General features: G+C 49.8%; 124 protein-coding genes, 1 tRNA gene and 2 pseudogenes (1 of these 127 only partly in view). 55 read left to right on the top strand and 72 right to left on the bottom strand.

The window, feature by feature from the left end; translation table 11 throughout:
* Window positions 1-265, bottom strand: the 5' portion of a protein-coding gene (locus ACJHXA_RS01045; RefSeq protein ID WP_001056831.1) for a YcgJ family protein. 104 nt of this gene lie to the left of the window's left edge; only the first 265 of its 369 coding nucleotides appear in the window; it begins with the start codon at window positions 263-265; the stop codon falls past the left edge of the window.
* 519 nt (window positions 266-784) lie between these two features.
* Between ACJHXA_RS01045 and minC the strand changes: the two genes are divergently transcribed.
* From minC to minE, 3 genes are read left to right on the top strand one after another with little or no spacing between them, the layout of a single operon-like run.
* Window positions 785-1,480, top strand: a complete 696-nt coding sequence (gene minC / locus ACJHXA_RS01040) for a septum site-determining protein MinC (protein WP_000072536.1) — start codon at window positions 785-787, stop codon at window positions 1,478-1,480.
* 23 nt (window positions 1,481-1,503) lie between these two features.
* The gene (gene minD / locus ACJHXA_RS01035) at window positions 1,504-2,316 is read left to right on the top strand and encodes a septum site-determining protein MinD (protein ID WP_000101055.1); all 813 of its coding nucleotides are present in this window, start codon (window positions 1,504-1,506) and stop codon (window positions 2,314-2,316) included.
* A gap of 3 nt (window positions 2,317-2,319) precedes the next feature.
* The gene (gene minE, locus ACJHXA_RS01030; protein ID WP_001185665.1) at window positions 2,320-2,586 is read left to right on the top strand and encodes a cell division topological specificity factor MinE; all 267 of its coding nucleotides are present in this window, start codon (window positions 2,320-2,322) and stop codon (window positions 2,584-2,586) included.
* Window positions 2,587-2,957: 371 nt separating this feature from the next.
* Here the strand turns inward: minE and ACJHXA_RS01025 are convergent.
* From ACJHXA_RS01025 to ymgJ, 3 genes and pseudogenes are all read right to left on the bottom strand, one after another.
* Window positions 2,958-3,302 (bottom strand): annotated as a pseudogene (locus ACJHXA_RS01025) (autotransporter outer membrane beta-barrel domain-containing protein); the annotation flags it as partial.
* 34 nt (window positions 3,303-3,336) lie between these two features.
* Complete coding sequence (locus tag ACJHXA_RS01020) at window positions 3,337-3,456, bottom strand: hypothetical protein (protein WP_001131446.1); 120 nt, start codon at window positions 3,454-3,456, stop codon at window positions 3,337-3,339.
* A complete protein-coding gene (gene ymgJ / locus ACJHXA_RS01015) occupies window positions 3,417-3,602 on the bottom strand; it encodes a protein YmgJ (RefSeq protein WP_001325743.1) in 186 nt (61 codons plus the stop codon). Before ymgJ ends, ACJHXA_RS01020 begins: the two co-directional genes overlap by 40 nt.
* A 100-nt stretch (window positions 3,603-3,702) precedes the next feature.
* Between ymgJ and ymgI the strand changes: the two genes are divergently transcribed.
* The 3 genes from ymgI to ACJHXA_RS01000 are packed head-to-tail and all read left to right on the top strand — an operon-like array spanning window position 3,703 to window position 4,561.
* The gene (gene ymgI, locus ACJHXA_RS01010; protein ID WP_000122462.1) at window positions 3,703-3,876 is read left to right on the top strand and encodes a protein YmgI; all 174 of its coding nucleotides are present in this window, start codon (window positions 3,703-3,705) and stop codon (window positions 3,874-3,876) included.
* Window position 3,877: 1 nt separating this feature from the next.
* Window positions 3,878-4,222 (top strand): YMGG-like glycine zipper-containing protein, encoded by a 345-nt coding sequence (locus ACJHXA_RS01005; protein ID WP_000726974.1) that lies wholly within the window; start codon window positions 3,878-3,880, stop codon window positions 4,220-4,222.
* A gap of 3 nt (window positions 4,223-4,225) precedes the next feature.
* A complete protein-coding gene (locus ACJHXA_RS01000) occupies window positions 4,226-4,561 on the top strand; it encodes a YmgD family protein (RefSeq protein ID WP_000979977.1) in 336 nt (111 codons plus the stop codon).
* 56 nt (window positions 4,562-4,617) lie between these two features.
* Here the strand turns inward: ACJHXA_RS01000 and ACJHXA_RS00995 are convergent, their stop codons facing one another.
* From ACJHXA_RS00995 to ycgZ, 8 genes are all read right to left on the bottom strand, one after another.
* Complete coding sequence (locus tag ACJHXA_RS00995; protein ID WP_336620734.1) at window positions 4,618-6,933, bottom strand: autotransporter outer membrane beta-barrel domain-containing protein; 2,316 nt, start codon at window positions 6,931-6,933, stop codon at window positions 4,618-4,620.
* Between the two features lie 116 nt (window positions 6,934-7,049).
* The gene (locus tag ACJHXA_RS00990) at window positions 7,050-7,259 is read right to left on the bottom strand and encodes a hypothetical protein (protein ID WP_001297677.1); all 210 of its coding nucleotides are present in this window, start codon (window positions 7,257-7,259) and stop codon (window positions 7,050-7,052) included.
* Window positions 7,260-7,658: 399 nt separating this feature from the next.
* Complete coding sequence (gene ymgF, locus ACJHXA_RS00985; RefSeq protein ID WP_001065861.1) at window positions 7,659-7,877, bottom strand: cell division-associated protein YmgF; 219 nt, start codon at window positions 7,875-7,877, stop codon at window positions 7,659-7,661.
* Between the two features lie 131 nt (window positions 7,878-8,008).
* Window positions 8,009-9,532 carry a cyclic diguanylate phosphodiesterase gene (locus ACJHXA_RS00980; protein WP_001246498.1) on the bottom strand — a complete coding sequence of 508 codons (1,524 nt, stop codon included), beginning with the start codon at window positions 9,530-9,532 and terminating at the stop codon, window positions 8,009-8,011.
* Window positions 9,533-9,863: 331 nt separating this feature from the next.
* A complete protein-coding gene (ymgC, locus tag ACJHXA_RS00975; protein ID WP_001065752.1) occupies window positions 9,864-10,112 on the bottom strand; it encodes a protein YmgC in 249 nt (82 codons plus the stop codon).
* A 112-nt stretch (window positions 10,113-10,224) separates the two neighbouring features.
* On the bottom strand, window positions 10,225-10,491 hold the full coding sequence (gene ariR, locus ACJHXA_RS00970) for a biofilm/acid-resistance regulator AriR (protein ID WP_000888772.1): 267 nt from the start codon (window positions 10,489-10,491) through the stop codon (window positions 10,225-10,227).
* Between the two features lie 28 nt (window positions 10,492-10,519).
* Window positions 10,520-10,792 (bottom strand): two-component-system connector protein YmgA, encoded by a 273-nt coding sequence (locus ACJHXA_RS00965; RefSeq protein WP_000857995.1) that lies wholly within the window; start codon window positions 10,790-10,792, stop codon window positions 10,520-10,522.
* 42 nt (window positions 10,793-10,834) lie between these two features.
* Window positions 10,835-11,071, bottom strand: a complete 237-nt coding sequence (gene ycgZ / locus ACJHXA_RS00960) for a regulatory protein YcgZ (RefSeq protein WP_000554144.1) — start codon at window positions 11,069-11,071, stop codon at window positions 10,835-10,837.
* 313 nt (window positions 11,072-11,384) lie between these two features.
* Between ycgZ and bluF the strand changes: the two genes are divergently transcribed.
* The 6 genes from bluF (at window position 11,385) to ACJHXA_RS00930 (ending at window position 15,176) form a co-directional block, all read left to right on the top strand.
* Window positions 11,385-12,596, top strand: coding sequence for a blue light-responsive regulator BluF (gene bluF / locus ACJHXA_RS00955; RefSeq protein WP_001299269.1), 1,212 nt, complete (start codon window positions 11,385-11,387; stop codon window positions 12,594-12,596).
* A 204-nt stretch (window positions 12,597-12,800) separates the two neighbouring features.
* Window positions 12,801-13,532 carry a DNA-binding transcriptional repressor BluR gene (bluR, locus tag ACJHXA_RS00950; protein ID WP_000332303.1) on the top strand — a complete coding sequence of 244 codons (732 nt, stop codon included), beginning with the start codon at window positions 12,801-12,803 and terminating at the stop codon, window positions 13,530-13,532.
* A gap of 220 nt (window positions 13,533-13,752) precedes the next feature.
* Window positions 13,753-14,157 (top strand): DUF1398 domain-containing protein, encoded by a 405-nt coding sequence (locus ACJHXA_RS00945; RefSeq protein WP_000373101.1) that lies wholly within the window; start codon window positions 13,753-13,755, stop codon window positions 14,155-14,157.
* A 52-nt stretch (window positions 14,158-14,209) separates the two neighbouring features.
* Window positions 14,210-14,320, top strand: coding sequence for a hypothetical protein (locus ACJHXA_RS00940; RefSeq protein WP_032141808.1), 111 nt, complete (start codon window positions 14,210-14,212; stop codon window positions 14,318-14,320).
* A gap of 235 nt (window positions 14,321-14,555) precedes the next feature.
* On the top strand, window positions 14,556-14,600 hold the full coding sequence (locus ACJHXA_RS00935; protein ID WP_120795380.1) for a protein YmgK: 45 nt from the start codon (window positions 14,556-14,558) through the stop codon (window positions 14,598-14,600).
* A gap of 252 nt (window positions 14,601-14,852) precedes the next feature.
* Complete coding sequence (locus ACJHXA_RS00930; RefSeq protein WP_001307134.1) at window positions 14,853-15,176, top strand: anti-adapter protein IraM; 324 nt, start codon at window positions 14,853-14,855, stop codon at window positions 15,174-15,176.
* A gap of 102 nt (window positions 15,177-15,278) precedes the next feature.
* Here ACJHXA_RS00930 and icd read toward each other — a convergent pair whose 3' ends face one another.
* Complete coding sequence (gene icd, locus ACJHXA_RS00925; RefSeq protein WP_000444487.1) at window positions 15,279-16,529, bottom strand: NADP-dependent isocitrate dehydrogenase; 1,251 nt, start codon at window positions 16,527-16,529, stop codon at window positions 15,279-15,281.
* Between the two features lie 171 nt (window positions 16,530-16,700).
* Between icd and rluE the strand changes: the two genes are divergently transcribed.
* The 8 genes from rluE (at window position 16,701) to roxA (ending at window position 24,532) form a co-directional block, all read left to right on the top strand.
* Window positions 16,701-17,354, top strand: a complete 654-nt coding sequence (gene rluE, locus ACJHXA_RS00920; protein WP_001248691.1) for a 23S rRNA pseudouridine(2457) synthase RluE — start codon at window positions 16,701-16,703, stop codon at window positions 17,352-17,354.
* Window positions 17,355-17,363: 9 nt separating this feature from the next.
* Window positions 17,364-17,825, top strand: coding sequence for a phosphatase NudJ (gene nudJ / locus ACJHXA_RS00915; RefSeq protein ID WP_283512248.1), 462 nt, complete (start codon window positions 17,364-17,366; stop codon window positions 17,823-17,825).
* A 53-nt stretch (window positions 17,826-17,878) separates the two neighbouring features.
* The gene (gene mnmA, locus ACJHXA_RS00910; RefSeq protein WP_001297484.1) at window positions 17,879-18,985 is read left to right on the top strand and encodes a tRNA 2-thiouridine(34) synthase MnmA; all 1,107 of its coding nucleotides are present in this window, start codon (window positions 17,879-17,881) and stop codon (window positions 18,983-18,985) included.
* Between the two features lie 35 nt (window positions 18,986-19,020).
* The gene (gene hflD, locus ACJHXA_RS00905) at window positions 19,021-19,662 is read left to right on the top strand and encodes a high frequency lysogenization protein HflD (protein WP_001297479.1); all 642 of its coding nucleotides are present in this window, start codon (window positions 19,021-19,023) and stop codon (window positions 19,660-19,662) included.
* A 3-nt stretch (window positions 19,663-19,665) separates the two neighbouring features.
* Window positions 19,666-21,036 (top strand): adenylosuccinate lyase, encoded by a 1,371-nt coding sequence (gene purB, locus ACJHXA_RS00900; RefSeq protein WP_000423719.1) that lies wholly within the window; start codon window positions 19,666-19,668, stop codon window positions 21,034-21,036.
* Window positions 21,037-21,203: 167 nt separating this feature from the next.
* Window positions 21,204-21,875 carry a two-component system response regulator PhoP gene (phoP, locus tag ACJHXA_RS00895; RefSeq protein ID WP_001265481.1) on the top strand — a complete coding sequence of 224 codons (672 nt, stop codon included), beginning with the start codon at window positions 21,204-21,206 and terminating at the stop codon, window positions 21,873-21,875.
* A complete protein-coding gene (phoQ, locus tag ACJHXA_RS00890) occupies window positions 21,875-23,335 on the top strand; it encodes a two-component system sensor histidine kinase PhoQ (protein WP_000735412.1) in 1,461 nt (486 codons plus the stop codon). The genes phoP and phoQ overlap by 1 nt, the downstream gene beginning before the upstream one ends.
* A gap of 75 nt (window positions 23,336-23,410) precedes the next feature.
* The gene (roxA, locus tag ACJHXA_RS00885) at window positions 23,411-24,532 is read left to right on the top strand and encodes a [50S ribosomal protein L16]-arginine 3-hydroxylase (protein ID WP_001295435.1); all 1,122 of its coding nucleotides are present in this window, start codon (window positions 23,411-23,413) and stop codon (window positions 24,530-24,532) included.
* Between the two features lie 145 nt (window positions 24,533-24,677).
* On the opposite strand, the gene pepT is transcribed toward roxA, so the two are convergent.
* A complete protein-coding gene (pepT, locus tag ACJHXA_RS00880; protein ID WP_000359463.1) occupies window positions 24,678-25,907 on the bottom strand; it encodes a peptidase T in 1,230 nt (409 codons plus the stop codon).
* 249 nt (window positions 25,908-26,156) lie between these two features.
* On the opposite strand from pepT, the gene potA reads away from it, so the two are divergent.
* The 6 genes and pseudogenes from potA (at window position 26,157) to ACJHXA_RS00850 (ending at window position 31,272) form a co-directional block, all read left to right on the top strand.
* Window positions 26,157-27,293, top strand: a complete 1,137-nt coding sequence (gene potA, locus ACJHXA_RS00875) for a spermidine/putrescine ABC transporter ATP-binding protein PotA (protein ID WP_000531594.1) — start codon at window positions 26,157-26,159, stop codon at window positions 27,291-27,293.
* Window positions 27,277-28,134 carry a spermidine/putrescine ABC transporter permease PotB gene (gene potB / locus ACJHXA_RS00870; protein ID WP_000799401.1) on the top strand — a complete coding sequence of 286 codons (858 nt, stop codon included), beginning with the start codon at window positions 27,277-27,279 and terminating at the stop codon, window positions 28,132-28,134. Before potA ends, potB begins: the two co-directional genes overlap by 17 nt.
* The gene (gene potC / locus ACJHXA_RS00865) at window positions 28,131-28,925 is read left to right on the top strand and encodes a spermidine/putrescine ABC transporter permease PotC (RefSeq protein WP_000580316.1); all 795 of its coding nucleotides are present in this window, start codon (window positions 28,131-28,133) and stop codon (window positions 28,923-28,925) included. The genes potB and potC overlap by 4 nt, the downstream gene beginning before the upstream one ends.
* Entirely contained in the window at window positions 28,922-29,968 is a 1,047-nt protein-coding gene (potD, locus tag ACJHXA_RS00860; RefSeq protein WP_000759317.1) for a spermidine/putrescine ABC transporter substrate-binding protein PotD, read from the top strand. Before potC ends, potD begins: the two co-directional genes overlap by 4 nt.
* A gap of 57 nt (window positions 29,969-30,025) precedes the next feature.
* On the top strand, window positions 30,026-30,487 hold the full coding sequence (locus ACJHXA_RS00855; RefSeq protein ID WP_000076381.1) for a DUF3592 domain-containing protein: 462 nt from the start codon (window positions 30,026-30,028) through the stop codon (window positions 30,485-30,487).
* Window positions 30,484-31,272 (top strand): annotated as a pseudogene (locus ACJHXA_RS00850) (TPM domain-containing protein). Before ACJHXA_RS00855 ends, ACJHXA_RS00850 begins: the two are co-directional and overlap by 4 nt.
* A 138-nt stretch (window positions 31,273-31,410) precedes the next feature.
* Here ACJHXA_RS00850 and cobB read toward each other — a convergent pair.
* From cobB to lolC, 5 genes are read right to left on the bottom strand one after another with little or no spacing between them, the layout of a single operon-like run.
* On the bottom strand, window positions 31,411-32,232 hold the full coding sequence (gene cobB / locus ACJHXA_RS00845) for a Sir2 family NAD+-dependent deacetylase (RefSeq protein WP_000952736.1): 822 nt from the start codon (window positions 32,230-32,232) through the stop codon (window positions 31,411-31,413).
* A gap of 15 nt (window positions 32,233-32,247) precedes the next feature.
* Complete coding sequence (gene nagK, locus ACJHXA_RS00840) at window positions 32,248-33,159, bottom strand: N-acetylglucosamine kinase (RefSeq protein WP_000291270.1); 912 nt, start codon at window positions 33,157-33,159, stop codon at window positions 32,248-32,250.
* A 28-nt stretch (window positions 33,160-33,187) separates the two neighbouring features.
* On the bottom strand, window positions 33,188-34,432 hold the full coding sequence (gene lolE / locus ACJHXA_RS00835; protein ID WP_001251350.1) for a lipoprotein-releasing ABC transporter permease subunit LolE: 1,245 nt from the start codon (window positions 34,430-34,432) through the stop codon (window positions 33,188-33,190).
* Window positions 34,432-35,133: a lipoprotein-releasing ABC transporter ATP-binding protein LolD gene (gene lolD, locus ACJHXA_RS00830; RefSeq protein ID WP_001033694.1), complete on the bottom strand. Its 702-nt coding sequence runs from the start codon at window positions 35,131-35,133 to the stop codon at window positions 34,432-34,434. The genes lolE and lolD overlap by 1 nt, the downstream gene beginning before the upstream one ends.
* On the bottom strand, window positions 35,126-36,325 hold the full coding sequence (gene lolC, locus ACJHXA_RS00825) for a lipoprotein-releasing ABC transporter permease subunit LolC (protein WP_000284714.1): 1,200 nt from the start codon (window positions 36,323-36,325) through the stop codon (window positions 35,126-35,128). The genes lolD and lolC overlap by 8 nt, the downstream gene beginning before the upstream one ends.
* A gap of 261 nt (window positions 36,326-36,586) precedes the next feature.
* On the opposite strand from lolC, the gene ACJHXA_RS00820 reads away from it, so the two are divergent.
* The 3 genes from ACJHXA_RS00820 to ldtC all read left to right on the top strand — a co-directional run bounded on the left by ACJHXA_RS00820 (window position 36,587) and on the right by ldtC (window position 42,340).
* Window positions 36,587-37,660, top strand: a complete 1,074-nt coding sequence (locus tag ACJHXA_RS00820; RefSeq protein ID WP_000810276.1) for an acyltransferase family protein — start codon at window positions 36,587-36,589, stop codon at window positions 37,658-37,660.
* Between the two features lie 127 nt (window positions 37,661-37,787).
* Complete coding sequence (gene mfd, locus ACJHXA_RS00815) at window positions 37,788-41,234, top strand: transcription-repair coupling factor (protein WP_001307119.1); 3,447 nt, start codon at window positions 37,788-37,790, stop codon at window positions 41,232-41,234.
* A gap of 143 nt (window positions 41,235-41,377) precedes the next feature.
* On the top strand, window positions 41,378-42,340 hold the full coding sequence (gene ldtC, locus ACJHXA_RS00810) for a L,D-transpeptidase LdtC (protein WP_001300895.1): 963 nt from the start codon (window positions 41,378-41,380) through the stop codon (window positions 42,338-42,340).
* Between the two features lie 82 nt (window positions 42,341-42,422).
* Here ldtC and bhsA read toward each other — a convergent pair whose 3' ends face one another.
* On the bottom strand, window positions 42,423-42,680 hold the full coding sequence (gene bhsA, locus ACJHXA_RS00805; RefSeq protein ID WP_000800153.1) for a multiple stress resistance protein BhsA: 258 nt from the start codon (window positions 42,678-42,680) through the stop codon (window positions 42,423-42,425).
* A gap of 240 nt (window positions 42,681-42,920) precedes the next feature.
* Here bhsA and comR point away from each other — a divergent pair, with 240 nt between their 5' ends.
* A complete protein-coding gene (gene comR / locus ACJHXA_RS00800; protein WP_000179805.1) occupies window positions 42,921-43,553 on the top strand; it encodes a TetR family copper-responsive transcriptional repressor ComR in 633 nt (210 codons plus the stop codon).
* 61 nt (window positions 43,554-43,614) lie between these two features.
* Here the strand turns inward: comR and ACJHXA_RS00795 are convergent, their stop codons facing one another.
* The 8 genes from ACJHXA_RS00795 to hinT form a co-directional block, all read right to left on the bottom strand.
* Window positions 43,615-44,154 (bottom strand): glycine zipper 2TM domain-containing protein, encoded by a 540-nt coding sequence (locus ACJHXA_RS00795; protein ID WP_001043459.1) that lies wholly within the window; start codon window positions 44,152-44,154, stop codon window positions 43,615-43,617.
* Window positions 44,155-44,380: 226 nt separating this feature from the next.
* Window positions 44,381-45,685: an NADH-quinone dehydrogenase gene (ndh, locus tag ACJHXA_RS00790; RefSeq protein ID WP_000211045.1), complete on the bottom strand. Its 1,305-nt coding sequence runs from the start codon at window positions 45,683-45,685 to the stop codon at window positions 44,381-44,383.
* 407 nt (window positions 45,686-46,092) lie between these two features.
* A complete protein-coding gene (ycfP, locus tag ACJHXA_RS00785) occupies window positions 46,093-46,635 on the bottom strand; it encodes an alpha/beta hydrolase YcfP (protein ID WP_000587933.1) in 543 nt (180 codons plus the stop codon).
* 22 nt (window positions 46,636-46,657) lie between these two features.
* A complete protein-coding gene (nagZ, locus tag ACJHXA_RS00780; RefSeq protein ID WP_000529331.1) occupies window positions 46,658-47,683 on the bottom strand; it encodes a beta-N-acetylhexosaminidase in 1,026 nt (341 codons plus the stop codon).
* A 10-nt stretch (window positions 47,684-47,693) separates the two neighbouring features.
* Entirely contained in the window at window positions 47,694-48,518 is an 825-nt protein-coding gene (gene thiK / locus ACJHXA_RS00775; protein WP_001116551.1) for a thiamine kinase, read from the bottom strand.
* Entirely contained in the window at window positions 48,499-49,140 is a 642-nt protein-coding gene (gene lpoB / locus ACJHXA_RS00770; RefSeq protein ID WP_000164439.1) for a penicillin-binding protein activator LpoB, read from the bottom strand. Before lpoB ends, thiK begins: the two co-directional genes overlap by 20 nt.
* A gap of 13 nt (window positions 49,141-49,153) precedes the next feature.
* The gene (locus ACJHXA_RS00765) at window positions 49,154-49,531 is read right to left on the bottom strand and encodes a YcfL family protein (protein WP_001225279.1); all 378 of its coding nucleotides are present in this window, start codon (window positions 49,529-49,531) and stop codon (window positions 49,154-49,156) included.
* Between the two features lie 2 nt (window positions 49,532-49,533).
* Complete coding sequence (gene hinT / locus ACJHXA_RS00760; RefSeq protein WP_000807125.1) at window positions 49,534-49,893, bottom strand: purine nucleoside phosphoramidase; 360 nt, start codon at window positions 49,891-49,893, stop codon at window positions 49,534-49,536.
* Window positions 49,894-50,226: 333 nt separating this feature from the next.
* Between hinT and fhuE the strand changes: the two genes are divergently transcribed.
* Window positions 50,227-52,416, top strand: a complete 2,190-nt coding sequence (gene fhuE, locus ACJHXA_RS00755) for a ferric-rhodotorulic acid/ferric-coprogen receptor FhuE (protein ID WP_000953467.1) — start codon at window positions 50,227-50,229, stop codon at window positions 52,414-52,416.
* 59 nt (window positions 52,417-52,475) lie between these two features.
* Here fhuE and ptsG read toward each other — a convergent pair whose 3' ends face one another.
* The 14 genes from ptsG to yceD all read right to left on the bottom strand — a co-directional run bounded on the left by ptsG (window position 52,476) and on the right by yceD (window position 64,984).
* The gene (gene ptsG, locus ACJHXA_RS00750) at window positions 52,476-53,909 is read right to left on the bottom strand and encodes a PTS glucose transporter subunit IIBC (RefSeq protein ID WP_000475719.1); all 1,434 of its coding nucleotides are present in this window, start codon (window positions 53,907-53,909) and stop codon (window positions 52,476-52,478) included.
* Between the two features lie 294 nt (window positions 53,910-54,203).
* Window positions 54,204-55,001 (bottom strand): metal-dependent hydrolase, encoded by a 798-nt coding sequence (locus ACJHXA_RS00745; protein ID WP_000480245.1) that lies wholly within the window; start codon window positions 54,999-55,001, stop codon window positions 54,204-54,206.
* A gap of 10 nt (window positions 55,002-55,011) precedes the next feature.
* Entirely contained in the window at window positions 55,012-56,016 is a 1,005-nt protein-coding gene (gene holB / locus ACJHXA_RS00740) for a DNA polymerase III subunit delta' (protein WP_001267931.1), read from the bottom strand.
* Complete coding sequence (gene tmk / locus ACJHXA_RS00735; protein ID WP_001257000.1) at window positions 56,013-56,654, bottom strand: dTMP kinase; 642 nt, start codon at window positions 56,652-56,654, stop codon at window positions 56,013-56,015. Before tmk ends, holB begins: the two co-directional genes overlap by 4 nt.
* The gene (gene yceG, locus ACJHXA_RS00730) at window positions 56,644-57,666 is read right to left on the bottom strand and encodes a cell division protein YceG (RefSeq protein ID WP_000756838.1); all 1,023 of its coding nucleotides are present in this window, start codon (window positions 57,664-57,666) and stop codon (window positions 56,644-56,646) included. Before yceG ends, tmk begins: the two co-directional genes overlap by 11 nt.
* Window positions 57,667-57,668: 2 nt before the next feature.
* Entirely contained in the window at window positions 57,669-58,478 is an 810-nt protein-coding gene (gene pabC / locus ACJHXA_RS00725; RefSeq protein ID WP_000478706.1) for an aminodeoxychorismate lyase, read from the bottom strand.
* A 119-nt stretch (window positions 58,479-58,597) separates the two neighbouring features.
* On the bottom strand, window positions 58,598-59,839 hold the full coding sequence (fabF, locus tag ACJHXA_RS00720; RefSeq protein WP_000044679.1) for a beta-ketoacyl-ACP synthase II: 1,242 nt from the start codon (window positions 59,837-59,839) through the stop codon (window positions 58,598-58,600).
* A gap of 87 nt (window positions 59,840-59,926) precedes the next feature.
* Window positions 59,927-60,163 carry an acyl carrier protein gene (gene acpP / locus ACJHXA_RS00715; RefSeq protein WP_000103754.1) on the bottom strand — a complete coding sequence of 79 codons (237 nt, stop codon included), beginning with the start codon at window positions 60,161-60,163 and terminating at the stop codon, window positions 59,927-59,929.
* Between the two features lie 210 nt (window positions 60,164-60,373).
* The gene (gene fabG / locus ACJHXA_RS00710; RefSeq protein WP_001008535.1) at window positions 60,374-61,108 is read right to left on the bottom strand and encodes a 3-oxoacyl-ACP reductase FabG; all 735 of its coding nucleotides are present in this window, start codon (window positions 61,106-61,108) and stop codon (window positions 60,374-60,376) included.
* A gap of 12 nt (window positions 61,109-61,120) precedes the next feature.
* Complete coding sequence (gene fabD / locus ACJHXA_RS00705) at window positions 61,121-62,050, bottom strand: ACP S-malonyltransferase (protein ID WP_000191372.1); 930 nt, start codon at window positions 62,048-62,050, stop codon at window positions 61,121-61,123.
* A gap of 15 nt (window positions 62,051-62,065) precedes the next feature.
* A complete protein-coding gene (gene fabH / locus ACJHXA_RS00700) occupies window positions 62,066-63,019 on the bottom strand; it encodes a beta-ketoacyl-ACP synthase III (RefSeq protein WP_000288132.1) in 954 nt (317 codons plus the stop codon).
* A gap of 67 nt (window positions 63,020-63,086) precedes the next feature.
* On the bottom strand, window positions 63,087-64,157 hold the full coding sequence (gene plsX / locus ACJHXA_RS00695) for a phosphate acyltransferase PlsX (protein ID WP_000197578.1): 1,071 nt from the start codon (window positions 64,155-64,157) through the stop codon (window positions 63,087-63,089).
* A gap of 80 nt (window positions 64,158-64,237) precedes the next feature.
* A complete protein-coding gene (gene rpmF / locus ACJHXA_RS00690) occupies window positions 64,238-64,411 on the bottom strand; it encodes a 50S ribosomal protein L32 (RefSeq protein ID WP_000290727.1) in 174 nt (57 codons plus the stop codon).
* Between the two features lie 51 nt (window positions 64,412-64,462).
* Entirely contained in the window at window positions 64,463-64,984 is a 522-nt protein-coding gene (gene yceD, locus ACJHXA_RS00685) for a 23S rRNA accumulation protein YceD (RefSeq protein WP_001174481.1), read from the bottom strand.
* A 198-nt stretch (window positions 64,985-65,182) separates the two neighbouring features.
* On the opposite strand from yceD, the gene yceF reads away from it, so the two are divergent.
* Window positions 65,183-65,767, top strand: coding sequence for a 7-methyl-GTP pyrophosphatase (gene yceF, locus ACJHXA_RS00680; RefSeq protein ID WP_001125202.1), 585 nt, complete (start codon window positions 65,183-65,185; stop codon window positions 65,765-65,767).
* 111 nt (window positions 65,768-65,878) lie between these two features.
* Here yceF and rluC read toward each other — a convergent pair whose 3' ends face one another.
* Entirely contained in the window at window positions 65,879-66,838 is a 960-nt protein-coding gene (gene rluC / locus ACJHXA_RS00675) for a 23S rRNA pseudouridine(955/2504/2580) synthase RluC (protein WP_000846343.1), read from the bottom strand.
* A 572-nt stretch (window positions 66,839-67,410) separates the two neighbouring features.
* Here rluC and rne point away from each other — a divergent pair.
* Entirely contained in the window at window positions 67,411-70,596 is a 3,186-nt protein-coding gene (rne, locus tag ACJHXA_RS00670; RefSeq protein ID WP_000827378.1) for a ribonuclease E, read from the top strand.
* Window positions 70,597-70,792: 196 nt separating this feature from the next.
* Here the strand turns inward: rne and flgL are convergent, their stop codons facing one another.
* The 11 genes from flgL to flgB all read right to left on the bottom strand — a co-directional run bounded on the left by flgL (window position 70,793) and on the right by flgB (window position 80,724).
* Window positions 70,793-71,746, bottom strand: a complete 954-nt coding sequence (gene flgL / locus ACJHXA_RS00665; protein ID WP_001212781.1) for a flagellar hook-associated protein FlgL — start codon at window positions 71,744-71,746, stop codon at window positions 70,793-70,795.
* A gap of 11 nt (window positions 71,747-71,757) precedes the next feature.
* A complete protein-coding gene (gene flgK / locus ACJHXA_RS00660) occupies window positions 71,758-73,401 on the bottom strand; it encodes a flagellar hook-associated protein FlgK (protein ID WP_000096460.1) in 1,644 nt (547 codons plus the stop codon).
* Window positions 73,402-73,466: 65 nt separating this feature from the next.
* A complete protein-coding gene (gene flgJ, locus ACJHXA_RS00655; protein ID WP_001295441.1) occupies window positions 73,467-74,408 on the bottom strand; it encodes a flagellar assembly peptidoglycan hydrolase FlgJ in 942 nt (313 codons plus the stop codon).
* On the bottom strand, window positions 74,408-75,505 hold the full coding sequence (gene flgI / locus ACJHXA_RS00650) for a flagellar basal body P-ring protein FlgI (RefSeq protein WP_000589326.1): 1,098 nt from the start codon (window positions 75,503-75,505) through the stop codon (window positions 74,408-74,410). The genes flgJ and flgI overlap by 1 nt, the downstream gene beginning before the upstream one ends.
* Before the next feature lie 11 nt (window positions 75,506-75,516).
* Window positions 75,517-76,215, bottom strand: coding sequence for a flagellar basal body L-ring protein FlgH (flgH, locus tag ACJHXA_RS00645; protein ID WP_001295442.1), 699 nt, complete (start codon window positions 76,213-76,215; stop codon window positions 75,517-75,519).
* A 52-nt stretch (window positions 76,216-76,267) separates the two neighbouring features.
* Window positions 76,268-77,050, bottom strand: coding sequence for a flagellar basal-body rod protein FlgG (gene flgG / locus ACJHXA_RS00640; protein ID WP_000625837.1), 783 nt, complete (start codon window positions 77,048-77,050; stop codon window positions 76,268-76,270).
* A 137-nt stretch (window positions 77,051-77,187) separates the two neighbouring features.
* Entirely contained in the window at window positions 77,188-77,943 is a 756-nt protein-coding gene (gene flgF, locus ACJHXA_RS00635; RefSeq protein ID WP_000349316.1) for a flagellar basal-body rod protein FlgF, read from the bottom strand.
* 19 nt (window positions 77,944-77,962) lie between these two features.
* A complete protein-coding gene (flgE, locus tag ACJHXA_RS00630; RefSeq protein WP_000885878.1) occupies window positions 77,963-79,168 on the bottom strand; it encodes a flagellar hook protein FlgE in 1,206 nt (401 codons plus the stop codon).
* A 24-nt stretch (window positions 79,169-79,192) separates the two neighbouring features.
* The gene (flgD, locus tag ACJHXA_RS00625) at window positions 79,193-79,888 is read right to left on the bottom strand and encodes a flagellar hook assembly protein FlgD (protein ID WP_000020486.1); all 696 of its coding nucleotides are present in this window, start codon (window positions 79,886-79,888) and stop codon (window positions 79,193-79,195) included.
* Window positions 79,889-79,899: 11 nt separating this feature from the next.
* Window positions 79,900-80,304: a flagellar basal body rod protein FlgC gene (gene flgC, locus ACJHXA_RS00620; protein WP_001196460.1), complete on the bottom strand. Its 405-nt coding sequence runs from the start codon at window positions 80,302-80,304 to the stop codon at window positions 79,900-79,902.
* A 3-nt stretch (window positions 80,305-80,307) separates the two neighbouring features.
* Window positions 80,308-80,724 (bottom strand): flagellar basal body rod protein FlgB, encoded by a 417-nt coding sequence (flgB, locus tag ACJHXA_RS00615; protein ID WP_000884702.1) that lies wholly within the window; start codon window positions 80,722-80,724, stop codon window positions 80,308-80,310.
* 154 nt (window positions 80,725-80,878) lie between these two features.
* Here flgB and flgA point away from each other — a divergent pair, with 154 nt between their 5' ends.
* The 3 genes from flgA (at window position 80,879) to flgN (ending at window position 82,328) form a co-directional block, all read left to right on the top strand.
* Window positions 80,879-81,538 carry a flagellar basal body P-ring formation chaperone FlgA gene (gene flgA / locus ACJHXA_RS00610; RefSeq protein WP_000955720.1) on the top strand — a complete coding sequence of 220 codons (660 nt, stop codon included), beginning with the start codon at window positions 80,879-80,881 and terminating at the stop codon, window positions 81,536-81,538.
* Between the two features lie 75 nt (window positions 81,539-81,613).
* A complete protein-coding gene (gene flgM / locus ACJHXA_RS00605) occupies window positions 81,614-81,907 on the top strand; it encodes a flagellar biosynthesis anti-sigma factor FlgM (protein WP_000020880.1) in 294 nt (97 codons plus the stop codon).
* Between the two features lie 4 nt (window positions 81,908-81,911).
* Window positions 81,912-82,328, top strand: coding sequence for a flagella biosynthesis chaperone FlgN (flgN, locus tag ACJHXA_RS00600; RefSeq protein ID WP_000197369.1), 417 nt, complete (start codon window positions 81,912-81,914; stop codon window positions 82,326-82,328).
* A gap of 39 nt (window positions 82,329-82,367) precedes the next feature.
* On the opposite strand, the gene murJ is transcribed toward flgN, so the two are convergent.
* From murJ to rimJ, 4 genes are all read right to left on the bottom strand, one after another.
* Complete coding sequence (gene murJ, locus ACJHXA_RS00595; protein WP_001050672.1) at window positions 82,368-83,903, bottom strand: murein biosynthesis integral membrane protein MurJ; 1,536 nt, start codon at window positions 83,901-83,903, stop codon at window positions 82,368-82,370.
* Window positions 83,904-84,012: 109 nt separating this feature from the next.
* On the bottom strand, window positions 84,013-84,936 hold the full coding sequence (locus tag ACJHXA_RS00590; protein WP_283512247.1) for a Gfo/Idh/MocA family protein: 924 nt from the start codon (window positions 84,934-84,936) through the stop codon (window positions 84,013-84,015).
* Window position 84,937: 1 nt separating this feature from the next.
* Window positions 84,938-85,585 (bottom strand): YceH family protein, encoded by a 648-nt coding sequence (locus ACJHXA_RS00585; protein ID WP_000877116.1) that lies wholly within the window; start codon window positions 85,583-85,585, stop codon window positions 84,938-84,940.
* A 10-nt stretch (window positions 85,586-85,595) separates the two neighbouring features.
* Complete coding sequence (gene rimJ, locus ACJHXA_RS00580; protein ID WP_000468186.1) at window positions 85,596-86,180, bottom strand: ribosomal protein S5-alanine N-acetyltransferase; 585 nt, start codon at window positions 86,178-86,180, stop codon at window positions 85,596-85,598.
* Between the two features lie 235 nt (window positions 86,181-86,415).
* Between rimJ and mdtH the strand changes: the two genes are divergently transcribed.
* The 10 genes from mdtH (at window position 86,416) to ACJHXA_RS00530 (ending at window position 93,844) form a co-directional block, all read left to right on the top strand.
* Window positions 86,416-87,624 (top strand): multidrug efflux MFS transporter MdtH, encoded by a 1,209-nt coding sequence (gene mdtH, locus ACJHXA_RS00575; protein WP_000092195.1) that lies wholly within the window; start codon window positions 86,416-86,418, stop codon window positions 87,622-87,624.
* Between the two features lie 63 nt (window positions 87,625-87,687).
* Window positions 87,688-88,335: a glutaredoxin 2 gene (gene grxB / locus ACJHXA_RS00570; RefSeq protein ID WP_000780919.1), complete on the top strand. Its 648-nt coding sequence runs from the start codon at window positions 87,688-87,690 to the stop codon at window positions 88,333-88,335.
* A 133-nt stretch (window positions 88,336-88,468) separates the two neighbouring features.
* Window positions 88,469-89,029 carry a lipoprotein gene (locus ACJHXA_RS00565; RefSeq protein ID WP_001295443.1) on the top strand — a complete coding sequence of 187 codons (561 nt, stop codon included), beginning with the start codon at window positions 88,469-88,471 and terminating at the stop codon, window positions 89,027-89,029.
* A 105-nt stretch (window positions 89,030-89,134) separates the two neighbouring features.
* Window positions 89,135-90,181: a dihydroorotase gene (gene pyrC, locus ACJHXA_RS00560; protein WP_000126556.1), complete on the top strand. Its 1,047-nt coding sequence runs from the start codon at window positions 89,135-89,137 to the stop codon at window positions 90,179-90,181.
* A gap of 73 nt (window positions 90,182-90,254) precedes the next feature.
* Complete coding sequence (gene dinI / locus ACJHXA_RS00555; protein ID WP_001217754.1) at window positions 90,255-90,500, top strand: DNA damage-inducible protein I; 246 nt, start codon at window positions 90,255-90,257, stop codon at window positions 90,498-90,500.
* A gap of 289 nt (window positions 90,501-90,789) precedes the next feature.
* Window positions 90,790-91,044 (top strand): biofilm formation regulator BssS, encoded by a 255-nt coding sequence (gene bssS, locus ACJHXA_RS00550; RefSeq protein WP_000414437.1) that lies wholly within the window; start codon window positions 90,790-90,792, stop codon window positions 91,042-91,044.
* A 114-nt stretch (window positions 91,045-91,158) separates the two neighbouring features.
* Window positions 91,159-92,277, top strand: a complete 1,119-nt coding sequence (gene solA, locus ACJHXA_RS00545) for an N-methyl-L-tryptophan oxidase (RefSeq protein WP_000872809.1) — start codon at window positions 91,159-91,161, stop codon at window positions 92,275-92,277.
* Window positions 92,278-92,324: 47 nt separating this feature from the next.
* Window positions 92,325-92,438, top strand: coding sequence for a YceO family protein (locus ACJHXA_RS00540; protein ID WP_001253418.1), 114 nt, complete (start codon window positions 92,325-92,327; stop codon window positions 92,436-92,438).
* Window positions 92,439-92,698: 260 nt separating this feature from the next.
* Window positions 92,699-93,265, top strand: a complete 567-nt coding sequence (locus ACJHXA_RS00535) for a cytochrome b (RefSeq protein ID WP_000011108.1) — start codon at window positions 92,699-92,701, stop codon at window positions 93,263-93,265.
* Between the two features lie 3 nt (window positions 93,266-93,268).
* Window positions 93,269-93,844 (top strand): YceI family protein, encoded by a 576-nt coding sequence (locus tag ACJHXA_RS00530; protein WP_000749261.1) that lies wholly within the window; start codon window positions 93,269-93,271, stop codon window positions 93,842-93,844.
* 41 nt (window positions 93,845-93,885) lie between these two features.
* On the opposite strand, the gene ACJHXA_RS00525 is transcribed toward ACJHXA_RS00530, so the two are convergent.
* Complete coding sequence (locus ACJHXA_RS00525) at window positions 93,886-94,938, bottom strand: rhodanese-related sulfurtransferase (protein WP_001144616.1); 1,053 nt, start codon at window positions 94,936-94,938, stop codon at window positions 93,886-93,888.
* A 224-nt stretch (window positions 94,939-95,162) separates the two neighbouring features.
* On the opposite strand from ACJHXA_RS00525, the gene lpxL reads away from it, so the two are divergent.
* From lpxL to ACJHXA_RS00510, 3 genes are all read left to right on the top strand, one after another.
* Complete coding sequence (lpxL, locus tag ACJHXA_RS00520) at window positions 95,163-96,083, top strand: kdo(2)-lipid IV(A) lauroyltransferase (protein ID WP_000183364.1); 921 nt, start codon at window positions 95,163-95,165, stop codon at window positions 96,081-96,083.
* A gap of 171 nt (window positions 96,084-96,254) precedes the next feature.
* Window positions 96,255-97,481 carry a multidrug efflux MFS transporter MdtG gene (gene mdtG / locus ACJHXA_RS00515; RefSeq protein WP_000074172.1) on the top strand — a complete coding sequence of 409 codons (1,227 nt, stop codon included), beginning with the start codon at window positions 96,255-96,257 and terminating at the stop codon, window positions 97,479-97,481.
* A gap of 82 nt (window positions 97,482-97,563) precedes the next feature.
* Window positions 97,564-97,938, top strand: coding sequence for a MysB family protein (locus ACJHXA_RS00510; protein WP_000180056.1), 375 nt, complete (start codon window positions 97,564-97,566; stop codon window positions 97,936-97,938).
* On the opposite strand, the gene ACJHXA_RS00505 is transcribed toward ACJHXA_RS00510, so the two are convergent.
* From ACJHXA_RS00505 to mdoG, 3 genes are all read right to left on the bottom strand, one after another.
* Window positions 97,939-98,166: a YceK/YidQ family lipoprotein gene (locus ACJHXA_RS00505; RefSeq protein WP_001237206.1), complete on the bottom strand. Its 228-nt coding sequence runs from the start codon at window positions 98,164-98,166 to the stop codon at window positions 97,939-97,941.
* Between the two features lie 172 nt (window positions 98,167-98,338).
* On the bottom strand, window positions 98,339-100,882 hold the full coding sequence (mdoH, locus tag ACJHXA_RS00500; RefSeq protein WP_001295445.1) for a glucans biosynthesis glucosyltransferase MdoH: 2,544 nt from the start codon (window positions 100,880-100,882) through the stop codon (window positions 98,339-98,341).
* Window positions 100,875-102,410 carry a glucans biosynthesis protein MdoG gene (gene mdoG / locus ACJHXA_RS00495; protein WP_001300662.1) on the bottom strand — a complete coding sequence of 512 codons (1,536 nt, stop codon included), beginning with the start codon at window positions 102,408-102,410 and terminating at the stop codon, window positions 100,875-100,877. The genes mdoH and mdoG overlap by 8 nt, the downstream gene beginning before the upstream one ends.
* A 393-nt stretch (window positions 102,411-102,803) precedes the next feature.
* On the opposite strand from mdoG, the gene mdoC reads away from it, so the two are divergent.
* Window positions 102,804-103,961 (top strand): glucans biosynthesis protein MdoC, encoded by a 1,158-nt coding sequence (mdoC, locus tag ACJHXA_RS00490; RefSeq protein ID WP_001070350.1) that lies wholly within the window; start codon window positions 102,804-102,806, stop codon window positions 103,959-103,961.
* A 7-nt stretch (window positions 103,962-103,968) separates the two neighbouring features.
* Here mdoC and clsC read toward each other — a convergent pair whose 3' ends face one another.
* The 6 genes from clsC to csgB form a co-directional block, all read right to left on the bottom strand.
* Window positions 103,969-105,450, bottom strand: a complete 1,482-nt coding sequence (gene clsC / locus ACJHXA_RS00485; RefSeq protein ID WP_001307714.1) for a cardiolipin synthase ClsC — start codon at window positions 105,448-105,450, stop codon at window positions 103,969-103,971.
* A complete protein-coding gene (ymdB, locus tag ACJHXA_RS00480; RefSeq protein WP_000857399.1) occupies window positions 105,392-105,925 on the bottom strand; it encodes an O-acetyl-ADP-ribose deacetylase in 534 nt (177 codons plus the stop codon). The genes clsC and ymdB overlap by 59 nt, the downstream gene beginning before the upstream one ends.
* Before the next feature lie 94 nt (window positions 105,926-106,019).
* The gene (ymdA, locus tag ACJHXA_RS00475) at window positions 106,020-106,331 is read right to left on the bottom strand and encodes a protein YmdA (RefSeq protein ID WP_000489590.1); all 312 of its coding nucleotides are present in this window, start codon (window positions 106,329-106,331) and stop codon (window positions 106,020-106,022) included.
* 120 nt (window positions 106,332-106,451) lie between these two features.
* On the bottom strand, window positions 106,452-106,784 hold the full coding sequence (csgC, locus tag ACJHXA_RS00470; RefSeq protein WP_000992834.1) for a curli assembly chaperone CsgC: 333 nt from the start codon (window positions 106,782-106,784) through the stop codon (window positions 106,452-106,454).
* A 58-nt stretch (window positions 106,785-106,842) separates the two neighbouring features.
* On the bottom strand, window positions 106,843-107,298 hold the full coding sequence (csgA, locus tag ACJHXA_RS00465) for a curli major subunit CsgA (RefSeq protein WP_000771437.1): 456 nt from the start codon (window positions 107,296-107,298) through the stop codon (window positions 106,843-106,845).
* Between the two features lie 40 nt (window positions 107,299-107,338).
* A complete protein-coding gene (csgB, locus tag ACJHXA_RS00460) occupies window positions 107,339-107,794 on the bottom strand; it encodes a curli minor subunit CsgB (RefSeq protein WP_000791650.1) in 456 nt (151 codons plus the stop codon).
* A gap of 753 nt (window positions 107,795-108,547) precedes the next feature.
* Between csgB and csgD the strand changes: the two genes are divergently transcribed.
* The 4 genes from csgD to csgG are packed head-to-tail and all read left to right on the top strand — an operon-like array spanning window position 108,548 to window position 110,893.
* Window positions 108,548-109,198: a biofilm master transcriptional regulator CsgD gene (gene csgD / locus ACJHXA_RS00455; protein ID WP_000481500.1), complete on the top strand. Its 651-nt coding sequence runs from the start codon at window positions 108,548-108,550 to the stop codon at window positions 109,196-109,198.
* 4 nt (window positions 109,199-109,202) lie between these two features.
* Window positions 109,203-109,592, top strand: coding sequence for a curli production assembly/transport protein CsgE (gene csgE, locus ACJHXA_RS00450; protein WP_000833288.1), 390 nt, complete (start codon window positions 109,203-109,205; stop codon window positions 109,590-109,592).
* Between the two features lie 24 nt (window positions 109,593-109,616).
* Complete coding sequence (gene csgF, locus ACJHXA_RS00445; RefSeq protein ID WP_001264088.1) at window positions 109,617-110,033, top strand: curli production assembly/transport protein CsgF; 417 nt, start codon at window positions 109,617-109,619, stop codon at window positions 110,031-110,033.
* Window positions 110,034-110,059: 26 nt separating this feature from the next.
* Entirely contained in the window at window positions 110,060-110,893 is an 834-nt protein-coding gene (gene csgG / locus ACJHXA_RS00440) for a curli production assembly/transport protein CsgG (protein ID WP_001189321.1), read from the top strand.
* 63 nt (window positions 110,894-110,956) lie between these two features.
* Here csgG and ACJHXA_RS00435 read toward each other — a convergent pair whose 3' ends face one another.
* The 4 genes from ACJHXA_RS00435 to ghrA all read right to left on the bottom strand — a co-directional run bounded on the left by ACJHXA_RS00435 (window position 110,957) and on the right by ghrA (window position 113,858).
* Entirely contained in the window at window positions 110,957-111,448 is a 492-nt protein-coding gene (locus ACJHXA_RS00435; protein WP_001297187.1) for a DUF1097 domain-containing protein, read from the bottom strand.
* Between the two features lie 101 nt (window positions 111,449-111,549).
* The gene (ycdY, locus tag ACJHXA_RS00430; protein ID WP_001001902.1) at window positions 111,550-112,104 is read right to left on the bottom strand and encodes a molecular chaperone YcdY; all 555 of its coding nucleotides are present in this window, start codon (window positions 112,102-112,104) and stop codon (window positions 111,550-111,552) included.
* Window positions 112,105-112,127: 23 nt separating this feature from the next.
* On the bottom strand, window positions 112,128-112,865 hold the full coding sequence (gene ycdX, locus ACJHXA_RS00425; RefSeq protein ID WP_000283664.1) for a zinc-binding phosphatase: 738 nt from the start codon (window positions 112,863-112,865) through the stop codon (window positions 112,128-112,130).
* Between the two features lie 54 nt (window positions 112,866-112,919).
* Window positions 112,920-113,858, bottom strand: coding sequence for a glyoxylate/hydroxypyruvate reductase GhrA (ghrA, locus tag ACJHXA_RS00420; RefSeq protein ID WP_000351317.1), 939 nt, complete (start codon window positions 113,856-113,858; stop codon window positions 112,920-112,922).
* A gap of 233 nt (window positions 113,859-114,091) precedes the next feature.
* Here ghrA and ACJHXA_RS00415 point away from each other — a divergent pair.
* Window positions 114,092-114,179, top strand: a tRNA-Ser gene (locus ACJHXA_RS00415).
* Window positions 114,180-114,287 lie beyond the last annotated feature (108 nt).

Raw genomic sequence — 114,287 nt, 5'->3', positions numbered from 1 at the left:
TAACATCGCAAAATACACCGTTAGCGAATGTAAATTCGCTGGGATCGTAGCCTTGTAATGATTGTAAGTTTTCAGCGGCTTTTTCGCCGAGATATTTCCTTGTTAACTCTGGGGAAATACCATCTGAGTTCACACAAATATACGGGTCGCAAACAACGCCGCACGCCGGAGATTGAAGTCCGCCAGCGTCATGTCCAGACGCCATTGATGAGAACATCATCCCCACACCTGACAATCCGATATAAAAAATACGCATCATATTCATAGCACATCCTGATAATCCAACCGTACAACACTTATGCTCATTTCATCATCAATCCGTAATCAAAACCGCTGACCTGGACGAGTTACGATGACCTGACAGAAGTATCAGACGTCTTCTGCGGTTTCTATGATAGAGCAATTCTGTGGCGGATATTAAGATAACGGGTATCTGTTCTTTAATGATGCCGCAAAAAATGGAAAGTTAAGAAAGCCTGGCGTGGTGAAAAAATACACTTGCCTCAATACTGGATATTTAAACAGGTCTGGAGATGCTGTCACGATTAGGGTGCGGAAAAAGGAAGCGTAAATAAGAACAATCAAAAGTACGACGGCAATGGGTTGATTGACAAGGGTATTTTTTAAGCTATGAATCAGCGCCATTTATCACAGAATAGACTTTTACTCTGAATAAATGGGAGGGTGACTTGCCTCAATATAATCCAGACTATAACATGCCTTATAGTCTTCGGAACATCATCGCGCGCTGGCGATGATTAATAGCTAATTGAGTAAGGCCAGGATGTCAAACACGCCAATCGAGCTTAAAGGCAGTAGCTTCACTTTATCTGTGGTTCATCTGCATGAGGCAGAACCTAAGGTTATCCATCAGGCGCTGGAAGACAAAATCGCTCAGGCCCCCGCATTTTTAAAACATGCCCCCGTTGTACTCAACGTCAGTGCACTGGAAGACCCGGTAAACTGGTCAGCGATGCATAAGGCGGTTTCGGCAACCGGTTTGCGGGTTATTGGCGTAAGTGGCTGCAAAGATGCGCAACTTAAAGCCGAAATTGAAAAGATGGGGCTGCCTATCCTGACGGAAGGAAAGGAAAAAGCGCCGCGTCCAGCTCCCGCACCACAGGCTCCAGCGCAAAATACAACGCCGGTCACAAAAACGCGTTTAATAGATACCCCGGTGCGTTCCGGTCAGCGTATTTATGCTCCACAATGTGATCTGATTGTTACAAGCCACGTTAGCGCTGGGGCCGAATTGATTGCCGATGGGAACATTCATGTCTATGGCATGATGCGCGGTCGTGCGCTTGCAGGGGCAAGTGGTGACCGGGAAACGCAAATATTTTGTACGAACCTGATGGCGGAACTGGTGTCCATCGCAGGTGAATACTGGCTGAGTGATCAAATCCCAGCAGAATTTTATGGCAAAGCGGCGCGACTGCAGTTAGTCGAAAACGCTTTGACCGTTCAACCGTTAAATTGATCCCTTTTTAACAAGGAATTTCTATGGCACGCATTATTGTTGTTACTTCGGGCAAAGGGGGTGTTGGTAAGACAACCTCCAGCGCGGCCATCGCCACTGGTTTGGCCCAGAAGGGAAAGAAAACTGTCGTGATAGATTTTGATATCGGCCTGCGTAATCTCGACCTGATTATGGGTTGCGAACGCCGGGTCGTTTACGATTTCGTCAACGTCATTCAGGGCGATGCAACGCTAAATCAGGCGTTAATTAAAGATAAGCGTACTGAAAATCTCTATATTCTTCCGGCATCGCAAACACGCGATAAAGATGCCCTCACCCGTGAAGGGGTCGCCAAAGTTCTTGATGATCTGAAAGCGATGGATTTTGAATTTATCGTTTGTGACTCCCCGGCAGGGATTGAAACCGGTGCGTTAATGGCACTCTATTTTGCAGACGAAGCCATTATTACCACCAACCCGGAAGTCTCCTCAGTACGCGACTCTGACCGTATTTTAGGCATTCTGGCGTCGAAATCACGCCGCGCAGAAAATGGCGAAGAGCCTATTAAAGAGCACCTGCTGTTAACGCGCTATAACCCAGGCCGCGTAAGCAGAGGTGACATGCTGAGCATGGAAGATGTGCTGGAGATCCTGCGCATCAAACTCGTCGGCGTGATCCCAGAGGATCAATCAGTATTGCGCGCCTCTAACCAGGGTGAACCGGTCATTCTCGACATTAACGCCGATGCGGGTAAAGCCTACGCAGATACCGTAGAACGTCTGTTGGGAGAAGAACGTCCTTTCCGCTTCATTGAAGAAGAGAAGAAAGGCTTCCTCAAACGCTTGTTCGGAGGATAAGTTATGGCATTACTCGATTTCTTTCTCTCGCGGAAGAAAAACACAGCCAACATTGCAAAAGAACGGCTGCAGATTATTGTTGCTGAACGCCGTCGCAGCGATGCAGAACCGCATTATCTGCCGCAGTTGCGTAAAGATATTCTTGAGGTCATTTGTAAATACGTACAAATTGATCCTGAGATGGTAACCGTACAGCTTGAGCAAAAAGATGGCGATATTTCTATTCTTGAGCTGAACGTGACCTTACCGGAAGCAGAAGAGCTGAAATAAGCCCGCTGTAAAAACGCATTTATCTTCAAGGCAGAGTCATTTCTGCCTTGAGTTTTTCATCCCTCTCATCCACGTTGTGGTAAAGCGGCGAGTATTCTTGCTGATACTCCTCATTGCTATTTCCACCTCCCCCTTTACACCTTAAGGCTGTTCCCACGCACAGAACAAAATGTTTATGCCTGGTTGAGTAAATAACCTCATTGTTAGTGTGGATACACTGGGGGATGATAACCCCGCAATTTCATTATTCATTGTTCTCCCATAGGATGAGGTTTCCCGCCGTAACTGGCGGGCTTTTTTTGCCCCAGAATTTTCCCTTTTAGCCCCCTGTAAACGAAAACTGCGCCGAAGCGCAGTTTAATCGTTGATGGTCAGAACGACCAGTTCACACCAGCCACCGCGTTCCACGGGGACTCCACACCGGCACCATGGCTATACCCCACCCCGAAATGCCCGCTTAACGTACTGCTGAATGAGGCTTTAATACCTGCCTGGTATATTCCACGTCTGCCCGACAAATCATTGACAAAATTACCGTCACTATTCACTTTCACCCGATTATCATCGACAAATTCTTTGCGCACAGCCGCCTTCAGGCAGGGTTCAATTTCCATACCGTTCCCCAGACGCATGTTGTAACTCAGCGTTGCACCCAGTTCACGATATATACTGCGGGTATCGACTGATTTCGATTCCATGCCATTGGATAAATGATAGTAGCGTCTAAGTGACCTAAGCTCTGCTGCAACATCAGCCCGCAGGCACCAGACCAGGGGATTCATCCTGAAGAGACAGCGCAGGTGTATTGTGTTCACCGCTCACCAAAGACATCATGATGAAATGATGATATCCCGCATAAGAAAGAGGCATTTTTTACACGCAGTGCGCTGAAGTGTAGTTGGATAAAAAATCACTCTTTTCAGATAATACTGTCGTACGCTTATCTTTCGACAATGAGGCCGTCGGCAAAATAAAATGACTAATGTAATCGTTGCTGATGAATATCTTCTGCTCACATAAAAATCACACAATAATATTGATAAATCAGATTATCTTACCTTTACAACATTGCGTTAACAGTCAATGACACTTCTTGAATAAAAATATTGTCAATCAATGAGTTATTCCTCATTTAAGATTATTCTCATTCACGTAAAAAACATAATTCCTATCATCACAGCCACGCTCATTTTGAATTATCTGAATAATAGCGAGCGTTCTTTAGTTAAGCAGATCTTAATTGAAGACGAAATTATTGTGTGTGCAACTTACTTAATACCGGACATCTAAGTTGAAGAAAAAAATACTTGCCTTCGGGCTTATCTCAGCATTGTTCTGCTCCACGCCAGCGATGGCGGATATGAACCGCACCACGAAAGGTGCATTGCTAGGCGCAGGCGTTGGTTTACTTACTGGCAATGGTGTTAATGGCGTACTGAAAGGTGCAGCTGTTGGCGCTGGTGTTGGTGCAGTAACAGAAAAAGGCCGCGACGGTAAAAATGCGCGTAAAGGTGCAAAAGTGGGTGCCGCCGTTGGTGCTGTCACTGGCGTTCTGACCGGCAATGGCCTCGAAGGGGCGATTAAAGGTGCCGTGATTGGCGGTACGGGTGGTGCAATTCTGGGTAAAATGAAATAAGGAATGATGATGAAAAAATTTGCTTTACTGGCGGGCCTGTTTGTTTTCGCACCAATGACCTGGGCGCAGGACTACAATATTAAAAACGGTTTGCCGTCAGAAACCTATATTACTTGCGCAGAAGCCAACGAAATGGCAAAAACTGACAGCGCACAGGTTGCAGAAATTGTTGCGGTAATGGGTAATGCCAGCGTTGCCAGCCGTGATTTAAAAATTGAGCAATCTCCGGAACTGAGCGCCAAAGTGGTAGAAAAACTGAATCAGGTTTGCGCTAAAGACCCGCAAATGCTGTTGATCACGGCAATTGATGACACCATGCGTGCTATCGGCAAAAAATAATATTTCATATGTACCGCGTCGATGAATACGACGCGGTTTTTTAGCTAACGGCGGGATCAGAACTTATATTTCAGGCCCACCATCACTGCGGTGTCATTGTAGCCATTATCACCCAGCTGCACGCCCACATTCCCCCAGACGCTGGCCGCTGGATTCAGGTTGCCATTTACGCCAAGTTTAATTTCCCCCAAATTACTCGCCCCATCTTGTTCGACTTTCACACCGTTCATTGAGACAGCAAAATCTTTACTGTTATGGATCCAGTTCATTTCAACAAAAGGTTCAAAGTCGTCACCGTGCGAACCGCTGTTTTTCTCCTGAGTACGAATAAAGGTGCGGAAACCAAGTCGGGTCTGGATGTTGTTATTTGCGTCATTCTCAATACGTGAGCCATTGGCTTCGGTGTGCGCATTATGATCGACGCCCATCCAGATAGCCTGTGGCTGGAATATCCACGTGTATTTCGCCGCTTCCAGACCAAAGGATTTATTCAGGGCAAAGCCGTAACCCGCTTCCAGCGAGACGGTTGCGCCTTTCGCACTATAGGATTCATAGGCTAATTCATCCCCTTTCACCGAGTTTTTAAACCAGCTATATTGCGCCCAGGCGTCAATGTATGCGCCTTTTTTACTGATGTCATCGGCAAACCAGGTGGCATACAGCCCTGCGCAATAGCCTCTGACACTCCCTTTCGAACGATAATCCGACACGCTGGAATGAGTTGAGTTGTAGTCGCGGGCATAACCAGCCATCACTCCCAAACGCCAACTGTCACTGTCGGTAAAACCACCGGTTAACAGATCGGCCCCTAACTGCGAGACGTAGCGATGCGAGGTCGTTCTCAACTGTCCGTTGCTGTCACGCCAGGCATTATGCCCGCCAATTTGACGTAGCCAAAGTCGGCTTGAACGCTCCTGTTCAGTTACAGGATCGATGTAGCGCATTTCACCCGCACGGTCGTTCAGACGCATAACAAAAAGAGTGTTAGCGGCTGCCAGGTTGGCGACGTAACTTCCAGCTTCGAGGCGCAGGACGGGGGTAGGCGCAACAGTAGGCGCTGAACTTCCTCCGGAGTTTGTTTCACCGCCGCTCGTTGCCTGGAAGTTAGTCAGATACCAGTTTTTATTGGTCGCTTCGGTATTACCTCGGGTTAATGAATATTCGTAGGCACCGGCGAAAATCCTCGAATCCTTAATAAATTCCCCATTTGATTCCCCCTCAACGCTGATAATCTCTATCCCATTTAACGTGTAAGCTCCGCTGCCTCCTGCATTGGTAACTTTAACTCGGGTTGTTCCAGAGGTATTTCCATTAATAACGACTTTATCCGTAGCTGAATTATCATCACCCAATTCAGTTCTGAGATGCAATACGCCATTATTACCAACGTAATTTTCAGTTATTGTTAATCTTGTTGGTTCGACATCCCGTCCATCTGCCCGGGAAATATAGACCGTACTATTATCAACCGTGAGGTTGCTCACCGTTGAGTCAGCTTTAATATCCCAGGTACTATTATCTGAAAGCGACAGATAGGTATGAGTGTTATCATCTGTTGAAATATTAGCTGAACCCGTTATTTTTGAATTAGTTGCATCGACGGTCAAATGACCTTTAATATTATTGATAAAAACATCTGCAGCCGATGATACCTCACTATCCGTAATGGTCACGTTACTCGTCTCATTTTTATGGTAGAGGATTTCATTTGCTGACCGTAGTGAGCTACCAGATAAAATATCTACCGTTGCTTCCTGACCATTTATGGAAGACTCCAGCACAATTCCAGCCCCCTGATGCGCGACTGCAGATGTATTTTTCAGCGTCACCGTGCCGCCATTATAAATTTTAGCAATCGCGGCGTCAGGACCCGTTGTATAAATTTCTCCCTGGTTAAATGAAACTGTCCCCTGGCGGGCAGCGATGGCATGAGCATTGTCCCCATGCGTGGTGATATTAACATCGGTTAATGTAACGCTGGCATTGGTATAATCAAGCGTGTCACCAGCCTTGACGACAGTGCCATTAGCGTACGCGGCATAACTTTCTGTTCCGTGGGTTGTGATCTCCCCTTTTGCCATATCCAGTTTTGCTATGGCATTATTTTCATTACTTCCTGTATCGGTAGTACTTTCTTCATCAAGAGAAGATACACACGCACGCGCGCTTCCGGGAGATGCACACGCAAGAACGCCGACTGCGTGATTACCCGCAGTAACAATAAATGTATCATCTCCGTCAGAAAAAGAGGGGGTAACCGAACCGTCAGAGTTGACTCTTATTATGGTGTCAGTATTCAGGTTTCCACTCGTTTGACTTAGCAAACCAATTGAGTAATCCCCCGTTGTGACAATCGTGTTTTTACCCTGCAAAATAACAGCACCGCCAAATTCACTTACGATTGCGCTAGCTGTTAATGCTGTGCTTAGAGGACTATTGTCAGAAGGATATAAACCGCCCGTTGTTACAATGACGCCATTGTTAATGGTTAACTTGCTACCCTCTCCTGCAACGGATACCCGTAACTTCCATTACCCGTTGTTATAACTAGCGCATTATCAATATCTTTTACTTTTCCATCTTTTATTGCCACAGCATGTTTATATTCATCGTGCTGAATAAACTGTTCAGCATATGCATTACCCACCGCCAGAGCAATAAGTCCCAAACTAAACCCGGAGAGTTTTTTCAGTTTCATAGATTAACCATCCATTCATTGGATTAACAAACATTCCTGGTCAAATAACCTATGCGTTCAGATTACCAAAACGGAGGGTAAAGACAAAAACAAAAGCACAAAAAATTTAAATAGATAAACAGCGACAATATATAAATGATAAATAAGTCGGCATTATCATTTTTCACCTTATTTTCATGACATTGATCACTTTAGGGTGACGATTTTGTTTAACAAATAACTCTTCGACATCAAAATTGTTAATAGTTGCGATGAGGATTATTTCGGTGATATATAAAAATAACCGTGATAACACCAGGGTTGACAACTATTTGCGCAATAATGCCTTTCCTTCAATGATCCAGGCGTTCACTGCCAGCAACCCATTCAGCCGCATACTGACAGTGAGAAACTGAAAGATTATTGCTGATCCCTGTGGTTGACGAGTCTTTCTCTTAATCGATTAACCAGATTGATCGCCAGCCAAACAAGGGCATTAAGCAAATTTATCGTCACAAGCACTTCTCCCAGCCCGGTACTGGGTTTTGCAATAAGGATGACCAGGAGGGTGATCAGCATAAATGCAATGGAAAAGATGATATAGAGAGTGAAATAATCCAGATTATTACTATTGTTCATGCTACTAATGGCAATCCTGTCAAAACTTTCAAACAATTATAGCAAACAAAATAATGAACAATAGTAACAAGAGGCAACGAGCTAATTAGCTGTCTATAATTACACCGCACTATGGCCTTACTGATCAATTTTCACTCAACCACAACCTTCACCTTCGGTTTAGAAAGGATAATTTTGACCAGGTCGATGTATGTAACAGGTTTATAGAAATAATAACCCTGCTGAAATGTGATATTATTTTGGTTCAGATAGTCAAGTTGTTCTTTCGTTTCGACACCTTCAGCGACGATACTGATCGAAAGTTTACGCGCCAGATCCAATACACAATCCAGAATTCGGGTTGATTCTGGGTCTGCGTTTACGCGGCCAACGAAACTGTGATCAATTTTGATATAATCAATATGCAGGTCATGAAGATAAGAAAGCCCTGAGTAGCCAGTACCGAAATCATCCAGCGCGATGACAAAACCATTTTCATGCAGAATGTTCAACCGCTGAACCAGACTTTCATCAACATTCAATGGCTCACGCTCGGTGACTTCCAGAACAAGGTTTAAATCGCGGCGGGTAAAACTGTCACGGAAATTTAAACACTCGTCGACAAACGTCGGCGAAATAATATGCGAAGCGCTAAAATTAATTCCAATATGAAAACCTTCCGGCAATTTACTCGCGATAGCGTTCATCTGTCTGGCAACCTGATTCATCAGGCTTTGCGTAAGCGGAACGATTAATCCGGATTTTTCAGCAAGTGGAATAAATGCCGCGGGTGATATATATCCACCGTGAGGTTGTTTCCAGCGGGCTAACACCTCAACTCCCCGCAATGTCCCTTCCCGACCATTTACCACAGGTTGGTAAAAAGGGACAATCTCCCCATTATTTATTGCCCGTCGCAGGATCTCTTCAGGCGTTGCGCTTTTATTGAAATATCTATCAAGCAGGAAGGCAGCGGCGCAGGCGATTAACAGAATAAATATTAAAATCCCAAAGCCTTTATCGATAAGTCTGTAGAAGCTAAAGAGTGGCGGCGGGTTAAAGATAATAGTGAAATGATATTTTGTGGAGTGAACCTTCTCGGTATAGGGATAATGTCCATTAAGCGTCATCACATCACCCGTTGGTCCAATAATGTCATCCGCCACGCGTAATACATACCTTACCCCTTTCAAGGGTACATTAAGTGCCCCACGAATATGCTGATCGCTTATCGTAACCAAAATGCGCGTATCTGCAAATTGGTTCTGATAGAGCAGGATAGGTAATCTATTAACGGTGTCGATTGCTGGAGCCAACAGTAAATTACTGTCCGGGAAAACAGGAATACGAGACAACAGGACCCGATTCCCAGGCAGGGATGTACACCAGACTATTCCCTGTTTGAGAATGATGATTGTGCGCAGGTGAGGTTTCAGAGCTGCTTCAGTGCCAAGCTGATATTGCTCCTCGAGGTTGCATTCCTTCCCGGCAATGTTAACCGCTGTTTGAGTCGCTTGTGACGCTTCTTCAAGTATATGATTGATATTGTTGGCGGCATATCTCGCTCCCGCCAGGTACTCTGCTTTTGCGGAATACCAGAGCTGGATGTTCAAAATAGCGACACCGGTAATAAACAAGCATATCGCAACGAGGATGGGTATGAGTGTATTGCGCATTTGCTTGTCCCGGCCAAAGGGTTTAATACATGAAAATGCCATTCATTCGCTCGCGCTGGCATCTACAGAGAGCATGGTAGAGAGCATAAGAAATATCCACGCCGAAGATAAAATTTTCTCCATCTTGATCTAACCCATTAATTATTGAGCATAATGTAGGCAGTACAAAATAAGTTAGGCGGGATATCAGGCGTCAAGAATGGAGAGCGAGAACTCTCCATTCTTGACACCTGATATTGCGGACATAATAAGAAAGCATAACGCCTGAAATGCTCACTTTGCATCAGCATGGTGATACAGCTGATGTTTATTCTAAAACCTTACTCAAGTTCTAAGAGAGCACGGATTCCCTGTCATTAATAATGATATCCGTTAGTGTAGTCTTATGCATTTCAATGTACTGCAATATTTGCAGATAGAGATCAGAAAGAATCACACTGGTTTCATCTTTTAAACGCAAGCGTAAAGCCTGATCAATAATATGACTATCAACATACCCATGCGTCATGAACACCTCCCTCTCGAGATTTTTAAACAAAGCACATTGAAAAATAAATCTCTCTGGGATTGAATTATTCATGTCAGCCTCGTAGAAATATTAACCCAATAAAATTATGCTGTGTATAGTCTAAAGCGACAGACAAAAATAAGATGAATGAGTTTTCTATAAACTTATACTTAATAATTAGAAGTTACATATCATCAGCTGTGTATCGCAACACGATTTCCAGTGTTTTTCTAATCACATCAGCTTTGAGAATATCACTTGTTGTTTCCAGGGAGTGTATCAGACTTAAGATAATATTTTTATTATTAACATTATCGCCTGAAAGCATTAAATTGGTGACAGCCTGCCCTAACACTGCTGACTCTTCTTCTAACAAATTACCCGAACTGCGAAAGTAACTTGCTAACGCTTTATCAGTTATTGCATTATGAATTGTAGTATCTTCAAGCATGGTAACCTCTCATCTTACTTATGAAATTTTAATGTATTCTGTTTATTTTCTTACCATTGAACATACTTTTATTGTCAGCTGTCGCTGTTCTTCGGTTTGGCCCTCCTGAATCACTATTGCTAAAATCACGAATTATGCTGTCAATTAAATCGCGTCGGAAAGCATCTTCCTCAGCCGATTTCATTACGAGTAATTGCTTAATAAGAGTCTGCAATGAAAAATTTATCTTCATGCGCAGTATCTGGATCACCGCCTGGCCAGTAATTTCATATTTTATACGTTCATTATCAGATGTCTTCATAACGACTTCATAGCTAACCTGTTAAATAATCAGGCTGTTGCATTATTCAAAAAGCAACCCAATTAGTGCATTATAATGTTTCTGTTCCTCTTCCCCAGTCGCGTGTTCCAGTCGGCAAAGAAGTTTGGCACAAAGCGACTTTCGACTCAGATTACGTCCATCTTTCAAAATCTCAGTCACAATTTCCCCGAGAGTTTCCTGCTGAGTAGGCAAGTTAGCTTTTGCAAAGTAACGAGTGATTGCTCCCGCAGAATCTAAAGTCACTGAATTTTGATGCATGCTACGCCTCTGTTAAAAATGTTAATCAATGTTAAGTGAGGTAACAATAGCAAACTTGTACGAAATATGTGTACAGAATGATAAATTAATTTTTTGCAATTAGTGCTAATGCATATAAAACAATGTGTTATGATAAAACATATTGCATCATTTAACTGACAATCTATACAAGATTTTTCGCCAACTAGTGTTCAACTTTTTCCATTTTTTATCAATGTAAAGAAACGGTTATGTTTTGGTATTAAAAGAAAGACACAAGAAGATATGTCTGTTACCGTCTTACTCTCGCCTCACCCATTACCCTGGATTGTTAATGCTTACCACCCTTATTTATCGTAGCCATATACGTGACGACGAACCTGTCAAAAAAATCGAAGAAATGGTTTCGATAGCAAATCGCAGGAACATGCAGTCTGACGTAACAGGGATCTTACTGTTTAATGGTTCTCATTTTTTCCAGCTTCTGGAAGGTCCGGAAGAACAGGTTAAAATGATATATCGGGCTATATGCCAGGATCCACGGCACTATAATATTGTTGAGCTGCTGTGCGATTACGCGCCTGCTCGCCGTTTTGGCAAAGCGGGAATGGAATTATTTGATTTGCGCCTGCACGAGCGAGATGACGTTTTACAGGCCGTATTCGACAAAGGCACATCAAAATTTCAGCTAACTTATGATGACAGAGCGCTACAATTTTTTCGTACTTTTGTCCTTGCAACCGAACAATCAACCTATTTCGAGATCCCTGCCGAAGACTCCTGGCTTTTTATCGCTGACGGATCTGATAAAGAACTTGATTCCTGTGCCCTTTCACCAACTATAAACGACCACTTTGCCTTTCATCCTATTGTCGATCCCTTATCGCGGCGGATAATCGCTTTTGAAGCCATTGTGCAAAAAAATGAAGATAGCCCATCAGCCATAGCGGTTGGGCAGCGTAAAGACGGGGAAATCTACACAGCGGATCTCAAAAGTAAGGCGCTTGCATTCACGATGGCACACGCACTTGAGCTCGGTGATAAAATGATTTCAATCAATCTATTACCTATGACCCTGGTTAACGAACCTGACGCAGTCTCTTTTTTACTTAATGAAATAAAGGCCAATGCTCTGGTGCCTGAACAAATCATCGTTGAATTTACTGAAAGTGAAGTCATATCTCGGTTTGATGAGTTTGCCGAAGCGATTAAATCGCTAAAGGCTGCTGGTATCAGTGTAGCAATTGATCATTTTGGCGCAGGTTTTGCTGGTTTGTTACTCCTGTCACGCTTCCAGCCTGACAGAATTAAAATCAGTCAGGAATTGATTACCAATGTTCATAAAAGTGGGCCACGGCAGGCAATTATTCAGGCGATCATAAAATGCTGTACATCACTTGAAATTCAAGTCAGTGCTATGGGCGTGGCAACACCAGAAGAGTGGATGTGGCTTGAATCCGCAGGAATTGAGATGTTTCAGGGAGATCTGTTTGCTAAAGCTAAATTGAATGGTATCCCTTCCATAGCGTGGCCAGAGAAAAAATAATTTTCAGCACATTCTTTCACATGATTTCAGTAAATCATCGTGAAAATGAATACGTTACGTTTAAATTTAATCCACATTAAAAATAATGTTTCATCCAATTTAGCTGAAATCTTATTTATACTTTGTACAATTTTAGCGTATATTGTACAAAGTATTATTGGGTCGTGTACAGGCGACGGAGATTTGTGACCGCAAGGAGGAATTGTGGCTTATTACAGCATTGGTGATGTTGCTGAACGTTGCGGGATTAATCCTGTCACTCTCCGGGCCTGGCAACGCCGCTACGGTTTGTTAAAACCACAGCGCAGTGAAGGCGGACACCGACTCTTTGATGAAGAAGACATACAACGCATCGAAGAGATCAAGCGTTGGATAAGTAATGGCGTCCCTGTAGGCAAAGTTAAAGCATTACTGGAAACCACCAGCCAGGATACGGAAGATGACTGGAGCCGCCTGCAAGAAGAGATGATGTCAATTCTTCGCATGGCTAATCCTGCCAAACTACGCGCGAGAATTATTTCACTGGGTCGAGAGTACCCAGTAGATCAATTGATTAATCATGTTTACCTTCCTGTTCGCCAGCGTCTCGTGCTTGATCACAACACCTCCCGCATTATGAGCAGTATGTTTGACGGCGCATTAATTGAATACGCAGCAACCTCGCTTTTCGAAATGCGCCGTAAGCCCGGTAAAGAAGCCATTCTGATGGCGTGGAATGTTGAAGAGAGAGCACGATTGTGGCTGGAAGCATGGCGTTTATCATTGTCAGGATGGCACATTTCTGTTCTTGCTGATCCCATTGAATCGCCGCGCCCGGAACTGTTCCCGACGCAAACATTGATTGTCTGGACAGGCATGGCACCAACGAGAAGGCAAAACGAACTTTTACAACATTGGGGTGAGCAAGGTTATAAAGTCATCTTTCATGCCCCCTAATTTCACCTTTATCCCGCCCCTTAGACAGAATGTTATAATCTGAACCCACAACAGCGTTTGTACCGGAGCTGGTCCGTTGCAAAATGCTCACCGGGAGAATTCAGATATTCCCTCTATCACACTCTGTACATATCACAGCCAAAGGACAGACCAGATTGAAGTGGTAAAACCGATCGTGCACACTACGCAGTCTCACAACTAACAAGAGGTTATTATCCTGATGGATCAGGTCGTTGTTTTTCAAAAGATGTTTGAGCAAGTGAGAAAAGAGCAAAACTTCTCCTGGTTTTATTCAGAATTAAAACATCACCGTATTGCACATTACATTTATTATCTGGCTACGGATAACATCAGAATTATTACTCACGATGACACGGTTTTGTTATTAAGAGGAACCAGGAACCTGTTAAAAGTTAGTACGACCAAGAACCCTGCTAAAATAAAAGAGGCCGCATTGCTTCATATTTGCGGAAAATCTACATTTCGGGAATACTGTTCAACACTAGCAGGCGCGGGCGTTTTCCGGTGGGTTACTGATGTTAATCATAACAAACGCAGTTACTACGCCATTGATAATACGCTTTTATATATTGAAGATGTAGAAAATAATAAACCATTAATCTAGCTAAAGTTGGATGCTTAAGAAATGCTTCATAATTCAGTAAGGCATTAGCATAATGGGAATAAAAGTACAGAGACTATCCCTATGGATGATAAATACTGTCCTTTTATTGCTACCCATAAATAATCACCATGCCAATACTATCAAATTGATATTTGAAATGTGATCACTTGACTTTCTATACGTTATTTTATAACGGTTAATATATTTATAAAAACAACGGGTGTGCCATACGCCCGTTTCAATACTTAACGCACATGTGTTTTGGTTTAGTCATCATCCAGTTATATGTATTTTAGCCAGGAACAGGTTAAACCTTTCCTATATAACTCAAAAATTGAAACCTTATTCTCATGTCATGCTTATATTCATTATTATCGTTATATAAAAAGGCAACCATAATGTTTAGCAAATTGGCACAAAGTAGCATAAAGGCTATGTTTTAATTACAGGATGTTCAGTCATTTGAATGTATAACATTATAGCTAAACAAATCTAAAACGAAGTGAATAATTTATTGTTTTCACTAAATCTCATTTTGTTTAACATCCATTGAGATTCCTTGCTTTAAATTTTGTTTTATATAAGCAATCGTTTTAATTAATTTATTTTTTGAAGGGGTAATATACTCATATGCAAAATAAAGAAATGAACATCCAAATGAACTATATTAAATACCGTGGGATAAGACATAACAAATGAAGTGGATAGTAATTGACACGATAATTCAACCTTCATGCGGCATATCTTTTTCAGCCATATGGGGTAATATGAAAATGATCATCTGGTATCAATCTACTATATTTCTCCCTCCTGGCAGTATATTTACACCGGTTAAATCTGGAATTATCCTTAAAGATAAAGAATATCCTATTACTATTTATAACATCGCACCATTCAACAAGGATTTATGGAGTCTACTCAAAAGCAGTCAAGAGTGTCCTCCAGGAGAAAGCAAAATAACAAATAAATGTTTGCATAATAGTTGCATTATAAAAATATGCCCATATGGGCTCAAGTAAAGGGTTTTATATAAATATGCTCGATATGCTATTAATAATACCTACATAAATAAAACAACGGGCGTGTTATACGCCCGTTGCAATATTAAACACATGTAGTGATTACATGTTCTTGATGATCGCATCACCAAATTCTGAACATTTCAGCAGTTTAGCGCCTTCCATCAGACGCTCGAAGTCATAGGTTACGGTCTTCGCATTGATTGCGCCTTCCATACCTTTAACAATCAGGTCTGCGGCTTCAGTCCAGCCCATATGGCGTAACATCATCTCAGCGGAGAGAATAATAGAGCCAGGGTTTACTTTGTCCTGACCGGCGTATTTCGGCGCAGTACCGTGGGTGGCTTCAAACAGGGCGCATTCGTCACCGATGTTTGCTCCAGGGGCGATACCGATACCGCCAACCTGCGCTGCCAGAGCGTCAGAAATGTAGTCACCATTCAGGTTCATACAGGCGATAACATCATATTCAGCCGGACGCAGCAGGATCTGTTGCAGGAATGCATCAGCAATCACGTCTTTAATGACGATCTCTTTGCCGGTGTTCGGGTTTTTAACTTTCAGCCACGGGCCGCCGTCGATCAGTTCACCGCCAAACTCTTCACGCGCCAGCTGGTAGCCCCAATCTTTAAACGCGCCTTCGGTGAACTTCATGATGTTGCCTTTGTGCACCAGAGTCACAGAGTCACGATCGTTAGCAATTGCGTATTCGATCGCTGCACGAACCAGACGTTTGGTGCCTTCTTCCGAACACGGCTTAATACCGATACCACAATGTTCCGGGAAGCGAATTTTCTTCACCCCCATCTCTTCACGCAGGAATTTAATCACTTTCTCGGCGTCGGCAGAGTCTGCTTTCCATTCGATACCCGCATAAATGTCTTCCGAGTTTTCACGGAAGATAACCATATCGGTCAGTTCAGGGTGTTTAACCGGGCTTGGAGTGCCTTGATAGTAACGTACCGGACGCAGGCAGATGTAGAGATCCAGTTCCTGGCGCAGGGCAACGTTCAGAGAGCGAATACCGCCACCAACAGGAGTGGTCAGCGGACCTTTAATGGCAACGCGATATTCACGAATCAGATCAAGAGTTTCAGCAGGCAGCCAGACGTCCTGACCATAAACCTGTGTGGATTTTTCACCGGTGTAAATTTCCATCCAGGAGATTTTACGCTCGCCTTTATAGGCTTTCTCGACTGCAGCGTCGACCACTTTCAGCATGGCTGGGGTTACATCTACACCGATTCCATCACCTTCAATGTAAGGGATAATCGGATTTTCAGGAACGTTGAGTTTGCCGTTTTGCAGGGTGATCTTCTTGCCTTGTGCCGGAACAACTACTTTACTTTCCATTCACCTCTCCTTCGAGCGCTACTGGTTTGCTCGTCTGCCACCACGTTGCATATGCGTTTGCGTCCTGCGATACGGATGCTTTAGAGCAATTTTTTGTTAATGATTTGTAATTGGCTTGTCAATACTACCCTATTGTTTGCCGTCATGAAAGATGCGCGTTATTAGGCTATAATGCGGCAATTCATAATCTCTGAAAATACCATGCAAAAAACTTCTTTTAGAAATCACCAGGTTAAGCGATTCAGCTCGCAACGTTCTACCAGGCGTAAACCTGAAAACCAGCCCACGCGTGTGATCCTGTTCAATAAACCCTACGATGTTCTTCCGCAGTTCACCGATGAAGCCGGACGCAAAACATTAAAAGAATTCATCCCGGTTCAGGGCGTTTATGCAGCAGGTCGTCTTGACCGCGATAGCGAAGGGTTACTGGTGCTGACCAATAACGGCGCGTTGCAGGCGCGTTTAACCCAGCCGGGCAAACGCACCGGGAAAATCTATTATGTGCAGGTGGAAGGTATTCCCACACAAGACGCACTTGAAGCCTTGCGCAATGGCGTAACCTTAAATGATGGCCCTACCCTGCCCGCAGGCGCGGAGCTGGTTGACGAACCCGCGTGGTTATGGCCGCGGAATCCACCAATTCGTGAACGCAAAAGTATTCCCACCAGCTGGCTGAAGATCACCTTATATGAAGGACGTAATCGCCAGGTGCGCCGCATGACCGCCCATGTTGGTTTCCCCACGCTGCGACTGATTCGCTATGCGATGGGAGATTACTCTTTGGATAATCTTGCCAATGGCGAATGGCGAGAAGTGACAGATTAAGGATGCAAAATGTTTAAACCGCACGTTACCGTTGCTTGCGTGGTGCACGCAGAAGGCAAATTTTTAGTCGTTAAAGAGACGATTAATGGTAAAGCGTTATGGAACCAACCTGCCGGGCATCTGGAAGCCGATGAAACCTTAGTGGAAGCCGCCGCCCGTGAACTGTGGGAAGAAACCGGCATCAGCGCGCAGCCGCAACACTTTATTCGTATGCATCAGTGGATTGCGCCAGATAAAACGCCGTTTTTGCGTTTCCTCTTTGCCATTGAGCTTGAGCAAATATGCCCGACCCAGCCTCATGACAGCGATATCGACTGCTGTCGTTGGGTCAGCGCCGAAGAAATTTTACAGGCGTCAAATCTTCGTTCGCCGCTGGTGGCGGAAAGTATCCGTTGTTATCAAAGCGGGCAACGCTATCCGCTGGAGATGATTGGCGATTTTAACTGGCCTTTTACAAAGGGTGTCATCTAAAAGGCTGCGTGATAGAATACGCCGCCTTGAAGTTCAATGTCGTGAGTGATCCAATGTCTGAAACCGCAAAAAAAGTAATCGTCGGCATGTCCGGCGGTGTCGATTCCTCCGTTTCTGCCTGGCTGTTGCAACAACAGGGATATCAGGTCGAAGGCCTGTTTATGAAGAACTGGGAAGAAGACGACGGTGAGGAATATTGCACAGCGGCAGCGGATCTGGCTGATGCCCAGGCTGTCTGCGACAAGCTCGGCATTGAACTGCACACCGTTAACTTTGCTGCCGAGTACTGGGACAACGTCTTCGAACTGTTCCTTGCCGAATATAAAGCCGGTCGCACGCCGAATCCGGATATTCTGTGCAACAAAGAGATCAAATTTAAAGCCTTCCTCGAATTTGCCGCCGAAGATTTAGGTGCCGATTATATCGCTACCGGTCATTACGTACGTCGGGCCGATGTCGATGGCAAGAGCCGCCTGCTGCGTGGTCTGGACAGCAATAAAGACCAGAGCTACTTCCTTTATACGCTCAGCCATGAGCAGATTGCGCAAAGCCTGTTCCCGGTCGGCGAACTGGAAAAACCGCAGGTGCGTAAGATTGCTGAAGATCTTGGTCTGGTCACCGCGAAGAAAAAAGACTCTACCGGCATTTGCTTCATTGGCGAACGTAAATTCCGCGAGTTCCTGGGCCGTTATCTCCCGGCGCAACCGGGCAAAATCATTACCGTCGATGGCGATGAAATTGGTGAGCACCAGGGGCTGATGTATCACACTCTCGGTCAGCGTAAAGGTCTGGGTATCGGTGGCACCAAAGAAGGTACCGAAGAACCGTGGTATGTGGTGGACAAAGACGTCGAAAACAACATTCTGGTTGTCGCTCAGGGCCATGAACACCCGCGGCTGATGTCTGTCGGGTTGATTGCCCAGCAGTTGCACTGGGTCGATCGCGAACCATTCACCGGCACTATGCGTTGCACGGTAAAAACCCGCTATCGCCAGACCGATATCCCTTGCACCGTCAAGGCGCTGGACGATGATCGCATTGAAGTGATTTTCGATGAACCGGTTGCCGCCGTGACGCCGGGCCAGTCTGCCGTCTTCTATAACGGTGAAGTGTGCCTCGGTGGCGGTATTATTGAGCAGCGTCTGCCGCTGCCGGTCTGATTATTATCTTTACTTAAAACAAGGAAGCAGTGAACGTGGCAAAGAATTACTATGACATCACCCTCGCCCTGGCCGGTATTTGTCAGTCGGCACGCCTGGTGCAACAACTCGCTCACCAGGGGCATTGTGATGCCGATGCGCTACACGTCTCACTCAACAGTATTATTGATATGAACCCCAGCTCGACGCTGGCGGTTTTTGGCGGTAGCGAAGCCAACCTGCGCGTCGGGCTGGAAACCCTGCTCGGCGTGCTCAATGCCAGCAGTCGCCAGGGCTTAAACGCCGAATTAACCCGCTACACACTCAGCTTGATGGTGCTTGAGCGCAAACTCTCCTCAGCGAAAGGCGCGCTCGACACTCTGGGCAACCGGATCAACGGCCTGCAACGCCAGCTCGAACACTTCGATTTACAGTCCGAAACGCTGATGAGCGCGATGGCTGCTATCTATGTTGATGTGATCAGCCCGCTTGGCCCGCGCATTCAGGTCACCGGTTCCCCTGCTGTACTGCAAAGCCCACAAGTGCAGGCGAAAGTTCGCGCAACCCTGCTGGCAGGCATTCGCGCCGCCGTGCTCTGGCACCAGGTCGGCGGCGGACGTCTGCAACTGATGTTTTCTCGTAATCGCCTGACCACTCAGGCAAAACAAATTCTTGCTCATTTAACCCCGGAGTTGTGATCTATGGAATTATCCTCACTGACCGCCGTTTCCCCTGTCGATGGACGCTACGGCGATAAAGTCAGCGCGCTGCGCGGGATTTTCAGCGAATATGGTTTGCTGAAATTCCGTGTACAAGTTGAAGTACGTTGGCTGCAAAAACTGGCCGCGCACGCAGCGATCAAGGAAGTTCCTGCTTTTGCTGCCGACGCAATCGGTTACCTTGATGCAATTGTCGCCAATTTCAGCGAAGAAGATGCCGCACGCATCAAAACCATCGAGCGTACCACTAACCACGACGTTAAAGCGGTTGAGTATTTCCTGAAAGAAAAAGTGGCGGAGATCCCGGAACTGCACGCGGTTTCTGAATTCATCCACTTTGCCTGTACTTCGGAAGATATCAATAACCTCTCCCACGCATTAATGCTGAAAACCGCGCGTGATGAAGTGATCCTGCCGTACTGGCTTCAACTGATTGATGGCATTAAAGATCTCGCCGTTCAGTACCGCGATATCCCGCTGCTGTCTCGTACCCACGGTCAGCCAGCCACGCCGTCAACCATCGGTAAAGAGATGGCAAACGTCGCCTACCGTATGGAGCGCCAGTACCGCCAGCTTAATCAGGTGGAGATCCTCGGCAAAATCAACGGCGCGGTCGGTAACTATAACGCCCATATCGCCGCTTACCCGGAAGTTGACTGGCATCAGTTCAGCGAAGAGTTCGTCACCTCGCTGGGTATTCAGTGGAACCCGTACACCACCCAGATCGAACCGCACGACTACATTGCCGAATTGTTTGATTGCGTTGCGCGCTTCAACACCATTCTGATCGACTTTGACCGTGACGTCTGGGGTTATATCGCCCTTAACCACTTCAAACAGAAAACCATTGCTGGTGAGATTGGTTCTTCCACCATGCCGCATAAAGTTAACCCGATTGACTTCGAAAACTCCGAAGGGAATCTGGGCCTTTCCAACGCGGTATTGCAGCATCTGGCAAGCAAACTGCCGGTTTCCCGCTGGCAGCGTGACCTGACCGACTCCACCGTGCTGCGTAACCTCGGCGTGGGTATCGGTTATGCGCTGATTGCGTATCAATCCACCCTGAAAGGCGTGAGCAAACTGGAAGTAAACCGTGACCATCTGCTGGATGAGCTGGATCACAACTGGGAAGTGCTGGCTGAGCCAATCCAGACAGTTATGCGTCGCTATGGCATCGAAAAACCGTACGAGAAGCTGAAAGAGCTGACTCGCGGTAAGCGCGTTGACGCCGAAGGCATGAAGCAGTTTATCGATGGTCTGGCGTTGCCAGAAGAAGAGAAAGCCCGCCTGAAAGCGATGACGCCGGCTAACTATATTGGTCGAGCTATCACCATGGTTGATGAGCTGAAATAAACTCGTATCAGTGCCGGATGGCGATGCTGTCCGGCCTGTTTATTAAAATTATCCACTTTTTCTTTTTTCACTTTACCTCCCCTCCCCGCTGGTTTATTTAATGTTTACCCCCATAAACACATAATCGCGTTACACTATTTTAATAATTAAGACAGGGAGAAATAAAAATGCGCGTACTGGTTGTTGAAGACAATGCGTTGTTACGTCACCACCTTAAAGTTCAGATTCAGGATGCTGGTCATCAGGTCGATGACGCAGAAGATGCCAAAGAAGCCGATTATTATCTCAATGAACATTTACCGGATATTGCGATTGTCGATCTCGGATTGCCTGACGAGGACGGTCTGTCACTGATTCGCCGCTGGCGTAGCAATGATGTTTCACTGCCGATTCTGGTATTAACCGCCCGTGAAAGCTGGCAGGACAAAGTCGAAGTATTAAGTGCCGGTGCTGATGATTACGTGACTAAACCGTTTCATATTGAAGAGGTGATGGCGCGAATGCAGGCATTAATGCGGCGTAATAGCGGCCTGGCTTCACAGGTCATTTCGCTACCCCCGTTTCAGGTTGATCTCTCTCGCCGTGAATTATCTATTAATGACGAAGTGATCAAACTGACCGCGTTCGAATACACCATTATGGAAACGTTGATACGCAATAATGGCAAAGTGGTGAGCAAAGATTCGTTAATGCTCCAACTCTATCCGGATGCGGAGCTGCGGGAAAGCCATACCATTGATGTACTGATGGGACGTCTGCGCAAAAAAATTCAGGCACAATATCCGCAAGAAGTGATTACTACCGTTCGCGGCCAGGGCTATTTGTTCGAATTGCGCTGATGAAAAAATTACTGCGTCTTTTTTTCCCGCTCTCACTGCGGGTACGTTTTCTGTTGGCAACGGCTGCGGTAGTACTGGTGCTTTCGCTTGCCTACGGAATGGTCGCGCTGATCGGTTATAGCGTCAGTTTCGATAAAACTACGTTTCGGCTGTTACGTGGCGAGAGCAATCTGTTCTATACCCTTGCGAAGTGGGAAAACAATAAGTTGCATGTCGAGTTACCCGAAAATATCGACAAGCAAAGCCCCACCATGACGCTAATTTATGATGAGAACGGGCAGCTTTTATGGGCGCAACGTGACGTGCCCTGGCTGATGAAGATGATCCAGCCTGACTGGCTGAAATCGAATGGTTTTCATGAAATTGAAGCGGATGTTAACGATACCAGCCTCTTGCTGAGTGGAGATCATTCGATACAGCAACAGTTGCAGGAAGTGCGGGAAGATGATGACGACGCGGAGATGACCCACTCGGTGGCAGTAAACGTCTACCCGGCAACATCGCGGATGCCAAAATTAACCATTGTGGTGGTGGATACCATTCCGGTGGAGCTAAAAAGTTCCTATATGGTCTGGAGCTGGTTTATCTATGTGCTCTCAGCCAATCTGCTGTTAGTGATCCCGCTGCTGTGGGTCGCCGCCTGGTGGAGTTTACGCCCCATCGAAGCCCTGGCAAAAGAAGTCCGCGAACTGGAAGAACATAACCGCGAATTGCTCAATCCAGCCACAACGCGAGAACTGACCAGTCTGGTACGAAACCTGAACCGATTGTTAAAAAGTGAACGCGAACGTTACGACAAATACCGTACGACGCTCACCGACCTGACCCATAGTCTGAAAACGCCACTGGCGGTGCTGCAAAGTACGCTGCGTTCTCTGCGTAGTGAAAAGATGAGCGTCAGTGATGCTGAGCCGGTAATGCTGGAGCAAATCAGCCGCATTTCACAGCAAATTGGCTACTACCTGCATCGTGCCAGTATGCGCGGCGGGACATTGCTCAGCCGCGAGCTGCATCCGGTCGCCCCACTGCTGGACAATCTCACCTCAGCGCTGAACAAAGTGTATCAACGCAAAGGGGTCAATATCTCTCTCGATATTTCGCCAGAGATCAGCTTTGTCGGTGAGCAGAACGATTTTGTCGAGGTGATGGGCAACGTGCTGGATAATGCCTGTAAATATTGCCTCGAGTTTGTCGAAATTTCTGCAAGGCAAACCGACGAGCATCTCTATATTGTGGTCGAGGATGATGGCCCCGGTATTCCATTAAGCAAGCGAGAGGTCATTTTCGACCGTGGTCAACGGGTTGATACTTTACGCCCTGGGCAAGGTGTAGGGCTGGCGGTAGCCCGCGAAATCACCGAGCAATATGAGGGTAAAATCGTCGCCGGAGAGAGCATGCTGGGCGGTGCGCGGATGGAGGTGATTTTTGGTCGCCAGCATTCTGCGCCGAAAGATGAATAAATATGTCCATACTTCACGCATTACGTTAAGCATCCGTTATAATCGGTTGCAGATACCAGCCTGTGGATGCTTAACATGGAATACCAACTCACTCTTAACTGGCCCGATTTTCTTGAACGTCACTGGCAGAAACGCCCGGTGGTGTTAAAACGCGGCTTTAATAATTTTATTGACCCGATCTCTCCAGACGAGTTGGCGGGTCTGGCGATGGAAAGCGAAGTTGACAGTCGACTGGTCAGTCACCAGGATGGCAAATGGCAGGTCAGCCACGGCCCGTTCGAAAGCTACGATCATCTCGGTGAAACCAACTGGTCATTACTGGTACAGGCAGTGAACCACTGGCATGAGCCGACCGCCGCGCTGATGCGACCGTTCCGTGAACTACCGGACTGGCGTATTGATGATCTGATGATCTCTTTTTCTGTACCGGGCGGCGGCGTCGGCCCGCATCTCGATCAGTACGACGTGTTTATCATTCAGGGTACCGGTCGTCGTCGCTGGCGAGTGGGCGAAAAGCTGCAAATGAAACAGCACTGTCCGCACCCGGATCTGTTACAGGTCGATCCGTTCGAAGCCATCATCGATGAAGAGCTGGAGCCTGGCGATATTCTTTATATTCCGCCAGGATTCCCGCATGAAGGCTACGCGCTGGAAAATGCGATGAACTATTCCGTGGGTTTTCGCGCGCCGAATACGCGGGAACTGATTAGCGGATTTGCCGATTATGTGCTGCAACGTGAACTGGGCGGCAACTACTACAGCGATCCGGATGTTCCACCTCGCGCTCATCCTGCGGATGTTCTGCCGCAAGAGATGGATAAACTGCGTGAGATGATGCTCGAATTGATCAACCAGCCGGAACACTTTAAGCAATGGTTTGGCGAGTTTATATCCCAGTCACGTCATGAACTGGATATCGCGCCGCCGGAACCGCCTTATCAGCCAGATGAAATCTACGATGCGCTGAAACAAGGTGATGTGCTGGTGCGCCTGGGTGGTCTGCGCGTATTGCGCATTGGCGACGACGTGTATGCCAATGGTGAGAAGATCGATTCCCCGCACCGTCCGGCACTGGATGCACTCGCCAGCAACATTGCGCTGACTGCGGAGAATTTTGGCGATGCGCTGGAAGATCCGTCATTCCTCGCAATGCTCGCGGCGCTGGTAAATAGCGGGTATTGGTTCTTCGAAGGGTAAGTTTGGATTTAAGCCGGATGTGGTGCTGATTGCGCCTTATCGTGCCTACATGCACTGAACGCCTGTAGGCACGATAAGTATGTGGACCAGTGTCAATATAACGGTTTCATCCCGGTAATTGGCAGTCCACATACGCATCGGGCAATCACGACTTCCGTTGCGCCGTTAACTCGGCAATACGGACGATCACCTGCACCGCTTTTTCCATACCTTCCAGAGTCACAAACTCATGCTTACCATGATAGTTGTAACCGCCAGTGAACAGGTTCGGGCAAGGTAATCCCATAAACGACAACTGCGCGCCGTCGGTACCGCCGCGGATCGGTTTCAGTTCCGGTTCAATATCGCAGTCACGCATCGCCTGCTGGGCGATATCGAGAATATGCGGATGCTCAACCACTTTCTCGCGCATATTGTAGTAACTGTCTTCAATCACCAATTCAATGTAGCAATCAGGATGTAACCCTTTGCCCACTTTTTTGGCGATCTCCATCATTTTACGTTTACGCGCTTCAAACTGTTTACGGTCGAAATCACGGATGATGTAATGCATATCGGCCCGTTCAACGGTGCCTTTCATGCTCGCCAGGTGATAGAAACCTTCATAGCCTTCTGTCATTTCCGGGCTTTCATCCGCCGGAACTTCCGCATGAATACGTGCCGCCAGCGACAGCGCATTTACCATCACTCCTTTCGCCGTGCCCGGGTGAACATTGTTACCGACAATTTTGATATTGACCGACGCGGCGTTGAAGTTTTCAAACTCCAGTTCGCCTACGCCACCACCATCAACAGTGTAAGCCCAGCGGGCATCGAAGGCGTCAACATCAAAATGTTTCGCCCCTTTGCCCACTTCTTCATCCGGGGTAAAGGCGACGCGAATATCACCATGCGGAATGTTTTTCTGTTGCAATACCGCCAGCGCGGTCATGATTTCTGCAATACCTGCTTTGTCATCGGCACCTAACAAGGTTTTACCATCGGTAGTAATCAGCGTCTGACCCAGTAGCTGATGCAGCACCGGGAACATAACCGGTGATAAAACTTCATCGCCGATACCCAGCGCAATATCGCCACCGCGATAGTTTTCAACAATTTGCGGATTCACATTTTTGCCGCTGCAATCCGGTGAGGTATCCACATGAGAAATAAAGCCAATCGCCGGGATATTGCCAGGGACGTTAGCCGGTAACGTCGCCATCAAAGTGCCCTTCTCACTTAAGGTCACATTGATAAGCCCCATCTCTTCGAGCTGCTCTTTCAGTAGATGCAATAACTTCCATTGGCCTTCCGTGCTGGGAACCTGTCTCACCCCTGCTTTTGATTGGGTATCCAGAGACACGTAGTTCAAAAATCGCTCAAGTAGTTTATCCATGTAGTCACCCTCACTTTTTGTGACAACATTATTAAGAAGCAAGAAAAGACAAATATTGCGTCAGGTCACTTTTACCCCTGCAAGCGGGAATATTTATCAGCATTACCTTAATGAATATAAAGCTAAGCCAGTAATTCACAACAAAGATTGGCGATTCAAGCGGTTTGCCGTAGAATTACCGCCCTCATTAAGAGTCACCAAGGTGGTTAACCACAAACCCCGCATCGGTAAGCCATCCGTTGCGTTTACATGGGACAGAGTAAAAAATTGAATAAACAACCGAGTTCGCTTTCACCGCTGGTGCAATTGGCGGGAATTCGCAAATGCTTTGATGGTAAAGAGGTCATTCCCCAGCTGGATCTGACTATCAACAATGGCGAGTTCCTCACGCTGCTTGGCCCTTCTGGCTGCGGTAAAACAACCGTTCTTCGCCTGATTGCAGGTCTGGAAACTGTTGATTCCGGACGCATCATGCTGGATAACGAGGACATCACCCACGTTCCGGCGGAAAACCGCTATGTGAACACTGTTTTCCAAAGCTACGCACTTTTCCCCCACATGACCGTGTTCGAAAATGTGGCCTTTGGGTTGCGCATGCAAAAAACCCCCGCTGCTGAAATTACGCCCCGCGTTATGGAAGCCCTGCGGATGGTGCAGCTGGAAACCTTCGCTCAACGTAAACCGCATCAGCTCTCTGGTGGTCAACAGCAACGCGTCGCCATTGCCCGTGCGGTGGTTAACAAGCCTCGTCTTTTGTTGCTGGATGAGTCGCTCTCAGCGCTGGATTACAAACTGCGTAAGCAAATGCAGAACGAGCTGAAAGCGTTACAGCGTAAGCTTGGCATTACATTCGTCTTCGTGACTCACGACCAGGAAGAAGCACTCACCATGTCAGACAGGATTGTGGTGATGCGCGATGGTCGCATCGAGCAAGACGGCACGCCGCGTGAAATCTACGAAGAGCCGAAAAACCTGTTTGTTGCCGGGTTCATTGGCGAAATCAATATGTTTAACGCAACGGTCATCGAACGTCTCGACGAGCAGCGCGTACGCGCCAACGTTGAAGGCCGCGAATGTAATATCTACGTTAACTTCGCCGTTGAACCGGGGCAAAAACTGCATGTTCTGCTGCGCCCGGAAGACTTACGTGTTGAAGAGATTAACGACGACAACCACGCTGAAGGGCTAATTGGTTACGTTCGCGAGCGTAACTACAAAGGCATGACGCTGGAGTCGGTTGTTGAACTGGAAAATGGCAAGATGGTGATGGTCAGCGAATTCTTCAATGAAGACGATCCTGACTTTGACCACTCTCTCGACCAAAAAATGGCCATTAATTGGGTAGAAAGCTGGGAGGTCGTACTGGCTGATGAAGAACACAAGTAAGTTCCAGAATGTAGTGATTGTCACTATTGTCGGTTGGCTTGTGTTGTTTGTCTTTCTGCCCAACCTGATGATCATTGGCACCAGCTTTTTGACCCGCGACGACGCCAGTTTCGTCAAAATGGTCTTTACGCTGGATAACTATACGCGTCTGCTCGATCCGCTCTATTTTGAAGTGCTATTGCACTCGCTGAATATGGCGCTGATCGCCACCCTCGCCTGCCTGGTGCTGGGCTACCCGTTTGCCTGGTTTCTGGCGAAGCTGCCACACAAGGTGCGTCCGCTGCTGCTGTTTCTGCTGATTGTTCCCTTCTGGACCAACTCATTGATTCGTATCTACGGGCTGAAAATTTTCCTCAGCACCAAAGGCTATCTCAACGAGTTTTTGCTCTGGCTGGGCGTTATAGATACACCAATTCGCATCATGTTCACGCCCAGTGCGGTGATTATCGGTCTGGTTTACATTCTGCTGCCGTTTATGGTGATGCCGCTGTATTCCAGTATCGAAAAACTGGATAAGCCGTTGCTTGAGGCAGCGCGCGATCTCGGTGCCAGCAAGTTACAGACTTTTATCCGTATCATTATTCCACTGACGATGCCGGGAATTATTGCCGGATGTCTGCTGGTGATGCTGCCAGCGATGGGCCTGTTCTATGTGTCCGACCTGATGGGCGGTGCGAAAAACCTGCTGATCGGTAACGTCATCAAGGTACAGTTCCTCAATATTCGTGACTGGCCGTTTGGTGCAGCCACCAGCATTACGCTGACTATCGTAATGGGCCTGATGTTGCTGGTTTACTGGCGCGCTTCTCGTCTGCTGAATAAAAAGGTGGAACTCGAATGATCGGTCGACTGCTTCGCGGCGGTTTTATGACCGCTATCTACGCGTACCTGTATATCCCAATCATTATTTTGATTGTGAACTCCTTTAACAGCTCGCGCTTTGGCATCAACTGGCAGGGTTTTACCACCAAATGGTATAGCCTGCTGATGAACAACGACAGCCTGTTACAGGCAGCGCAGCATTCACTAACAATGGCGGTGTTTTCGGCGACATTTGCTACGCTTATCGGTTCACTGACGGCAGTTGCGCTGTACCGTTATCGCTTTCGTGGTAAGCCGTTCGTTAGCGGAATGCTGTTTGTGGTGATGATGTCACCAGATATCGTGATGGCGATTTCTCTGCTGGTGCTGTTTATGCTGCTGGGTATTCAGCTTGGCTTCTGGTCGCTGCTGTTCTCGCATATCACCTTCTGCCTGCCGTTTGTGGTGGTGACGGTGTATTCGCGCCTGAAAGGTTTTGACGTGCGGATGCTGGAAGCGGCGAAAGATCTCGGTGCCAGTGAATTTACCATTCTGCGAAAAATCATTCTGCCACTGGCAATGCCTGCGGTGGCGGCGGGCTGGGTGTTAAGCTTTACCCTGTCGATGGACGATGTGGTAGTTTCTTCGTTCGTCACCGGACCAAGTTATGAAATTCTGCCGTTAAAAATTTATTCGATGGTCAAAGTCGGCGTATCGCCGGAAGTTAACGCGCTGGCAACCATATTACTGGTGCTGTCGCTGGTGATGGTTATTGCCAGCCAGCTTATTGCTCGTGATAAAACGAAAGGTAACACAGGGGACGTTAAATGAAAAAATGGTCACGCCACCTGCTCGCGGCGGGTGCTCTGGCACTGGGCATGAGCGCCGCTCACGCCGATGACAACAACACGCTGTATTTCTACAACTGGACCGAGTACGTGCCGCCAGGACTGCTTGAACAGTTCACCAAAGAAACCGGTATTAAGGTTATCTATTCGACTTACGAGTCGAACGAAACCATGTACGCCAAGCTGAAAACGTACAAAGACGGTGCCTATGACCTGGTGGTTCCTTCAACCTATTACGTCGATAAAATGCGTAAAGAAGGGATGATCCAGAAGATCGACAAGTCGAAGTTAACGAACTTCAGCAATCTCGATCCAGACATGCTCAACAAGCCGTTTGACCCGAATAACGATTACTCCATTCCGTATATCTGGGGTGCGACGGCGATTGGTGTTAACGGTGATGCGGTGGATCCGAAATCTGTCACCAGCTGGGCCGATCTGTGGAAGCCTGAGTACAAAGGCAGCCTGCTGTTGACCGACGATGCCCGTGAAGTGTTCCAGATGGCGCTGCGTAAGCTGGGCTACTCCGGTAACACCACCGATCCGAAAGAGATTGAAGCTGCATATAACGAGCTGAAAAAACTGATGCCAAACGTCGCAGCGTTTAACTCCGATAACCCAGCTAACCCGTACATGGAAGGCGAAGTTAACCTCGGCATGATCTGGAACGGTTCTGCTTTCGTTGCACGGCAGGCGGGTACGCCAATTGACGTGGTGTGGCCGAAAGAAGGCGGCATTTTCTGGATGGACAGCCTGGCGATCCCGGCAAATGCCAAAAACAAAGAAGGCGCGCTGAAATTGATCAACTTCCTGCTGCGCCCGGATGTGGCAAAACAGGTTGCTGAAACTATCGGTTATCCAACGCCAAACCTTGCGGCGCGTAAGCTGTTAAGCCCGGAAGTGGCGAACGATAAAACGCTCTACCCGGATGCTGAAACCATTAAAAATGGTGAATGGCAGAATGACGTTGGCGCAGCCAGCAGCATTTATGAAGAGTATTATCAGAAGCTGAAAGCAGGACGTTAATTCAGCAAGCGGGCGGTGGCATTACCGCCCGTTTTTTATTTAGCAAGGATGTGGCTAATGAGTCAGGACAGTAAAGTGTTATCCCGCGCTTTTCTCGGTATCGGTCTGATATTGCTCGTTATTTCTGCAATCATCTTTTATTACCATTTTACTTTTACCAAAAGCGCGGTTCATACAGAAGGAATCATTGTTGATGCCGTTTGGTACAACAATCACTCAAACGACGTCGATGATAATGGTTCCTGGTATCCAGTGGTTGCCTTTCGCCCTACGCCAGATTACACGCTAATTTTCAATTCGAATATCGGTAGTGATTTTTATGAAGATAGCGAAGGTGACAGAGTCAATGTCTATTATCCGCCAGGGCATCCAGAACAAGCCGAAATAAACAATCCCTGGGTTAATTTTTTTAAATGGGGCTTTGTTGGCATAGCAGGCATTATTTTCGGTAGTGTCGGTCTGATAATCACGCTCCCCTCCACCAAAAAATCTCGCAGGAAACGGAAGTCCCGCCCATGAAAAAATTCATTATACTGCTCAGTTTACTGATACTCCTGCCTCTGGTAGCAACCAGTAAACCATTGATTCCAATAATGAAGACACTTTTTACGGATGTTACCGGTACTGTACCGGATGCTGAAGAGATCGCACGTAAAGCCGAGCTTTTTCGCCAACAAACGGGAATTGCACCGTTTATTGTGATTTTACCCGACATTAATAATGAAGCCAGTCTCAGACAAAATGGTAAAGCGATGCTGGCGCATGCGTCATCTTCATTGAGTAATGTAAAAGGAAGTGTTCTGTTACTATTTACTACCCGCGAACCACGGTTAATTATGATCACCAACGGCTAGGTTGAAAGTGGTCTGGACGATAAACATCTCGGCCTTCTGATAGAAAATCACACGCTGGCTTATTTAAATGCAGATCTCTGGTATCAGGGAATCAATAATGCATTGGCTGTTCTACAAGCACAGATATTAAAACAACCGACGCCGCCACTGACGTATTATCCGCATCCAGGACAACAGCATGAAAATGCTCCCCCCGGCAGCACCAACACATTAGGTTTTATCGCCTGGGCTGCGACGTTTATCTTATTTTCCTGGATCTTTTGCTACACGACTCGTTTTATTTATGCGTTAAAATTTGCAGTGGCGATGACTATTGCCAATATGGGTTATCAGGCTTTATGTTTGTATATCGATAATAGCTTTGCGATTACCAGAATATCGCCACTCTGGGCAGGGCTAATTGGTGTCTGTACGTTTATTGCCGCATTGTTATTGACGAGTAAACGATAAAAGAGGCCGGAAAAGTGCGCGTGTATTATGCCGGATGGGGCGCGAACGCCTTATCCGGCCCACAAAACCCGCAAATTCAATTAATTGCGTCCCCTTGTAGGCCTGATAAGCGTAGCGCATCAGGCAATGCTTCCTGCTTTATAATCCCTTCAGCAACTTTTCAACAAACTCAGGCACCACCTGGCTTGCCGGGCCGTAATATTTCTCGGCAAATTCATTACCGACCTGACTTGGTTCGAGATTCAGTTCCACGGTGTGCGCGCCATGCAGTTTCGCTTCGTGAACAAACCCAGCCGCCGGATAAACATGCCCGGAAGTACCAATGGCAATGAAAATATCAGCCATCGACAACGCCATATAAATTTCATCCATGCCGAGTGGCATTTCGCCAAACCAAACGACGTGCGGGCGCAAGGGTGCCGGGAACTGGCAACAATGGCATTTATCTTCTGGCGTAACGTCTCCGGTCCAGTCGAGAACCTGACCACTTTGCGAACAACGAACTTTCAGCAATTCCCCATGCATATGAATGACATTGGTATTACCTGCGCGTTCATGCAGGTTGTCTATATTCTGCGTTACCAGCAAAAAGCGATCGCCGAGGGCGTCTTGCAGTTTAGCCAGCGCAAGATGCGCGGCGTTAGGCTGAATTTCTGGCTGCTGCAGCTGTCGACGACGGGCGTTATAAAACGCTTGCACCAGTTCAGGATCGCGATCGAAACCTTCCGGCGTTGCCACATCTTCAACCCGATGTTCTTCCCACAGGCCATCTGCGGCGCGAAAGGTACGAATACCTGATTCCGCAGAAATCCCTGCCCCTGTCAGTACGAGTACTCTTGGTTTTTCCATTGCTTCCGGCACCACTTTATCTCTGAAAAAAATACGCTGACGCAAACGCTCGCGCAGGCGGCGTTTATTTTTACGAAAACGACTTAACCGATGACCCCGACGCGACAGCATAGCAACCTCTGTTGTTTAATCGGTTAGATGTAGGAAGGCCGCACCACGCATTCCTCCCGCATCACCGTGGCGCGCGCGTTCAATGCGCGGAACACGAGCTACAGGTAAGAGATGACGAGGCAGCCTGTCCGCCAGTTGCGTTGTGATTGCCGGGAAATTCGATAAGCCACCACCAATGACGACCAGGTCAGGGTCAACAATGGTCAGGATATTTCCCAGACAAACCGCTAATAAATCCAGATAACGCTCAACGTGCGCCCTTGCCTGCTCATCGCCTTGATCATAAAGCGCAATAATTTCGGGAGCCTGCAACGGTTGATGATAATAGTGTTGATACAGCCACGCAAAACCGCGACCAGACAGATAATTTTCAATGCAGCCATGCTGACCACAGCCGCAGCGGCGTAACGGGAAATCCAACCCCATCATGGTTAACGCATCAACCGGCAGACGCATATGGCCAAACTCGCCGGTAATGTAGCTTTTACCGGTAATCGGTTTGCCGTTGAAAATCAGCCCGCCGCCAACGCCGGTGCCGAGAATCAACCCCATCACCAGTGGATATTGAGTAAATTCATCATCCCAGGCTTCTGAAAGGGCAAAACAGTTGGCATCGTTATCAAGGCGTACATCGCGATCAAGACGTGCGCTCAGGTCGGCACGCAGCGGTTTACCGCTGGCAGCGGGGACATTGGCGGCATACAGCGTACCATCTTCTGTTTCCGGCATTCCCGGAATACCGATGCCGACAGAACCTTTACAGCCAAAACGTTGGTCAGCTTCAGCTACCAGCTCACACACTGCATCTAAAAATGCGTCATAGCTGTCACGCGGTGTCGGCACCCGCTTTTCCCACTGCAACTGCCGACCGCTATCAAACACGCCAAGCGCAATTTTTGTTCCACCAATATCAAACCCGTAATACATTGCCGCTCCTTGTTTTAATGTACTGCCTTTACTGGCCGCTAAGGACTCGCGCAGGGTCAATATTACTGGCGCGCCGCGCCGGATACCAACTTGCCAAAAGACTCAGCAACAATGCTGTGACCAGTACGTAGAAGACGTCCAGCCAGTGCAATTCCGATGGCAGGAAATCAATAAAATAGATATCGCTGGAGAGGAACTGATGACCGATCAACTTTTCAATCCACTCAATAATCGGGGTAAGTTGCAGTGAAACCACCACACCGATAATCACCCCACACAGGCTGCCGAACAGCCCTGCCAGCAATCCATACCAGACAAAGATGGCGCGAATTAAACCATCTTTCGCCCCCAGCGTTCTTAATACTGCGATATCGCCACTCTTGTCTTTCACCGCCATCACTAAGGTGGAGACGATGTTGAAACAGGCCACGCCAATCACCAGTACCATCGCCAGATACATAATGGCGCGGATCATCTGGATATCGCGATACATATAGCCGTAAGTACCAATCCAACTTTTAATATAAACATAGCTGTTGGTCACTTCACCCGCATCGCGTACCAGCTTATTGGCGTTGAAAACATCCGTCATTTTAAGGGCAATACCTGACACGCTGGAACCCATATCAAGATATTGTTGGGCATCCGCCAGCGGGATCATGGCAAAACTGTGATCGAGTTGACCACTCAACTGCAAAATACCGGCAACGTGCAAACGCACACGTTTTGGCTGCATCAGTTTATGCTCGGGATTCGAGTTGGGGATCATAATCGACACCCAATCCCCCTGCTTCACTTTCAGCGCATCCGCCACGCCTTTGCCGATGATAATTTGCTGTTCGCCCGCTTTAAAATTGCGCCACGCATCGCCCTGGACAAACGAGGGTAATGCGCTCAGACGCTGTTCCTGTTGCGGGTTAACGCCCTTCACCTGGATTGCGCGAAGATTCACGCCACTTTCCACCAGCCCGGTGAAATTGATATACGGCGCGGCAGCGGCAATACCCGGCACTTTTTGCACGTGATCCAGTGCTTCCTGCCAGTTAGTCCACGGCTGATCCACCGCCTCGATTTCACCATGCGGCACCACCGCCAGAATACGGTTGTTCAGTTCGCGTTCAAAGCCGTTCATCGCGCTTAAGCCGACGATCAATACCGCCACGCCGAGGGCAATGCCAATGGTAGAAATAACGGAGATCAGCGACACCATGCCGCCGCGCCGCCGTCCGCGACTAAAACGCAGGCCAATTAATAACGATAAAGGCATCGCCATTACTCCGCCCCCATCAGGCTCAGTTCCGCCGTCAGACGACCATCACGCATTTCTAACTGGCGGCTCATACGTTTCGCCAGTTGCAGGTCGTGAGTAACCACCAGGAAGGCGGTGCCCTGCAAGCGATTCAATTCCCCAAGCAACTGGAAGATGCTGTCGGCGTTACGCGCATCGAGGTTACCGGTAGGTTCATCCGCCAGTACCAGGCGCGGGTTATTCACCAGCGCACGGGCAATCGCCACACGCTGGCGTTCGCCGCCAGAAAGTTCAGATGGGCGGTGATTCGCACGATGATCCAGCCCCACCGCTTTTAACATCTCAAGTGCACGGCTGTTGATTTCAGCGGGCTTTTTCTTGCCAATCAGCAGCGGCATAGCCACGTTTTCCAGGGCGGTAAAATCCGGCAGCAGGTGGTGAAACTGATAAATAAAGCCCAGCTTCTGGTTGCGCAGCTCTGCTTTCGCCGCCGAAGACAGTTTGCTCATCGGTTGACCGTTAAAGATCACATCGCCGGAGGTTGGCGTATCCAGCCCGCCCAACAAGTGCAGCAAGGTGCTTTTACCGGAACCAGAGCTACCGACGATCGCCATCATTTCACCTTCGCCGACGCTGAAACTGACATTGTGCAGCACATCGGTTTGCACACTGCCTTCCTGATAGCGTTTGCACAGGTTGTCGCATTGCAACAGGATCTTATTCATAACGTAAAGCCTCAGCGGGTTGAGTGGCGGCAGCGCGCCATGAAGGGTAAAGCGTAGACAGCAGCGCGATAGCCATCGCCACCAGCGCAATAACAATGACCTGTAAAGGTTCGATAGCGACCGGCAGCGCCGCGCCATCAAGCAGGACGCCGATTATCGGCATCAGATTATTTAACTGGCTGGCAAGCAGGGCGCCAAGCGCCGCTCCGAGGATCGCACCGATAATCCCGGCGCTGGCCCCTTGCACCATAAAGACCATCATGATTTGTCGCGGAGTTAAGCCTTGCGTTTGCAGGATCGCTACTTCGCCCTGCTTCTCCATTACCATCAGCCCTAGTGAGGTAATAATGTTAAACGCCGCAACGGCGACAATCAGGCTCAGCAGTAAACCCATCATATTTTTTTCCATGCGTACGGCCTGGAACAACTCGCCTTTACGATCACGCCAGTCCTGCCATTTGCTGCCTTCAGGCAGTTTTTGCTGACTTAATGAGTCGACTTTCAGCGGCTCATCCAGCCACAAACGCCAGCCGGTAATATTGCCTGCCGGATAACGCATCAGACGCGAGGCATCCTCAATATTCACCAGCATTTCATAGCCATCGACTTCACTGTTGGCGGCGAAAGTGCCAATCACATTGAACAGGCGCTGGCTTGGAATACGCCCCATCGGCGTGAACTGGCTGGCAGATGGTACCATCACGCGGATTTGATCACCGCGATTAACGCCTAGCTGTGAGGCAAGTTGTTCGCCGAGGATGACATTATATTTCCCCGGCTCGAGGTCAGTTTGTTTCACATTGACCAGATACGGTGTAAGTGGATCTTTTTGCGCCGGGTCGATACCGAGCATCACCCCGACCGCCACGCTGCGCGCGCTTTGCAGTACCACATCACCGGTAGTAATAGGTGCGACGCGATTAACGCCGTCCAGTTTGACTGCCGTTTCCGGGAGTTGCTGCGGGTTAAGAGAGCCATGCTCAGAAGAGAGAATTGCCTGTGGCATCAGGCCAAGGATGTTGTTTTGCAGCTCGCGCTCAAAGCCGTTCATCACTGACAATACTGTGACCAGCGCCATCACCCCGAGGGTAATGCCGATGGTAGAAAGCCAGGAGACGAAACGACCGAAGCGATCCGCTGCACGCCCACGCATGTAACGCAGGCCAATAAATAGAGCGACAGGTTGGTACATGAAATCCGTCTGGTTGCTGTAGCAAAGACACGAGTATATAAGCGAAAGCAAGATGGGTAAACGTCTGAACTGTAAGTGATCGTCAGGGCTAATCTGAAAAGCCCCCGTGAATCAATCGGCTAAATTGCCATGTTTTATCATCAATCTTGCCGCCTGATCTTAATCTGAAAAATCATCCAATACAGACAGATACCCATTACACATAGGGTCATAACCCGCAGGATCAACCGCATGTAAATTAAAAAAGAGCGTGTTGTCCTGATGAAACAAAAAGAGCTATGGATTAACCAGATCAAAGGGTTATGTATTTGTCTGGTGGTGATTTATCACTCGGTCATTACCTTTTATCCGCATCTGACCACTTTTCAGCATCCGTTATCGGAAGTCCTGAGCAAATGCTGGATCTATTTCAATCTTTACCTTGCACCCTTTCGTATGCCGGTTTTTTTCTTTATTTCCGGCTATTTGATTCGCCGCTATATCGACAGCGTACCGTGGGGAAATTGTCTCGATAAACGCATCTGGAGCATCTTTTGGGTGCTGGCGCTTTGGGGCGTGGTGCAGTGGCTGGCGTTAAGTGCGCTTAACCAGTGGCTGGCACCTGAGCGCGATTTAAGCAACGCTTCCAATGCCGCGTATGCCGATTCCACCGGTGAGTTCCTGCACGGGATGATCACAGCCAGCACCAGCTTGTGGTATCTGTATGCGTTAATTGTCTATTTCGTGGTATGTAAAATTTTTAGCCGTCTGGCGCTGCCACTATTCGCCTTGTTTGTACTGCTGAGTGTGGCGGTTAATTTCGTTCCCACGCCGTGGTGGGGAATGAACAGTGTGATCCGCAATTTGCCTTATTACAGCCTTGGCGCATGGTTTGGCGCAACATTAATGACCTGTGTTAAAGAGGTGCCGTTGCGCCGCCATCTGCTGATGGCTTCTTTGCTTACCGTTCTGGCGGTCGGTGCCTGGTTGTTTACTATCTCGCTGCTGTTGTCGCTGGTATCGATTGTGGTGATCATGAAGCTGTTTTATCAATACGAGCAACAATTCGGTATGCGCTCCACCAGCCTGCTGAATGTGATTGGCTCCAACACCATTGCTATCTACACCACCCATCGCATTCTGGTTGAAATATTCAGCTTAACTCTGCTTGCGCAAATGAACGCAGCACGCTGGTCGCCGCAAGTCGAACTGACACTCCTGCTGGTTTATCCCTTTGTCAGTTTGTTCATCTGTACTGTTGCGGGCTTGCTGGTAAGAAAACTTTCACAGCGTGCATTCAGCGATCTGTTGTTCTCCCCGCCTTCACTGCCCGCTGCCGTCAGTTACTCCCGCTAAGCCATCGCCCCAGCCGGGGCGATTCAATTTGCTAAACCATGTCGATTACGGATAATGAACAGCATTGCTTATCAGAGATATGCCCCCATATGTTGAGGCATATCCTAACGAGAATCTGACAACCGTTATGCCTGAACAATATCGTTATACGCTGCCCGTCAAAGCGGGTGAGCAGCGTCTGCTGGGCGAGTTAACCGGCGCAGCCTGTGCAACGCTGGTAGCGGAAATTGCCGAACGTCACGCCGGTCCGGTGGTACTCATTGCACCAGATATGCAAAATGCTCTGCGTTTGCATGATGAAATCAGCCAGTTCACCGATCAGATGGTGATGAATCTGGCGGACTGGGAAACTCTTCCCTACGACAGTTTTTCGCCTCATCAGGACATTATCTCCTCGCGCCTTTCCACCCTTTACCAGCTACCGACGATGCAGCGTGGCGTACTGATTGTTCCGGTGAATACGCTTATGCAGCGCGTTTGCCCACACAGTTTTCTCCACGGTCATGCGCTGGTGATGAAAAAAGGTCAGCGCCTGTCACGAGATGCATTACGAACCCAACTGGACAGCGCCGGTTATCGCCATGTTGACCAGGTGATGGAGCACGGCGAATACGCCACGCGCGGCGCGTTGCTGGATCTCTTCCCGATGGGGAGTGAGCTGCCTTATCGTCTTGATTTCTTTGATGATGAAATCGACAGCCTGCGGGTGTTTGACGTCGACAGCCAGCGCACGCTGGAGGAAGTAGAAGCGATCAATCTGCTGCCCGCGCACGAATTTCCGACCGATAAAGCGGCAATTGAACTGTTCCGCAGCCAGTGGCGCGATACCTTCGAAGTGAAGCGCGATCCGGAACATATTTACCAGCAAGTGAGTAAAGGCACATTACCTGCCGGGATCGAGTACTGGCAGCCATTGTTCTTCAGCGAACCACTGCCGCCGCTGTTCAGTTATTTCCCTGCCAATACCTTGCTCGTGAATACTGGCGATCTGGAAACCAGTGCCGAACGTTTCCAGGCTGACACGCTGGCGCGTTTTGAGAATCGCGGCGTCGATCCGATGCGCCCGCTGTTGCCACCACAATCGCTCTGGCTGCGGGTGGACGAGCTCTTCTCAGAGCTGAAAAACTGGCCCCGGGTGCAGCTAAAAACTGAACATTTACCGACAAAAGCCGCGAATGCCAATTTAGGTTTCCAGAAACTGCCAGACCTGGCCGTTCAGGCGCAACAAAAAGCGCCGCTGGATGCGCTGCGTAAGTTCCTCGAGACTTTCGACGGTCCGGTGGTGTTCTCGGTAGAAAGTGAAGGTCGCCGTGAAGCGCTGGGTGAACTGCTCGCACGAATTAAAATTGCTCCGCAACGCATTATGCGTCTTGATGAAGCCAGCGACCGTGGGCGTTATCTGATGATTGGCGCTGCCGAACATGGTTTTGTCGATAAGGTGCGTAATCTGGCGCTGATCTGCGAAAGCGATCTGCTCGGTGAACGTGTTGCCCGCCGTCGTCAGGATTCTCGCCGCACCATCAACCCCGATACACTGATCCGTAACCTTGCGGAGCTGCATATTGGTCAGCCGGTGGTCCATCTGGAGCACGGTGTCGGGCGCTATGCCGGAATGACCACGCTCGAAGCGGGCGGCATTACTGGCGAGTATTTGATGCTCACCTATGCCAACGACGCCAAACTGTATGTTCCGGTGTCGTCACTGCATCTGATTAGCCGTTACGCAGGTGGCGCGGAAGAAAACGCCCCGCTGCATAAACTTGGCGGCGATGCGTGGTCACGCGCGCGGCAGAAAGCGGCGGAAAAAGTGCGTGATGTGGCGGCGGAATTGCTGGATATCTACGCGCAACGCGCCGCCAAAGAGGGCTTCGCGTTTAAACACGATCGTGAGCAGTATCAGTTGTTCTGCGACAGCTTCCCGTTTGAAACCACGCCGGATCAGGCGCAGGCCATTAATGCGGTACTTAGCGACATGTGTCAGCCGCTGGCAATGGATCGTCTGGTGTGCGGCGATGTTGGCTTTGGTAAAACAGAAGTGGCGATGCGCGCCGCTTTCCTGGCAGTAGATAACCACAAGCAGGTGGCGGTGTTGGTGCCTACCACCCTTCTCGCGCAGCAGCATTACGACAACTTCCGCGACCGTTTCGCCAACTGGCCGGTACGTATCGAAATGATCTCCCGTTTCCGCAGCGCCAAAGAGCAGACGCAAATCCTTGCGGAAGTGGCGGAAGGGAAAATCGATATTCTGATCGGTACGCACAAACTGCTGCAAAGTGACGTCAAGTTTAAAGATTTAGGCCTGCTGATTGTCGATGAAGAACACCGCTTCGGGGTGCGTCATAAAGAGCGTATTAAAGCGATGCGCGCGAACGTGGATATTCTGACGCTTACTGCAACGCCGATCCCACGTACGCTGAATATGGCAATGAGCGGAATGCGTGACCTGTCGATTATCGCCACGCCGCCCGCCCGTCGTCTGGCAGTTAAAACCTTTGTCCGTGAGTATGACAGCCTGGTGGTCCGGGAGGCGATCCTGCGTGAAATTTTGCGCGGAGGACAGGTTTATTATCTCTACAATGATGTGGAAAACATTCAGAAAGCCGCCGAACGGCTGGCAGAACTGGTGCCAGAAGCGCGGATCGCCATCGGTCACGGGCAGATGCGCGAGCGCGAACTGGAACGGGTGATGAATGATTTCCATCATCAACGTTTCAACGTGCTGGTTTGTACCACCATTATCGAAACCGGGATCGACATCCCGACAGCCAACACCATTATCATTGAACGTGCGGATCACTTCGGTCTGGCGCAGCTGCACCAGTTACGCGGTCGCGTCGGACGTTCGCATCATCAGGCATATGCATGGTTGCTGACACCGCATCCAAAAGCGATGACTACCGATGCACAAAAACGTCTTGAAGCGATTGCCTCGCTGGAAGATCTCGGGGCAGGTTTTGCGCTGGCAACGCACGATCTGGAGATTCGCGGCGCGGGTGAACTGCTTGGCGAAGAACAAAGTGGCTCAATGGAAACCATCGGTTTCTCGCTGTATATGGAGTTGCTGGAAAACGCCGTCGATGCACTGAAATCCGGACGCGAGCCGTCGCTGGAAGATCTCACCAGCCAGCAAACAGAAGTCGAGCTGCGGATGCCGTCGCTATTGCCAGATGATTTCATTCCTGACGTGAATACGCGTTTGTCGTTCTATAAACGTATTGCCAGCGCCAAAACGGAAAACGAACTGGAAGAGATCAAAGTCGAGCTTATCGATCGCTTCGGCCTGCTGCCGGATCCGGCGCGTACCCTGCTGGATGTTGCCCGTCTGCGCCAGCAAGCGCAGAAACTGGGGATCAGGAAGCTGGAAGGTAATGAGAAAGGCGGGGTGATCGAATTTGCCGAGAAGAATCACGTTAATCCGGCCTGGTTGATTGGTTTGCTGCAAAAACAGCCGCAGCATTACCGCCTTGATGGTCCGACGCGCCTGAAATTTATTCAGGATTTGAGTGAGCGGAAAACGCGTATCGAATGGGTACGCCAGTTTATGCGTGAACTGGAAGAGAACGCGATCGCTTAATGGTAAATCGGGGGCGTTTCTGCGCCCCCATCTGCAACATTTACAAATTCTTTGCACTTCCCTGCACTATCCGACACTGTCACCATCCATAATTCAGGCTTATCTGTTTATTACAATAACCTTATATTTATTATGGATTTTTGGTGATGATCAAAACGCGTTTTTCTCGCTGGCTAACGTTTTTTACGTTCGCCGCTGCCGTGGCGCTGGCGCTACCGGCAAAAGCCAACACCTGGCCGCTGCCGCCAGCGGGCAGTCGTCTGGTTGGCGAAAACAAATTTCATGTGGTGGAAAATGACGGTGGTTCTCTGGAAGCCATCGCCAAAAAATATAACGTCGGCTTTCTCGCTCTGTTACAGGCTAACCCTGGCGTTGATCCTTACGTACCGCGCGCGGGTAGCGTGTTAACGATCCCGTTGCAAACCCTACTTCCAGATGCGCCGCGCGAAGGCATTGTGATCAATATTGCGGAGCTGCGTCTCTATTACTACCCGCCGGGTAAAAATTCGGTAACCGTGTATCCAATAGGTATTGGTCAGTTAGGTGGTGACACGCTGACACCGACAATGGTGACCACCGTTTCAGACAAACGTGCAAACCCAACCTGGACGCCAACGGCAAACATCCGCGCCCGTTATAAAGCACAGGGAATTGAGTTGCCTGCGGTAGTGCCGGCTGGACCGGATAACCCAATGGGCCATCATGCGATTCGTCTGGCGGCCTATGGCGGCGTTTATTTGCTTCACGGTACGAACGCCGATTTCGGCATTGGCATGCGGGTAAGTTCTGGCTGTATTCGTCTGCGGGATGACGATATCAAAACACTCTTTAGCCAGGTCACCCCAGGCACCAAAGTGAATATCATCAACACTCCGATAAAAGTCTCTGCCGAACCAAACGGTGCGCGTCTGGTTGAAGTACATCAGCCGCTGTCAGAGAAGATTGATGACGATCCGCAGCTGCTGCCAATTACGCTGAATAGCGCAATGCAATCATTTAAAGATGCAGCACAAACTGACGCTGAAGTGATGCAACATGTGATGGATGTCCGTTCCGGGATGCCGGTGGATGTCCGCCGTCATCAAGTGAGCCCACAAACTCTGTAAATCCTGGATAAAAAAAATCCCCGCGACACGGCATGTCGCGGGGAAAAAATCAGCAGTAGCAGGCATTAATGAGGGTTAATGCTTATTTATAAATTACTGCTGTTCCATGGAGGGTATTCGGACCGGTTACAGAAGTAATACGGAAAGATTTTGCGCCCATCTCATCCGCTTTTTGCGCCAGCTGCTCTTCCAGCGATCCCAGATTTGTCCCCGCGTTAGCACTGATTGTACCGACTTTTTGTTGGCCTTCTGGCGTTGACTGAACTTCGACAGCCGCAAAGCTGGCAAATGACATGGAGCTTAAAATCGCCGCAGCGATGAGGGTTTTTACGTTTTTCATAATAGTGGCCTTATGCAGATGAATGACGTCGCAAGCAATTACTTAACGATCGATAACTAAATGATAGATGTGATCTGGATCACATACAAGATATTTTTTATAACAATCATTAATTAATTTAAAAATCTTTAAATTTCAGTTAAATAGAAAGCAATTATTTTTATGGGATCTGGACTGGTGAACGGAGGTGATTATTTTTATAATAACCTTTCATTCACAGTCACCAGGTACAACGGCATCATGGCAACTGACTCAACACAATGTGTAAAAAAAAGCCGTGGCCGCCCAAAAGTGTTCGACAGGGATGCCGCGCTTGATAAGGCCATGAAATTGTTCTGGCAACACGGTTATGAAGCGACTTCTCTTGCGGACCTCGTCGAAGCGACCGGAGCCAAAGCGCCCACGCTATACGCGGAATTTACCAACAAAGAGGGGTTATTTCGTGCCGTTCTCGACCGCTATATCGATCGTTTTGCCGCTAAGCATGAAGCACAGCTGTTTTGTGAAGAGAAAAGCGTGGAGTCTGCGCTGGCTGACTATTTTGCTGCCATCGCCAACTGCTTTACCAGCAAAGACACCCCGGCAGGCTGCTTCATGATCAACAACTGCACCACCCTCTCCCCAGATTCAGGAGATATCGCCAATACGTTGAAATCACGCCATGCGATGCAAGAGCGCACTTTGCAGCAGTTTTTATGTCAACGACAAGCGCGCGGGGAAATCCCGACCCACTGTGACGTGACACATCTGGCAGAATTCCTTAATTGTATTATTCAGGGGATGTCGATCAGCGCACGCGAAGGTGCATCGCTGGAAAAACTAATGCAGATTGCCGGAACGACTTTGCGTTTATGGCCCGAACTGGTGAAATAAGTCGCAAAAAAAGCCCCTCAGCCTGAGCGAATGAGGGGCCAAATTGCAGAGTACAGCCTTGTTATACTTTGTTATTCAAAATCAGTTGCCCATTACTATCTAGCGGGATCTGCGTACCCGGATCGCGGTCCATGCGGATTTTGCCCTGCTGATCGCCAATCTTATAGGTCACATCATAACCGAGCATTTTTTCTGACTTGTCATACACCGTTTTACAACGCTGTTGCGTAGTCGTGTAAGTATCGCTTTCCTGGAGAGAGCCCTGGATCTGGTTACCGGCATATCCACCACCCAGCGCCCCCACAACAGTGGCGACATCTTTACCACGACCACCACCAAACTGATGCCCTATCACGCCGCCAGCAACAGCGCCGAGCACCGACCCGGTAATGCGATTTTCATCCTGCACCGGTCGACGATGGGTCACTGTGACGTTGCGACACTCCTGACGCGGTGTTTTAACCGTTTCCTTGATTGGGGTTGCAGAAACAACCTGAGCGTATTGCGGGCCCCGTTCAAACACGTTCAGACTGGCCACTGCCGCTACGCCCAGCGCAGCTGCGACACCAATCCCGATACCCGCCAACATTGATTTATTCACGGGAACACCTCCTTCTTTGCAGTTATGCCAATCATGCAAGCGAAGGAGAAAAGCAGCTATCAGACAGAAGATGAAAAGCGCGGGAATGGCTGGAAATACTTAAGGATTCGGAGGAGTCTGAAGGAATGCCTGATGCGACGCTTAACGCGTCTTATCAGGCCTACCGCTCGTACCATTTGTCCAGGGCGGATGAGGCGTTTATGCCACATCCGCCAGTGTACGTCGATTAATGCAACTTCAAACGCGGACGGATAACGCGGTTAATACTCCCCACCAGCATCATTAATCCGGTTTTAAAGTAACCATGCAGCGCAATCTGATGCATTCGGTATAGCGAGATATATACAAAGCGCGCAATTCGTCCTTCAATCATCATTGAGCCGCGCGTCAGGTTACCCATCAGGCTACCGACGGTGGAGAAGTTCGACAGCGATACCAGCGAACCATGATCTTTATACTGATAATTTTTCAGCGGCTTACCGTTCATCTGCGCCAGTATGTTGTTCATTGCGCAAGTCGCCATCTGGTGTGCAGCCTGAGCACGCGGCGGAACAAAGCCCCCTTCCGGACGCGGGCATGACGCGCAGTCGCCAATAGCGTAAATGTCTGGATCGCGGGTGGTTTGCAGCGTCGGTTCCACCACCAGCTGGTTGATACGGTTAGTTTCAAGACCACCGATATCTTTCAGGAAGTCTGGCGCTTTGATCCCGGCTGCCCACACCATCAGATCAGCCTCAATATATTCGCCATCTTTAGTGTGCAGGCCGCCTTCATCAGCACTGGTGACCATGGTTTGCGTCAGCACGCGAACGCCAAGTTTCGTTAGCTCGTTGTGGGCCGCAGCAGAGATACGTGGCGGTAATGCAGGCAAAATACGTTCTCCCGCTTCTACCAGCGTTACGTTCAGGGCTTCGTTGGTCAGGCCTTTGTAACCGTAGCTGTGCAGTTGCTTGACCGCGTTGTGCAATTCAGCGGAGAGTTCTACACCCGTCGCGCCGCCGCCGACAATCGCAATGTTCACTTTGCCATTTGCGCCCAGGTTGGCGGAGTATTTCAGGAAGAGATTCAGCATCTCCTGGTGAAAGCGACGCGCCTGGTGCGGGTTATCGAGGAAAATGCAGTTCTCTTTGACACCTGGCGTATTGAAATCGTTAGAGGTGCTACCCAGCGCCATTACCAGGGTGTCATAGGCGATTTTACGTTCCGGAACCAGCAGTTCACCTTTCTCATCGCGCAGTTCTGCAATAGTGATTGTTTTCGCTTCACGATCAATATCAATGACCGAACCCAGCTGGAACTGGAAACCATGATTGCGCGCATGGGCCAGATAGCTCAACGCATCGACGCCTTCATCAAGCGAGCCAGTCGCCACTTCGTGCAGCAGCGGTTTCCACAGGTGGCTGTGGTTACGATCGACCAGCGTAATTTTGGCTTTTTTCTTACGTCCCAGCTTATGCCCCAGCTGTGTTGCCATTTCCAGCCCACCAGCACCGCCGCCGACAATCACAATCTTTTTCAATGGCGTAGTCAACGTGACCCCCTTAAATTTATTAACCAATTGTTAATTAATGGTTATTAACATAGCTCTTAATTAACAACAGGTTACAGCAATGAAAATGTTCTTCGCTATTGAGAATAACATGAATGGTGCATTGGTCATACCAAAATTGATGTTAATCAAGTTTTGTTGCTGAAAAGATAGGCGACTTTACCGGGTGAGATCAAAAAATAGAGTTTATTGTTTATTATTTGAGCAAATTCGGAAGAGTAATATAGGGTGAAGCGTATATCGAGGGCGTTTGGTCGTCCTGATAAGATGCGCAGCATCGCATCAGGCATTGATGCTCGACTGTCGGATGCGGCGTGGACGCCTTATCCGACTTACAGAATTCGGAGCGCATCAGGTACCGGTAAGGTTACCTGATGCGACGAGGGCATTTACCCGAGGGTTTTGAACGCTTTAATGCGCTGTAAATGCGGGGAGATATTCTTGAATTTGTGCGTCTGCTCTTCGTCCCAGACAATCTCGTAATAATGATGCAACTCTTCAGATGTCCGCTGGCTGTTAAGTGCTTCATCATTACGCGACAAAATAACCAGACAACGATCGCGATTCTTCTCGCGGAAGTTGGTCACACACTTAGTGGCAATATCGGCATACTCTTCCGGGCGATCAATCTTGCCTTCCATGTTCTCATAAGGGAACAAATTAGGGTTGAAGATCACCTGGCGGATATCGCAAAGAAAACCAATCCGTTCCGCCCAGTATCCGCCCAGGCCAACGCCGCAAATTAGCGGACGCTCGTCAACGTTCAGTTGCAACATTTTGTCCACTTCTTTAAGCAGATGCTGCATATCATGTTTCGGATGCCGCGTACTGTAGCTTATCAAGCGTACATCCGGGTCAATAAACTGCAATTGTAAGACTTTCTCGTGGTTACCCGGACTGTTAGAGTCAAAACCGTGTAAATAGATAATCATCGCTTCCTCACATAAGCCAGGGTTAGTGACCTGCTTTCTCTTCCTGCCAGCGTTCGTGTAACTGATTCAGACGGGTGCTGATCGCTTTCCAGCGAGCCGAGTCCATCAGTTCCTGTCGCGAAAATGAACCTTTATGATACAAACGTGTAACACGTTCTGCCTTGATCGGTGACAGATTATCTAACACGCTGACGGCCCCTTTACGATTATTGCAGACCAGGATCATATCGCAACCCGCATCCAGTGATGCCTGCCCGCGTTCGGCATAACTGCCCATAATCGCGGCACCTTCCATCGATAAATCGTCAGAGAAAATCACGCCGTCAAAACCCAGTTCCTGACGCAAAACGGTTTTCAGCCAGTAGGGAGAACCGCTCGCCGGACGCGGATCAACATCACTGTAGATCACATGCGCAGGCATAATGGCGTCGAGTTTATTTTCGCGGATTAAGGAACTGAAGACCGACATATCTTTAGCGCGAATCTCCGCTTGTGGACGTGGATCGCACGGTGTTTCTTTGTGTGAGTCTGCCGTTACTGCACCGTGTCCTGGGAAGTGTTTCCCGGTCGTTTTCATTCCGGCTTCATGCATACCATCAATAAACCGGCTGGCAATTGCCAGGGCTTTTTGTGGATCGGCATGATAAGAACGCTCGCCAATCGCCGCGCTGATATGCCCGACATCCAGCACTGGCGCAAAGCTGATATCAATATCCATAGCGATCATTTCGCTGGCCATCAGCCAACCCGCCTCTTGCGCCAGTTTGCCGCCCTCTTCCATTCCTGACAGCGCAGCGAATGATTGCGCCGCTGGCAAGCGGGTAAAACCTTCACGAAAACGCTGCACGCGTCCACCTTCCTGATCTACCGCCACCACCAGATGATTGCGCGAAGCTGCGCGGATCTGGCGCACCAGTTCACGTAACTGGGCAGGATCATGATAGTTACGCGTAAAGAGAATCAGCCCTCCCACCAGCGGATGCGCAAGTATTTCACGCTCTTCCGCGTCCAGTTCGTAACCTTTGACATCCAACATTACTGGACCCACACTGCTCTCCTTATTGTTTTATTAATAGCTGCCGCCAGGTGTCATCGGCCAGCCTGATAAATTGTTGATCGCCGGTTTGTCGCCAGCGGTACTCAAACCACCCTGCTTTGAGCATCAGCAGCCAGGGAAACCATCGCCTGACCTGACGCCATAATTGCGCCGGATAAATCTTCGCGCGAGTGGCATAGTCATTGACCAATTGCCGGTGCTGTTCAGTATTTTCCACCCACACCGCCGCCAGTTCCAGCGCGATATCACCATCTCCGGCATACTCCCAGTCGATGAGTTTTAACCCTGACGCGCTATGCACTAAATTTCCGGCGTGGACATCCATATGCAATGGACTTAAGCGTAAAGGCCGTGGTTCCCGCGCTTTGCGCAGACGTTTTAACATTCGCAGCCAACCCACTGTCCGCCGCGCCGGATCGCTTTGCTGCCAGTACAGTTCCAGTAACGGCAACAGCGTTATTCGCCAGCCAAAACGTGGTTGTTGATGTAGATAATACAGCAAGCCTGCCAGTTCGTTGGTATCCGGCAAATACGTTTTTACCGCGCCGGGCAGATAGTCGACTACCATCCAGTCACGGAGATATAAATGCGGCTTCGGTGCAATGCTTGCGGGTAGTTGTGATAAAGCCCGATACTGGCGCAAGAACGCGGACTGCGGCGCATCAGGATCGTGCGGCTGACGCACAACAAAACGCTGGCCCTGATGTTCAATGAGAAAACTCCCGCCACTAAGCCCACTATTAAACGTCGTGACGGGATGAAACTGCGGGAAAAAGCGCGACAGCAATTCGTCGCGCATGATGGGATTATTGCTGCGAAACGGCACCTTTACCTGACCAGATAATTTCGCCCGTCTGCACCAGCATCAGCTGCATTTGTAGGGTCGGAGCGTTAACGTTGCCAGAGGCGCTGGAGTACAGCACGTAATGAGCGCCGACATTGCGGGCAATGCCTATGGCTTTACTACGGGTACCTAAACTGTCCTGCGGCGACAAACCTAACTGTTGCTTAGCCATCGACAGCTGCTGGGCGGAAACCAGTGTAAATTTCCCGTTATTAGCCAGCGCATTTCGCAGCGTTTCGGTCGCTTCTGCGGCATTCAGCGAACCGTTAGTACGGTTGTTAACGCTATCAACCAGCAGGACGCTACCCGCAGTCACCCCGTCAGCCCCAAGCATCTTACTGACCATCGGCTGCATTGCGCCATTCCAGTCATAATGGCGAATATGCGGCGCAGGCGGTGCCGTTTGATCTTCGTGCTCAATTGGGCCTGGCTGCTGCGGGATCGTCGGCACCGAGGGCACTGTGGGGACAGGCTGTTGTGGCTCGGCTGGTTGTTCCGGCGCTGGTTTCACTTCTTCTACCGGTGCAGGTTCACGTTGCCCCACACACCCGGCGAGAAACATCGCCAGCGCGGTAATCAAGGCGTAGCGACTCATTTTTGTCATCAAGATTCACCCCTTACAAATATAGATAAAGTCTGACTTTGTGCGCCCCCAGAAAATTGGCGCTGCCGTACAGCGTTACCGCCGAATGTGCGGGAATGCTAACGCTGCGTGGCCTTTCCAGAGGATGCATCTCCAGCCCTCTGGCGTCATACCAGTAAAAACGATAATGAACGGTAACGGGTTCTTGCCTTTCGTTATAAAGCGTTGAGGATGCTGAAGGTTGAATATCAGACGTCGAAAGGACGGGCTTTTCTGCACTGATGCCCGCAGCCAATAAAGATGACTCCATCACCAGCGATTGCTCATCATTCACCGGAATTTCCGGATGTGAACGACAGCCCACCAGCAGTAACAACGCCAGAGACACCAGCCCAAAGCATCCTTTTCTCATCGTTACAGACCTTTATGCGCCAGCATTGGTCCCAGCGGACGGCCACCCAACAAGTGCATATGGATGTGGTAAACCTCTTGTCCGCCATGGCGGTTGGTATTCATGATCAGACGATAGCCATCTTCGGCAATACCTTCTTGCTCAGCAATTTTTGCCGCTACGGTGATCATGCGTCCCAGCGCCTGCTCATGCTCAGCTGAGACGTCGTTCACAGTCGGAATGAGGATATTCGGAATGATCAGAATATGCGTTGGCGCTTGCGGCGAAATATCGCGAAACGCCGTTACCAGATCATCCTGGTAGACGATATCGGAGGGGATCTCACGACGAATAATTTTGCTGAATATAGTTTCTTCTGCCACGACATTTTCCTTTTTCAAATAGCCATGCGTTGCGCCATGCTACGCCGCGCCACACTGCGAGTATAGAGTATGGTCGAGTTAAACCTGCTCTTTCAACCTTAACTCACGATTTCTTAAGCAAAAAATCGTTTTGCTGCCGTATATATCGCCATTATTCCCATTTCTGCCTGCGAATGCGCTGAAAAGACATTCTCTGTTTGGTTTACACGACAAATATGAATGCGTATATTTCTCATTTGCATTTACAAACAAAATTATTCGCACACTAAATATAATCGCTCATCACCCTCCTCCGGCATGAGCCTGACGACAACATAAACCAAGAGATTTCAAATGCTTTCAACACAATTTAACAGGGATAATCAATATCAAGCCATCACCAAACCGTCACTACTTGCCGGTTGCATAGCACTGGCACTATTACCTTCTGCCGCTTTTGCTGCACCAGCCACTGAAGAAACGGTGATTGTTGAGGGTTCAGCCACAGCTCCAGATGATGGCGAAAATGATTACAGCGTAACGTCTACCTCTGCGGGTACCAAAATGCAGATGACTCAACGTGATATTCCTCAGTCGGTCACTATTGTTAGCCAGCAGCGGATGGAAGATCAGCAGTTACAAACGCTGGGCGAAGTGATGGAAAACACGCAGGGGATCAGCAAAAGTCAGGCGGATTCCGATCGTGCTCTTTATTATTCCCGCGGATTCCAGATCGATAACTATATGGTTGATGGTATCCCCACCTATTTTGAATCGCGCTGGAATCTGGGCGACGCACTTTCTGATATGGCACTCTTTGAACGCGTAGAAGTAGTGCGTGGCGCGACAGGACTCATGACCGGGACGGGTAATCCATCTGCGGCAATTAATATGGTTCGAAAACACGCGACCAGTCGTGAATTTAAAGGCGATGTCTCGGCGGAATACGGTAGCTGGAACAAAGAACGGTATGTGGCGGATTTACAAAGCCCACTCACCGAAGACGGTAAAATCCGCGCGCGAATTGTCGGCGGCTACCAGAATAACGACTCATGGCTGGACCGCTACAACAGTGAAAAGACCTTCTTCTCGGGCATTGTCGATGCTGATTTAGGCGATCTTACGACGCTTTCAGCCGGTTACGAATATCAGCGCATTGATGTTAATAGCCCTACCTGGGGCGGTTTACCGCGCTGGAATACTGATGGCAGCAGCAACAGTTACGATCGTGCACGCAGTACCGCACCTGACTGGGCGTACAACGATAAAGAGATCAACAAGGTCTTTATGACCCTGAAGCAGCGGTTTGCTGATACCTGGCAAGCGACACTGAATGCCACCCACTCTGAAGTCGAATTTGACAGCAAAATGATGTATGTCGATGCCTATGTAAACAAAGCGGATGGTATGCTGGTTGGGCCATACAGTAATTATGGACCTGGCTTTGATTATGTCGGCGGCACCGGTTGGAACAGTGGCAAACGTAAAGTTGATGCGCTGGATTTGTTCGCTGACGGTAGTTATGAATTGTTTGGTCGTCAGCACAATCTAATGTTTGGTGGCAGTTACAGCAAACAAAACAATCGTTACTTCAGTTCATGGGCCAACATCTTCCCGGATGAAATTGGCAGTTTCTACAACTTTAATGGCAATTTCCCACAAACCGACTGGTCACCACAGAGCCTGGCGCAGGACGATACCACACATATGAAATCGTTATATGCTGCCACTCGTGTCACCCTTGCCGATCCGCTGCATCTGATCCTCGGCGCACGTTATACCAACTGGCGGGTTGATACGCTGACTTACAGCATGGAGAAAAACCACACCACGCCTTACGCTGGTCTGGTGTTTGACATCAATGACAACTGGTCGACCTACGCCAGCTATACCTCTATTTTCCAGCCGCAAAATGATCGTGACAGTTCAGGCAAATATCTGGCTCCAATCACCGGTAACAACTACGAGCTGGGTCTGAAATCGGACTGGATGAATAGCCGTCTGACCACCACGTTAGCCATCTTCCGTATTGAGCAGGATAATGTCGCTCAGTCCACCGGTACACCTATCCCCGGCAGCAACGGCGAAACCGCCTATAAAGCAGTGGATGGGACAGTCAGTAAAGGGGTGGAATTTGAACTCAACGGCGCAATTACCGACAACTGGCAGCTGACATTTGGCGCAACGCGCTATATTGCAGAGGATAACGAAGGAAACGCCGTTAATCCTAATCTGCCACGCACCACGGTTAAAATGTTCACCAGCTATCGGTTGCCTGTCATGCCAGAGTTGACAGTCGGCGGTGGTGTTAACTGGCAAAATCGCGTGTATACCGACACCGTGACACCGTATGGCACCTTCCGCGCCGAGCAAGGTAGCTACGCGCTGGTGGATCTCTTCACCCGCTACCAGGTGACGAAAAACTTCTCGTTACAGGGGAACGTCAATAACCTGTTCGACAAAACCTACGATACCAACGTGGAAGGTTCTATCGTCTACGGCGCACCGCGTAATTTCAGCATTACCGGCACGTATCAATTCTGAATAACACCTGTAAAAAAGGCAGCCATCTGGCTGCCTTAGTCTCCCCAACGTCTTACAGATTAGTGGTTACGGATGTACTCATCCATCTCGGTTTTCAGGTTATCGGATTTAGTACCGAAAATCGCCTGAACACCAGAACCAGCAACCACTACGCCCGCTGCGCCCAGTTTCTTCAGGCCGGCCTGATCCACTTTAGACACATCAGCAACGCTGACGCGCAGACGGGTAATACATGCGTCGAGGTTAGTAATGTTTTCTTTACCACCAAATGCAGCAACCAGAGCCGGTGCCATTTCGCTGGTACCTGTCGCTTTTGCATCTTCAGTCGCGTCTTCACGACCCGGCGTTTTCAGATCCAGTGCTTTAATCAGCACGCGGAAGATGGTGTAGTAAACAATCGCATAACCGATACCGACGATCGGGAACAGCCACAGTTTGCTGCTGTTACCAGACAGAACGATGAAGTCGATCAGACCGTGCGAGAACGACGTACCGTCACGCATCCCCAGAAGAATACAGATTGGGAATGCCAGGCCTGCCAGAATCGCGTGGATGATGTACAGGATCGGCGCAACGAACATGAAGGAGAACTCGATCGGCTCGGTGATACCGGTCAGGAACGAGGTCAGCGCCGCGGAGATCATAATACCGCCCACTTTCGCGCGGTTTTCTGGTTTAGCAGAGTGCCAGATAGCAATTGCGGCAGCTGGCAGACCGTACATTTTGAACAGGAAGCCACCAGACAGTTTACCCGCAGTCGGGTCACCCGCCATATAACGCGGAATGTCGCCGTGGAAAACCTGACCTGCTGCGTTGGTGTATTCACCAATCTGCATCTGGAAAGGTACGTTCCAGATGTGGTGCAGACCAAACGGTACCAGGCAACGTTCGATGAAACCGTAAATGCCAAACGCAACTACCGGGTTCTGGTAAGCAGCCCACTGAGAGAAGGTCTGGATTGCAGAACCAATCGGCGGCCAAATGAAGGACAGCACAACGCCAGTAAAGATGGCAGCCAGGCCAGAAATGATCGGCACAAAGCGTTTACCGGCAAAGAAGCCAAGATACTCAGGCAGCTTAATACGGTAGAAACGGTTAAACATGTACGCTGCGATCGCACCGGAGATAATCCCTCCGAGTACGCCAGTATCCGCCAGGTGTTTAGAGGCGATTTCTTCAGCAGGTAAATGCAGTACCAGTGGCGCAACCACGGCCATGGTTTTAACCATGATGCCATAGGCAACAACTGCGGCCAGCGCGGATACGCCATCGTTATTGGTAAAGCCGAGGGCGACACCGATCGCAAAAATCAGTGGCATGTTTGCAAAGACGGAACCGCCTGCTTCTGCCATAACATGCGATACAACGGCGGGCAGCCAGCTGAAATTCGCGGAACCGACGCCCAGCAGAATACCTGCGATAGGCAGTACGGATACCGGCAGCATCAGCGATTTACCGACCTTTTGCAGGTTAGCAAATGCATTCTTAAACATAATTGAGAGTGCTCCTGAGTATGGGTGCTTTTTTTACGTTCTCACGCGTGGCAAGGGGGGAGAGCCTCGCCGTGTACAGGGCATCTAAGCGCCCTTTATTTATTACACAGAGTAAAATAATTCAGTGCCAATTTGTTTGACGGCTATCACGTTTCAACTTCAGATCATTGGAGAAGTTGCACATTTTGACAAAACATATGTCACAATATTTCAAACGTGGTTATTCACCGCCCAATTTTCGGCGGTGAACTTTACTCGTTTTAGCCATTAATTACGAGCTTTAAAAAAACTCATTCAACGGATGGATTGAAGGCGGGAAGCGTCGATGTGAAACAGACGGGCGAAGTTATCGGTGGTTACCTGCGCCAGTTCTTCAACGGCAACACCTTTCAACACAGCCATGTATTCTGCAACGTCACGAACCATCGCAGGTTGATTCTCTTTTCCTCGATGCGGTACCGGCGCAAGGTAAGGTGAGTCAGTTTCCACCAGTAATCGATCCAGGGGGACATAACGCGCAGCATCGCGCAGTTGCTCCGCATTACGGAAGGTCACAATGCCGGAAAAGGAGATGTAAAATCCGAGATCCAGTAATTTACCCGCCGTTTCTCTGTCCTCTGTAAAACAGTGTAGTACGCCACCGCAATCCGTCACTTTTTCTTCGCGCAGAATTGCCAGCGTATCGGCACGGGCGTCACGGGTATGGACGATAACCGGCTTGTTCAGTTCACGACCAATCTGGATATGATGGATGAAGGACTCTTGCTGACGTACTTTAGTTTCCGGTGTGTAATAATAATCCAGCCCGGTTTCACCCAGCGCTACAACACCCTCTTCTGCCGCCAGACGGCGTAAATCTTCTACATCGTAGGGATCATTCTGGTTGAGTGGATGCACGCCACAAGAAAATACGACGTTGTCACGTTCGCCTACCAGATCCCGCATATGTAAATAACCCGGTAATGTTGTGGCGACTGCCAGACAAAATTTCACATCGCGTGCGGCGGCTTTCGCCAGAACGTCATCCACGTCCTTATGCAAAGATTCATAATCCAGACCATCGAGATGGCAGTGTGAGTCGACTAAAAACATGATGTCTCTCTTAAAGATGAGGAACCGGTAGCACAACGCCCGGTTGCAGGTAATGCTCAATACGCAGTAAAAGATCGGTGATGAGAAGCTCGCGGTTGATGCCTGTAACAGACATTAACTGTTCACGAATGTGGCAAACATCCCCCAGTATAGCCTGCAGGCGCGAGGGAGAAAGATGGTTTGCCAGTTCGGCGACCAGGCCCGGCACATCAACATTAGTCACCTGCGCAGCACCATGATGGCGTTTTAGCGCATCCATCAGCAACGTTGCCAGCCAGTGTAAACGCGCCGGAGCTTGTTCATGATTAAGGGCCGCTAGCAGCGAATACCAGTCGCCCGATGGCACGCTATATGCCAACGCCTGACACAATGTTTCACGAGCCTGCCAGTTATCTCCCTGAAACAACGCCAGTGCCGCGCCAGGCGAACCGGCGCTTAAGCGCAATGCGGCAAGTAATGCATCCTGTGACATTGTCACTTCGCGTGAAAGCCAGGTCACGGCGTACTGTTCCGGCGGCGGCGCAAGGTAATGTAACCGACAACGACTACGTAATGTTGCCAGTAAACGTTCAGGCTCGCGGGTAGCCAGGAAAAACCAGGTTTCTGCTGGTGGCTCTTCAAGCGTTTTCAGCAATGCGTTAGCCGCGGCGTCGGTCAGTAAGGCAGCATCGGTTACCCAGACAACTTTCGCACCACCTAAGCGTGCGTGCTCATTCAGCTTTTCGGTGACCTCACGTACCGCATCAATGCCCAGCATATTTTTCCCTTTTTCGGGAGCCAGGGTGTAGTAATCGGGATGCGTGCCAGCCTGCATCAACTGACATCCACGACAGTGACCGCAACTTTTGTGGCCCTGCGGTTGTTGGCAGAGTAAATAACGGCTCAGGGCGTAGATTAAAGCATCATCGCCCATGCCCGGTAACGCCTGAATGAGTAGCGCATGGTGACCTCTTCCGGCCTGATAGCTGGCTACCAGTTTTTCGAAATCAGGTCGTAACCATGGATACCATCTCATGCGTCCAACTCCTTAACCCAGTGGGTCACGGTAGTGCGGATTGCATCCATCACGGCCTCCAGCGGCTGGGTGGCATCAATGGTATGAATACTTTTATCTTGTGCAGCCAGTTCCAGATAGCGGGCGCGGGTGCGATTAAAGAAATCGAAAGACTCTTGCTCAATACGATCCAGCTCGCCGCGCGCACGCGCGCGTTTTAAGCCAACTTCCGGGGTAACATCGAGATAGAGCGTTAAGTCGGGGCGAAAATCCCCGAGAACAGCATCACGCAGTGTTGCCAGCATATGTTGGTCAATACCACGTCCTCCGCCCTGATACGCCTGAGTGGAGAGATCGTGGCGATCGCCAATCACCCAGGTGCCGTTAGCCAGAGCTGGTTTGATGACCGTTTCTACCAGTTGAACGCGCGCGGCATAAAACATCAGAACTTCGGCTTTATCGGTAATGACTTCATCGCCTACCGATTTGATATCCAGCACCAGGCTTCTTAACTTTTCGGCAAGTTGCGTACCGCCAGGTTCCCGAGTGAAAACCATGTCGCGGATACCCAGTTGCTCAAGCGTCTCAACCACCACATTACGCGCGGTAGTTTTGCCTGCGCCTTCCAGCCCCTCAATGACGATATACTTACTGCGCATTTTTTTCCTTAAGCACTTTCAGATAATCCTGCACAGACTTGTTATGGCTGGCAAGATTGGTATTAAACGTGTGACCACCTTTACCATCGGCCACAAAATAGAGATACGGCGTTTTTGCCGGATGCGCAGCAGCCTTCAGCGAATCCGCCCCCGGCGTAGCTATCGCACCCGGCGGCAAACCGGTAATGGTATAGGTGTTATACGCTGTCGGCGTTTCCAGGTCTGCACGAGAAAGTTTGCCATTATAACGCTCTCCCATCCCGTAAATCACGGTTGGGTCGGTCTGCAGGCGCATACCAATGCGTAAACGGTTGATAAATACCGAGGCAACCTGATCGCGTTCACTGGCAACGGCGGTTTCTTTTTCGATAATTGATGCCATCGTCACCAGCTGATTTTTATCTTTATAAGGCAGACCGTCCGCACGCCCTTCCCAGGCGCTATCGACCGCTTTCACCATTTTCTTGTGCGCTCGCTTGAGTAACGCGACATCGGTGGTATTGGCGGTATACATCCAGGTGTCTGGCCAGAACCAACCTTCAATCCACTCCGGGTTTTCCAGTTCAAGTGCCTGCGCTACGGTGGCGTACTTATCGTCGCTCAGCGTATGCTTGATATACGGGGCCTCACGCAATTGCTTGAGGTAATCGCTCAGACGCATCCCTTCTACCAGTCGCAGAGGGAACTGTGCTTCTTTACCGCTTTCCAGCAACTTCAGCATCTCGCGCACGGTCATCTGCGGTGTAAAGCGGTAAGTCCCGGCTTTAAAGTGAGAAAGATCCGGTTCGATACGCAGCAGCCATTGAAAAACCCGTGGGCGATTGATGATCTTATCAGCATAAAGCTGTTCACCGAGCGCCAGACGTCCGGTCCCTGGCTTCAGGGTAAATATCGTCTCTTCTTTGATAAGCAATTTGCTGTCGGCAAGATGGCGAACCTTCCAGACGCCCACACCAGCGGCGATACCCAGTACCACCAGCAATAACAAGATTATCAATAACACTTTTTTCATGACTAATTCGGGCGCTCACAAAGTGGGGCTAAATATTCATATAACGTTGCTGACGAAAAGGAGACATCGCCACAGGCACGTACGGGCATCACTGGCATTAACGCATTACAAATAACCATCTCATCTGCCTGCAACGCCTCTTCCAGAGAAGCTTGCACTTCGACAAGCTGATAAGAGGATTGTGCCAGCAAACGGATACAGAATTGTCGCATAATGCCGTTAACACCTGCCTGATCCAGTCGCGGCGTATAAACTACGTTGCCCTTCCGCCAGAACAAATTAGCCGCACAGCATTCCGTAACCCACCCTTCGCTGTCAAGGACCAGCGCCTCATCAGCGTTTGTCTGCTCAAGATGAGAGCGAATCAATACTTGCTCAAGACGATTGAGATGTTTAATACCTGCAAGATGAGGATTGCGCCCCAGCCGCACCGGGCTTAGCGCCAACGTCATCCCCTCGTTACGCAAACGGTCGTAATGTGCAGGATAAGCCGTAACGGAGAGAATCCGCGTTGCCGGTCCACTGTTCAATGTGCTGTACCCTCGCCCGCCACTACCGCGACTGATCACGACTTTCAGTACACCATTTTGCTGTTCTGCTGCAAGCGTTTTCATCTCTTGTTCAAGCTGTGGCCAGAAGTCACAGGAAATCATCAACCGCTGACAAGCATCCTGTAGTCGCTGGATATGCGCCGATAACAAACTGACTTTACCGTCGATAACTCTGGCGGTGGTAAAACAACCATCACCAAACTGCGTTGCCCGATCGCTTACTGCCAGCGATTCCTGCTTATAACCGTTAATTAAGAACATACCGGCTCCTTATCAGAGAATTGTTAGTGTGGCAGCATGTTCACTACGGAACAAGTCGGAATAAAAGCTAAGAAAAAAGGCCCGCAAGCGGACCTTTTATAAGGGTGGAAAATGACAACTTAGATCTTTTTAAAGATCAAAGAACCATTAGTGCCACCGAAGCCGAAGGAGTTACACAGCGTGTATTCCATTCCGCTGACCTGACGTGCTTCATGCGGTACGAAATCCAGATCGCAACCTTCATCCGGGTTATCCAGGTTGATGGTTGGCGGAACAGCCTGATCGCGCAGCGCCAGGATGGAGTAGATAGATTCTACTGCACCCGCCGCACCTAACAGATGACCGGTCATAGATTTCGTGGAGCTTACCAACACACGGCTTGCAGCTTCACCGAAGATGGTTTTCACCGCCTGCGCTTCAGCTTTATCGCCAGCCGGCGTAGAAGTACCGTGCGCGTTAACGTAGCCAATCTGACTCGCTTCAATGCCTGCATCACGCAGAGCATTTGCCATTGCCAGAGCTGCGCCTGCGCCATTTTCTGGCGGTGACGTCATATGATAAGCATCGCTGCTCATACCAAAGCCGACGAGTTCAGCGTAAATTTTCGCACCGCGTTTTTTCGCGTGTTCGTACTCTTCAAGTACCAGCATACCGGCACCATCGCCCAGTACGAAGCCATCACGCTCTTTATCCCACGGGCGGCTCGCCGCTTGCGGGTTATCATTGCGGGTAGATAATGCACGTGCCGCGCCAAAACCACCAACGCCCAGCGGCGTACTGGCTTTCTCTGCGCCACCTGCAACCATCACGTCAGCATCGCCATACGCGATAATACGCGCAGCATGACCAATGTTGTGCACGCCGGAAGTACAGGCGGTCGCGATAGAGATGCTTGGGCCACGCAGGCCATACATGATAGTCAGATGACCTGCCACCATGTTCACAATCGTTGACGGAACGAAGAATGGGCTGATCTTACGTGGACCACCGTTCATCAGAGATGTGTGGTTTTCTTCGATCAGTCCGAGGCCGCCAATCCCGGAGCCAATTGCGGCACCAATGCGGGTTGCGTTCTCTTCCGTTATTTCAAGGCCAGAATCCTGCATGGCCTGAACGCCAGCGACAATTCCATATTGAATGAAGGCATCCATCTTGCGCTGTTCTTTGCGCGAGATAATGTCCTCACAGTTAAAATCCTTTACTAAGCCAGCAAATTTCGTTGCATAGGCGCTAGTATCGAAATGGTCGATTAGGCTGATGCCACTCTGACCGGCAAGCAGAGCTTTCCAGGTAGACTCTACGGTATTGCCGACAGGAGACAACATGCCCAGTCCGGTCACAACTACACGACGCTTAGACACGTTTGTCCTCCAGGGAGGGAAAAAATGATTCTAGTGGGACAAAAAGATAAAACTCAGGCGGTCGAACGACCGCCTGGAGATGTTCACTTACGCCTGGTGGCCGTTGATGTAATCAATGGCAGCCTGAACGGTGGTGATTTTCTCAGCTTCTTCGTCCGGAATCTCAGTATCAAACTCTTCTTCCAGAGCCATTACCAGCTCAACGGTGTCAAGAGAATCCGCGCCCAGGTCTTCAACGAAAGAAGCATTGTTGGTAACTTCTTCCTGCTTAACGCCCAGCTGTTCGCCGATAATTTTCTTAACGCGTTCTTCGATAGTGCTCATACTCTTAAATTTCCTATCAAAACTCGCTTTCGCGATGGTTTTCGTAGTGTATAAAATGTTGAAAAATTTGCAACTAAATCCCGGCAGGTCTTACCACGATTTTACGTTATTTTGAGGCCTTACCCCCCAATAACGCAAATCATTTTGCACTAATTATTACTCATAACCACGCAGACTGCGCGCAACATGAGCATTTTGTGCAAATCGCGGTCAGACCATGTACATCCCGCCGTTCACATGCAAAGTTTCACCCGTGATGTAAGCTGCTTCGTCGGATGCCAGGAATGCAACCGCGTTGGCGATTTCCTGTGCGCCGCCGAGGCGACCCGCAGGAACCTGCGCCAGGATACCCGCACGCTGGTCATCGCTCAGCGCACGTGTCATGTCCGTTTCAATAAAGCCCGGAGCAACAACGTTTACAGTAATACCGCGTGACGCAACTTCGCGCGCCAGTGATTTACTGAAGCCGATCAAGCCCGCTTTCGCCGCAGCGTAGTTGGCCTGACCGCCATTTCCCATGGTACCAACCACAGAACCGATAGTGATAATACGACCATGACGCTTTTTCATCATAGCGCGCATTACCGCTTTTGACAGACGGAAAACAGATGAAAGGTTGGTTTCGATAATATCGTTCCACTCTTCATCTTTCATTCGCATTAACAGGTTATCACGAGTGATACCGGCATTATTGACCAGGATATCCACTTCACCAAATTCTGCGCGAATTTTTTCCAGAACAGATTCGATAGATGCCGGGTCGGTCACATTCAACATCAGACCTTTGCCGTTGGCACCTAAATAATCACTGATCGCCTGAGCGCCATTTTCACTGGTCGCAGTGCCAATAACTTTCGCGCCACGGGCTGCGAGCGTTTCAGCAATTGCGCGGCCAATTCCGCGGCTTGCACCGGTTACCAGTGCGATTTTTCCTTCAAAATTCATGATTTTCCTCTTTTAAAGCTCGAGCGCCGCTGCCATCGCTGAAGGTTCGTTCAGCGCCGAGGCGGTCAGGGTGTCGACAATGCGTTTCGTCAGGCCAGTAAGCACTTTGCCCGGGCCGACTTCATAGAGATGTTCTACGCCTTGCGCTGCCATGTACTCAACAGACTTCGTCCACTGAACCGGGTTATACAACTGACGTACCAGTGCGTCACGGATGGCATCACCATTGGTTTCGCATTTCACATCAACGTTATTCACAACAGGAACTGTTGGTGCGTTAAAGGTGATTTTCGCTAATTCTACTGCCAGTTTGTCGGCTGCTGGTTTCATCAGCGCACAGTGAGACGGTACGCTCACTGGTAACGGCAGAGCGCGTTTTGCGCCCGCAGCTTTACAGGCAGCGCCAGCACGCTCAACCGCTTCTTTATGACCGGCAATAACCACCTGTCCCGGAGAGTTAAAGTTTACCGGAGAAACGACCTGACCTTCTGCAGCTTCTTCACACGCTTTCGCAATAGACGCATCATCCAGACCGATGATTGCCGCCATAGCGCCCGTGCCTTCCGGTACGGCTTCTTGCATAAACTTGCCGCGCATCTCAACCAGACGCACCGCATCAGCGAAATCAATCACACCAGCGCAAACCAGCGCGGAGTATTCCCCCAGGCTGTGACCGGCCATCATTGCCGGTGCTTTACCGCCCTGCTGCTGCCATACGCGATACAGCGCAACAGAGGCAGTCAACAGCGCAGGCTGAGTTTGCCAGGTTTTATTCAGTTCTTCAGCTGGCCCCTGCTGGGTCAGCGCCCACAGGTCGTAGCCCAGCGCCGCAGAAGCTTCAGCAAACGTTTCTTCGACAATTGGATAGCTCGCCGCCATATCAGCCAGCATTCCAACGGTTTGAGAACCCTGTCCAGGGAACACAAATGCAAATTGCGTCATGTTTTAATCCTTATCCTAGAAACGAACCAGCGCGGAGCCCCAGGTGAATCCACCGCCAAAGGCTTCAAGCAGAACCAACTGCCCCGGCTTAATGCGCCCGTCGCGTACAGCTTCATCCAGCGCGCACGGGACAGAGGCCGCAGAGGTATTACCGTGGCGATCCAGCGTCACCACGACATTGTCCATAGACATACCGAGTTTTTTCGCCGTTGCACTGATAATACGCAGGTTAGCCTGATGCGGAACCAGCCAGTCCAGTTGAGAACGGTCAAGATTATTCGCCGCCAGCGTCTCATCAACGATGTGCGCCAGTTCCGTTACCGCAACCTTGAAGACTTCGTTGCCCGCCATCGTCAGATGAATTGAATTCTCTGGATTCACGCGGTCGGCGTTTGGCAGCGTCAGCAATTCACCATAACTACCGTCGGCATGCAGATGGGTGGAAATGATTCCCGGCTCTTCAGAGGCAGCCAGCACCGCAGCGCCCGCGCCATCGCCAAAAATAATAATAGTCCCACGATCTGTTGGATCGCAGGTGCGCGCCAGTACATCGGAACCGACGACCAGAGCATACTTCACCGCCCCAGATTTCACGTATTGATCGGCTACGCTTAATGCATAGGTGAAACCTGCGCAGGCTGCTGCAACGTCAAATGCCGGGCAACCTTTAATGCCCAGCATGCTTTGAATCTGACAAGCTGCGCTCGGGAAAGCGTGCGTAGCAGAAGTCGTTGCCACAACGATCAGGCCAATCTGGTCTTTCTCAATGCCCGCCATCTCAATTGCGCGTGTCGCCGCTTCAAAGCCCATGGTTGAAACGGTTTCGTTTGGCGCGGCAATGTGGCGTTCGCGGATACCGGTACGAGTGACAATCCACTCGTCAGAGGTGTCCACCATTTTTTCCAAATCGGCGTTTGTCCGCACTTGTTCGGGCAGATAGCTGCCAGTACCAATAATCTTCGTATACATGTACGCTCAGTCACTTTTCGGTTATATACCGTCACTTGCAAACTGCGAGTTCGCTGGCAGCGTCCTGCTACCGCAGAGTTCCGCTTTTGCCACCGTCCAGCAGCTCAAAACCAGCTGGGTATACAGATTCCAGGCGAGCGGCAATTCGCTGAGGAACTTGTCGCTGCACCGCCTGCACTGCCTGTTCAATCGCGACCGCAAAAGCTCGCTGATTGGCTGCACCATGACTTTTTATCACCGTGCCGCGCAATCCTAACAGACAGGCGCCGTTATACTGGTCGGGGTTGAGGTGACTGAATCGCCTCGTCAGGCTCTTTTGTAGCCAACGCTTTAATAACAGTAGCCACCACGACCGTTTTTTCCCTTCACCCTGAGATTTCAGCAGAGAAAGGAACATCCTGACAACACCTTCCATCGTCTTTAATGTGACATTTCCTGTAAAGCCGTCACAAACCAGCACATCTGTCTTGCCAGTTAACAACTCATTGGCTTCAAGATAGCCGATATAATTGATAGAAGGGATTGTTTTAAGCACCGCTGAGGCATCCCGAATACTGTCGAGACCCTTTACTTCTTCTTCACCAATATTGAGCAACGCCACGCGAGGATTGGGAATTTCCACCACCTCTTCAGCCAGAACTGAGCCCATAATGGCAAATTGCACCAACATTGTGCTGTCACAATCGACGTTGGCCCCTAAGTCAAGGACCACCGTTTTGCCCTTTTGCTGATGTGGTAATACCGTCACCAGCGCCGGACGCTCAATCCCCTCCAGGGGCTTGAGTAATAATTTTGCCAGCCCCATCAGTGCCCCGGTATTACCGGCACTGACACAGGCTTGCGCTCGACCTTCTTTCACCAGCTCCAGGGCCACGCGCATTGAACTCCCACGACTGGCGCGGATAGCTTGCGAAGGCCGGGCATCACTGGCGATAACTGACTGCGCAGGAATAATCTGCAGACGCGAACGTTGTTCAAAGTCAGCTTTAGCAAGTAATGGCGTGATGGCGTCGGGATTGCCGACTAAAAGAAGAGTGAGTTGCGAATTAGAATTCAGTGCCTGCAATGCTGCAGGCACTGTCACGGAAGGGCCAAAATCCCCTCCCATGACATCTAACGCCAGGGTTAGACGTGTCAAGGTATCGTCGCCGCCCGGTTTGGTCTTTCCCCAGTTGCCTGGGGAAAATCCTCACTAAGCTTCATCACGCAGACGCGTGATTACTTAGCGATGACCTTGCGGCCGCGGTAGTAACCGTCGGCAGTGATGTGGTGACGCAGGTGTTTTTCACCAGAAGTTTTGTCTACAGACAGGCTGGTGACTGCGGTCAGCGCGTCATGGGAACGACGCATGCCACGTTTGGAACGGGTTGGTTTATTCTGTTGTACGGCCATGGACCTTACTCCTCAATTACGGTTTATCCCCGATCCAACGGGGAGCACCAATTACTTACGCTTTAAGCTGGCTAATACGGCAAATGGGTTTGGCTTTTGCGCTTCTTCAGGCAGTTCACCAAAGACCATGTCCGCTTCGGACACTTCACAGTGTTCAGAATCATGCACCGGAACTACCGGCAAGGCGAGGATGATTTCATCTTCAACCATTGCAAGCAGATCGATTTCACCGAATTCGTTAACCTCAATCGGTTCATACGCTTCCGGCAGTGCTTCAGCCTGTTCGTCTGAACGCACAGGACTAAAACAATACGTTGTGTAGACCTGATGAGTAAACGGCTTCCCGCAACGCTGACACTCGAGCGTTACCGTCACCTTCGCATCGCCGTTTAACACTGCGAGACGTTGGTTATCGATAGCGAACGACATGGAGCATTCCACATCACTGTCCACACTGACTACGGATTCGGCGACGCGCTCAACCTGATCAGGGGTATAGATACCCTGGTAATCAAGGCGTTTTTGAGCCGTACGAACCGGATCGAGAGTCAGGGGTAATTTTACCTTTTGCATAGGGCGCGCATATTAACTTTGTAACGTCATAGAGTCAAAGAAAAAGGCAGCCTGTGGTTGCCTTTTGCCAATAATTCGCACACATTGCGGGTTACTGCTTTATTTTCGTTCAGTGCTGATAACGAACATCAACCTGCAAAACGAAGCGCATAGTTTAAAATGGCTATCATCAATACGCTATATCTGATGGAAAAAAATATGCCTAAACTTATTTTAGCCTCCACCTCGCCATGGCGTCGCGCTCTTCTGGAAAAACTGCAAATCTCTTTTGAATGTGCAGCACCAGAGGTCGACGAAACCCCACGCAGCGACGAATCACCGCGACAGTTGGTGCTTCGACTGGCACAAGAAAAAGCGCAATCTCTGGCGTCACGTTATCCGGATCATTTAATTATTGGTTCAGACCAGGTATGTGTTCTTGATGGCGAAATCACCGGTAAACCGTTAACGGAAGAAAATGCCCGTCTGCAATTACGCAAAGCCAGCGGCAATATCGTCACCTTCTATACTGGACTGGCGTTGTTTAATTCGGCGAATGGGCATCTGCAAACAGAAGTGGAGCCTTTTGACGTCCATTTCCGTCACCTGAGCGAGGCGGAGATTGATAATTACGTGCGTAAAGAGCATCCCCTGCACTGCGCGGGTAGCTTTAAGAGTGAAGGATTTGGCATTACGCTGTTTGAGCGTTTAGAGGGGCGTGATCCTAACACGCTGGTTGGTTTACCGCTAATCGCGCTGTGTCAGATGTTACGTCGGGAAGGGAAAAACCCGCTGATGGGATAGTTTTTTGCGCCGGATGCGGTTACTTCGCATCCGGCAATCGGTGCTGGCGGCCTGATGCGGCGTAAACGCCTTATCAGGCCAACCGCCCATTATCAGGCTTATCTGCTTGTATTAGCGCGCGTTACGCAGCTTTTGCAAACAACGTTTCAAACCTTCATCCATCGGCGCTTCGATACGCATCACCTCACCGGTCCCCGGATGGGTAAACTTCAACGCTGCGGCGTGCAGGAACAGACGATTTAATCCCGTGCCTGCTTCAGTGAGCTGTCTGTCAAATTCACGGTCACCGTAGCGATCGTCAAAGGCAATCGGATGACCCGCATACTGTGTATGCACACGGATCTGATGAGTACGTCCGGTTACCGGGCTACAACGCACCAGGGTGGCAAATGCATAGCGTTCTTCCACTTTAAAGCGTGTTTCCGACGGTTTGCCTTCCTGACTGACACGCACGATACGTTCGCCGCTTTGCAGAATATTTTTCAATAACGGCGCTTGAACGCTCTTCACATGCGACTGCCACTGACCGCGCACCAGCGCCAGGTAATCTTTTTGCATTCCTTTTTCACGTAATTGCTCATGCAGAGAACGCAACGCCGAGCGTTTTTTCGCTACCAGCAACACACCTGAAGTGTCCCGGTCGAGACGATGAACCAGTTCAAGAAACCGCGCTTCCGGGCGCAACGCCCGCAAACCTTCGATAACGCCGAAGCTTAAACCACTGCCGCCATGTACCGCCGTACCGGAAGGTTTATTCAGCACCAGGATATGATCATCTTCATATAAGATGACGTCCGCCAGCGCCGCCACCTTTTGCAGATGTGGCGAAACCGCCTCTTCTTCCCGCTCAGCAACGCGAACCGGTGGGATACGCACCTCATCACCCGCTTCGAGTTTATATTCAGGCTTAATACGTTTTTTGTTCACCCGCACTTCGCCTTTACGCAAAATACGGTAAATCATACTTTTTGGTACGCCTTTCAATTGGGTACGCAAAAAGTTATCGATACGTTGCCCCGCTTCGTCAGCGGTGATAGCAACAATTTTTACGGATGGAGTCTCTGTTTTCATGGTGGGCGATTCTAATTAGCCAACAGGATTCGCGCCACTCATTTTTCTATGCTTATATTTAGTTTTGCACCTTATTACTTCACTACGTGATCACTTTATTGATGGTTATTAAACCAATCACCAGCAAGAAGTGAAAAAACTGTGAGTAAGCGGGTGATAAATGGTAAAAGTCATCTTGCTATAACAAGGCTTGCAGTGGAATAATGAGGCCGTTTCCGTGTCCATCCTTGTTAAAACAAGAAATTTTACGGAATAACCCATTTTGCCCGACCGATCATCCACGCAGCAATGGCGTAAGACGTATTGATCTTTCAGGCAGTTAGCGGGCTGCGGGTTGCAGTCCTTACCGGTAGATGGAAATATTTCTGGAGAGTAATACCCAGTCTGTTTCTTTGATAATTGCGCTGTTTTTCCGCATGAAAAACGGGCAACCGACACTCTGCGCCTCTTTGAGCTGACGATAACCGTGAGGTTGGCGACGCGACTAGACACGAGGCCATCGGTTCACACCCGGAAAGGCGTTACTTTGCCCGCAGCTTAGTCGTCAATGTAAGAATAATGAGTAAGTTACGATGAAAAGAATGTTAATCAACGCAACTCAGCAGGAAGAGTTGCGCGTTGCCCTTGTAGATGGGCAGCGTCTGTATGACCTGGATATCGAAAGTCCAGGGCACGAGCAGAAAAAGGCAAACATCTACAAAGGTAAAATCACCCGCATTGAACCGAGTCTGGAAGCTGCTTTTGTTGATTACGGCGCTGAACGTCACGGTTTCCTCCCACTAAAAGAAATTGCCCGCGAATATTTCCCTGCTAACTACAGTGCTCATGGTCGTCCCAACATTAAAGATGTGTTGCGTGAAGGTCAGGAAGTCATTGTTCAGATCGATAAAGAAGAGCGCGGCAACAAAGGCGCGGCATTAACCACCTTTATCAGTCTGGCGGGTAGCTATCTGGTTCTGATGCCGAACAACCCGCGCGCGGGTGGCATTTCTCGCCGTATCGAAGGCGACGACCGTACCGAATTAAAAGAAGCACTGGCAAGCCTTGAACTGCCGGAAGGCATGGGGCTTATCGTGCGCACCGCTGGCGTCGGCAAATCTGCTGAGGCGCTGCAATGGGATTTAAGCTTCCGTCTGAAACACTGGGAAGCCATCAAAAAAGCCGCTGAAAGCCGCCCGGCCCCGTTCCTGATTCATCAGGAGAGCAACGTAATCGTTCGCGCATTCCGCGATTACTTACGTCAGGACATCGGCGAAATCCTTATCGATAACCCGAAAGTGCTCGAACTGGCACGTCAGCATATCGCTGCATTAGGTCGCCCGGATTTCAGCAGCAAAATCAAACTATACACCGGCGAGATCCCGCTGTTCAGCCACTACCAGATCGAGTCGCAGATCGAGTCCGCCTTCCAGCGTGAAGTCCGTCTGCCATCCGGTGGTTCCATTGTTATCGACAGCACCGAAGCGTTAACGGCCATCGACATCAACTCCGCACGCGCGACCCGCGGCGGCGATATCGAAGAAACCGCGTTTAACACCAACCTCGAAGCTGCCGATGAGATTGCTCGTCAGCTGCGCCTGCGTGACCTCGGCGGCCTGATTGTTATCGACTTCATCGACATGACGCCTGTACGCCACCAGCGTGCGGTAGAAAACCGTCTGCGTGAAGCGGTGCGTCAGGACCGTGCGCGTATTCAAATCAGCCATATTTCTCGCTTTGGCCTGCTGGAAATGTCCCGTCAGCGCCTTAGCCCATCACTGGGTGAATCCAGTCATCACGTTTGTCCGCGTTGTTCTGGTACTGGCACCGTGCGTGACAACGAATCGCTGTCGCTCTCTATTCTGCGTCTGATCGAAGAAGAAGCGCTGAAAGAGAACACCCAGGAAGTTCACGCCATTGTTCCTGTGCCAATCGCTTCTTACCTGCTGAATGAAAAACGTTCTGCGGTAAATGCCATTGAAACTCGTCAGGACGGTGTGCGCTGTGTAATTGTGCCAAACGATCAGATGGAAACCCCGCACTACCACGTGCTGCGCGTGCGTAAAGGGGAAGAAACCCCAACCTTAAGCTACATGCTGCCGAAGCTGCATGAAGAAGCGATGGCGCTGCCGTCTGAAGAAGAGTTCGCTGAACGTAAGCGTCCGGAACAACCTGCGCTGGCAACCTTTGCCATGCCGGATGTGCCGCCAGCGCCAACGCCAGCTGAACCTGCCGCGCCTGTTGTAGCCCCAGCACCGAAAGCTGCACCGGCAACACCAGCAACTCCTGCACAACCAGGGCTGTTGAGCCGCTTCTTCGGCGCACTGAAAGCGCTGTTCAGCGGTAGTGAAGAAACCAAACCGACCGAGCAACCAGCACCGAAAGCAGAAGCGAAACCGGAACGTCAACAGGATCGTCGCAAGCCTCGTCAGAACAACCGCCGTGACCGTAATGAGCGCCGCGACACCCGTAGTGAACGTACTGAAGGCAGCGATAATCGCGAAGAAAACCGTCGTAATCGTCGCCAGGCACAGCAGCAGACTGCCGAGACGCGTGAGAGCCGTCAGCAAGCTGAGGTAACGGAAAAAGCGCGTACCACCGACGAGCAGCAAGCGCCGCGTCGTGAACGTAGCCGCCGCCGTAATGATGATAAACGTCAGGCGCAACAAGAAGCGAAGGCGCTGAATGTTGAAGAGCAATCTGTTCAGGAAACCGAACAGGAAGAACGTGTACGTCCGGTTCAGCCGCGTCGTAAACAGCGTCAGCTCAATCAGAAAGTGCGTTACGAGCAAAGCGTAGCCGAAGAAGCGGTAGTCGCACCGGTGGTTGAAGAAACTGCCGCTGCCGAACCAATTGTTCAGGAAGCGCCAGCTCCACGCACAGAACTGGTGAAAGTCCCGCTGCCAGTCGTAGCGCAAACTGCACCAGAACAGCAAGAAGAGAACAATGCTGATAACCGTGACAACGGTGGTATGCCGCGTCGTTCTCGCCGCTCGCCTCGTCACCTGCGCGTGAGTGGTCAGCGTCGTCGTCGCTATCGTGACGAGCGTTATCCAACCCAGTCGCCAATGCCGTTGACCGTAGCGTGCGCGTCTCCGGAACTGGCCTCTGGCAAAGTCTGGATCCGCTATCCAATTGTACGTCCGCAAGATGTACAGGTTGAAGAGCAGCGCGAACAGGAAGAAGTACAAGTGCAGCCGATGGTGACTGAGGTCCCTGTCGCCGCCGCTATCGAACCGGTTGTTAGCGCGCCAGTTATTGAAGAAGTGGCTGAAGTCGTAGAAGCCCCCGTTCAGGTTGCCGAACCGCAACCGGAAGTGGTTGAAACGACGCATCCTGAAGTAATTGCCGCCGCGGTAACTGAACAGCCGCAGGTGATTACCGAGTCTGATGTTGCCGTAGCCCAGGAAGTTGCAGAACACGCAGAACCGGTGGTTGAACCGCAGGAAGAGACGGCAGATATTGAAGAAGTTGCCGAAACTGCTGAGGTTGTGGTTGCTGAACCTGAAGTTGTTACTCAACCTGCCGCGCCAGTCGTCGCTGAAGTCGCAGCAGAAGTTGAAACGGTAGCCGCGGTTGAACCAGAGATCACCGTTGAGCATAACCACGCTACCGCGCCAATGACGCGCGCTCCGGCACCGGAATATGTTCCGGAGGCACCGCGTCACAGTGACTGGCAGCGCCCTACTTTTGCCTTCGAAGGTAAAGGTGCCGCAGGTGGTCATACGGCAACGCATCATGCCTCTGCCGCTCCTGCGCGTCCGCAACCTGTTGAGTAATAATTAGCTCAAAGTAATCAAGCCCTGGTAACTGCCAGGGCTTTTTTATTTCATGTTTGAATCAACATATTAAAATTCATCAAATGGCATCCTTGCTAACCAACAATGCAAAATAGGCAAAAAAAATGCCCGCCCCGGCGATCCCAGAGCGGGCAGACAAAACATACCCAGTTTCATGATATGTTTTAAAGCGAGCTTATTTGTTGAGCTGGAAGAGCGACAATCCCTGCATATCGGTAAATGCTTTATACGATGCCTGCAATGCCGTTTGCTGCATGATGTAAGATGAAATAGTTGCATTCCAGTCCACATCAACCAGATCGCTCATCTGCTGCGTTTGCCCTAAAGCGCGATCGCTACCTAAGGAATCCAGCGACTCCAGTTCGTTCAGCTGCGTGCCTAATTCCGCGCGAACAGTCAGCACATTGTTCAGCGAGTTTTTCAGTCCGCGGTTGGTTTTATCTAACGCCGCAGCGGCGGTTTCTTTATCCGCTTCGCTATCCGCGACCGGCGTTTTCAGGGCTGCGATGGCACTATCCAGCATGGCAAAAAGATTGGTTTCAGAAGCGCTACCGTCTGGTTCCGCTACCGCGTTGCTGGTAATACTGTCGAAAATTTTGTCACCCGTGTGCCCTATCACCATCGAACGCGAAGCATCGACCTGTTGTTTAATACTTTCTGCTCCACCGACGTATTTCCCTTTCTCTTCGCTAAACGGCGCAGTCTCTGTTTTATAACCGGCAAAAATGTAGCGCCCGTTACCGTCAGTGGTGTTCGCCAGATTCAGCAACTGGTCACGAAGCCCCTGAATATCCGTAGCCAGCGAGGCCCGGTCATCGTCACTCAAGGTGCCATTGCTGGCGTAGACAATTTTTTCCTGAGCATTCTGGATAGCAGTGGTGACCTGGCTAAGTACACTCTCTTCCAGTGACACTTTTTGAGTGGCGAAAGTACGTGCCAGCGTGTACTGGCTGTTTTGCGCCTGTGCCTGGGAGAGAACTACGGCTTGTGATGCTGCAATGGGATCGTCAGAAGGGTTAACGACTCGCTTACCCGTCGACATCTGCTCGCCGTACTTCATCCATTCTGCCTGAGAATTGGTGATGCCGCGCATGTTTTGCTGGTACATCATCTGGGTACTGAAACGCATTTTATCTCCCCTTAGCGAATGTTAATCAGCGCATCAAAAATCGCGTTTGCCGTCTGCAGAACCTGCGCATTCGCCAGGTAATACTGCTGAAAACGTTGCAGATTTCCGTACTCCTCATCGAGATTGACACCGGAAATCGACTGCTGCTGATTGGAAAGCTGCGTCACCACATTACCTTGCGTGGTGCTACTGGTTTTCAACGTCGCGGTTTTATTACCGATATCACTCACTAACGAGGCATAAGCGTCGTTAAAGGATTTCGCACCGCCCACCGTTTTACTGTTGCTTTGCAGATCCAGCAGGGCCTGACCGTTGCGGTTGTCGCTATCACCCGCATCTTCTTCGCTCGCCATCGCGATTTTCGCTTCGTCGGTGATTAATACATCCATGTTGACGATGGCGTCACTTACTGGTTTCAGCGTGAAGCTGTCGTTAACGGCAGGCGTTCCTGTAAACGTCAACTCCAGACCATCAAATGCCACTTTACCGTTGGCATCCGGCGTCACCGTAAAAGTGGTATTGCTGGCAAGGCGGGTGACCTGCCACTGATTATTATCGAACGAGATTTTGTAATCTGTCGCCAGTACCGCGGAGGCATCAGTTACCGTGGCACCGATCGCAACGTCACCTTTGTTTTTCGTGTTTTGCAGAACCGCGGGCTTACCGATAGCAAAGAAATCTTCACCAGCATCGCCGTTGGCATCAAATCCGGCTTTGTGTTGGCTGTTGAAAGCCTCGGCAAATGCCAGCGCCAGTTGTCCAAGCGTATTACGCGTCTGGTCCAGATCCTGAGAACGGAATGTCAGAATGCCGCCCAGCGACCCGGTATTCAGTAATTTCTCCGGGATCTCAATATTGCCTGCCGTCCCATCAACGTAAGCGACAGTCGTACGAGAAGGGTCGGCGCTGGAAGGAACTGCCGCCAGTTGCCGCGCCGTACTTCCCTGAACCAGTGAGTAACCATTGGCCATCGTGATGTTATAAGTACCGCCATCCTGAACGCTGACTTCTACGCCAACAATCTGGTTTAATTCGCTCACCAGTTGATCGCGTTGATCCAGCAGATTGTTAGGTGACGCCCCTGCCCCCACGCCTGTCAGGCGCGAGATTTGATCGTTCAGGCTGGCAATTTGTTTAGCGTAATTGTTGATCTGATCAACGCTGGCACCTATCGCGATATTGACCTGTTTGTCCTGGTCGCGCAGATATTGATCGGTGGTTTTAAACTGATTCACCAACCCTTCTGATTTCCCAATCAGCGCCTGGCGCGCTGCCGGGTCTTCCGCGTTACTCACCAGCGTTTGCAGGCTGGTGAAGAAATCCTGCATCTGTGTTGCCAGCGAAGAGGTACTGGTGGAGAGCATATTGTCGATTTTCGACATCTGCTCATAGCGGGCGGTCAGGCCGCTACTTTGCGTCTGCGCAGCACGTAACTGGTTGGTAATAAACGCATCATACTCACGCTGCACACCAGAAACGTAGACGCCATTGCCAACCCAGCCGCCAGCGCCCAACGTGCTATTGGCCTGCGCCATAATAGTGGTTTGGCGGGTATATCCGGCAACGTTATAGCTGGAGATATTATTACTTGCCGTATTTAACGCCGCCTGGGCCGCGTTCAGTCCGCTCATGGCGTTATTGATCAAGCTGGACATGGAGGTTCCTTATAAGCCTTCAATTACAGAGTATTATCGGCAGCGACCCGCCGGACTTGAGTTATTCAGAACAGATTATCAATGTTCATGCTGTAGGTTTTGCTCACCTTGTCGCTTATCGATTTCATCTGCTGGATCATGTTGGTGAGTTTACGGGCATAGTGAGGATCGGTGGCATAGCCCGCGTCCTGTAGGGCCTGCGCCCCCTGTTCCGCACTCGCGGCGGTCGTCACGGCGGCGTAGCGCGGGTTACGCGTTAACAGCCCAACGTAATCCGACAAGGCTTCCAGATACGAGCTGTAGACGCGAAACTTCGCTTTTACTTTCTTCGCTTCGCCGTTTTCATATTCAGTCGTGGTGATTTCAGTAACTGGCCCTTTCCAGTTGCCAGAGGCTTTGACACCAAACAGGTTATAGCTCGGCTCGCCGTTTTCGCGGCGGATTTGCCGTTGCCCCCAACCAGATTCCAGTGCCGCCTGAGCGAGGATCAAATGATGTGGCACACCGCTTTGCTGGCTTGCCAGTTGGGCGGGCAGCGAGAGTTGCGCGAGGAATGCTTTACTGTCACCCGGCAGCGAATCATCGTAGTTACGTGGCACGGCCTTTTGCACCAGCTGCGAAAGCGCCTGATTTTGATAACGCACCACGGTTTCGAGCGGGAATTTCATCGGTGCTGCTGGCGTGGACTCCTCTGGCAATGGTTGTTCTGGCGTCATCTGTTTAACCATCATCTCTGCAAGCCCCAGACCTTTGCCCGCCGTCATCTGTTGGGCAATCTGCTGGTCATACATACTGGTATACAGACGAGTGTGCTCGCTGCTGAACAGGCCATCTTTTGGTAAAGCGTCGCGCATGCTTTTCAACATCATCTGCACGAACATCCCTTCCACCTGGCGGGCCACCGGACGGATATTTGCCGCCGGATCTTCGCCCGCTTTCGCCTTTAGTTCGTTGAGTGATTGCGCATCCCAGGCCGCACTTGCCAGTAGTTTGCTGTCGCTGATCATCAGATGATTTCCAGTTTTGCCCGCAGACATCCCGCACTTTGCATTGATTGCAAAATAGACATCAGATCCATCGGCGTAGCGCCCAGCGCATTGAGCGCGCGCACCACGTTATTGAGGCTGGCGCTGGAACGTACGCTTTGCAGCGAACCGCCGCTCTGGCGTAAATCGATCTGCGTTTGTGGAGTAACCACAGTCTGTCCACCACCAAACGGTGTATCTGGCTGGCTGACATTGGCCTGACGATTGACTGTTACTGAGAGATTTCCCTGCGCTACCGCGCAGCTGTCGAGGGTCACTTCGCGATTCATCACCACCGAACCGGTGCGCGAGTTAATCACTACTTTAGCGTCCTGCGGGGTGACATTAACCTGCATATTCTGGATATCTGCAAGGAAACGGACCTGGGAACTGTTGCCACTTGGTACGCGCACCTGAATAGTCCGCGCATCTAACGCGGTGGCGCTGCCATATCCACGCACGCGGTTGATGGTGTCAGCGATTTGCTGCGCCATGCTGAAATCTTCGTCGTTAAGTTGCAAATTAAGGGTATTCCCGACGCCAAACTGGCTGGGCAATTCACGTTCAATAACCGCACCATTGGTGATCCGTCCACCGTTCAGTTGGTTCACCTGAACACTGCTACCGCCAGCGGAGGCTCCTGCGCCGCCAACCAGAATATTGCCCTGCGCCAGCGCATACACCTGACTGTCAACGCCCTTAAGCGGCGTCATCAACAACGTACCTCCACGCAAGCTTTTGGCATTTCCCATGGAAGAAACCACCACATCGATGGTTTGCCCCTGACGTCCAAACGGAGGAAGTGACGCTGTCACCATTACCGCAGCGACGTTTTTTAGCTGCATATTGGTGCCCGTCGGAACGGTAATTCCCAGCTGTGAGAGCATGTTATTAAGCGTTTGTGTGGTAAACGGCGTCTGGGTTGTCTGGTCACCGGTGCCATCCAGCCCCACCACCAGACCATAGCCAATCAGTGAGTTTTGCCTTACCCCCTGAACACTGGTGAGATCGCGAATACGCTCAGCCTGAGCCGCCGTCGTAACCAGTAGAAGAATTAATGCAGAGAGAAATTTAATCACCACAGCCTCACTTACATTGGCGACAGGTTAAGGAAGAAACGCTGCAACCAGCCCATATTTTGCGCTTCGTTAATGTAGCCATTGCCTACGTATTCAATGCGCGCATCCGCCACCTGAGTAGACGGTACGGTATTGCTGCCGCTGATAGTGCGTGGATTAACCACGCCAGAGAAGCGAATAAATTCGGTACCCTGATTAATGGCAATCTGTTTTTCACCCACCACATGCAGGTTGCCGTTGACCAGTACCTGGTCAACCGTCACCGTCAACGTGCCGCTAAAGGTATTGCTGGCATTGGCCCCGCCCTTTCCGTTGAACGTGTTACCACCGGAGGCTTCGACATCGGCACGAGCGTTACCAAACAGCCCCTGCAAATAGCGCGGCACAGTATCAAAGCCAAAATTAGTTTTACCGTCACGGCTGGCATTCGCAGAGGAGCTTTTGCTGGCGCTGACGTTCTCCTGCAACACGATGGTCAGCGTATCGCCAATATTGCGTGGTCGACGATCTTCAAACAGCGGTTGATAGCCATAGTTAATCGGCTGAGCAGACTGGAAAATAGAACCGTTGGCGACGGGCGTCGGACCGGGAACCGGTTGTGCACTGGTCGCCCCCTGCACCAGCGGCGTGGAGGGTATCCAGGCGCAGCCGGTTAGTGAAAGCACCAACAAGCTGGAAATGGCATAAGTATGCGCAGCGTTTTTTTGCATGGCTATCATCTTCAAAAATCAGTAAACCGGTGAACCTGCCACCGGTTAAGCCTTAGAGTTGCGTCAGTTTTTGCAGCATCTGATCGGTGGTGGACACCGCTTTACTGTTGATTTCGTAAGCGCGTTGCACCTGAATCATATTGACCAGTTCTTCCGCCACGTTGACGTTAGACGTTTCAACATACCCTTGATACAGCAGTCCCGCGCCGTTCAGGCCCGGCGTGCTTTCGTTCGGTGCACCAGAGGATTGCGTTTCGGTGTAGAGGTTTTCGCCAATGCTCTCCAGCCCGGTGTCATTCATAAAGGTGGTGAGATTGAGCTGCCCAACCTGAACCGGAGCTGCCTGGCCTTGTTGGGTTACGCTGACCACGCCATCACGACCGATGGTGATACTTAACGCATTCGCCGGAATGGTGATCGCTGGCTGCACCTGAAAACCACCAGCCGTCACCAGCTGCCCGTTCTGATCCACCTGGAAAGAGCCGTCACGGGTATAGGCTGATGAACCATCTGGCAACATCACCTGGAAAAAGCCCTGCCCTTTAATCGCGACATCTTTGCTGTTGTTGGTCTGCGACAGGTTTCCCTGGCTGTGTAAGCGTTCAGTGGCGACCGGGCGTACCCCCGTGCCGATTTGTAATCCGGAGGGTAAGGTGGTTTGTTCGGAAGACTGTGCCCCCGGCTGGCGAATGGTTTGATAAAGCAGATCTTCAAACACCGCGCGCTGACGCTTAAAACCGTTAGTACTGACGTTTGCCAGGTTGTTGGCAATGACGTCCATATTGGTTTGCTGGGCGTCAAGGCCCGTTTTGGCGATCCATAATGAACTGATCATAAAATGTCCTGTAGTGGATTAGTGACAAGCAGAGCAGAAGCACGCGACAGTGTGAATTTCCCCTCACCCTAACCCTCTCCCCAAAGGGGCGAGGGAATAGTCCGCGCGCTTTTATTGCAATGTCATCAATCGTTCAATTAACTCATCGACAGCAGTTGGTTGGCACGGCCTGCGTTATCATCGACGCTGCTGATCACCTTCATCTGCATTTCAAAACGCCGCGCGCTGGCAATCATGTCGCTCATTGCCGCAACGGCATTGACGTTACTGCCTTCCAGAACCCCCGACATCACACGCAAGGTTGGATCTGCCTGCAGTACCGGCCCACGCGTGGCCTGGGTTTCTGCGCTTAAACGAAAAATGCCGTCGTCACCGCGCTGCACTTCGCTGCCCGTGGCTTTCACCAGTTTCAGACGCCCCACTGGCGCAACCGTATTTGCCGGATCGCCCGGATTGAGCGCCGAGATTGTGCCATCGGCAGCAATAGTGATTTCCGCCCCTTCCGGCACAGCAATTGGCCCCGCCTCGCCTATCACCGGATGCCCCTGAATTGTCAGTTGCCCGGTGGGATCAACCTGAATGCTGCCATTACGCGTATACCCTTCGCTGCCGTCAGCGGTCTGCACGGCCAGCCAGCCATCCTGCTGCAACGCAACGTCCAGCGGGCGCGAGGTGTAATCCATCTTGCCGGGCGTCATGTCTGCACCCGGTGTTGACGCCGTTACCAGCGTGCGCGTAGGCAGTGAAAGCCCTTCCACCGGCACTGCACGCAAGGCGTTTAACTGTGCGCGAAAACCGGGCGTTGAGGCATTGGCCAGATTACTGGCGGTTACCGCCTGTTGATTCAGCGTCTGGCTGGCTGCTCCCATCGCGGTATAAATTGCGTGATCCATTGAGCTATCCCGTCAGCGATTAGCGTAAGTTAACCAGCGTGTTGAGGATCTGGTCCTGGGTTTTGATGGTCTGGGCGTTAGACTGATAGTTACGCTGGGCAACGATCATATTGACCAGTTCTTTACTGAGATCGACGTTGGACGCTTCCAACGCACCGTTGGTCAGGGTGCCAAAGTTGCCCGTCCCGGCTGTCCCCAACAGCGCCACGCCAGAAGATTGCGTCGCAGACCAGACGTTGTCGCCTTCGGATGCCAGACCTTCGTTGTTGGCAAAGTTCGCCAGTACAATCTGCCCCAGCAGTTGTGTTTGTTCGTTGGAATAGTTGCCGACAACCGTACCGTCATCATTGATTTGATAACTCACCAGATCGCCCGGTTTGTAGCCATTCTGGGTGGTTGCCACAATATTGTTAGCGCCGGTATTTTGCTGCATGGAGTTGAGGAAGCTCAGGCTAAACGTGGCGGGATCTGCGCCGTTAATTGCGCCAGTGGTAATATTCTCTGTTGGATTTGAGGTCAGAACGCCATTGGCATTAAACACCAGCTTCATTGCAGGCTCGGCTGTACCTGTTGGATCACTGCTATCCTGGGTGTAGACCTGCCAGTTATTATCCCCGGTCTTCACAAAGTACACGCTCATGTCATGAGCATTACCCTGACTATCGAAAACAGTCACCGAACCTTTTTTGTTATAGCTATCCGCATTGCTGGCGCTGAATGGCGTAACAGTAGGAAGCGGATCACTGGAATTCAGGTTGATCTGCATCGATGCCGTGGTGGTAGTTTTCGCTGCCATCAGGGTATTCGGGATCGAAATATTGGTCGGATTCGCCCCTTGCTGAATAGTCGGCGGCGTACCGGTTGCCGGGTAACCCGTCAGCTGTAAACCTTGCATATTCACCAGGTTACGGTTTTCATCCAGCTTAAATTGTCCGTTACGGCTGTAGAACACCGAACCGTTGCTGTCTACCAGACGGAAAAAACCGTTCTGGCTGATAGCAACGTCCAGACCTCGCCCGGTGTTGGTGGTCGTGCCATCGGTAAAGTCCTGAGTGATACCGGCAACTTTTACCCCCAGTCCCACTTTCGAACCGGCAAACATATCGGCAAAAGAGGCCGTGCCTGATTTAAAGCCGTAGGTGGCGGAGTTGGCGATATTGTTGCCAATAACATCGAGGTTGGTGGCGGCAGCGTTTAATCCGCTAACCGCTTGAGAAAAGGCCATGACTGACTCCTGAAATGTGAAGGCTTAAATTATCTGCCGTACTTCGTCGAGGGTGGTGGTGCCGTAAGTGCCGAGATCCAGCGTATTACCGCTGTTGCCGCGGATCACACCCTGCACCAGAGCAAACTGCAGCGGCTGGGCAACCAGTTGTGTACCACCGTTACTGGCGCTAATCGCTACATTGTAAGAACCGTTCGGCGCAGTGCTGCCGTCAGTCAACGTACCGTCCCAGGTGAAACTGTGAACTCCGGCGGTCAGTTCACCAATATCAATGGTGCGCACAACCGCACCATTTTTATCGGTGATGGTGGCCGTAACTTTGTCTGCCGCCTGTTGCAGCTCAACACCAAACGGCGTGGTCGTGGTCACAGCTCCTTCTTCACTGCCGGTTCCCGCAAGAACAGTGGTGCCGGGGATCATCACGCCGTGACCGATCAGGTTACTGGCCTGTAACGACTGGCTGTTATCAATCTGTCCGGAAATAGATCCGAGTGTGGTATTGAGTTTTTCAATCCCGCTGACCGTGCTGATTTGTGCCAATTGCGACGTCAGCTCGTTGTTTTCCATTGGATTGGTCGGGTCCTGGTTTTTCAGCTGCGCCACCAGCAAAGTCAGAAAACTGCTTTGTAAATCTGCGGCGTTGCTGCCCGTGAGCGAACTACTGCTGGTGGTACTGACGCCGGTATTTGTCGGATCGGTGGTGGTTACCGCAATGGACATAGCTTTCTCCTTTATTGACCGAGCGTAAGGGTTTTCAGCATCATGCTTTTCACCGTGTTGAGCACTTCAACGTTGGCCTGATAGCTGCGTGACGCCGACATGGTGTTAACCATCTCCCCGACGACATCAACGTTCGGCATTTTTACGTAGCCCTTTGCATCTGCCAGCGGATTACCCGGTTCATAAACCAGTTTGTCCGGGGCCTGACTTTCTATAACATCGGCAACCTTTACGCCGCCTGTCGCAGCACCTGGTGCAGCGTTAACCTGGAATACCACCTGTTTTGCCCGATATGGCTGTCCATCAGGACCGGTCACGCTATCAGCATTTGCCAGATTACTGGCCGCCACGTTCAGGCGCTGGGACTGGGCAGTTAACGCCGACCCGGCGATATCAAAAATATTCAGCAGTGCCATCCGTTAATTTCCGCTCTGTAAAACGTTCATCATGCCTTTGATTTGCCCGCTCAACGCGCTAAGGCTCATCTGGTATTGCAGGCTGTTATCGGCAAACTGGGTGCGTTCGCGATCCATATCGACGGTATTACCGTCAAGCGAAGGCTGGTCCGGAATACGGTATTGCAGTTCTGCGGTAGGAGGCGTCAGCGCCTGCGCCGGGATGTGTTGCGTTGAGGTCATCGTCAGTGCAACCACACTGGTTGCATCCCGTCCACGTTGCATGACTTTTTTAAGTTCACTGGCAAAATCGATATCGCGCGCCTGATAACCAGGGGTATCGGCATTGGCGATGTTTGCTGCCAGCACTTCCTGACGCTGGGCGCGCAGATTGAGCGCCTCTTGTTGAAAACGTAAGGCGGCGTCGAGCTTATCGAGCATATCTCCTCCGCAGGTATCAAAATTCTGCCATCAGCTTAAATGCCTTTACGCGCGCGTTATCGGCGGAATAAACGCAAAATGGGTCGCTATTTATGCCGTTGATGGTCATTGCGGACAGGTACAATTCACGTTGTAGAAATGGCTGGGGGCGAAAATGCTGACAATAAAACGTAGCGTGGCGATCATCGCGATACTGTTCAGTCCGTTAAGTACGGCGAGCAATCTCACATCGCAATTGCACAACTTTTTTAGCGCCCAACTCGCGGGGGTAAGTGATGAGGTTCGTGTTTCTATTCGTACAGCGCCCAATCTACTACCGCCATGCGAGCAGCCATTGCTTTCGATGAGCAATAATTCCCGCCTGTGGGGCAATGTGAATGTGTTGGCACGCTGCGGTAACGACAAACGATATTTACAGGTTAATGTGCAGGCCACAGGAAATTATGTGGTTGCCGCGATGCCCATTGTGCGGGGAGGAAAGCTGGAAGCTGGCAATGTCAAACTAAAACGCGGACGGCTGGATACCCTGCCACCGCGTACGGTGCTGGATATCAATCAACTTGTTGATGCCATTAGCCTGCGCGATCTATCACCCGATCAACCTATCCAGTTAACCCAGTTTCGCCAGGCATGGCGGGTAAAAGCGGGACAACGCGTCAATGTGATCGCCAGCGGTGATGGGTTTAGCGCCAACGCAGAAGGTCAGGCGCTGAACAATGCAGCCGTCGCACAGAATGCGCGGGTGCGCATGGTATCGGGACAGGTAGTCAGCGGCGTTGTTGATGCAGATGGGAATATTCTTATAAACCTGTAAGCTGTTAAAGATTACCCGTCCCTTGCCGATAAATAAGCAACACATGATAAAAGCGCCCTCAATGAGGAATAAACCATGAGTATTGATCGCACTTCGCCTCTGAAGCCTGTAAGCACCGTTCAACCGCGCGAAACCACTGACGCGCCGGTAACGAACAGCCGGGCGGCAAAAACAACCGCCTCCACCAGCACCAGTGTGACGTTAAGCGACGCGCAAGCAAAACTGATGCAACCCGGCAGCAGTGATATCAATCTTGAACGTGTCGAAGCGTTAAAACTGGCGATTCGTAACGGTGAACTAAAAATGGACACCGGCAAAATTGCCGATGCGCTGATCAACGAAGCGCAGCAAGACTTGCAGAGTAACTGAGCGTATGACACGTCTTGCAGAGATCCTCGACCAGATGTCCGCTGTGCTTAACGATCTCAAAACGGTAATGGTTCAAGAGCAGCAACATCTCTCTATGGGGCAGATCAACGGCAGCCAGTTGCAATGGATTACAGAACAAAAAAGCTCACTGCTGGCGACGCTGGATTACCTCGAACAGTTACGCAAGAAAGAACCCAATACAGCAAATAGCGTTGATATTAGTCAACGCTGGCAGGAAATTACTGTGAAAACGCAGCAACTACGCCAAATGAATCAACATAACGGCTGGTTACTGGAAGGACAGATTGAGCGCAATCAACAGGCGCTGGAAATGTTGAAACCGCATCAGGAACCGACGCTATATGGGGCGAACGGTCAGACCTCAACAACCCATCGCGGCGGTAAAAAGATTTCGATCTGAATATTATCTCCGGCCTGCACTGCAGGCCGGAATGCATTGTTACACCGTCCGGCGGGCAAATTCTTTAACTTTGAAGCCCAGTACCGCCAGTGCAGCGAAGTACGCGGCAATCCCCGCCAGCACGACCGCCATTAAACGCAGTAAGCGCCAGGGCATGGTACCCAATGACCACTCCGGCATGATATGTAACATACCTAAAAGCACGCCAGACATCACCAGTACCGCCACCACCAGACGCAACAGAAACGCCATCCAGCCGGGTTGCGGAGTAAAGATTTTCTGCTTACGCAACTGCCAGTAAAGCAGCGAAGCATTCAGACACGCCGCCAGACCAATAGAAAGTGACAGCCCGGCATGTTTCAACGGACCAATAAACGCCAGGTTCATCAATTGCGTTAAAATCAGCGTAACGATGGCAATTTTCACTGGCGTTTTAATGTCCTGGCGGGAATAAAAGCCAGGAGCCAACACTTTCACTACAATCAGGCCAATCAAACCCACCGAGTAGGCAATTAACGCCCGCTGGGTCATCAGCGCATCAAACGCGGTAAATTTACCGTACTGGAACAGCGAAACGGTTAACGGACCTGAAAGAATGCCCAACGCAACCGCACTCGGCAGCGCCAACAGGAAACAAAGACGCAACCCCCAGTCCATCAAACGGTTGTATTCATCATGATTGCCACTGGCAAAACTTTTCGACAGCGACGGCAGCAAAATGGTGCCAAGCGCCACGCCCAGCACACCGGACGGAAACTCCATTAAGCGGTCGGCGTAATACATCCAAGACACCGAACCGGAAGCAAGAAACGAGGCAAAAATGGTGTTGATGATTAAGGAGATCTGGCTCACAGAGACGCCAAGGATCGCCGGTCCCATCTGTTTCACCACGCGCATTGCTCCGGCATCGTGGAAGTTAATGCGCGGCAGGACCAGCATGCCGATCTTCTTCAGGTGCGGTAGCTGATACACCAGCTGCAGGATGCCGCCGACCGTAACAGCCCACGCCAGCGCCAGCACCGGTGGGTTAAAGTACGGTGCGGCAAACAGCGCGAAACCAATCATGCTGATGTTAAGCAGTGTTGGCGCAAACGCCGGAATCGAGAAGCGGTTCCACGTATTCAGAATCGCTCCCACCAGCGACGCCAGGGAGATCAGCAAGATATAGGGAAAGGTAATCTTTAGTAGCTGGCTGGTCAGGGCAAATTTGTCAGCTGTGTCAGCGAAGCCTGGCGCGGTCACCATGATCACCCACGGTGCGGCGAGCATGCCAGCGACCGTCACAACCGCCAGCGCGAGTGTCAGCAGGCCAGAAACATAAGAGACAAAGACCCGCGTGGCGTCTTCACCCTGCTTACTTTTATATTCCGCCAGAATCGGTACAAATGCCTGGGAAAATGCCCCTTCGGCAAAGATACGGCGTAACAAGTTAGGAAGTTTAAAAGCGACGAAAAAGGCGTCGGTTGCCATCCCTGCGCCAAAGATTCTGGCGACAATTGCGTCTCGTGCGAAGCCAAGCACACGCGAAAACATGGTCATCGAGCTGACGGCGGCCAGCGATTTTAATAAATTCATCGGTGTTCTAATCCAGACCCACGGGCAAAACGCCTGCAAGGCAGGCGCTGAAAGAGGCGAATAGTCTACCTGGATTATGGTGAATTGCTACCGCCAGATGTTACAGGGTTTATTCACTCATCGCATCGCGCCAGATCTTGTCAACGATACGTTGCGCCAGCACGGCCTGTTCGCCGGCGGTTTGCGGAACTGTCTGATTTTGCACACATTCAATGAAGTGCCGCGCACAGCCGACAAATCCACGTTGTTCAAGAGTGCTCTGCCAACCAGGAATCGGTTTATGCACTACGCCCTGCCCGCGCTCCTCACGCCATTCGCGCATATCCGTAATGTCGATGAGCGCACCGTCAGTCACGGCCTGCACGGTTTCACGCTGACTTCCGGCACGGCGATGCATACAGGTGGTGATCTGCAAAGGACCGGCCGAAAAATGGTGCTCGGCAAACAGCATTTCGCCAGCGTCGTTAGTCAGTAGCGTACCGCCATCCAGAGAGGCTTTGCCGCCCGACAACCACAGCGCGGTATCCACCACATGCAGATAATCATCCAGCAACGTGAAATAAAGATCGTGTGGCCCGACACTATTGCTACGATGTTTATCCATTCTTAGCGAAGCTGCGGTAGCGAGTTGCGTTTTTAACTCACCGTAGAGTGGTGCGAAACGACGGTTAAAACCGACCATCAACGTCAGTTTTTTACGCGCCGCCAGTTCCACCAGCCGTTCAGCATCGCGCAGATTTTCTGCCAGCGGTTTATCGACACAGACATGTACACCCGCATTGAGTAACGTACTGACCACGTCAAAGTGGCTGGCGGTGCTGGAATGCACAAAAACCGCATCGCAACTGGCGGCAAGGCTGGATAACGAATCGGCATAAGGAATGCGCCAGCTTTCACAAATTGGCAGGGCTTTCGCGCGCGTAGGCGACCAGGCTCCTTGTAACGTCCAGTCAAACGCTGCCGCCAGCACCGGTAACCACGCTTTTTGCGCAATGCCACCTAATCCCACTACGCCGATACGTAATTTTTTCACTTTAATCTCCCAGATGGGCCAGCAACGAATCAAGACGCTGTTTCAGTTCTGCCACTTCGATTTCCAGGGCTTCGACGCGGGCCTGTAAATCACCATCAACCGCGTTCGACATATCCGTCACCGCCGGCTGATCTTCAACCTCACCACTGAAAAGATGCATGTAGCGGCTTTCGCGTTTACCCGGTTCGCGGGCCAGACGCACCACAAAAGGACCATCTTCGCGATTTGCCAGTTGTTCCAGCGTCGACTCCACTTCCGCCATATCGCTGAATTCATACATTCGCGCGGCGCGGCTGCGCAGTTCACCTGGCGTCTGGGCACCACGCAATAACAACGTGGTGATTAACGCCACTTCCGCTGCGCTCAGTTTCAGATCGCCAAATTCTGAATTACAAAAACGTTGCTCATATTTGGTGACCCGATTACCAAAACCGCTCACTGTGCGTAGATAATGACGTTTGACCAGATTATCCAGCTGTTCCTGCACTTCGGATTCACTCAGATTCATGACCGGTTCACGGTTCGTTTTCTGATTACAGGCCGTGACTACACCATTGACTGAGAGCGGGTATTGCTCCGGCGTGGTCACCTGCTTTTCCAGCAAGCAACCAATCACGCGAGCTTCAAGGGCAGTAAGTTGATATTTCATGAGATTCTCCTTAGCGGCCGGGCGTCCAGTCTGGGGTAGTTAATGCCGTCAGTACGTGATCGCGCCATTGTCCATCAATCAACAGATAGTCTTTCGCATAGCCTTCTTTTTCAAAACCCAGTCGCGCCAGTAAATCACCGCTGCGTTTATTGTGCGGCATATAATTAGCCATAATGCGATGAATATGTTGGGTGCGCTGCATATAACGAATGGCTGCGGTCAGGGCTTCAAACATGAGTCCTTTGCCCTGCCATTTTTGCCCAATCGAATAACCGAGATAGCAGGCATGAAAAGAGCCACGAACAACATTGGAAAAATTGGCAACGCCAATAATCTCTTTTTCGTCCGGGTCGAATAAGCCAAAGTAGAAAGCTGAACCTTGTTTATGAAATTCGTTAATCATCCCCAGCCTGGCCTGCCAGCCTGATGGATAACAGTGGCTTTCGTCGCGCACTGGCTCCCAGGGCTTGAGGAAATGGCGATTCTCTGCGTAATAATCCGCAAGACGCCAGGCATCACGATCATGCACCAGACGCACGACCAGTCGGTCTGTGGTTAAGCGCACTTTTGGCACGTTACTGCGATAGCCAAACATTCTATACCTACTCCTTCCCGTAACGTCTTTAATACGCTGTAAGTATTACTATACCTGCGCAACCAGACCCTGTGAAAAGTCCAAAATGCCATTTTCTGCATTATTCACATATTTGATAAAAACTCTCTATCAAAGCGACGTTTTGATAAAAAAATATTGTCCCCGAAGTGATGGGAAAAGTCTTAGCGGCAATGCAGAATAGAAAGTGCTCATCTTTTATTTCCCGGGAGGGGAAATGTCCCGCGTATCGCAGGCGAGGAACCTGGGTAAATATTTCCTGCTCATCGATAATATGCTGGTCGTGCTGGGGTTCTTTGTTGTCTTCCCGCTGATCTCTATCCGCTTCGTTGATCAAATGGGCTGGGCCGCCGTCATGGTCGGTATTGCTCTCGGTCTACGCCAGTTTATTCAGCAAGGTCTGGGTATTTTCGGCGGCGCAATTGCCGACCGCTTTGGTGCCAAACCGATGATTGTTACCGGTATGCTGATGCGCGCCGCCGGATTCGCCACAATGGGTATCGCCCACGAACCGTGGCTATTGTGGTTTTCATGCCTGCTCTCGGGACTCGGCGGCACGTTGTTTGATCCGCCGCGTTCGGCGCTGGTGGTGAAACTAATCCGTCCACAACAACGTGGTCGTTTTTTCTCGCTGTTGATGATGCAGGACAGTGCCGGTGCGGTCATTGGCGCATTGTTGGGGAGCTGGCTGTTGCAATACGACTTTCGCCTGGTCTGCGCCACAGGGGCCGTTTTGTTTGTGCTGTGTGCGGCGTTCAATGCGTGGTTGTTACCGGCATGGAAACTCTCCACCGTACACACGCCCGTTCGCGAAGGCATGACCCGCGTGATGCGTGACAAGCGTTTTGTCACCTATGTCCTGACGCTGGCGGGTTACTACATGCTGGCTGTACAAGTGATGCTGATGCTGCCAATTATGGTCAACGACGTGGCTGGCGCACCCTCTGCCGTTAAATGGATGTATGCCATTGAAGCGTGTCTGTCGTTAACGTTGCTCTACCCTATCGCCCGCTGGAGTGAAAAGCATTTTCGTCTGGAACACCGGTTGATGGCTGGGCTGTTGATAATGTCATTAAGCATGATGCCGGTGGGCATGGTCAGCGGCCTGCAACAACTTTTCACCCTGATTTGTCTGTTTTATATCGGGTCGATCATTGCCGAGCCTGCGCGTGAAACCTTAAGTGCTTCGCTGGCGGACGCAAGAGTTCGCGGCAGCTATATGGGGTTTAGCCGTCTGGGTCTGGCGATTGGCGGCGCTATTGGTTATATCGGTGGTGGCTGGCTGTTTGACCTGGGCAAATCGGCGCACCAGCCAGAGCTTCCGTGGATGATGCTGGGCATTATTGGCATCTTCACTTTCCTTGCGCTGGGTTGGCAGTTTAGCCAGAAACGCGCCGCGCGTCGTTTGCTTGAACGCGACGCCTGATTTGATACTCCCCCCTGACTCCTCCATACTGAAAGTGAACTGACAGCCAAATGGAGGAGTCACGTGAAGCTATACATTTACGATCACTGCCCTTACTGCCTCAAAGCCCGCATGATTTTCGGCCTGAAAAATATCCCCGTCGAATTACATGTTCTGCTCAACGACGACGCAGAAACACCCACCCGGATGGTCGGTCAAAAACAGGTTCCCATTCTGCAAAAAGATGACAGCCGCTATATGCCAGAAAGCATGGACATCGTTCACTATGTCGATAAACTCGACGGCAAACCGTTACTGACCGGCAAACGTTCCCCTGCCATTGAAGAGTGGCTGCGCAAGGTCAATGGCTACGCAAACAAACTGCTGTTGCCGCGTTTTGCCAAATCGGCATTTGATGAGTTTTCTACTCCCGCCGCGCGCAAATATTTCGTCGACAAGAAAGAGGCCAGCGCGGGTAATTTAGCCGACCTGCTGGCCCACTCTGACGGTCTGATTAAGAATATCAGCGATGATTTGCGTGCGCTGGACAAACTGATCGTCAAACCGAACGCCGTGAATGGCGAACTTTCGGAAGATGATATTCAGCTATTTCCGCTACTGCGTAATCTGACGCTGGTAGCCGGAATCAACTGGCCAAGCCGCGTTGCTGATTACCGCGATAATATGGCGAAACAGACACAAATCAATTTGTTATCATCAATGGCGATTTAATCCTGACCCGCCGCGGCAGCCTGTATTCGCGGGTTGCCGCCGTTTTCAGTTTTTTCTGCTGGCGAGTTTATCGCTGGTGACACATGCTGCGTTGTGTCAGGATATTGACGCAGATTTCATGTCGAGGACTACCATGAACAAGTTTTTATTTGCCGCTGCATTGATCGTCAGTGGCCTGCTCGTTGGCTGTAATCAACTCACCCAATACACCATCACCGAACAAGAAATTAACCAGTCGCTTGCGAAACATAATAATTTCTCAAAAGATATCGGTTTACCCGGCGTGGCTGACGCCCATATTGTTCTGACAAACTTGACCAGCCAAATTGGTCGCGAAGAGCCGAATAAGGTTACCCTAACCGGAGACGCCAATCTGGACATGAACTCCCTGTTCGGTAGTCAGAAAGCGACCATGAAACTGAAGCTGAAAGCGCTGCCCGTGTTTGATAAAGAAAAAGGTGCGATCTTCCTGAAAGAGATGGAAGTGGTCGATGCGACGGTACAACCGGAAAAAATGCAAACGGTGATGCAAACGTTGCTTCCCTATTTGAACCAGGCATTACGCAATTACTTTAACCAGCAACCTGCTTACGTCCTGCGCGAAGATGGCAGTCAGGGCGAAGCAATGGCGAAAAAACTGGCGAAAGGCATTGAAGTGAAGCCAGGCGAAATTGTCATTCCGTTTACGGATTAATGACGAGGGCGCATTCGCGCCCTTTATTTTTCGTGCAAAGGAAAACGTTTCCGCTTATCCTTTGTGTCCGGCAAAAACATCCCTTCAGCCGGAGCATAGAGATTAATGACTGCACCATCCCAGGTATTAAAGATCCGCCGCCCAGACGACTGGCACCTTCACCTCCGCGATGGCGACATGTTAAAAACTGTCGTGCCGTATACCAGCGAAATTTATGGACGGGCTATCGTAATGCCCAATCTGGCTCCGCCCGTGACCACAGTTGAGGCTGCCGTGGCGTATCGCCAACGTATTCTTGATGCCGTACCTGCCGGGCACAATTTCACCCCATTGATGACCTGTTATTTAACAGATTCGCTGGATCCTAATGAGCTGGAGCGCGGATTTAACGAAGGCGTGTTCACCGCTGCAAAACTTTATCCGGCAAACGCAACCACTAACTCCAGCCACGGCGTGACGTCAATTGACGCAATCATGCCGGTACTTGAGCGCATGGAAAAAATCGGTATGCCGCTACTGGTGCATGGTGAAGTGACACATGCAGATATCGACATTTTTGATCGTGAAGCGCGCTTTATAGAAAGCGTGATGGAACCTCTGCGCCAGCGCCTGACTGCGCTGAAAGTCGTTTTTGAGCACATCACCACCAAAGATGCTGCCGACTATGTCCGTGACGGAAATGAACGGCTGGCTGCCACCATCACTCCGCAGCATCTGATGTTTAACCGCAACCATATGCTGGTTGGTGGCGTGCGTCCGCACCTGTATTGTTTACCCATCCTCAAACGCAATATTCACCAACAGGCATTGCGTGAACTGGTCGCCAGCGGTTTTAATCGAGTATTCCTCGGTACGGATTCTGCGCCACATGCACGTCATCGCAAAGAGAGCAGTTGCGGCTGCGCGGGCTGCTTCAACGCCCCAACCGCGCTGGGCAGTTACGCTACCGTCTTTGAAGAGATGAATGCTCTGCAGCACTTTGAAGCATTCTGTTCTGTAAACGGCCCGCAGTTCTATGGCTTGCCGGTCAACGACACATTCATCGAACTGGTACGTGAAGAGCAACAGGTTGCTGAAAGCATCGCACTGACTGATGACACCCTGGTGCCATTCCTCGCCGGGGAAACGGTACGCTGGTCCGTTAAACAATAAAAATTGTAGCTTCCTGTTGTCATTAGGTTATTTTACCTGTATAAATAACCAGTATATTCAACAGGGGGCTATTATGCGAATTGAAGTCACCATAGCGAAAACTTCTCCATTGCCAGCTGGGGCTATTGACGCCCTGGCTGGCGAACTTTCCCGCCGTATTCAGTATGCGTTTCCTGATAATGAAGGCCACGTATCGGTACGTTATGCCGCAGCGAATAATTTATCGGTTATTGGCGCAACAAAAGAAGATAAACAGCGCATTAGCGAAATTCTCCAGGAAACGTGGGAAAGCGCCGATGACTGGTTTGTCAGCGAATAATATGCAGTGATTTTTGTTTTTGCCGGGTCGCCCCGGCTTTTTTATTTTACTTACAAATTTTGAGTACAAAATTTCTACACTTCCTCAAAATAATTGCACAATATGCTAAAAAAATATGAATGACATGCTGTTTTATTGTTCATATAAATCTTAAAAGCAGAAATTTATCTGTTCCCCCCTTTAAAAATTCGGTGAATACCCTTACTTATTGGTATACTGAAGTTGCTTCAGATAAAAACGCATTGAACCTCGAATAACGTTGTCTAGTAACACGAATTAGGGGGCCATGATGGAAAAAAATAATGAAGTCATTCAGACTCATCCGCTCGTAGGGTGGGACATCAGCACCGTTGATAGCTATGATGCGCTGATGTTGCGTTTGCACTACCAGACCCCAAATAAGTCCGAGCAGGAAGGGACTGAAGTTGGTCAGACGCTCTGGTTAACCACTGATGTTGCCAGACAATTTATTTCGATATTAGAAGCAGGAATCGCCAAAATTGAATCCGGTGATTTCCCGGTAAACGAGTATCGGCGTCATTAACATGACATGACCATCCACCCAAAAGGCACCTCACCGGTGCCTTTACCATTTCTGGGTTGTATATCTGCATTCAGTTAATTACTCTGCTTAAACCATGAGAGCAGAGAGAAAAAAATGAAATACGATCTCATCATTATTGGCAGCGGTTCCGTAGGCGCTGCCGCCGGGTATTATGCAACCCGCGCCGGTTTAAACGTGCTAATGACCGACGCCCATATGCCACCGCATCAACACGGCAGCCACCACGGCGATACGCGATTAATTCGCCATGCTTATGGTGAAGGCGAAAAGTATGTCCCGTTGGTCCTCCGCGCGCAAACGCTGTGGGATGAACTTTCCCGCCACAACGAAGATGATCCCATTTTTGTACGCTCTGGTGTCATTAACCTCGGCCCGGCTGACTCCGCATTTCTCGCCAACGTCGCCCACAGCGCCGAACAGTGGCAACTCAACGTCGAAAAGCTCGACGCGCAAGGGATTATGGCCCGCTGGCCAGAAATACGCGTCCCGGACAACTACATCGGCTTATTTGAGACTGATTCCGGTTTTTTGCGCAGCGAACTGGCGATTAAAACCTGGATCCAACTGGCGAAGGAAGCGGGCTGTGCGCAGCTGTTCAACTGCCCGGTCACCGCAATTCGTCATGACGATGATGGCGTAACTATTGAAACGGCTGACGGAGAGTATCAGGCGAAAAAAGCGATTGTCTGCGCGGGAACATGGGTAAAAGACCTGCTCCCGGAGCTGCCTGTCCAGCCCGTACGCAAAGTATTTGCCTGGTATCAGGCCGATGGTCGCTATAGCGTGAAGAATAAATTCCCGGCGTTTACCGGTGAACTGCCCAATGGCGATCAATATTATGGTTTTCCGGCAGAAAACGACGCGTTGAAGATTGGCAAACATAACGGAGGCCAGGTTATCCATTCAGCGGATGAACGTGTTCCGTTTGCGGAAGTGGTCAGCGATGGTTCGGAAGCCTTCCCGTTCTTGCGCAATGTATTGCCGGGTATCGGTTGCTGCCTGTACGGCGCTGCCTGCACCTATGATAATTCGCCTGACGAAGATTTTATTATCGATACCCTACCCGACCACGATAATACACTGTTCATTACCGGCCTGAGTGGGCACGGTTTTAAATTTGCGTCAGTTTTAGGGGAAATAGCTGCCGATTTTGCGCAAGACAAAAAAAGCGATTTTGATTTAACGCCATTCAGGCTTTCCCGCTTCCAATAATCATCATTACGGCCTCCAGAATGAGGCCGTTTTTACAGGAGTATTTAATGCGTCGGCTGTTGCACTATCTCATCAATAATATTCGCGAGCATCTGATGCTTTATCTTTTTCTCTGGGGATTGTTGGCAATTATGGATCTGATCTATGTGTTTTATTTTTAGTTTTCCGCACTGACATAAACTGACAAATATTTAATCTCCCTTTCATTTAGCGTGAAAAATTGAATGAGATTATTCCTGCTTCTACAGCACTCACCAGACATCTCTGATGCTGAACCCACTAAACTTATGAAGATTCTTTCATTATTAATTCAAAATTATTGAAATAAAAATAAATATCATTCAATTTGTTATTTTTGTGTTGCAATTCATTCTCCGACACGCCATTTTCTTTCTCTCGCAAATTCGTTTTGGATGCACTTATGTCATTCACAAATACCCCTGAACGCTATGGTGTTATATCTGCGGCCTTCCATTGGCTAAGCGCAATTATTGTCTACGGCATGTTTGCTTTAGGTCTGTGGATGGTCACGCTCAGTTATTACGATGGCTGGTATCACAAAGCACCCGAACTGCATAAAAGCATCGGTATTTTGTTAATGATGGGGCTGGTTATTCGCGTTCTGTGGCGTGTCATATCTCCACCGCCGGGTCCGCTGCCGAGTTATTCGCCCATGACTCGTCTTGCCGCAAAAGCTGGACATCTCGCATTGTACCTATTGCTGTTCGCCATCGGCATCAGCGGCTATCTGATCTCAACTGCCGATGGTAAACCGATCAGCGTTTTTGGCTGGTTTGACGTCCCCGCGACCCTTGCCGACGCTGGCGCACAGGCAGACTTTGCCGGTGCCCTGCATTTTTGGCTCGCGTGGAGCGTCGTAGTACTGTCCGTTATGCACGGATTTATGGCCCTGAAGCATCATTTCATCGATAAAGACGACACTCTGAAGCGCATGCTGGGAAAGTCGTCATCTGACTATGGAGTATAAAAAATGAAAAAAAGCCTGCTTGGTTTAACCTTCGCGTCCCTGATGTTCTCTGCCGGTTCAGCGGTTGCCGCCGATTACAAAATTGACAAAGAAGGTCAGCACGCCTTTGTTAATTTCCGCATCCAGCACCTTGGCTATAGCTGGTTATACGGCACCTTTAAAGATTTCGACGGTACTTTTACCTTTGACGAAAAAAATCCGGCTGCCGATAAAGTGAATGTGACAATTAACACCACCAGCGTCGATACTAATCACGCCGAACGCGATAAACATCTTCGCAGTGCAGATTTCCTTAATACCGCAAAATATCCACAGGCAACATTCACCTCCACCAGCGTGAAGAAAGACGGTGACGAACTGGATATTACCGGCGATCTGACGCTGAATGGCGTAACCAAACCCGTCACGCTGGAAGCGAAATTAATTGGTCAGGGCGACGACCCATGGGGTGGTAAACGTGCAGGCTTCGAGGCCGAAGGCAAAATTAAGCTCAAGGACTTCAATATCAAGACAGATTTAGGTCCAGCTTCTCAGGAAGTGGATCTGATTATTTCAGTGGAAGGCGTACAGCAGAAGTAAGCGTGAAATGTTGCCGGATGGCACGCATCCGGCAATGATATTTATTCTGTTGGATCAGGAATGCCCAGTGTTGTATTCAGACGTCCACGAGACTTATTAAAGATCTTATTGCCATTTTCACGTCCTGCCCGACGGCGTCGCTGTTCTTCTGGCGGTAACGCGCTTTCTTCGCAGCAAATCTCACTACAACAACCTTTGTATTTTTCCGCGCATACTGGACACTGAATAAACAGCAGGTGGCAGCCATCATTTTTACAGTTGGTATGGCTGTCGCACGGCGCGCCGCACTGGTGGCAATGCGCGATAATCTCATCCGATATACGTTCGCCCATCCGCTCGTCAAAAACAAAATTTTTGCCAATAAAACGCACCGGCAAGCCCTGCTCGCGCGCCTTACGGGCGTATTCAATAATTCCGCCCTCGATATGCCAGACTTTGTTGAATCCGTTATGTTTCATCCAGGCACTGGCCTTTTCACAACGAATGCCGCCGGTGCAGTACATGACGATTTTTTTATCTTTATGTGCCTGCATCATCTCGACTGCTTTTGGCAGCTGCTCACGGAAGGTATCTGCCGGAATTTCGAGCGCGTTTTCAAAGTGCCCCACTTCATACTCATAGTGGTTACGCATGTCGATAAATAGTGCATCGGGATCGTCAAGCATGGCGTTCACTTCCGCCGCTTGCAGATACTCACCAACATTGCTGGCATCAAAGTGAGGATCGTCAATACCGTCGGCAACAATGCGATCGCGTACCTTCATGCGCAGTACCCAGAAGGATTTCCCGTCATCATCCAACGCGATATTCAGGCGTAAACCCTCTAAAGCCGGGTCGAAGGCATAGAGCTGCGCGCGAAATGTTTCAACATTGCTCGCAGGTACGCTGATTTGCGCGTTAATGCCCTCATGCGCCAGATACACTCGCCCAAAAACATTCAGCGCGGTAAACAGCTGATATAAAGCGTCACGGGTCGCCTTAGGATCGGCGATGTGGAAATACTTGTAAAACGAAATGGTGGTTCGCGGTTCGCTCTCAGCCAACATTTTGGCTTTTAGCGCGTCGTTGGAAATGCGGTTGTGTAACACTGGCATGGTGTACGGTTCCTGCGAGATGGGAAAGTAAAAATCCGCGGCATGATATAGCAATTATCGATAATTAACATCCACACATTTTACGCTACATTTGCGCATTAAAAATTATTTGTTATTTACAAGCGCGGCAATTTCGCCCAGTCTTCAGCCACAAATTTTGGTTGCGGGCGAAAAAATGCGACAATACATACAATTGCCCGAATAGGTTGAAAAACAGGATTGATATGACGAATCTACCCAAGTTCTCCACCGCACTGCTTCATCCGCGTTATTGGTTAACCTGGTTGGGTATTGGCGTACTTTGGTTAGTCGTGCAATTGCCCTACCCGGTTATCTACCGCCTCGGTTGTGGATTAGGAAAACTGGCGTTACGTTTTATGAAACGACGCGCAAAAATTGTGCATCGCAACCTGGAACTGTGCTTCCCGGAAATGAGCGAACAAGAACGCCGTAAAATGGTGGTGAAGAATTTCGAATCCGTTGGCATGGGCCTGATGGAAACCGGCATGGCGTGGTTCTGGCCGGACCGCCGAATCGCCCGCTGGACGGAAGTGATCGGCATGGAACACATTCGTGACGTGCAGGCGCAAAAACGCGGCATCCTGTTAGTTGGCATCCATTTTCTGACACTGGAACTGGGCGCGCGGCAGTTTGGTATGCAGGAACCGGGGATTGGCGTTTACCGCCCGAACGATAATCCACTGATTGACTGGCTACAAACCTGGGGCCGTTTGCGCTCAAATAAATCGATGCTCGACCGCAAAGATTTAAAAGGCATGATTAAAGCCCTGAAAAAAGGCGAAGTGGTCTGGTACGCACCGGATCATGATTACGGCCCGCGCTCAAGCGTTTTCGTCCCGTTATTTGCCGTTGAGCAGGCTGCGACCACGACCGGAACCTGGATGCTGGCACGGATGTCCGGCGCATGTCTGGTGCCCTTCGTTCCACGCCGTAAGCCAGATGGCAAAGGGTATCAATTGATTATGCTGCCGCCAGAGTGTTCTCCGCCACTGGATGATGCCGAAACTACCGCCGCGTGGATGAACAAAGTGGTCGAAAAATGCATCATGATGGCACCAGAGCAGTATATGTGGTTACACCGTCGCTTTAAAACACGCCCGGAAGGCGTTCCTTCACGCTATTAAATCTCCCCTGCCGGATGCTTCAGAATGGCATCCGGCATTACCACAGCAAATCCCCCTGATTTAGCGATAAAAGCTCTCTGGATTGCGCCCCCTGGAAGTCGGGCGCATAATTAGTGTGCTTATCTTTTCTTCTTATGTTCACCGCGCCTGGCGCACCAACAGCGGATTGCTATGTCACCCTGTGAAAATGACACCCCTATAAACTGGAAACGAAACCTGATCGTCGCCTGGCTAGGCTGTTTTCTTACCGGTGCCGCCTTCAGTCTGGTAATGCCCTTCTTACCCCTCTACGTTGAGCAGCTTGGCGTTACCGGTCACTCCGCCCTGAATATGTGGTCCGGTATTGTCTTCAGCATTACATTTTTATTTTCGGCCATCGCCTCACCGTTTTGGGGTGGACTCGCCGACCGTAAAGGCCGAAAACTCATGCTATTACGCTCTGCCCTCGGCATGGGCATCGTGATGGTGTTGATGGGACTGGCACAAAATATCTGGCAGTTTTTGATCCTACGGGCGCTTCTTGGGTTACTTGGCGGATTTGTCCCCAACGCTAATGCTCTTATCGCCACACAAGTACCGCGTAATAAAAGCGGCTGGGCGCTGGGTACGCTCTCCACAGGCGGCGTTAGTGGTGCGTTGCTCGGCCCAATGGCTGGCGGCCTGCTCGCCGATAGCTACGGCTTACGTCCGGTATTCTTTATTACCGCCAGTGTGCTCATACTCTGCTTTTTCGTCACCCTGTTCTGCATCAGAGAAAAATTCCAGCCGGTCAGCAAAAAAGAGATGCTGCACATGCGGGAAGTGGTGACATCACTTAAAAACCCGAAACTGGTACTCAGCCTGTTTGTCACCACGTTAATCATCCAGGTGGCGACAGGCTCAATTGCCCCCATTCTGACGCTGTATGTCCGCGAACTGGCGGGTAACGTCAGTAACGTCGCCTTTATCAGTGGCATGATCGCCTCGGTGCCAGGCGTGGCGGCTCTGCTAAGCGCACCACGACTCGGCAAACTTGGCGATCGAATCGGACCCGAAAAGATCCTGATTACAGCGCTGATCTTTTCTGTACTGCTGTTGATCCCAATGTCTTACGTTCAGACGCCATTGCAACTTGGGATTTTACGTTTTTTGCTCGGTGCCGCCGATGGTGCACTACTCCCCGCCGTACAGACACTGTTGGTTTACAACTCGAGCAACCAGATCGCCGGGCGTATCTTCAGCTATAACCAATCGTTTCGTGATATTGGCAACGTTACCGGACCATTGATGGGAGCAGCGATTTCAGCGAACTACGGTTTCAGAGCGGTATTTCTCGTCACCGCTGGCGTAGTGTTATTCAACGCAGTCTATTCATGGAACAGTCTACGTCGTCGTCGAATACCCCAGGTATCGAACTGATTTTTCGCCTTTCATACTTGCAAAAGCGGAGAATCAGCTATCCTTTTCCCTGAAACCTCATCAACTCAAAGGGAGAATCGTGATGACCATGTACGCAACGCTTGAAGAAGCCATTGACGCTGCACGCGAAGAATTTCTTGCAGACAACCCCGGCATCGACGCCGAAGATGCGAATGTGCAACAGTTCAATGCCCAAAAATACGTTTTGCAGGACGGCGACATCATGTGGCAAGTTGAGTTTTTTGCCGACGAAGGGGAAGAAGGTGAATGTTTACCTATGCTTAGCGGTGAAGCCGCGCAAAGTGTTTTTGATGGCGACTATGATGAGATAGAGATACGCCAGGAGTGGCAGGAAGAGAATACATTACATGAATGGGACGAGGGGGAATTTCAGCTTGAGCCACCGCTGGATACCGAGGAAGGACGCGCAGCAGCTGATGAGTGGGATGAACGTTAATCACTCATACGGGCCATGATGAGTGTCGATCGGCAGCAGTAAAGTATCAAAAACCAGAGAGAATGGCAGATCAAGGATCGTGACATAACGCCAGGCGGAGTCACGCACATCCCATTGCACACCGGGATAATATTGGTTGCCATGCCCCTGCCCCGGTATAGTGCGACTAATAATGCTGCCACAGCCACTCAGCAAGGTCACCATGATGCTCACCACAATTAAACGCATTTGATACCTCTTTCGTAAAAAAATACCGGCATAACGCCGGTATTTTTATTGGCTCGTTGTTTTTGCCGGATGCGGCGTGAACGCCTTATCCGACCCACAAAATCTTGCAAAATCAATAAATTGCAGGAACGATGTAGGCCTGATAAGCGTAGCGCATCAGGCAACTACGTTTTTATTGCGAAGCCGCATCCGGTTTACGCAATGCCAGTGGATTGAGCTTTATCCCTTCGTAATAACTCACCCATGAAGAATATCTCTCCGGGGAATTCCAGACGCGGAAATGCAGACGGGCCATCGTCACCGGATCGCTTAGCAGCACCAGGCGACGATCGCGATTCAGCTTCTCTGGCGTCTCGTTCAGCGCCTGTTCAACGTGGCGGTCACGGGCGATTTCCAGCACCTTACTGGCGCGGTGACGCGCGGTCGCCATTGCGGTTGCCAGAGCGTTAAATGACGGGTTAAACACTGCGTGCATAAAGCCATCATCAAGGGAGCGTTGACGATTCATCTCAAGGAACCGATCGGTATCAACCAGCACCTGCGGCGGCGAATACTCTTCCGGGATCAGGAACAGTTTCCAGCGTTTGGTGCGCAGACCAACGGTGGCACGGCTGGAAATCACCGAAACAAACGGTGACAGGATCAACGAGAAGACAATCGGTGCCAGCCAGAACAGGAAACGCAGATCCAGCCACGCCATCCCAACAGCCCACACTAACCCTAACAGCAGCTGTGAGCCGTGGCGTTTGAACGCTTCACCCCAGGAAGTGGAGTCATCATCACGCTGCGGTGAATTCCACACCACTTCCCAGCCAAGGAACGCGCTGACAACGAAGACCGTATGGAACAGCATGCGTACCGGAGCCAGCAGCACGGAAAAAAGCACTTCCAGCAGCAACGATAATGTAACGCGCCAGAAGCCGCCGTATTCTTTCGTTCCTTTGCACCAGATAAGCAAAATGCTCAATAACTTCGGCAGGAACAACAGCACCATAGTCGAAGCAAAAAGTGCAATCGCCAGCTCAGGACGCCACTGCGGCCACACCGGGAACAACTGCCGTGGTTGCAGGAAGTATTGCGGTTCGGTCAACGCATGTACTACCTGCAATGCAGTAGAGAGCGCGAGGAACATAAACCACAGCGGAGCGGAGAGATAAGACATCACGCCCGTCAGGAATACCGCACGGTGAACCGGGTGCATACCCTTCACCAGGAACAGACGGAAGTTCATCAGGTTACCGTGGCACCAGCGGCGGTCACGTTTTAGCTCATCAAGCAAGTTAGGCGGCAATTCTTCATAAGAACCCGGGAGATCGTAAGCAATCCAGACCCCCCAACCTGCACGGCGCATCAACGCCGCTTCCACGAAGTCATGTGACAGGATTGAACCGGCAAAGGAACCTTCGCCCGGCAGCGGAGCCAGTGCGCAGTGCTCGATAAACGGTTTCACGCGGATAATCGCGTTATGTCCCCAGTAGTGCGACTCGCCAAGTTGCCAGAAGTGCAAACCGGCTGTAAACAGTGGCCCATACACGCGGGTCGCGAACTGCTGACAGCGCGCATACAGCGTATCCATACCGGACGCTTTCGGCGACGACTGAATGATCCCGGCGTTCGGGTTGGCTTCCATCAAGCGCACCAGGCCGCATAAACAATCACCGGTCATTACCGAGTCAGCATCCAGCACCACCATGTAGCTGTACTGGCTGCCCCAGCGACGGCAGAAGTCATCGATATTACCGCTTTTACGCTTCACGCGGCGACGGCGGCGGCGATAGAAAATCTGACCTTCGCCACCGACTTCAGCGATAAGCTCCATCCAGGCTTTTTGCTCTGCGACGCAGATATCCGGGTTATAACTGTCACTAAGAATGTAGACATCAAAGTGTTTGGCATTCCCGGTGGCTTTTACTGATTCCCACGTTGCACGCAGGCCAGCAAAAACACGGTTCACGTCTTCGTTACAGATAGGCATGATCAACGCCGTGCGATGCTCCGGGTTTAATGGTTCATCGCCAACTGTTGACGCAGATATACTGTATTTATCGCGACCAATAAGCAGTTGCAGGAAGCCCATTAACGCCGTCCAGAATCCGGCGGACACCCAACAGAACAGTACCGCAAAGAGGATCAGGATACCGGTTTGCAGCATATAAGGCAGAAGCTGCATAAAGGAAACCCACAAATCCTGACCAACCATATCCATAGGATTAATCAGCGCCCAACCCTGATAAGGAAGAATGGTCTTCATATACCAGGTCGCGACGACAGTTTGCGCGAGCGTCAGGATCAACAGAATGTAACGGCGGATGGTACCGACGGTACGCCACTTTTGCTCGCTCTCCTGCTCTTCTTTGGTCAAACGAGCCAGATAGCGCGGCGTGACATCGCGTCCACGCAGGCGATCCCAGAAACGGCCTACCGGGTTGGTACGCCACGGGTCGGGAAACATCGAGGAGCGTTTTGCTTCTGGCATCGCCTTCAGCTGATCGCGCCCTTCGTCGTCTTTAATTAACTGTCCATCAGCAAGTGAATCTGGCCAGGCTTGTTCCAGACGCGCCTTTACCGAGCCTTGCGGGGAATCATCCTCCCGCGCCCAGGTGCGGTGTTCGGCATCCAGCGCCTGATGAACGGCGCGGATATCAGTCTTCGGCAATGCCGCTTTCTCGCTTGCGGCGATGGGCATTGCGTCAATGTACTCAGTTGTCTTATTCATTGGCAGGTAACTGGTAGCTCCAGGTTTCACTCAACGTCTGATCGGCATTCACCAGCGCAGCACGCATTTCAGTGGTTTTCTTGGCATCTTTCACTTTCACACGCATCACCAGACGCCAGCCTTTGGTAACCGGGTTATAGCGCACCGTGCTTTCAACTATCTCACCATTATCACCAATGCTGGTTTGCGCTGTGACCGGGGTATCCTCTGGCAGTTTTTTCATCTCTGCGCCGGTAAAATCGACCACAAAGGCGATAGTACCGTCAGGCTGGCGAATCAGGTTCGACTGCTTCACATCCCCCGTTGAACGACGCGTTTGTTGCACCCATGCGTTATCTGGCGCATGCAGTTTGTCTTCATCACGGCTGAAGGTGATGGTGTATTTAAAGTTCATCTCTTTACCCGGCTCCGGCAGCTGATCCGGCGTCCAGTAAGCGACGATGTTATCGTTGGTTTCATCGTTGGTTGGAATTTCCACCAGCTCAACGCTGCCTTTACCCCACTCCCCTTTCGGAGTCACCCATGCGCTTGGACGAAGATCGTAACGATCATCGAGATCTTCAAAGCGGGAGAAATCACGACCGCGCTGCAACAGACCGAAGCCTTGCGGGTTCTCCATCGAGAAGCTGCTGACCGCTAAATGTTTCGGGTTATTCAACGGACGCCAGATCCATTCGCCATTACCGGCATGGATAGACAGACCGTTAGAGTCGTGCAACTCCGGACGATAGTTATTTGCAGGCGACGGTTGGTTCGGCCCAAACAGGAACATACTGGTTAACGGTGCAACCCCCAGTTTGCCGACTTTATCGCGCAGATAGATTTTCGACTGCACATCCACAACCGTGTCACGCCCTGGCATAACCACGAATTTGTAAGCACCTGTCGCGCGCGGCGAGTCAAGCAATGCATAAATGGTTAAACGTTTATCAGTCGGTTTTGGACGCTCGATCCAGAACTCTTTGAAGCGTGGAAATTCTTCACCCGATGGCAAGGCGGTATCAATTGCCAGGCCGCGGGCAGAAAGGCCATAAACCTGACCTGCACCAATCACGCGGAAATAGCTGGCCCCGAGCATGCTGACGATTTCATCGTTTTTATCTTTGCTGTTGATCGGGTAAAGCACTTTAAAACCGGCAAAACCAAGGTCTTTTACCGTGTCTTTGTCATGCTGAACATCGCCGAAAGTGAAATAATCCGGGCTGTATTTGATTCGTTTGACTGCGGTGGCAGTCACTTCATTTATTTTGACCGGGGTATCGAAGTACATACCCTGATGGTAGAACTCGAGTTTGAATGGGGTCTTCAGATTGTTCCAGTACGCTTTGTCATGATTAAACTGGATCTGCTGATAGTCCGCGTATTTCATATCGCGGAAAACGGAGGGCAAGTTGCTTTTGGGCGCCTCATAGCCTTTCCCGGCTAAGGATTGAGCTTGCTTTGCGACATCATCAATACTGAAAGCCCAGCTTGAAGATGTATACAGGGTTAACATTACTGCAGCACTCAACCAACGCATTTTCATCATTTGTAGTTTATGTTTCATAATTAGTAAGCACTTCCCCCTTTGTGTGCTTATATCGATCCGATCTATTTTAATGGATAACCAGCCATTCCGACAACAGAATCCCGGTATCGTTCAGCACGCTGGCTCATGGATTAAGCACCTGATTGCAACCGTTTTCACTTTCCGTGCTTCTCCTAAAGACAGAAGCATCGACTTCGTGTAGGGTTTGCCAGCAATTTTATTTATCAACCGTCTTACAGACGCTTCCATTCTGGTTAGTGGTAGCGATGATGCTATGCATAAAAACCTTGAAGCCTGCGCCTGGCGCGGTCAGGTCGGTGTCGCTATGGCAACAAGCCTAAAGGCATAACCCGACAGGGATAAGACGAAAAATCCGAGATTAGTTAACCATATATGAATCCAGTACCCGCGCAACGTGAATATTTCCTCGACTCCATCCGCGCCTGGCTGATGTTGTTAGGGATCCCTTTTCATATTTCTTTAATCTATTCGAGCCATACATGGCATGTGAATAGCGCCGAACCATCATTGTGGCTGACCCTTTTTAATGACTTCATCCACTCGTTCCGCATGCAGGTATTTTTCGTTATATCCGGCTACTTTTCCTACATGCTTTTTTTACGCTATCCCTTGAAAAAATGGTGGAAAGTACGTGTCGAACGTGTAGGTATCCCGATGTTAACAGCCATCCCCCTACTGACATTACCGCAATTTATTATGCTGCAATATGTCAAAGGAAAAGCGGAAAGTTGGCCTGGGCTGTCATTGTATGACAAATATAATACGTTGGCCTGGGAATTAATATCACACCTGTGGTTTTTACTGGTGTTAGTAGTCATGACGACGCTGTGCGTATGGATATTTAAGCGCATCAGAAATAATTTAGAAAATTCTGATAAAACGAATAAAAAATTCTCGATGGTAAAACTATCGGTGATTTTTTTATGCCTCGGCATCGGTTATGCGGTAATAAGAAGAACGATTTTTATTGTGTATCCGCCCATTCTGAGTAATGGCATGTTCAATTTTATTGTCATGCAAACGCTGTTTTATTTGCCGTTCTTTATCCTCGGCGCACTGGCTTTCATTTTCCCTCATCTTAAAGCCTTGTTTACCACGCCGTCTCGTGGCTGTACCCTTGCAGCAGCATTGGCGTTTGTCGCTTATTTACTCAACCAGCGCTATGGCAGTGGCGATGCCTGGATGTACGAAACCGAGTCGGTGATCACCATGGTCCTCGGTCTGTGGATGGTGAATGTGGTCTTCTCCTTTGGCCACCGTTTGCTTAACTTCCAGTCAGCGCGGGTGACTTATTTTGTTAACGCATCGCTGTTTATCTATCTGGTTCACCACCCGTTAACGCTGTTTTTCGGCGCATACATTACACCGCACATCACCTCCAACTGGCTTGGTTTTCTCTGTGGCCTGATATTTGTAGTAGGGATTGCGATAATTCTGTATGAAATTCATTTGCGCATCCCGTTACTGAAGTTTTTGTTCTCTGGTAAACCGGTTGTTAAGCGTGAGAACGATAAAGCACCAGCCCGTTAAGCCACATTTACAATAACCATTCCACGGGCAATATCGACGCCAGTCTGACCATAACCCGCTTCCAGAAACTGGTGGCGGGTTCTTTTTTGAGAATAATCTCTTTCTTTGCATGACGATCAACCCAGTTGATCCGTCCCCACCTGTCCAGACGGAGCTGCCAGGCCGCATCATACTGGCTCTGAATAAAGCGTTTATCAATTAACTGTGCCAGCGTTTCGCTCTCTATCACGAAGCCCATTTCAGTATTGAGCAATGTTGAACGCGGATCGAAATTGAAAGAGCCGATAAACACCGTTTTACCATCGATGCTAAAGGTTTTAGCATGCAGGCTGGCTCCGGAATTACCGGTTATGCCGCGATCGTGTAACGTACTACTTTGTTCACGCGTCGGCTTGAGTTCATATAATTCCACGCCATAGCGGAGCAATTTTTTGCGCCAGCGCGCGTATCCGGCATGGACGACAGCAACATCGTTAGCGGCAAGAGAATTGGTTAGGATCGCAATCTTTACCCCTTTTCTCACCATCCGTAAGAGTTGCGCCACACCTGCGCGTGTCGGTACAAAATAGGAAGAGATAATATCGATGCGTTCACTGGGTGAGCCCATGATATCGAACAGGCGCTGCGGTAACAGTGAATGCCGTTTTGCCTTGCCCTCCCCTTTCGCCGGATCATCACTTAATAAACGTGTCTTCGCCCAGATAAGCGGCAATGTTCCATCAACCAGATGATTTATAAATGGACTGGATTCCATTTTGCGTAAATAACGATGCGTCATGGCATCGTTATGCCAGGAGGCGGGTAACTCGATGCGATCCGCCATTTCACCCTCCGGGACATCCAGCACCTGCTGTAAGGGTGAAACCGATTTGCAATACCAGTAGCGGGCGAAATCATCGGCAACGTCCTCTACCACGGGTCCTATTGCCATGACATCTAAATCCGAAAAAAGTGGCTCCTCCCCTGCTCCAAAATAGGCATCACCAATATTTCGTCCTCCCACCAGGGTCACCACGCCATCGACAGTGAAACTTTTATTGTGCATACGGCGATTAAGACGGGAAAAGTCGGTGATATAACCAAGCGGACGCAGCAAGCGAAACGAGAAAGGATTAAAAAGCCGGACTTCAATGCGTGGATGACTGTCAAGCAAGCGTAAAATGTCGTCAAGTCCGGGCGTATTGTTGTCGTCCAGCAACAAACGGACGCGAACGCCACGCTTTGCTGCGGCTAACAGGGCGGAAAACAGTAACCGACCCGACATATCGTCCTGCCAGATGTAATACTGAACATCGAGCGTATGCTCTGCCATTTCGGCCAGACGATACCGGGCGGCAAACGCATCCAGACTTTTCTCCAGAGGGAAAAGACCACACTGACCGGGATGTTGCGAACACAGTGGCAGCACCGCGCTCGCCAGCCGGGGCAAATCATTCATCTCCTTGTTGGGTAAGGAGTCTTTCGTAGAGGTGGGCGTTTTCTTCATCATAACAGACAAAGTATACCTGTTCGGGTAAAGCGTGACGGGTAATAAATTCTGAAACGGTTTTAACTGCGATTTCAGCCGCTGCCGCACGAGGGTAACCATAAACCCCAGTACTGATTGCAGGAAAAGCCACTGACGTATAGCTGTTTGCCGCCACCAGTCGTAGGCTATTGAGATAGGCATCCTGCAAAAGCTGGTCTTCGTTTTGTTCACCACCACGCCAGACTGGCCCGACGGTGTGCACTACGGCTTTAGCGGGAAGAGCGCCTGCAAGCGTAATAACGGCATGCCCCGTAGGGCAATCGCCCTGCTGTTGCCTGACTTTTAAACAGGCATCCAGCAGGGCCGGACCCGCTGCGCGATGAATGGCCCCATCGACGCCGCCGCCTCCCATTAATGACGGATTAGCCGCATTCACAATCACATCAACGGCCAGTTTGGTAATATCACCCTGCACAACATGAATACGCGTTTTCATAACGCCTCCTTACACCTTCTTGTTTCTTAAGTGTACAGCAGGCTTTTTGGTTAAATCGCATTTTTCTGCTCAGCAACGTGCGTTGTTCAGAAACTTAGTTATATTCGATGTTCATTACAGCCAGCTTTTTCTGTTTATCAAGATACTGCACTTTTACTGAGGCTATTTGCGCGTTTTTAACATTACCGCTCATTAACGCTTTGCTGGAATAGGTTTTGCCCGGAACAGAACCATTCTGTGGGCAGTTCATTTCTACGGGTGATGACTGGGTGCTGACGTCACATGCCGGTTCCACAATTTGGCCATAAAAATGGATCACCCCCCCTTGCGCGGTGCTTCCTGCGATGGCAATAAAAGGAAAAAGCAAACTGCCGAGCATAAGAGAGTTTAAAAAAGGTCTGAACATTTATTCTATTTCCTCAATGATTAGTCATCCTTGAGGGTTGTGTTATCCATACTTTCAGGTTGGCTGATTCGCAGCAGACCATTCTCTCCAGATTCATCTTATGCTCGATATTTCAACAAATTAAGACTTTTCTGAAGAGGGCGGCCATTGTTGTGATAAATGAAGTGACTGTCCATCAGAAACAGTAACAACTATTTTCACCCGATCTTCCGGGGAAATATTTAAACTCAACTTCGTCAAAGCAATAGGTTGATTAGCAGGCAATGAGAGGGTCTTTTCTTGCTTCGTCTGACTTTGCCCTGAACTGCCTTCGCGCAGGGACAATATTTGTACTCTGCACAGACAAGATTGAGTAAGAGTGACTTCAGGAATAATGGTATACACATCCCCTTGCTGGGTCGTATTAAAGGTTATCTGGCTGGAAAGTGCCGCAAGGAGTAATAACGCATTCATATTCTTCTCCCGAAAAAAAACAGGGCTTGCGCCCTGTTTCTGTAATACAAATGATGTATTAGTACTGATGAGCGGTCGCGTTGTTACCAAAGCCAACCTGAGTCACGTTGACGGAGGAGTTAGATGCAGTCTGGTCAACTGCAGCACCGTTGCCACCACCGAACTGTTTAACAGTCATTTCAGAATTTTTGCCGTTCCACTGATCAAGAGTGGCGCTGTTACCGAAGCCACGTTGGGTCAGATCGATTGAGCTGTCATCTGAGCCCTGACCTACATCTGCACCATTACCACCGCCATGCTGGGTAATAGTCAAGTCAGAGTTACGGGCATCAGTTTGCAGAGCAAGTGCAGAGTTACCGCCACCGTACTGGTAAATGTTCAGCTCTGAATTTGGGCCGCTATTATTACCGCCACCACCGTGGTTACCGCCGCCGCCGTACTGAGGAACAACACCTGCCAGAGCGCTACCGGAGAATACGATTGCTGCAATTGCTGCTACTTTTAAAAGTTTCATGTAAAACCCCCATCGGATTGATTTAAAAGTCGAATGGAAATTAACGTTGTGTCACGCGAATAGCCATTTGCGACTGTCTCTGCACTACAATTGCCGTTTTTTGAGTACCATACTGTGTAATATTTGCTTTATTACCAGAACCTTTCTGGATAATCATCGCAGTATTACCATAAGCACCTTGCGAAATACTGGCATCGTTGGCACTGCCCGCCTGATCAATATATGCAAGGTTATAATCTCCTGTCTGGTCAATCTTTGCCCGGTTGCTACTACCTTCTTGCGCAACAACCGCCAAAAGTTTTGAGCCTCCCTGCCGTAACTGAGCACTATTATTCGTCCCAGCTTGACCAATTATGGCTGCCTGATTAAATGAAGACTTACTCAATTCATTTACCGCGAAGTTATATTCTGAATTAGCTAAATCATAACCTGCTGCGGCTGCAATCCCAGGCGCACCCAGTATTGTTAACATCATAAATAACAATTTGTTTTTCATGTTGTCACCCTGGACCTGGTCGTACATTTAAGAAATTAAATCATTTCAACTTGGTTGTTAACGCAACCTGTATTTTGTTAACGCTGCGTTACGATGGAAAGTATGTCTGCGGAAATATTTTTAATAACTCACCCGCGCGTTGTATTTTTCTTTTTTTGTTCATACCAAAGTATTAAAACCCACGTAAATACGCTGTTATCTACGCAAAAAATATTTTGTTTTCTTTTAAATCTCCGTTTTCCGCTATCAAAAATCACCAGACAGTCATTTTTCTTGCCCGTCGCTGATTGCTGCGATATGTCTTGCGCACAAGCCGTGACAAACCTCGTCTTTTTGCAGTAAAAAATTGTCCACGGAGGTGCGGAGAAAAAACAAGAACGTTTTACATGACGAAAGGACTACACCGAAATATTTTTTATATGTATTATTAGTAAGTTATCACCATTTGTATGATTTTTTAAAATTGTGCAATAAAAACCAAATGTACAACTTTTCTATCATTTCTAAACTTAATAAAACCTTAAGATTAACATTTTAATATAGCGAGTTACATTTAGTTACATGTTTAACACTTGATTTAAGATTTGTAATGGCTAGATTGAAATCAGATGTAATCCATTAGTTTTATATTTTACCCATTTAGGGCTGATTTATTACTACACACAGCAGTGCAACATCTGTCAGTACTTCTGGTGCTTCTATTTTAGAGGCAGCTGTCAGGTGTGCGATCAATAAAAAAAGCGGGGTTTCATCATGTTTAATGAAGTCCATAGTATTCATGGTCATACATTATTGTTGATCACTAAACCGTCTTTGCAAGCGACAGCTCTCTTGCAGCACCTTAAACAATCGCTGGCAATTACAGGAAAATTACATAATATTCAACGTTCTCTGGACGATATATCTTCAGGCTCTATTATTCTTCTGGATATGATGGAAGCAGATAAAAAGCTTATCCATTATTGGCAGGATACTTTGAGCAGGAAAAACAACAATATCAAAATATTGTTGCTAAATACGCCTGAAGATTACCCGTACCGCGACATTGAAAACTGGCCTCATATCAACGGCGTTTTTTATGCCATGGAGGATCAAGAACGTGTTGTCAATGGGTTGCAAGGCGTCCTGCGCGGCGAATGCTACTTTACGCAAAAGCTTGCCAGTTACCTGATTACACATTCTGGTAACTATCGTTATAACAGCACGGAATCAGCCCTCCTTACTCATCGGGAAAAAGAGATCCTGAATAAGCTGCGTATCGGCGCGTCTAATAACGAGATCGCTCGTTCGTTGTTCATCAGCGAAAATACGGTTAAAACGCATCTTTATAATCTTTTCAAGAAGATAGCCGTAAAAAACCGGACACAAGCGGTTTCCTGGGCAAACGATAACCTCAGGCGATAAAGCCATGAAACGTTATTTACGCTGGATTGTGGCGGCAGAATTTCTGTTCGCCGCAGGGAATCTTCACGCCGTTGAGGTAGAAGTCCCGGGATTGTTAACTGACCATACTGTTTCATCTATTGGCCATGATTTTTACCGAGCCTTTAGTGATAAATGGGAAAGTGACTATACGGGTAACTTAACGATTAATGAAAGGCCCAGTGCACGATGGGGAAGCTGGATCACTATAACGGTCAATCAGGACGTTATTTTCCAGACTTTTTTATTTCCGTTGAAAAGAGACTTCGAGAAAACTGTCGTCTTTGCACTGATTCAAACTGAAGAAGCACTAAATCGTCGCCAGATAAATCAGGCGTTATTAAGTACGGGCGATTTGGCGCATGATGAATTCTAAATAAAAAATTGTTCGGAGGCTGCAATGCGTGTCAAACATGCAGTAGTTCTACTCATGCTTATTTCGCCATTAAGTTGGGCTGGAACCATGACTTTCCAGTTCCGTAATCCAAACTTTGGTGGTAACCCAAATAATGGCGCTTTTTTATTAAATAGCGCTCAGGCCCAAAACTCTTATAAAGATCCGAGCTATAACGATGACTTTGGTATTGAAACACCCTCAGCGTTAGATAACTTTACTCAGGCCATCCAGTCACAAATTTTAGGTGGGCTACTGTCGAATATTAATACCGGTAAACCGGGCCGCATGGTGACCAACGATTATATTGTTGATATTGCTAACCGCGATGGTCAATTGCAGTTGAACGTGACAGATCGTAAAACCGGACAAACCTCGACCATCCAGGTTTCGGGTTTACAAAATAACTCAACCGATTTTTAAGCCCCAGCTTCATAAGGAAAATAATCATGCAGCGCTTATTTCTTTTGGTTGCCGTCATGTTACTGAGCGGATGCTTAACCGCCCCGCCTAAAGAAGCCGCCAGACCGACATTAATGCCTCGAGCTCAGAGCTACAAAGATTTGACCCATCTGCCAGCGCCGACGGGTAAGATCTTTGTTTCGGTATACAACATTCAGGACGAAACCGGGCAATTTAAACCCTACCCGGCAAGTAACTTCTCCACTGCTGTTCCGCAAAGCGCCACGGCAATGCTGGTCACGGCATTGAAAGATTCTCGCTGGTTTATACCGCTGGAGCGCCAGGGCTTACAAAACCTGCTTAACGAGCGCAAGATTATTCGTGCGGCACAAGAAAACGGCACGGTTGCCATTAATAACCGAATCCCGCTGCAATCTTTAACGGCGGCAAATATTATGGTTGAAGGTTCGATTATCGGTTATGAAAGCAACGTTAAATCGGGCGGTGTTGGGGCAAGATATTTTGGGATCGGTGCAGACACGCAATACCAGCTCGATCAGATTGCCGTGAACCTGCGTGTCGTCAATGTGAGTACCGGTGAGATCCTCTCCTCGGTGAACACCAGTAAGACGATACTTTCCTATGAAGTTCAGGCCGGGGTTTTCCGCTTTATTGACTACCAGCGCTTGCTGGAAGGGGAAGTGGGTTACACCTCAAACGAACCCGTTATGCTGTGTCTGATGTCGGCTATCGAAACAGGGGTCATTTTCCTGATTAATGATGGTATCGACCGTGGTCTGTGGGATTTGCAGAACAAAGCAGAACGGCAGAACGACATTCTGGTGAAATACCGCCATATGTCGGTTCCACCGGAATCCTGACAGATAAAAAAGCCGGAATTATCATCCGGCATTTTACTGTTTAAGCGAAAGCGTGAGTGCCCCTCACGCTTTATTTTTGATTTCCTGCTCACGGTGCGCCGTCTTTGCACTACGCGCCGCCAGCCACAGGCCGCTGTTTTTCATTGCGTAACCAAATACCAGCCCAAGCGCCAGCGAAGGTAACACCAGTTTCCAGTCACCCTGCCCGGCAAACGTCGCGCATGCGCCTATAAACGTTCCCGGAACAAATGAAAGCAGCAGCTGTTTGGCCTGAATACACATCAGAAACGCGACAATACCGGTTATGACATAACCGAGAATTTCCAGATGTGGTGCCAGTGCACTACCGTAAATAATGACCATCGCCCACACCACGCCACTAAGCAGGGTTGCAGCGGAGATCGCCAGCCCTTTCAGCCCACCTTGCGGGCAGGCAAAGTAGGCCGTACAGCCCAGGAAGCCCGCCCAGCTTAGTAAGCCCAGGGAAACAGCCACCCATCCCCAGATACCGGAGAGAATGCCTGTTGTGATTGCAATAGAGAGAAGTATGTTCATGCCGCGCATGATAGCAGAAAACGCGGCCATGAATGAGATCGAGCACACATTTTATGCAACAACAAATTATCTGTTGCAGTTATGAGTGACGATGATCACATTTACTCTTCAGAATCTTCTTCCAGCTCGTCCCACATTGCACTAATGGCATCACGGGTTAGCGGTGCCATGGTGCGCCAGAAAGGCGTGGTTGCATGGGCCTCCACTTTGCCGAGGAACGCACCACACCAGGGTAACAGATACTCACTGAACAGTGTTTCCAGTGCTTCGCTCTCATCTTCCGTTGACTGATCTTCCAGCCAGGAAGCCGCAAGCAGCAATGTGCCGATGTGATCGGCTGGCGTATCCGCCAGTGGCATCCCTCGTTCGGAAAGAAAAGCGCGCACTTCCGCTTCCGTTGCATCCTCAACCCATGCGCTACGATATGGCGGCACGGCACATTCATCGCCGATAAACAACGCATTGTAATCGGCAGAGACTTGCGCCATATCACAGCTTTTCTGTAAACGCGTCAGTAACTCATCCTGCTCCAGTGGCCAGTTCGCAGCCAGTTTCCCCTCACGAATCAGGGTAAACAGCGGCACCAGTAAAGGATCTTGCGGTTGGCGGTAATAGAGCGAACCCAGCACACGACAGAGGATAGAAAACTCGTTCATTAATATATTTCCATTACTAGTAATTAAAGGTCTGCAAATTCCGCAATCGGTGCCATACCGCGAGATTCAAGGAAGTTCAGTAAGCGGCGCGGAGAAACATTCAAAATGCGCTCTGGCGGAAAATCTACCGCGTCGAGGATTTTAAGACACTCTTCAAATTCCCCCATGGTAAACGCGGTGTGAGAATCCGAGCCTAATGCCACCCAACCTCCAGCATCACGTACCGCTGCGGCTACCGCACGACAGTTGTCTTCACTGCCCTTACGTGAGTGTAAAAATGAAGAATTATTGATTTCCAGCGCCACCTGATGTTTCGCGGCTGCTTCAGCAACGGCTTTCACATCTATTTCATATTTGGGATTTCCGGGATGGCTTATTATATGCACATTGCCGCTGGCGATAGTGGCGATCATCGCTTGTGTATTGGTCGCTTTGTCATGTGGTGCAAAAACCGGCTCATGAAAACCGGCAATAATCAGATCCAGCGAGTCAAACATTTTACCGCTGCAATCAATTTCACCATCAACATTTTTAATGTTAGCTTCGATGCCGCGCAGGATCCCTACCCCATCAACCACTCGCGGCCAGATACGCATGTTAATGAAGTGCCAGTGATGCGGAGCATCTTCCATATCCGGGCCATGATCGGTGATCGCAAAAAGTTTAATGCCCTTTTGTTTGGCCTGGGCAATGTAATCACTCAATGTGCTATATGCATGTGTGCTGGCAACGGTATGCATATGAAGGTCGACGGGATACATAACTCTCTCCTGTATTCAATTCCCGCCAAGGATAGCAGGAATCCTGATGCTTTATTAGTAGCCGCGTGCGCGGTCGACTTGCCCGCAGACCCTCTCCCCTTTTTCGAGCTGGGCAATGGTGCGAGAAATGTACTCCACAGCTTCAGCGGGACGGGTAATCGCGGCGACATGTGGTGTTATCGTCACGCGTGGATGTTGCCAGAGCGGACTTTCAGGCGGTAAGGGTTCACGATTAAAAACATCCAACATTGCGCCTTTAACTTTGCCGCTATCCAGCGCCGCGAGCAGGTCATCTTCCACAACATGAACACCACGCGCCAGGTTGAGGAGATACGCGCCATCCGGTAATTTTTCGAGTAATTGTTGATTAATAATGCCGACGGTTTCAGGGGTATTCGGTAACAAATTAATCAATACCCGACATTGGCTCAGAAATGCAGACAGTTCTTCCCGTCCGGCAAAGCTTTGCACGCCAGGCCACGATTTACGGGTTCGACTCCAGCAACGCAGCGGAAAGCGCCAGGTTTGCAGACTCTGAGCAACTTTACTGCCCAGTACGCCTGCGCCCAAAATGCCGATGGTAAAATCTTCCCGATGATATTCAGGCAGCGGTTGCCAATGCGAACTATTTTGCTGGATGCGATAATCGTCAAAACGTCGAAACCAATGCAGCACCTGACTGACAGCATATTCCTGCATTTGCTCGCCCATACCGGTATCTTCCAGGCGAAAAAGTGGAACAGAAGGGTTCAGCATTTCAGGGTGTGCCTGTAGCTTGCTCAAAATAGAATCAACACCGGCCCCGAGTGCGAACACCGCTTTAAGATCGCGCCCTGCCAGCATTTCAACAGGAGGATGCCAGACTAAAGCATAATCAGCAGAGTCATTATCTCCGCTTTTCCACGCTCTGACTCTTGCCTGAGGAATAGCTTTGCGTAGTGCCTCAATCCACCATTGGGTATCGAACGTTGGGTGATAAAAGATGATATCCATACTGACTCCCGAAAAGCGTTGTGCGAAATTTATTCGCACTTATCGTTATGATCTACAAAGGCCACCAGCATAACAAATCCGTGGTCGGTGGCAAAAAAAGCAGATTTCGCTTATTAAAACCACACATTGATTGAAGTTTGAATAAACGCGCGATTTTTTCAAAAAGTTTGTTGACCTCAGGTCATGATTTCCCTAAATTAGCGCCCGTTCCAGCAAGACAGGAACGACAATTTGGTGAGGTGTCCGAGTGGCTGAAGGAGCACGCCTGGAAAGTGTGTATACGGCAACGTATCGGGGGTTCGAATCCCCCCCTCACCGCCATATTTAAAGAAGAGCTCGTACGAAAGTACGGGCTTTTTTTTCGTATATTGCACACACCGGGGGGGATGAGAAGCCCCGACCGGGGGTCGACAACTGGCGACAGCCAGT

Source organism: Escherichia sp. WS33 (genome assembly GCF_046486385.1).
Lineage (GTDB): Bacteria > Pseudomonadota > Gammaproteobacteria > Enterobacterales > Enterobacteriaceae > ECMA0423.
This window is presented reverse-complemented; position numbering and strand designations above follow the sequence as displayed.

Coding starts and splice junctions, on each gene's coding strand:
- flgE (WP_000885878.1), bottom strand. CDS start 79,168: ATGGCCTTTTCTCAAGCGGTTAGCGGATTAAACGCTGCCGCCACCAAC.
- ptsG (WP_000475719.1), bottom strand. CDS start 53,909: ATGTTTAAGAATGCATTTGCTAACCTGCAAAAGGTCGGTAAATCGCTG.
- rne (WP_000827378.1), top strand. CDS start 67,411: ATGAAAAGAATGTTAATCAACGCAACTCAGCAGGAAGAGTTGCGCGTT.
- mdtH (WP_000092195.1), top strand. CDS start 86,416: ATGTCCCGCGTATCGCAGGCGAGGAACCTGGGTAAATATTTCCTGCTC.
- flgD (WP_000020486.1), bottom strand. CDS start 79,888: ATGTCCATTGCGGTAACCACCACCGATCCGACAAATACCGGCGTCAGT.
- ACJHXA_RS00765 (WP_001225279.1), bottom strand. CDS start 49,531: ATGAGAAAAGGATGCTTTGGGCTGGTGTCTCTGGCGTTGTTACTGCTG.
- yceF (WP_001125202.1), top strand. CDS start 65,183: ATGCCTAAACTTATTTTAGCCTCCACCTCGCCATGGCGTCGCGCTCTT.
- csgG (WP_001189321.1), top strand. CDS start 110,060: ATGCAGCGCTTATTTCTTTTGGTTGCCGTCATGTTACTGAGCGGATGC.
- ACJHXA_RS00945 (WP_000373101.1), top strand. CDS start 13,753: ATGGATCAGGTCGTTGTTTTTCAAAAGATGTTTGAGCAAGTGAGAAAA.
- minD (WP_000101055.1), top strand. CDS start 1,504: ATGGCACGCATTATTGTTGTTACTTCGGGCAAAGGGGGTGTTGGTAAG.
- ACJHXA_RS00990 (WP_001297677.1), bottom strand. CDS start 7,259: ATGAAACTGAAAAAACTCTCCGGGTTTAGTTTGGGACTTATTGCTCTG.
- mdoH (WP_001295445.1), bottom strand. CDS start 100,882: ATGAATAAGACAACTGAGTACATTGACGCAATGCCCATCGCCGCAAGC.
- mdoG (WP_001300662.1), bottom strand. CDS start 102,410: ATGATGAAAATGCGTTGGTTGAGTGCTGCAGTAATGTTAACCCTGTAT.
- minE (WP_001185665.1), top strand. CDS start 2,320: ATGGCATTACTCGATTTCTTTCTCTCGCGGAAGAAAAACACAGCCAAC.
- roxA (WP_001295435.1), top strand. CDS start 23,411: ATGGAATACCAACTCACTCTTAACTGGCCCGATTTTCTTGAACGTCAC.
- ACJHXA_RS00745 (WP_000480245.1), bottom strand. CDS start 55,001: ATGTTTTTAGTCGACTCACACTGCCATCTCGATGGTCTGGATTATGAA.
- ACJHXA_RS00965 (WP_000857995.1), bottom strand. CDS start 10,792: ATGAAGACATCTGATAATGAACGTATAAAATATGAAATTACTGGCCAG.
- ymdA (WP_000489590.1), bottom strand. CDS start 106,331: ATGTTCAGACCTTTTTTAAACTCTCTTATGCTCGGCAGTTTGCTTTTT.
- ACJHXA_RS00565 (WP_001295443.1), top strand. CDS start 88,469: ATGAACAAGTTTTTATTTGCCGCTGCATTGATCGTCAGTGGCCTGCTC.
- lolC (WP_000284714.1), bottom strand. CDS start 36,325: ATGTACCAACCTGTCGCTCTATTTATTGGCCTGCGTTACATGCGTGGG.
- solA (WP_000872809.1), top strand. CDS start 91,159: ATGAAATACGATCTCATCATTATTGGCAGCGGTTCCGTAGGCGCTGCC.
- ACJHXA_RS00930 (WP_001307134.1), top strand. CDS start 14,853: ATGAAGTGGATAGTAATTGACACGATAATTCAACCTTCATGCGGCATA.
- phoQ (WP_000735412.1), top strand. CDS start 21,875: ATGAAAAAATTACTGCGTCTTTTTTTCCCGCTCTCACTGCGGGTACGT.
- tmk (WP_001257000.1), bottom strand. CDS start 56,654: ATGCGCAGTAAGTATATCGTCATTGAGGGGCTGGAAGGCGCAGGCAAA.
- csgC (WP_000992834.1), bottom strand. CDS start 106,784: ATGAATGCGTTATTACTCCTTGCGGCACTTTCCAGCCAGATAACCTTT.
- ycdY (WP_001001902.1), bottom strand. CDS start 112,104: ATGAACGAGTTTTCTATCCTCTGTCGTGTGCTGGGTTCGCTCTATTAC.
- ACJHXA_RS00820 (WP_000810276.1), top strand. CDS start 36,587: ATGAAACAAAAAGAGCTATGGATTAACCAGATCAAAGGGTTATGTATT.
- flgM (WP_000020880.1), top strand. CDS start 81,614: ATGAGTATTGATCGCACTTCGCCTCTGAAGCCTGTAAGCACCGTTCAA.
- lolE (WP_001251350.1), bottom strand. CDS start 34,432: ATGGCGATGCCTTTATCGTTATTAATTGGCCTGCGTTTTAGTCGCGGA.
- potA (WP_000531594.1), top strand. CDS start 26,157: ATGGGACAGAGTAAAAAATTGAATAAACAACCGAGTTCGCTTTCACCG.
- ACJHXA_RS00525 (WP_001144616.1), bottom strand. CDS start 94,938: ATGCCAGTGTTACACAACCGCATTTCCAACGACGCGCTAAAAGCCAAA.
- clsC (WP_001307714.1), bottom strand. CDS start 105,450: ATGATGAAGAAAACGCCCACCTCTACGAAAGACTCCTTACCCAACAAG.
- ACJHXA_RS00940 (WP_032141808.1), top strand. CDS start 14,210: ATGGGAATAAAAGTACAGAGACTATCCCTATGGATGATAAATACTGTC.
- ymgI (WP_000122462.1), top strand. CDS start 3,703: ATGAGTTATTCCTCATTTAAGATTATTCTCATTCACGTAAAAAACATA.
- dinI (WP_001217754.1), top strand. CDS start 90,255: ATGCGAATTGAAGTCACCATAGCGAAAACTTCTCCATTGCCAGCTGGG.
- minC (WP_000072536.1), top strand. CDS start 785: ATGTCAAACACGCCAATCGAGCTTAAAGGCAGTAGCTTCACTTTATCT.
- bssS (WP_000414437.1), top strand. CDS start 90,790: ATGGAAAAAAATAATGAAGTCATTCAGACTCATCCGCTCGTAGGGTGG.
- bluF (WP_001299269.1), top strand. CDS start 11,385: ATGCTTACCACCCTTATTTATCGTAGCCATATACGTGACGACGAACCT.
- fabD (WP_000191372.1), bottom strand. CDS start 62,050: ATGACGCAATTTGCATTTGTGTTCCCTGGACAGGGTTCTCAAACCGTT.
- rpmF (WP_000290727.1), bottom strand. CDS start 64,411: ATGGCCGTACAACAGAATAAACCAACCCGTTCCAAACGTGGCATGCGT.
- murJ (WP_001050672.1), bottom strand. CDS start 83,903: ATGAATTTATTAAAATCGCTGGCCGCCGTCAGCTCGATGACCATGTTT.
- cobB (WP_000952736.1), bottom strand. CDS start 32,232: ATGCTGTCGCGTCGGGGTCATCGGTTAAGTCGTTTTCGTAAAAATAAA.
- ACJHXA_RS00540 (WP_001253418.1), top strand. CDS start 92,325: ATGCGTCGGCTGTTGCACTATCTCATCAATAATATTCGCGAGCATCTG.
- pabC (WP_000478706.1), bottom strand. CDS start 58,478: ATGTTCTTAATTAACGGTTATAAGCAGGAATCGCTGGCAGTAAGCGAT.
- csgF (WP_001264088.1), top strand. CDS start 109,617: ATGCGTGTCAAACATGCAGTAGTTCTACTCATGCTTATTTCGCCATTA.
- yceG (WP_000756838.1), bottom strand. CDS start 57,666: ATGAAAAAAGTGTTATTGATAATCTTGTTATTGCTGGTGGTACTGGGT.
- ACJHXA_RS00855 (WP_000076381.1), top strand. CDS start 30,026: ATGAGTCAGGACAGTAAAGTGTTATCCCGCGCTTTTCTCGGTATCGGT.
- flgB (WP_000884702.1), bottom strand. CDS start 80,724: ATGCTCGATAAGCTCGACGCCGCCTTACGTTTTCAACAAGAGGCGCTC.
- ACJHXA_RS00530 (WP_000749261.1), top strand. CDS start 93,269: ATGAAAAAAAGCCTGCTTGGTTTAACCTTCGCGTCCCTGATGTTCTCT.
- purB (WP_000423719.1), top strand. CDS start 19,666: ATGGAATTATCCTCACTGACCGCCGTTTCCCCTGTCGATGGACGCTAC.
- ycfP (WP_000587933.1), bottom strand. CDS start 46,635: ATGATTATCTATTTACACGGTTTTGACTCTAACAGTCCGGGTAACCAC.
- ACJHXA_RS00510 (WP_000180056.1), top strand. CDS start 97,564: ATGACCATGTACGCAACGCTTGAAGAAGCCATTGACGCTGCACGCGAA.
- rluE (WP_001248691.1), top strand. CDS start 16,701: ATGCGGCAATTCATAATCTCTGAAAATACCATGCAAAAAACTTCTTTT.
- flgC (WP_001196460.1), bottom strand. CDS start 80,304: ATGGCACTGCTGAATATTTTTGATATCGCCGGGTCGGCGTTAACTGCC.
- rluC (WP_000846343.1), bottom strand. CDS start 66,838: ATGAAAACAGAGACTCCATCCGTAAAAATTGTTGCTATCACCGCTGAC.
- ymdB (WP_000857399.1), bottom strand. CDS start 105,925: ATGAAAACGCGTATTCATGTTGTGCAGGGTGATATTACCAAACTGGCC.
- csgB (WP_000791650.1), bottom strand. CDS start 107,794: ATGAAAAACAAATTGTTATTTATGATGTTAACAATACTGGGTGCGCCT.
- fabH (WP_000288132.1), bottom strand. CDS start 63,019: ATGTATACGAAGATTATTGGTACTGGCAGCTATCTGCCCGAACAAGTG.
- ACJHXA_RS00435 (WP_001297187.1), bottom strand. CDS start 111,448: ATGAACATACTTCTCTCTATTGCAATCACAACAGGCATTCTCTCCGGT.
- ACJHXA_RS01000 (WP_000979977.1), top strand. CDS start 4,226: ATGATGATGAAAAAATTTGCTTTACTGGCGGGCCTGTTTGTTTTCGCA.
- ycgZ (WP_000554144.1), bottom strand. CDS start 11,071: ATGCATCAAAATTCAGTGACTTTAGATTCTGCGGGAGCAATCACTCGT.
- potD (WP_000759317.1), top strand. CDS start 28,922: ATGAAAAAATGGTCACGCCACCTGCTCGCGGCGGGTGCTCTGGCACTG.
- mfd (WP_001307119.1), top strand. CDS start 37,788: ATGCCTGAACAATATCGTTATACGCTGCCCGTCAAAGCGGGTGAGCAG.
- flgL (WP_001212781.1), bottom strand. CDS start 71,746: ATGCGTTTCAGTACCCAGATGATGTACCAGCAAAACATGCGCGGCATC.
- mdtG (WP_000074172.1), top strand. CDS start 96,255: ATGTCACCCTGTGAAAATGACACCCCTATAAACTGGAAACGAAACCTG.
- ACJHXA_RS01020 (WP_001131446.1), bottom strand. CDS start 3,456: ATGCCTCTTTCTTATGCGGGATATCATCATTTCATCATGATGTCTTTG.
- lolD (WP_001033694.1), bottom strand. CDS start 35,133: ATGAATAAGATCCTGTTGCAATGCGACAACCTGTGCAAACGCTATCAG.
- yceD (WP_001174481.1), bottom strand. CDS start 64,984: ATGCAAAAGGTAAAATTACCCCTGACTCTCGATCCGGTTCGTACGGCT.
- pepT (WP_000359463.1), bottom strand. CDS start 25,907: ATGGATAAACTACTTGAGCGATTTTTGAACTACGTGTCTCTGGATACC.
- nudJ (WP_283512248.1), top strand. CDS start 17,364: ATGTTTAAACCGCACGTTACCGTTGCTTGCGTGGTGCACGCAGAAGGC.
- pyrC (WP_000126556.1), top strand. CDS start 89,135: ATGACTGCACCATCCCAGGTATTAAAGATCCGCCGCCCAGACGACTGG.
- phoP (WP_001265481.1), top strand. CDS start 21,204: ATGCGCGTACTGGTTGTTGAAGACAATGCGTTGTTACGTCACCACCTT.
- mnmA (WP_001297484.1), top strand. CDS start 17,879: ATGTCTGAAACCGCAAAAAAAGTAATCGTCGGCATGTCCGGCGGTGTC.
- fhuE (WP_000953467.1), top strand. CDS start 50,227: ATGCTTTCAACACAATTTAACAGGGATAATCAATATCAAGCCATCACC.
- flgH (WP_001295442.1), bottom strand. CDS start 76,215: ATGCAAAAAAACGCTGCGCATACTTATGCCATTTCCAGCTTGTTGGTG.
- icd (WP_000444487.1), bottom strand. CDS start 16,529: ATGGAAAGTAAAGTAGTTGTTCCGGCACAAGGCAAGAAGATCACCCTG.
- ymgF (WP_001065861.1), bottom strand. CDS start 7,877: ATGAACAATAGTAATAATCTGGATTATTTCACTCTCTATATCATCTTT.
- lpxL (WP_000183364.1), top strand. CDS start 95,163: ATGACGAATCTACCCAAGTTCTCCACCGCACTGCTTCATCCGCGTTAT.
- ACJHXA_RS00505 (WP_001237206.1), bottom strand. CDS start 98,166: ATGCGTTTAATTGTGGTGAGCATCATGGTGACCTTGCTGAGTGGCTGT.
- ACJHXA_RS00980 (WP_001246498.1), bottom strand. CDS start 9,532: ATGCGCAATACACTCATACCCATCCTCGTTGCGATATGCTTGTTTATT.
- csgE (WP_000833288.1), top strand. CDS start 109,203: ATGAAACGTTATTTACGCTGGATTGTGGCGGCAGAATTTCTGTTCGCC.
- flgJ (WP_001295441.1), bottom strand. CDS start 74,408: ATGATCAGCGACAGCAAACTACTGGCAAGTGCGGCCTGGGATGCGCAA.
- ghrA (WP_000351317.1), bottom strand. CDS start 113,858: ATGGATATCATCTTTTATCACCCAACGTTCGATACCCAATGGTGGATT.
- flgN (WP_000197369.1), top strand. CDS start 81,912: ATGACACGTCTTGCAGAGATCCTCGACCAGATGTCCGCTGTGCTTAAC.
- fabG (WP_001008535.1), bottom strand. CDS start 61,108: ATGAATTTTGAAGGAAAAATCGCACTGGTAACCGGTGCAAGCCGCGGA.
- ycdX (WP_000283664.1), bottom strand. CDS start 112,865: ATGTATCCCGTCGACCTTCATATGCATACCGTTGCCAGCACACATGCA.
- mdoC (WP_001070350.1), top strand. CDS start 102,804: ATGAATCCAGTACCCGCGCAACGTGAATATTTCCTCGACTCCATCCGC.
- nagK (WP_000291270.1), bottom strand. CDS start 33,159: ATGTATTACGGGTTTGATATTGGTGGAACAAAAATTGCGCTTGGCGTG.
- ACJHXA_RS00535 (WP_000011108.1), top strand. CDS start 92,699: ATGTCATTCACAAATACCCCTGAACGCTATGGTGTTATATCTGCGGCC.
- rimJ (WP_000468186.1), bottom strand. CDS start 86,180: ATGTTTGGCTATCGCAGTAACGTGCCAAAAGTGCGCTTAACCACAGAC.
- potB (WP_000799401.1), top strand. CDS start 27,277: ATGAAGAACACAAGTAAGTTCCAGAATGTAGTGATTGTCACTATTGTC.
- comR (WP_000179805.1), top strand. CDS start 42,921: ATGGCAACTGACTCAACACAATGTGTAAAAAAAAGCCGTGGCCGCCCA.
- flgG (WP_000625837.1), bottom strand. CDS start 77,050: ATGATCAGTTCATTATGGATCGCCAAAACGGGCCTTGACGCCCAGCAA.
- lpoB (WP_000164439.1), bottom strand. CDS start 49,140: ATGACAAAAATGAGTCGCTACGCCTTGATTACCGCGCTGGCGATGTTT.
- flgA (WP_000955720.1), top strand. CDS start 80,879: ATGCTGACAATAAAACGTAGCGTGGCGATCATCGCGATACTGTTCAGT.
- flgK (WP_000096460.1), bottom strand. CDS start 73,401: ATGTCCAGCTTGATCAATAACGCCATGAGCGGACTGAACGCGGCCCAG.
- acpP (WP_000103754.1), bottom strand. CDS start 60,163: ATGAGCACTATCGAAGAACGCGTTAAGAAAATTATCGGCGAACAGCTG.
- ariR (WP_000888772.1), bottom strand. CDS start 10,491: ATGCTTGAAGATACTACAATTCATAATGCAATAACTGATAAAGCGTTA.
- csgD (WP_000481500.1), top strand. CDS start 108,548: ATGTTTAATGAAGTCCATAGTATTCATGGTCATACATTATTGTTGATC.
- flgF (WP_000349316.1), bottom strand. CDS start 77,943: ATGGATCACGCAATTTATACCGCGATGGGAGCAGCCAGCCAGACGCTG.
- ACJHXA_RS00585 (WP_000877116.1), bottom strand. CDS start 85,585: ATGAAATATCAACTTACTGCCCTTGAAGCTCGCGTGATTGGTTGCTTG.
- bhsA (WP_000800153.1), bottom strand. CDS start 42,680: ATGAAAAACGTAAAAACCCTCATCGCTGCGGCGATTTTAAGCTCCATG.
- csgA (WP_000771437.1), bottom strand. CDS start 107,298: ATGAAACTTTTAAAAGTAGCAGCAATTGCAGCAATCGTATTCTCCGGT.
- holB (WP_001267931.1), bottom strand. CDS start 56,016: ATGAGATGGTATCCATGGTTACGACCTGATTTCGAAAAACTGGTAGCC.
- ymgC (WP_001065752.1), bottom strand. CDS start 10,112: ATGAATAATTCAATCCCAGAGAGATTTATTTTTCAATGTGCTTTGTTT.
- potC (WP_000580316.1), top strand. CDS start 28,131: ATGATCGGTCGACTGCTTCGCGGCGGTTTTATGACCGCTATCTACGCG.